102 protein-coding genes (1 of these 102 only partly in view) are annotated in these 115,343 nt (G+C 74.1%); 62 read left to right on the forward strand and 40 right to left on the reverse strand.

Translation table 11 applies throughout. The annotated features are described in order from the left end of the window. Positions 1-2: 2 nt before the first annotated feature. From ACWIX7_RS16850 to ACWIX7_RS16880, 7 genes are all read left to right on the forward strand, one after another. The gene (locus tag ACWIX7_RS16850) at positions 3-1,208 is read left to right on the forward strand and encodes a glutamate--cysteine ligase (protein ID WP_448617574.1); all 1,206 of its coding nucleotides are present in this window, start codon (positions 3-5) and stop codon (positions 1,206-1,208) included. 47 nt (positions 1,209-1,255) lie between these two features. Beyond that, positions 1,256-2,503, forward strand: a complete 1,248-nt coding sequence (locus ACWIX7_RS16855; RefSeq protein ID WP_448617575.1) for an amidohydrolase — start codon at positions 1,256-1,258, stop codon at positions 2,501-2,503. Between the two features lie 34 nt (positions 2,504-2,537). Continuing rightward, positions 2,538-4,433, forward strand: coding sequence for a methylmalonyl-CoA mutase subunit beta (locus ACWIX7_RS16860; RefSeq protein WP_448617576.1), 1,896 nt, complete (start codon positions 2,538-2,540; stop codon positions 4,431-4,433). Beyond that, positions 4,430-6,637: a methylmalonyl-CoA mutase gene (scpA, locus tag ACWIX7_RS16865; protein ID WP_448617577.1), complete on the forward strand. Its 2,208-nt coding sequence runs from the start codon at positions 4,430-4,432 to the stop codon at positions 6,635-6,637. Before ACWIX7_RS16860 ends, scpA begins: the two co-directional genes overlap by 4 nt. Further along, entirely contained in the window at positions 6,637-7,626 is a 990-nt protein-coding gene (meaB, locus tag ACWIX7_RS16870) for a methylmalonyl Co-A mutase-associated GTPase MeaB (RefSeq protein WP_448617578.1), read from the forward strand. Before scpA ends, meaB begins: the two co-directional genes overlap by 1 nt. A gap of 210 nt (positions 7,627-7,836) precedes the next feature. After that, positions 7,837-8,769 (forward strand): alpha/beta fold hydrolase, encoded by a 933-nt coding sequence (locus tag ACWIX7_RS16875; protein ID WP_448622162.1) that lies wholly within the window; start codon positions 7,837-7,839, stop codon positions 8,767-8,769. 207 nt (positions 8,770-8,976) lie between these two features. Next, positions 8,977-9,885 (forward strand): hypothetical protein, encoded by a 909-nt coding sequence (locus ACWIX7_RS16880; protein WP_448617579.1) that lies wholly within the window; start codon positions 8,977-8,979, stop codon positions 9,883-9,885. A gap of 134 nt (positions 9,886-10,019) precedes the next feature. Here the strand turns inward: ACWIX7_RS16880 and ACWIX7_RS16885 are convergent, their stop codons facing one another. Further along, positions 10,020-10,493 carry a gamma-glutamylcyclotransferase gene (locus ACWIX7_RS16885; protein WP_448617580.1) on the reverse strand — a complete coding sequence of 158 codons (474 nt, stop codon included), beginning with the start codon at positions 10,491-10,493 and terminating at the stop codon, positions 10,020-10,022. A gap of 116 nt (positions 10,494-10,609) precedes the next feature. Here ACWIX7_RS16885 and ACWIX7_RS16890 point away from each other — a divergent pair, with 116 nt between their 5' ends. The 3 genes from ACWIX7_RS16890 (at position 10,610) to ACWIX7_RS16900 (ending at position 16,393) form a co-directional block, all read left to right on the forward strand. Further along, positions 10,610-12,013 carry an NAD(P)H-quinone dehydrogenase gene (locus tag ACWIX7_RS16890; protein WP_448617581.1) on the forward strand — a complete coding sequence of 468 codons (1,404 nt, stop codon included), beginning with the start codon at positions 10,610-10,612 and terminating at the stop codon, positions 12,011-12,013. Positions 12,014-12,175: 162 nt separating this feature from the next. After that, on the forward strand, positions 12,176-13,954 hold the full coding sequence (locus ACWIX7_RS16895) for a reprolysin-like metallopeptidase (RefSeq protein ID WP_448617582.1): 1,779 nt from the start codon (positions 12,176-12,178) through the stop codon (positions 13,952-13,954). A 69-nt stretch (positions 13,955-14,023) separates the two neighbouring features. Beyond that, positions 14,024-16,393: a hypothetical protein gene (locus tag ACWIX7_RS16900; RefSeq protein WP_448617583.1), complete on the forward strand. Its 2,370-nt coding sequence runs from the start codon at positions 14,024-14,026 to the stop codon at positions 16,391-16,393. A 62-nt stretch (positions 16,394-16,455) separates the two neighbouring features. Here the strand turns inward: ACWIX7_RS16900 and ACWIX7_RS16905 are convergent, their stop codons facing one another. The 4 genes from ACWIX7_RS16905 to ACWIX7_RS16920 form a co-directional block, all read right to left on the reverse strand. After that, a complete protein-coding gene (locus ACWIX7_RS16905) occupies positions 16,456-18,219 on the reverse strand; it encodes an acetyl/propionyl/methylcrotonyl-CoA carboxylase subunit alpha (protein WP_448617584.1) in 1,764 nt (587 codons plus the stop codon). 58 nt (positions 18,220-18,277) lie between these two features. Next, the gene (locus tag ACWIX7_RS16910; protein ID WP_448617585.1) at positions 18,278-18,886 is read right to left on the reverse strand and encodes a Maf family protein; all 609 of its coding nucleotides are present in this window, start codon (positions 18,884-18,886) and stop codon (positions 18,278-18,280) included. A 73-nt stretch (positions 18,887-18,959) separates the two neighbouring features. Further along, a complete protein-coding gene (locus tag ACWIX7_RS16915; RefSeq protein WP_448617586.1) occupies positions 18,960-19,154 on the reverse strand; it encodes an acyl-CoA carboxylase subunit epsilon in 195 nt (64 codons plus the stop codon). 119 nt (positions 19,155-19,273) lie between these two features. Then, positions 19,274-20,899 (reverse strand): acyl-CoA carboxylase subunit beta, encoded by a 1,626-nt coding sequence (locus tag ACWIX7_RS16920; protein ID WP_448617587.1) that lies wholly within the window; start codon positions 20,897-20,899, stop codon positions 19,274-19,276. A 168-nt stretch (positions 20,900-21,067) separates the two neighbouring features. On the opposite strand from ACWIX7_RS16920, the gene ACWIX7_RS16925 reads away from it, so the two are divergent. The 4 genes from ACWIX7_RS16925 to ACWIX7_RS16940 all read left to right on the forward strand — a co-directional run bounded on the left by ACWIX7_RS16925 (position 21,068) and on the right by ACWIX7_RS16940 (position 27,088). Further along, complete coding sequence (locus ACWIX7_RS16925; RefSeq protein ID WP_448617588.1) at positions 21,068-21,898, forward strand: biotin--[acetyl-CoA-carboxylase] ligase; 831 nt, start codon at positions 21,068-21,070, stop codon at positions 21,896-21,898. A 422-nt stretch (positions 21,899-22,320) separates the two neighbouring features. Beyond that, a complete protein-coding gene (locus tag ACWIX7_RS16930; RefSeq protein ID WP_448617589.1) occupies positions 22,321-22,908 on the forward strand; it encodes a PH domain-containing protein in 588 nt (195 codons plus the stop codon). Between the two features lie 71 nt (positions 22,909-22,979). Continuing rightward, the gene (locus ACWIX7_RS16935) at positions 22,980-24,131 is read left to right on the forward strand and encodes an exonuclease SbcCD subunit D (RefSeq protein ID WP_448617590.1); all 1,152 of its coding nucleotides are present in this window, start codon (positions 22,980-22,982) and stop codon (positions 24,129-24,131) included. Continuing rightward, the gene (locus tag ACWIX7_RS16940) at positions 24,128-27,088 is read left to right on the forward strand and encodes an AAA family ATPase (protein WP_448617591.1); all 2,961 of its coding nucleotides are present in this window, start codon (positions 24,128-24,130) and stop codon (positions 27,086-27,088) included. The genes ACWIX7_RS16935 and ACWIX7_RS16940 overlap by 4 nt, the downstream gene beginning before the upstream one ends. 66 nt (positions 27,089-27,154) lie before the next feature. On the opposite strand, the gene ACWIX7_RS16945 is transcribed toward ACWIX7_RS16940, so the two are convergent. From ACWIX7_RS16945 to ACWIX7_RS16975, 7 genes are all read right to left on the reverse strand, one after another. Continuing rightward, a complete protein-coding gene (locus tag ACWIX7_RS16945; protein ID WP_448617592.1) occupies positions 27,155-28,231 on the reverse strand; it encodes a glycosyltransferase family 2 protein in 1,077 nt (358 codons plus the stop codon). A 68-nt stretch (positions 28,232-28,299) separates the two neighbouring features. Continuing rightward, complete coding sequence (locus ACWIX7_RS16950; protein ID WP_448617593.1) at positions 28,300-29,259, reverse strand: lysylphosphatidylglycerol synthase transmembrane domain-containing protein; 960 nt, start codon at positions 29,257-29,259, stop codon at positions 28,300-28,302. A 111-nt stretch (positions 29,260-29,370) separates the two neighbouring features. Then, complete coding sequence (locus ACWIX7_RS16955; RefSeq protein WP_448617594.1) at positions 29,371-29,736, reverse strand: hypothetical protein; 366 nt, start codon at positions 29,734-29,736, stop codon at positions 29,371-29,373. A 200-nt stretch (positions 29,737-29,936) separates the two neighbouring features. Further along, a complete protein-coding gene (locus tag ACWIX7_RS16960) occupies positions 29,937-30,401 on the reverse strand; it encodes an acyltransferase (protein ID WP_448617595.1) in 465 nt (154 codons plus the stop codon). Between the two features lie 5 nt (positions 30,402-30,406). Further along, positions 30,407-31,342, reverse strand: a complete 936-nt coding sequence (locus tag ACWIX7_RS16965) for an NAD-dependent epimerase/dehydratase family protein (protein WP_448617596.1) — start codon at positions 31,340-31,342, stop codon at positions 30,407-30,409. 16 nt (positions 31,343-31,358) lie between these two features. Beyond that, a complete protein-coding gene (locus ACWIX7_RS16970) occupies positions 31,359-32,507 on the reverse strand; it encodes a DegT/DnrJ/EryC1/StrS family aminotransferase (RefSeq protein ID WP_448617597.1) in 1,149 nt (382 codons plus the stop codon). A gap of 456 nt (positions 32,508-32,963) precedes the next feature. Beyond that, positions 32,964-33,089, reverse strand: a complete 126-nt coding sequence (locus ACWIX7_RS16975) for a hypothetical protein (protein ID WP_448617598.1) — start codon at positions 33,087-33,089, stop codon at positions 32,964-32,966. Between the two features lie 68 nt (positions 33,090-33,157). Here ACWIX7_RS16975 and ACWIX7_RS16980 point away from each other — a divergent pair, with 68 nt between their 5' ends. Next, positions 33,158-33,562 carry an SbcC/MukB-like Walker B domain-containing protein gene (locus ACWIX7_RS16980; RefSeq protein ID WP_448617599.1) on the forward strand — a complete coding sequence of 135 codons (405 nt, stop codon included), beginning with the start codon at positions 33,158-33,160 and terminating at the stop codon, positions 33,560-33,562. A gap of 196 nt (positions 33,563-33,758) precedes the next feature. After that, entirely contained in the window at positions 33,759-35,195 is a 1,437-nt protein-coding gene (locus ACWIX7_RS16985) for an acyltransferase family protein (protein WP_448617600.1), read from the forward strand. A 43-nt stretch (positions 35,196-35,238) separates the two neighbouring features. Here ACWIX7_RS16985 and ACWIX7_RS16990 read toward each other — a convergent pair whose 3' ends face one another. Next, positions 35,239-35,694 (reverse strand): GtrA family protein, encoded by a 456-nt coding sequence (locus ACWIX7_RS16990; protein WP_448617601.1) that lies wholly within the window; start codon positions 35,692-35,694, stop codon positions 35,239-35,241. 249 nt (positions 35,695-35,943) lie between these two features. Between ACWIX7_RS16990 and ACWIX7_RS16995 the strand changes: the two genes are divergently transcribed. The 8 genes from ACWIX7_RS16995 (at position 35,944) to ACWIX7_RS17030 (ending at position 44,041) form a co-directional block, all read left to right on the forward strand. Further along, positions 35,944-37,293, forward strand: a complete 1,350-nt coding sequence (locus ACWIX7_RS16995) for an acyltransferase family protein (protein ID WP_448617602.1) — start codon at positions 35,944-35,946, stop codon at positions 37,291-37,293. A gap of 66 nt (positions 37,294-37,359) precedes the next feature. Then, positions 37,360-38,079: an SGNH/GDSL hydrolase family protein gene (locus ACWIX7_RS17000; RefSeq protein WP_448617603.1), complete on the forward strand. Its 720-nt coding sequence runs from the start codon at positions 37,360-37,362 to the stop codon at positions 38,077-38,079. A gap of 33 nt (positions 38,080-38,112) precedes the next feature. Beyond that, the gene (locus tag ACWIX7_RS17005) at positions 38,113-39,318 is read left to right on the forward strand and encodes a 5-(carboxyamino)imidazole ribonucleotide synthase (protein ID WP_448617604.1); all 1,206 of its coding nucleotides are present in this window, start codon (positions 38,113-38,115) and stop codon (positions 39,316-39,318) included. Positions 39,319-39,344: 26 nt separating this feature from the next. Further along, positions 39,345-39,845 (forward strand): 5-(carboxyamino)imidazole ribonucleotide mutase, encoded by a 501-nt coding sequence (gene purE, locus ACWIX7_RS17010; protein ID WP_448617605.1) that lies wholly within the window; start codon positions 39,345-39,347, stop codon positions 39,843-39,845. A gap of 26 nt (positions 39,846-39,871) precedes the next feature. Beyond that, on the forward strand, positions 39,872-41,029 hold the full coding sequence (locus ACWIX7_RS17015) for an acyl-CoA dehydrogenase family protein (protein WP_448617606.1): 1,158 nt from the start codon (positions 39,872-39,874) through the stop codon (positions 41,027-41,029). 55 nt (positions 41,030-41,084) lie between these two features. Further along, a complete protein-coding gene (locus ACWIX7_RS17020; RefSeq protein ID WP_448617607.1) occupies positions 41,085-42,677 on the forward strand; it encodes a class I SAM-dependent methyltransferase in 1,593 nt (530 codons plus the stop codon). After that, positions 42,674-43,099: a DUF6752 domain-containing protein gene (locus ACWIX7_RS17025; protein WP_448617608.1), complete on the forward strand. Its 426-nt coding sequence runs from the start codon at positions 42,674-42,676 to the stop codon at positions 43,097-43,099. The genes ACWIX7_RS17020 and ACWIX7_RS17025 overlap by 4 nt, the downstream gene beginning before the upstream one ends. A 108-nt stretch (positions 43,100-43,207) precedes the next feature. Then, positions 43,208-44,041 carry an HpcH/HpaI aldolase/citrate lyase family protein gene (locus ACWIX7_RS17030; RefSeq protein ID WP_448617609.1) on the forward strand — a complete coding sequence of 278 codons (834 nt, stop codon included), beginning with the start codon at positions 43,208-43,210 and terminating at the stop codon, positions 44,039-44,041. 51 nt (positions 44,042-44,092) lie between these two features. On the opposite strand, the gene ACWIX7_RS17035 is transcribed toward ACWIX7_RS17030, so the two are convergent. The 5 genes from ACWIX7_RS17035 to ACWIX7_RS17055 all read right to left on the reverse strand — a co-directional run bounded on the left by ACWIX7_RS17035 (position 44,093) and on the right by ACWIX7_RS17055 (position 48,790). Continuing rightward, positions 44,093-44,914 carry a DUF1028 domain-containing protein gene (locus ACWIX7_RS17035; RefSeq protein ID WP_448617610.1) on the reverse strand — a complete coding sequence of 274 codons (822 nt, stop codon included), beginning with the start codon at positions 44,912-44,914 and terminating at the stop codon, positions 44,093-44,095. A gap of 67 nt (positions 44,915-44,981) precedes the next feature. Further along, positions 44,982-45,650, reverse strand: a complete 669-nt coding sequence (locus ACWIX7_RS17040) for a CoA transferase subunit B (protein ID WP_448617611.1) — start codon at positions 45,648-45,650, stop codon at positions 44,982-44,984. After that, complete coding sequence (locus ACWIX7_RS17045) at positions 45,647-46,456, reverse strand: CoA transferase subunit A (RefSeq protein WP_448617612.1); 810 nt, start codon at positions 46,454-46,456, stop codon at positions 45,647-45,649. Before ACWIX7_RS17045 ends, ACWIX7_RS17040 begins: the two co-directional genes overlap by 4 nt. Before the next feature lie 42 nt (positions 46,457-46,498). Then, positions 46,499-47,299, reverse strand: a complete 801-nt coding sequence (locus ACWIX7_RS17050) for a TIGR03089 family protein (RefSeq protein WP_448617613.1) — start codon at positions 47,297-47,299, stop codon at positions 46,499-46,501. Positions 47,300-47,431: 132 nt separating this feature from the next. Next, the gene (locus ACWIX7_RS17055; RefSeq protein WP_448617614.1) at positions 47,432-48,790 is read right to left on the reverse strand and encodes an LCP family protein; all 1,359 of its coding nucleotides are present in this window, start codon (positions 48,788-48,790) and stop codon (positions 47,432-47,434) included. Positions 48,791-49,541: 751 nt separating this feature from the next. Between ACWIX7_RS17055 and ACWIX7_RS17060 the strand changes: the two genes are divergently transcribed. The 5 genes from ACWIX7_RS17060 to ACWIX7_RS17080 all read left to right on the forward strand — a co-directional run bounded on the left by ACWIX7_RS17060 (position 49,542) and on the right by ACWIX7_RS17080 (position 55,800). Further along, positions 49,542-50,582, forward strand: a complete 1,041-nt coding sequence (locus ACWIX7_RS17060; protein ID WP_448617615.1) for a glycosyltransferase family 2 protein — start codon at positions 49,542-49,544, stop codon at positions 50,580-50,582. A 29-nt stretch (positions 50,583-50,611) separates the two neighbouring features. Then, complete coding sequence (locus tag ACWIX7_RS17065; RefSeq protein WP_448617616.1) at positions 50,612-51,430, forward strand: ABC transporter permease; 819 nt, start codon at positions 50,612-50,614, stop codon at positions 51,428-51,430. After that, positions 51,430-52,194, forward strand: coding sequence for an ABC transporter ATP-binding protein (locus ACWIX7_RS17070; RefSeq protein WP_448617617.1), 765 nt, complete (start codon positions 51,430-51,432; stop codon positions 52,192-52,194). Before ACWIX7_RS17065 ends, ACWIX7_RS17070 begins: the two co-directional genes overlap by 1 nt. 40 nt (positions 52,195-52,234) lie before the next feature. Continuing rightward, entirely contained in the window at positions 52,235-53,998 is a 1,764-nt protein-coding gene (locus tag ACWIX7_RS17075; RefSeq protein ID WP_448617618.1) for a stealth family protein, read from the forward strand. Positions 53,999-54,270: 272 nt separating this feature from the next. Further along, the gene (locus tag ACWIX7_RS17080) at positions 54,271-55,800 is read left to right on the forward strand and encodes a glycosyltransferase family 2 protein (RefSeq protein ID WP_448617619.1); all 1,530 of its coding nucleotides are present in this window, start codon (positions 54,271-54,273) and stop codon (positions 55,798-55,800) included. A gap of 414 nt (positions 55,801-56,214) precedes the next feature. Here ACWIX7_RS17080 and ACWIX7_RS17085 read toward each other — a convergent pair whose 3' ends face one another. Both ACWIX7_RS17085 and ACWIX7_RS17090 read right to left on the reverse strand, forming a co-directional pair. Then, entirely contained in the window at positions 56,215-56,928 is a 714-nt protein-coding gene (locus ACWIX7_RS17085) for an SGNH/GDSL hydrolase family protein (protein WP_448617620.1), read from the reverse strand. A gap of 252 nt (positions 56,929-57,180) precedes the next feature. Next, on the reverse strand, positions 57,181-58,461 hold the full coding sequence (locus ACWIX7_RS17090; RefSeq protein ID WP_448617621.1) for an acyltransferase family protein: 1,281 nt from the start codon (positions 58,459-58,461) through the stop codon (positions 57,181-57,183). Between the two features lie 286 nt (positions 58,462-58,747). On the opposite strand from ACWIX7_RS17090, the gene ACWIX7_RS17095 reads away from it, so the two are divergent. Then, the gene (locus ACWIX7_RS17095) at positions 58,748-60,004 is read left to right on the forward strand and encodes a peptidoglycan DD-metalloendopeptidase family protein (protein WP_448617622.1); all 1,257 of its coding nucleotides are present in this window, start codon (positions 58,748-58,750) and stop codon (positions 60,002-60,004) included. A 6-nt stretch (positions 60,005-60,010) separates the two neighbouring features. Here ACWIX7_RS17095 and ACWIX7_RS17100 read toward each other — a convergent pair whose 3' ends face one another. From ACWIX7_RS17100 to ACWIX7_RS17115, 4 genes are read right to left on the reverse strand one after another with little or no spacing between them, the layout of a single operon-like run. Beyond that, complete coding sequence (locus tag ACWIX7_RS17100) at positions 60,011-60,826, reverse strand: CDP-alcohol phosphatidyltransferase family protein (RefSeq protein ID WP_448617623.1); 816 nt, start codon at positions 60,824-60,826, stop codon at positions 60,011-60,013. Continuing rightward, positions 60,823-62,061 (reverse strand): CDP-glycerol glycerophosphotransferase family protein, encoded by a 1,239-nt coding sequence (locus tag ACWIX7_RS17105; RefSeq protein WP_448617624.1) that lies wholly within the window; start codon positions 62,059-62,061, stop codon positions 60,823-60,825. The genes ACWIX7_RS17100 and ACWIX7_RS17105 overlap by 4 nt, the downstream gene beginning before the upstream one ends. A 38-nt stretch (positions 62,062-62,099) precedes the next feature. Continuing rightward, positions 62,100-62,975 carry a glycosyltransferase family 2 protein gene (locus tag ACWIX7_RS17110; protein ID WP_448617625.1) on the reverse strand — a complete coding sequence of 292 codons (876 nt, stop codon included), beginning with the start codon at positions 62,973-62,975 and terminating at the stop codon, positions 62,100-62,102. Beyond that, complete coding sequence (locus tag ACWIX7_RS17115) at positions 62,965-64,455, reverse strand: SDR family NAD(P)-dependent oxidoreductase (RefSeq protein ID WP_448617626.1); 1,491 nt, start codon at positions 64,453-64,455, stop codon at positions 62,965-62,967. The genes ACWIX7_RS17110 and ACWIX7_RS17115 overlap by 11 nt, the downstream gene beginning before the upstream one ends. Before the next feature lie 187 nt (positions 64,456-64,642). Here ACWIX7_RS17115 and rfbB point away from each other — a divergent pair, with 187 nt between their 5' ends. The 9 genes from rfbB (at position 64,643) to glfT1 (ending at position 77,604) form a co-directional block, all read left to right on the forward strand. Further along, positions 64,643-65,650, forward strand: coding sequence for a dTDP-glucose 4,6-dehydratase (rfbB, locus tag ACWIX7_RS17120; RefSeq protein WP_448617627.1), 1,008 nt, complete (start codon positions 64,643-64,645; stop codon positions 65,648-65,650). Further along, the gene (gene rfbD, locus ACWIX7_RS17125) at positions 65,647-66,543 is read left to right on the forward strand and encodes a dTDP-4-dehydrorhamnose reductase (protein ID WP_448617628.1); all 897 of its coding nucleotides are present in this window, start codon (positions 65,647-65,649) and stop codon (positions 66,541-66,543) included. Before rfbB ends, rfbD begins: the two co-directional genes overlap by 4 nt. 168 nt (positions 66,544-66,711) lie before the next feature. Next, positions 66,712-69,495 carry an N-acetylmuramoyl-L-alanine amidase gene (locus ACWIX7_RS17130; RefSeq protein ID WP_448617629.1) on the forward strand — a complete coding sequence of 928 codons (2,784 nt, stop codon included), beginning with the start codon at positions 66,712-66,714 and terminating at the stop codon, positions 69,493-69,495. Positions 69,496-69,664: 169 nt separating this feature from the next. Continuing rightward, positions 69,665-70,309 (forward strand): hypothetical protein, encoded by a 645-nt coding sequence (locus ACWIX7_RS17135; RefSeq protein WP_448617630.1) that lies wholly within the window; start codon positions 69,665-69,667, stop codon positions 70,307-70,309. Further along, positions 70,306-72,831: a hypothetical protein gene (locus tag ACWIX7_RS17140; RefSeq protein WP_448617631.1), complete on the forward strand. Its 2,526-nt coding sequence runs from the start codon at positions 70,306-70,308 to the stop codon at positions 72,829-72,831. The genes ACWIX7_RS17135 and ACWIX7_RS17140 overlap by 4 nt, the downstream gene beginning before the upstream one ends. Before the next feature lie 318 nt (positions 72,832-73,149). After that, positions 73,150-75,012 (forward strand): glycosyltransferase, encoded by a 1,863-nt coding sequence (locus tag ACWIX7_RS17145; RefSeq protein ID WP_448617632.1) that lies wholly within the window; start codon positions 73,150-73,152, stop codon positions 75,010-75,012. 5 nt (positions 75,013-75,017) lie between these two features. After that, positions 75,018-75,902 (forward strand): galactan export ABC transporter permease subunit Wzm/RfbD, encoded by an 885-nt coding sequence (wzm, locus tag ACWIX7_RS17150; protein ID WP_448617633.1) that lies wholly within the window; start codon positions 75,018-75,020, stop codon positions 75,900-75,902. A 13-nt stretch (positions 75,903-75,915) separates the two neighbouring features. After that, positions 75,916-76,677 carry a galactan export ABC transporter ATP-binding subunit Wzt/RfbE gene (wzt, locus tag ACWIX7_RS17155; RefSeq protein ID WP_448617634.1) on the forward strand — a complete coding sequence of 254 codons (762 nt, stop codon included), beginning with the start codon at positions 75,916-75,918 and terminating at the stop codon, positions 76,675-76,677. Beyond that, positions 76,678-77,604, forward strand: a complete 927-nt coding sequence (gene glfT1 / locus ACWIX7_RS17160) for a galactofuranosyltransferase GlfT1 (RefSeq protein ID WP_448617635.1) — start codon at positions 76,678-76,680, stop codon at positions 77,602-77,604. Between the two features lie 190 nt (positions 77,605-77,794). Here glfT1 and glf read toward each other — a convergent pair whose 3' ends face one another. After that, complete coding sequence (glf, locus tag ACWIX7_RS17165; RefSeq protein WP_448617636.1) at positions 77,795-78,982, reverse strand: UDP-galactopyranose mutase; 1,188 nt, start codon at positions 78,980-78,982, stop codon at positions 77,795-77,797. Positions 78,983-79,142: 160 nt separating this feature from the next. Between glf and ACWIX7_RS17170 the strand changes: the two genes are divergently transcribed. From ACWIX7_RS17170 to ACWIX7_RS17185, 4 genes are read left to right on the forward strand one after another with little or no spacing between them, the layout of a single operon-like run. Further along, entirely contained in the window at positions 79,143-80,075 is a 933-nt protein-coding gene (locus tag ACWIX7_RS17170) for a glycosyltransferase family 2 protein (protein ID WP_448617637.1), read from the forward strand. Between the two features lies 1 nt (position 80,076). Next, positions 80,077-81,198 carry a mannose-1-phosphate guanylyltransferase gene (locus tag ACWIX7_RS17175; protein ID WP_448617638.1) on the forward strand — a complete coding sequence of 374 codons (1,122 nt, stop codon included), beginning with the start codon at positions 80,077-80,079 and terminating at the stop codon, positions 81,196-81,198. Between the two features lie 22 nt (positions 81,199-81,220). Then, positions 81,221-81,991 (forward strand): SDR family NAD(P)-dependent oxidoreductase, encoded by a 771-nt coding sequence (locus ACWIX7_RS17180; protein WP_448617639.1) that lies wholly within the window; start codon positions 81,221-81,223, stop codon positions 81,989-81,991. A gap of 58 nt (positions 81,992-82,049) precedes the next feature. Further along, positions 82,050-82,952 (forward strand): DNA-3-methyladenine glycosylase family protein, encoded by a 903-nt coding sequence (locus tag ACWIX7_RS17185; RefSeq protein WP_448617640.1) that lies wholly within the window; start codon positions 82,050-82,052, stop codon positions 82,950-82,952. Positions 82,953-83,054: 102 nt separating this feature from the next. Here ACWIX7_RS17185 and rfbA read toward each other — a convergent pair whose 3' ends face one another. The 3 genes from rfbA to cofD are packed head-to-tail and all read right to left on the reverse strand — an operon-like array spanning position 83,055 to position 85,955. Then, complete coding sequence (gene rfbA / locus ACWIX7_RS17190; protein ID WP_448617641.1) at positions 83,055-83,927, reverse strand: glucose-1-phosphate thymidylyltransferase RfbA; 873 nt, start codon at positions 83,925-83,927, stop codon at positions 83,055-83,057. A gap of 29 nt (positions 83,928-83,956) precedes the next feature. Continuing rightward, positions 83,957-85,012 (reverse strand): coenzyme F420-0:L-glutamate ligase, encoded by a 1,056-nt coding sequence (locus tag ACWIX7_RS17195; protein ID WP_448617642.1) that lies wholly within the window; start codon positions 85,010-85,012, stop codon positions 83,957-83,959. Further along, positions 85,005-85,955, reverse strand: a complete 951-nt coding sequence (gene cofD / locus ACWIX7_RS17200; protein WP_448617643.1) for a 2-phospho-L-lactate transferase — start codon at positions 85,953-85,955, stop codon at positions 85,005-85,007. The genes ACWIX7_RS17195 and cofD overlap by 8 nt, the downstream gene beginning before the upstream one ends. A 241-nt stretch (positions 85,956-86,196) precedes the next feature. On the opposite strand from cofD, the gene ACWIX7_RS17205 reads away from it, so the two are divergent. Together ACWIX7_RS17205 and ACWIX7_RS17210 are read left to right on the forward strand one after the other, a co-directional pair. After that, entirely contained in the window at positions 86,197-86,529 is a 333-nt protein-coding gene (locus ACWIX7_RS17205) for a WhiB family transcriptional regulator (RefSeq protein ID WP_448617644.1), read from the forward strand. Positions 86,530-86,683: 154 nt separating this feature from the next. Further along, positions 86,684-87,487, forward strand: coding sequence for a hypothetical protein (locus ACWIX7_RS17210; RefSeq protein WP_448617645.1), 804 nt, complete (start codon positions 86,684-86,686; stop codon positions 87,485-87,487). Between the two features lie 156 nt (positions 87,488-87,643). Here the strand turns inward: ACWIX7_RS17210 and ACWIX7_RS17215 are convergent, their stop codons facing one another. Further along, positions 87,644-88,645 (reverse strand): hypothetical protein, encoded by a 1,002-nt coding sequence (locus ACWIX7_RS17215; protein WP_448617646.1) that lies wholly within the window; start codon positions 88,643-88,645, stop codon positions 87,644-87,646. A gap of 91 nt (positions 88,646-88,736) precedes the next feature. Then, positions 88,737-89,183, reverse strand: a complete 447-nt coding sequence (locus tag ACWIX7_RS17220; RefSeq protein ID WP_448617647.1) for a metallopeptidase family protein — start codon at positions 89,181-89,183, stop codon at positions 88,737-88,739. Between the two features lie 188 nt (positions 89,184-89,371). On the opposite strand from ACWIX7_RS17220, the gene ACWIX7_RS17225 reads away from it, so the two are divergent. The 6 genes from ACWIX7_RS17225 to manA all read left to right on the forward strand — a co-directional run bounded on the left by ACWIX7_RS17225 (position 89,372) and on the right by manA (position 95,273). Continuing rightward, entirely contained in the window at positions 89,372-89,722 is a 351-nt protein-coding gene (locus ACWIX7_RS17225) for a DUF3499 domain-containing protein (protein ID WP_072917856.1), read from the forward strand. Between the two features lie 128 nt (positions 89,723-89,850). Then, positions 89,851-91,215 carry a phosphomannomutase/phosphoglucomutase gene (locus ACWIX7_RS17230; protein ID WP_448617648.1) on the forward strand — a complete coding sequence of 455 codons (1,365 nt, stop codon included), beginning with the start codon at positions 89,851-89,853 and terminating at the stop codon, positions 91,213-91,215. After that, complete coding sequence (locus ACWIX7_RS17235) at positions 91,212-91,427, forward strand: Trm112 family protein (protein WP_448617649.1); 216 nt, start codon at positions 91,212-91,214, stop codon at positions 91,425-91,427. Before ACWIX7_RS17230 ends, ACWIX7_RS17235 begins: the two co-directional genes overlap by 4 nt. Then, positions 91,424-92,569: an SIS domain-containing protein gene (locus ACWIX7_RS17240; RefSeq protein ID WP_448617650.1), complete on the forward strand. Its 1,146-nt coding sequence runs from the start codon at positions 91,424-91,426 to the stop codon at positions 92,567-92,569. The genes ACWIX7_RS17235 and ACWIX7_RS17240 overlap by 4 nt, the downstream gene beginning before the upstream one ends. A gap of 43 nt (positions 92,570-92,612) precedes the next feature. After that, complete coding sequence (locus tag ACWIX7_RS17245; RefSeq protein ID WP_448617651.1) at positions 92,613-94,019, forward strand: FAD-dependent oxidoreductase; 1,407 nt, start codon at positions 92,613-92,615, stop codon at positions 94,017-94,019. Positions 94,020-94,097: 78 nt separating this feature from the next. After that, positions 94,098-95,273, forward strand: a complete 1,176-nt coding sequence (manA, locus tag ACWIX7_RS17250) for a mannose-6-phosphate isomerase, class I (protein WP_448617652.1) — start codon at positions 94,098-94,100, stop codon at positions 95,271-95,273. 18 nt (positions 95,274-95,291) lie between these two features. Here the strand turns inward: manA and ACWIX7_RS17255 are convergent, their stop codons facing one another. The 5 genes from ACWIX7_RS17255 to ACWIX7_RS17275 form a co-directional block, all read right to left on the reverse strand. After that, the gene (locus ACWIX7_RS17255; RefSeq protein WP_448617653.1) at positions 95,292-95,510 is read right to left on the reverse strand and encodes a hypothetical protein; all 219 of its coding nucleotides are present in this window, start codon (positions 95,508-95,510) and stop codon (positions 95,292-95,294) included. After that, positions 95,507-95,719, reverse strand: coding sequence for a hypothetical protein (locus ACWIX7_RS17260; protein WP_448617654.1), 213 nt, complete (start codon positions 95,717-95,719; stop codon positions 95,507-95,509). The genes ACWIX7_RS17255 and ACWIX7_RS17260 overlap by 4 nt, the downstream gene beginning before the upstream one ends. Before the next feature lie 5 nt (positions 95,720-95,724). Further along, the gene (locus tag ACWIX7_RS17265) at positions 95,725-95,922 is read right to left on the reverse strand and encodes a hypothetical protein (RefSeq protein ID WP_448617655.1); all 198 of its coding nucleotides are present in this window, start codon (positions 95,920-95,922) and stop codon (positions 95,725-95,727) included. Positions 95,923-95,979: 57 nt separating this feature from the next. After that, on the reverse strand, positions 95,980-96,141 hold the full coding sequence (locus ACWIX7_RS17270) for a hypothetical protein (RefSeq protein WP_448617656.1): 162 nt from the start codon (positions 96,139-96,141) through the stop codon (positions 95,980-95,982). A 160-nt stretch (positions 96,142-96,301) separates the two neighbouring features. Beyond that, positions 96,302-98,677, reverse strand: a complete 2,376-nt coding sequence (locus ACWIX7_RS17275) for a hypothetical protein (RefSeq protein ID WP_448617657.1) — start codon at positions 98,675-98,677, stop codon at positions 96,302-96,304. A 192-nt stretch (positions 98,678-98,869) separates the two neighbouring features. On the opposite strand from ACWIX7_RS17275, the gene ACWIX7_RS17280 reads away from it, so the two are divergent. Further along, positions 98,870-99,625, forward strand: a complete 756-nt coding sequence (locus ACWIX7_RS17280; protein WP_448617658.1) for a glycosyltransferase — start codon at positions 98,870-98,872, stop codon at positions 99,623-99,625. On the opposite strand, the gene ACWIX7_RS17285 is transcribed toward ACWIX7_RS17280, so the two are convergent. The 3 genes from ACWIX7_RS17285 to ACWIX7_RS17295 all read right to left on the reverse strand — a co-directional run bounded on the left by ACWIX7_RS17285 (position 99,619) and on the right by ACWIX7_RS17295 (position 102,340). Continuing rightward, a complete protein-coding gene (locus ACWIX7_RS17285; RefSeq protein WP_448617659.1) occupies positions 99,619-100,572 on the reverse strand; it encodes a Gfo/Idh/MocA family oxidoreductase in 954 nt (317 codons plus the stop codon). The two genes, ACWIX7_RS17280 and ACWIX7_RS17285, sit on opposite strands and share 7 nt — an antisense overlap. Beyond that, positions 100,569-101,672: a DegT/DnrJ/EryC1/StrS family aminotransferase gene (locus ACWIX7_RS17290; RefSeq protein WP_448617660.1), complete on the reverse strand. Its 1,104-nt coding sequence runs from the start codon at positions 101,670-101,672 to the stop codon at positions 100,569-100,571. Before ACWIX7_RS17290 ends, ACWIX7_RS17285 begins: the two co-directional genes overlap by 4 nt. Before the next feature lie 74 nt (positions 101,673-101,746). Next, a complete protein-coding gene (locus ACWIX7_RS17295; RefSeq protein ID WP_448617661.1) occupies positions 101,747-102,340 on the reverse strand; it encodes an acyltransferase in 594 nt (197 codons plus the stop codon). A 213-nt stretch (positions 102,341-102,553) separates the two neighbouring features. Here ACWIX7_RS17295 and ACWIX7_RS17300 point away from each other — a divergent pair, with 213 nt between their 5' ends. The 8 genes from ACWIX7_RS17300 to hpf all read left to right on the forward strand — a co-directional run bounded on the left by ACWIX7_RS17300 (position 102,554) and on the right by hpf (position 112,255). Then, complete coding sequence (locus tag ACWIX7_RS17300) at positions 102,554-103,402, forward strand: class I SAM-dependent methyltransferase (protein WP_448617662.1); 849 nt, start codon at positions 102,554-102,556, stop codon at positions 103,400-103,402. A 76-nt stretch (positions 103,403-103,478) separates the two neighbouring features. Continuing rightward, positions 103,479-104,399: a GmrSD restriction endonuclease domain-containing protein gene (locus tag ACWIX7_RS17305; protein WP_448617663.1), complete on the forward strand. Its 921-nt coding sequence runs from the start codon at positions 103,479-103,481 to the stop codon at positions 104,397-104,399. A 170-nt stretch (positions 104,400-104,569) separates the two neighbouring features. After that, positions 104,570-106,054, forward strand: coding sequence for an adenosylhomocysteinase (ahcY, locus tag ACWIX7_RS17310; RefSeq protein ID WP_448617664.1), 1,485 nt, complete (start codon positions 104,570-104,572; stop codon positions 106,052-106,054). Between the two features lie 205 nt (positions 106,055-106,259). Then, the gene (mtrA, locus tag ACWIX7_RS17315; RefSeq protein ID WP_448617665.1) at positions 106,260-106,967 is read left to right on the forward strand and encodes an MtrAB system response regulator MtrA; all 708 of its coding nucleotides are present in this window, start codon (positions 106,260-106,262) and stop codon (positions 106,965-106,967) included. A 153-nt stretch (positions 106,968-107,120) separates the two neighbouring features. Next, positions 107,121-108,863, forward strand: coding sequence for an MtrAB system histidine kinase MtrB (mtrB, locus tag ACWIX7_RS17320; RefSeq protein WP_448617666.1), 1,743 nt, complete (start codon positions 107,121-107,123; stop codon positions 108,861-108,863). Then, positions 108,860-110,587: an LpqB family beta-propeller domain-containing protein gene (locus ACWIX7_RS17325; RefSeq protein WP_448617667.1), complete on the forward strand. Its 1,728-nt coding sequence runs from the start codon at positions 108,860-108,862 to the stop codon at positions 110,585-110,587. The genes mtrB and ACWIX7_RS17325 overlap by 4 nt, the downstream gene beginning before the upstream one ends. 175 nt (positions 110,588-110,762) lie before the next feature. Further along, positions 110,763-111,530: a ComF family protein gene (locus tag ACWIX7_RS17330; RefSeq protein WP_448617668.1), complete on the forward strand. Its 768-nt coding sequence runs from the start codon at positions 110,763-110,765 to the stop codon at positions 111,528-111,530. Positions 111,531-111,568: 38 nt separating this feature from the next. Then, a complete protein-coding gene (gene hpf, locus ACWIX7_RS17335) occupies positions 111,569-112,255 on the forward strand; it encodes a ribosome hibernation-promoting factor, HPF/YfiA family (protein WP_448617669.1) in 687 nt (228 codons plus the stop codon). Between the two features lie 41 nt (positions 112,256-112,296). Here the strand turns inward: hpf and ACWIX7_RS17340 are convergent, their stop codons facing one another. Next, positions 112,297-112,857, reverse strand: a complete 561-nt coding sequence (locus ACWIX7_RS17340; protein WP_448617670.1) for a GNAT family N-acetyltransferase — start codon at positions 112,855-112,857, stop codon at positions 112,297-112,299. 10 nt (positions 112,858-112,867) lie between these two features. After that, positions 112,868-113,260 carry a pyridoxamine 5'-phosphate oxidase family protein gene (locus ACWIX7_RS17345; RefSeq protein ID WP_091212964.1) on the reverse strand — a complete coding sequence of 131 codons (393 nt, stop codon included), beginning with the start codon at positions 113,258-113,260 and terminating at the stop codon, positions 112,868-112,870. 43 nt (positions 113,261-113,303) lie between these two features. Here ACWIX7_RS17345 and ACWIX7_RS17350 point away from each other — a divergent pair, with 43 nt between their 5' ends. Further along, complete coding sequence (locus ACWIX7_RS17350; RefSeq protein ID WP_448617671.1) at positions 113,304-114,011, forward strand: SDR family NAD(P)-dependent oxidoreductase; 708 nt, start codon at positions 113,304-113,306, stop codon at positions 114,009-114,011. A 41-nt stretch (positions 114,012-114,052) separates the two neighbouring features. Beyond that, positions 114,053-115,343, forward strand: partial view of a preprotein translocase subunit SecA gene (gene secA, locus ACWIX7_RS17355; protein ID WP_448617672.1) — the 5' portion only. It continues 1,862 nt past the right edge of the window; the window shows 1,291 of its 3,153 coding nt (coding positions 1-1,291); it begins with the start codon at positions 114,053-114,055; its stop codon lies off the right edge, out of view.

The following is a 115,343-nucleotide window of genomic DNA, read 5'->3' on the forward strand; positions in this document are numbered from 1 at the left end:
GAGTGGAGATCCCGTTCAGGTCCTCCGAGCGAGCCAGCCTCGGCGTCGAGTGGGAGCTGCAGCTCGTCGACCTGCAGACGCGGGAGCTGACCTCGGGGGCCGTGGAGATCCTCGAGGAGCTCCGGCCCGAGGGCGCCGCGGAGCACCCCAAGGCCAAGCACGAGCTGCTGCAGTCGACCATCGAGATCATCACCGGCGTCTGCAGCACCGTCGCCGAGGCCAAGGCCGACCTCGCCGGCACCCTCGCCGAGGTGCGGGCCGCCGCCGAGCGCCGCGGGCTGGGCGTGATGTGCGCCGGCACCCACCCGATCACCGACTGGCAGACGCAGCAGATCTCGCCCAAGGAGCGCTACCTGCAGCTGGTCGAGAAGATGCAGTGGCTGGCCCGCCGGCTGCAGATCTTCGGCGTCCACGTGCACGTCGGCGTCCGCGCGCCGGAGAAGGCGATCCCCATCGTCAACGCGCTCACCCAGTACGTGCCGCACTTCCTGGCGCTCTCGGCGTCCTCCCCGTTCTGGGTCGGCTGCGACACCGGGCTGGCCTCGGCCCGCTCCAAGGTCTTCGAGGGGATGCCGACCGCCGGCCTGCCCTACCAGTTGTCGGGCTGGGACCGCTTCGAGGAGTACATGGAGACGCTGATCTGCACGCACGCCATCGAGAGCGTCCGCGAGGTGTGGTGGGACATCCGCCCGCACCCGGACTTCGGCACCGTCGAGCTGCGCATCTGCGACGGACTGCCCACCCTCGACGAGATCGGCGCGGTCGCGGCGCTCTCGCAGTGCCTGGTCGAGCAGTTCGACACCCAGCTCGACCGCGGCTACACCCTGCCGGTGCCGGCCTCCTGGGTGCTGCAGGAGAACAAGTGGCGAGCGGCGCGCTACGGGCTGGACGCCGACATCGTCGTCGACGAGAAGGGCACCGTGCGGCCGGTGCGCCAGGCGATCACCGACCTGGTCGAGGAGCTCGTGCCGACCGCTCGCCGGCTGGGCTGCGAGGCCGAGCTGGCCGACGTGGCGCGCGTCCTGGCCGTCGGCGCCTCCTACCAGCGGCAGCGCGCGGTCGCCGCGGCGCACGACGGCGACCTGACCGCCGTCGTCGACAGCCTGCAGGCCGAGCTGCGGAACGGCCTGCCCGCCAGCGGTCCCGCCGGCCTCCCGCCCGGGCCGGTCCCCGGCCCGGCCCAGTGCACTGGGGGCCATGCCGCATGAAGAGCGCAGCGGCGTGAGGGGCGCAGCGGCATGAGGGGCCCTGCCGCATGACCCAGTTCCCGGAGAAGCTGGGGACGGCGGTCGACGAGTGGGTCGCCGAGAAGCACCCGCAGCTGGTCTCCGTGCGCCGGCACCTGCACGCCCACCCGGAGCTGGCCTTCGCCGAGTTCGAGACGACGTCCTTCCTCGAGCAGCGGCTGCGCAGCGCCGGCCTGGAGCCCAAGCGGCTGCCCACCGGCACCGGGCTGGTGGTCGAGGTCGGTTCCGGCGACCCGACGGTGGTGCTGCGCGCCGACATCGACGCGCTGCCGCTGGCCGACCTCAAGGACGTCCCCTACGCCTCGACCCGCGAGAACACCTGCCACGCCTGCGGGCACGACGTGCACACCACCGTCGCCCTCGGCGTCGTGCTGGCGCTGGCCGCGCTCGACGACCTGCCCGGTACCGTGCGCTGCGTCTTCCAGCCGGCCGAGGAGACCGTGCCCGGCGGCGCCACCGAGGTGGTCGCGGCCGGTGTGCTCGAGGGTGCCTCCCGGGCCTTCGCCCTGCACTGCGACCCGTCCATCCCGGCCGGCAGCGTCGGCCTGCGCACCGGCGCGATCACCGCTGCCTGCGACCGGATGGACGTCACCCTCACCGGCCCCGGCGGGCACACCGCCCGTCCCCAGCTGACCGTCGACCTGGTCGACGCCCTCGGCCGGCTGATCACCGACCTGCCGGCGCTGCTGTCCCGGCAGGTCGACCCGCGCGCCGGCATGTCGCTGGTCTGGGGCGCGGTCAACGCCGGGGTCGCGGCCAACGCCATCCCGCAGCGCGGTCACCTGCGCGGCACGGTGCGGATGCTCGACCGCGACACCTGGCAGGACGCCGAGGCGCTGCTGCGCTCGCTGGTCGAACGGGTCGCCGCCACCACCGGGGCCGACGTGGACGTCGACTACGTGCGCGGGGTGCCGCCCGTGGTGAACGACCCGCGGGCGGTGGCGCTGCTGCGCTCGGCGGCGCTGGAGACGGTCGGCACCGAGGGGCTGCGGCTGTCCCCGCAGAGCATGGGCGGTGAGGACTTCGGCTGGTTCGCCGACGTCCTGCCCATCGCGCTCGCCCGGCTGGGCACCCACGGTGGCGGCGCGCCGCTGGACCTGCACCGGGGCACCTTCGACGTCGACGAGCGGGCGATCTCGGTCGGCGTGCGGCTGATGGCCCGCACCGCACTGCACGCGCTGTCCGCCGACGCGGGCGCACCGCCGCCCGGCCCGACGCCGCACCCGAGCGGTTCCGGTCGGGGTGCGCGACGGTAGACACTGACGCCGATCCACTGAGGGGAGCCCGATGATGCGTTCCACCGATCAGCAGGCCGCGGCACCGGCCGACGCCGAGGTACCGGCCGAGCACGAGGTCCCCGACGACCTCCCGCTCGCCGCCGGGTTCCCGGCCGCGACCCGGGAGGCGTGGCGTGAGCTGGTCGCCGGGGTGCTGCGCAAGGCCGGGCGCGAGGACCTGCCCGACCCGGTCGAGGACGCGCTGCGGGTGCCGGTGGCCACCGGCGTCAGCGTGGCCCCGCTCTACACCGCCGAGGACGCCGGCGACCTGCCCAGCGCGGTCGGCGTCCCGGGGCTGACCCCCTTCGTGCGGGGCTCGCGGCCCGGTGCGACCGGTGAGGTGCCCGGCGGCTGGGACGTCCGCCAGCGGCACGCCCACCCCGACGTCGCGCTGACCAAGGAGGCGATCGCCGCCGACCTGGAGAACGGCGTCACCTCGCTGTGGCTGCAGCTCGGCGAGGGGGCGGTCCCGGTCGGCGCGCTCGGCGACGTCCTGGCCGACGTCTACCTCGACCTCGCGCCGGTGTCGGTCTCCGGCATCGGGGCCGGCGGGGGAGTCGAAGCCGCGGAGGCCCTGCTCGCCCACGTCGCCGGCCGCACCGACCTCGCACCCGGCGGCTCGCTGGGCCTGGACCCGCTGGGCGTGCAGGCCGCTTCGGGGGAGGAGCAGGACCTCACCGGGCTGGCCGACGTCGCCCGCCGGGCGCCCGCCGGCTGGCGCACCGTCGTCGTCGACGCGACGGTCTTCCACGACGCCGGGGCCTCCGCCGTCGAGGAGCTCGGCTGCTCGGTGGCCGCGGGAGCGGCCTACCTGCGGGCGATGACCGACGGCGGGCTCTCGACCGACGAGGCCTTCGCCGCGCTCGAGTTCCGCTACGCGGCCAGCGCCGACCAGTTCACGACGATCGCCGCGCTGCGCGCCGCCCGCCGGCTGTGGGACCGGGTCGGTGAGGTCAGCGGCGCCTCGCCCGACGCGCGCGCCCAGCGGCAGCACGCCGTCACCTCCTCGGTGATGACGACCCGGCGCGATCCGTGGGTCAACATGCTGCGGACGACGGTCGCCTGCTTCGCGGCCGGCGTGGGCGGGGCCGACGTCGTCACCGTGCAGCCCTTCGACGCCGCCCTCGGCCTGCCCGACGCCTTCTCCCGGCGGATCGCCCGCAACACCCAGAACCTGCTGGTCGAGGAGGGGCACCTCGCCCGCGTGCTCGACCCGGGCGGCGGTTCCTGGTACGTCGAGGCGCTCACCGACGCCCTGGCGGAGGCGGCCTGGAGCTGGTTCACCGAGATCGAGCGGGCCGGCGGGCTGGCCGCCGCCCTGGGCTCGGGCCTGGTCCGCGACCGGATCGCCGCCGCGTGGGACGCCCGCGCCGAGCGGCTGGCGCACCGCACCGATGCCATCACCGGCGTCAGCGAGTTCCCCAACCTCACCGAGAAGCTCCCCGAGCGGCAGCCCGCCGCGGACCTGCACCCGAACGGGGGGCTGCCGCGGGTGCGGGCGGCGCAGGCGTTCGAGGAGCTGCGCGACCGCGCCGACGCCGCCCGGCGGGCGGGGTCGGAGCCGAGGGTCTACCTCGCCACCATCGGCCCTATCGCCCGGCACACCGCGCGCGCCACCTTCGCCGGCAACCTGTTCCAGGCCGGGGGAGTGGCGACGCCCTCGGGCGACGGTGCCTCCGGTCTCGCCGACGCGGGGACGGCGGTCGCCTGCATCTGCGGCACCGACAGGGACTACGCGGAGTCCGCGGCGGCACTCGCCGCGGAGCTGCGCGCCGCCGGGGCCACCGCGGTGTGGCTGGCCGGCAAGCCGTCGCTCGCGGTCGACGGCGTCGACGGGTACGTGTACGCCGGGTGCGACGCGCTCGACGTCCTGCAGCGAGTCCACGAGCAGCTGGGAGTCCCCGCATGAGCACGATCCCCGACTTCGGCGGCGTCGAGCTGGGCCGCCCCGCGGCGGCCGCATCGGTCGACGACTGGGCCAAGGCCTTCAAGGAGGCGACCGGCCGCGGCGTGGAGGAGGCCGCCTGGGAGACCCCCGAGGGCATCGCCGTCCCGCCGCTGTTCACCCCTGCGGACCTGCGGGGTCTGGACTTCCTCTCGACCTACCCCGGGCTGCCGCCGTACCTGCGCGGGCCGTACCCGACGATGTACACGACGCAGCCGTGGACGGTCCGCCAGTACGCGGGCTTCTCGACCGCGGCGGAGTCCAACGCCTTCTACCGGCGCAACCTCGCCGCGGGGCAGAAGGGCCTGTCGATCGCTTTCGACCTGCCCACCCACCGGGGCTACGACTCCGACCACCCGCGCGTGGTGGGTGACGTCGGCATGGCCGGGGTGGCGGTCGACTCGATCCTGGACATGCGGCAGCTCTTCGACGGCATCCCGCTGGACCGGATGAGCGTCTCGATGACCATGAACGGCGCGGTGCTGCCGGTGCTGGCGCTCTACATCGTCGCCGCCGAGGAGCAGGGGGTGGAGCACGGTCAGCTGACCGGGACCATCCAGAACGACATCCTCAAGGAGTTCATGGTCCGCAACACCTACATCTACCCGCCCAAGCCGTCGATGCAGATCATCAGCGACATCTTCGCGTTCACCTCGCGTGAGATGCCGCGGTTCAACTCGATCTCCATCTCCGGCTACCACATCCAGGAGGCCGGGGCGACGGCCGACCTGGAGCTGGCCTACACGCTGGCCGACGGCGTGGAGTACCTGAGGGCGGGCAAGGACGCGGGCCTGGACGTCGACGCGTTCGCGCCGCGACTGAGCTTCTTCTGGGCGATCGGCATGAACTTCTTCATGGAGGTCGCGAAGCTGCGGGCCGGGCGGCTGCTGTGGGCGCGGCTGGTCAAGGAGGCCGGCGCGCAGAAGGCCAAGTCCCTGTCGCTGCGCACCCACTCCCAGACCTCGGGCTGGTCGCTGACCGCGCAGGACGTCTACAACAACGTCGTCCGCACCTGCCTGGAGGCGATGGCCGCCACCCAGGGGCACACCCAGTCGCTGCACACCAACGCCCTCGACGAGGCGCTCGCGCTGCCCACCGACTTCTCCGCGCGGATCGCCCGCAACACCCAGCTGCTGCTGCAGCAGGAGTCGGGGACGACACGGGTCATCGACCCGTGGGGTGGCTCCGCGTACGTCGAGAAGCTGACCTACGACCTCGCCCGGCGCGCCTGGGCGCACATCGAGGAGGTCGCCGAGCACGGCGGCATGGCCCAGGCCATCGACGACGGCATCCCGAAGCTGCGCATCGAGGAGGCCGCCGCCCGCACCCAGGCGCGCATCGACTCCGGCCGGCAGCCGGTGATCGGCATCAACAAGTACCGGGTCGACGCCGACGAGGCGATCGAGGTGCTGCGGGTCGACAACGCCGACGTGCTCGCCCAGCAGAAGGCCAAGCTGGAGGAGCTGCGCGCCTCCCGGGACGACGGCGCGGTCCGCGAGGCGCTCTCCCGGCTCACCGACGCCGCGCGGGCGGCCGCCGAGGGACGGCGCGGTCGCGAGCTGGACACCAACCTGCTCAAGCTCGCCGTCGACGCCGCGCGCGCCAAGGCCACCGTGGGGGAGATCTCCGACGCGCTGGAGGAGGTCTACGGGCGGCACGCGGGCCAGGTGCGCACCATCTCCGGTGTGTACCGCGAGGAGGCAGGAGCGTCCGGGCCGATGGAGGAGACCCGCAGCATGGCGGAGGCGTTCGAGGAGGCCGAGGGACGCCGTCCCCGCATCCTGGTCGCCAAGATGGGCCAGGACGGCCACGACCGCGGTCAGAAGGTCATCGCGACCGCGTTCGCCGACCTCGGCTTCGACGTCGACGTCGGCCCGCTGTTCCAGACCCCCGAGGAGGTCGCCCGGCAGGCGGTGGAGGCCGACGTGCACGTCGTCGGCGTCTCGTCGCTCGCGGCGGGCCACCTGACGCTGGTGCCGGCGCTCAAGCAGGCACTGGCCGACCTCGGGGCCGAGGACGTCGTCATCGTGGTCGGCGGGGTCATCCCGCCCGACGACGTGCCGACGCTCAAGGAGATGGGCGCGGCCGAGGTGTTCCTGCCCGGCACGGTGGTGGCCGAGGCGGCGCAGCGGCTGCTGCGGACGCTGTCCTCGACCCTCGGGCACTGATGGGCCGTCGCATCGACGTCCCCGCGCTGGCGGAGGGCGTGCTGGCAGGTGACCGGCGGGCCGTGGCCCGGGCGATCACGCTCGTCGAGTCCCACCGCCCCGACCACCGGGAGCGCGCGCAGGAGCTGCTGGTCGAGCTGCTGCCGCACGCCGGCGGTGCCCGACGGGTCGGCATCAGCGGCGTCCCCGGGGTGGGGAAGTCGACGTTCATCGACCAGCTCGGCGTGACCCTGACGGCGGCCGGGTCGAGGGTGGCGGTGCTGGCCGTCGACCCGTCCTCCGCACGGTCCGGCGGGTCGATCCTCGGCGACAAGACCCGGATGGCGCGGCTGTCGGTGGACCGGAACGCGTTCATCCGGCCCTCGCCGACGTCGGGGACCCTCGGCGGGGTCGCGCAGGCCACGCGGGAGTCGATGGTCGTCGTCGAGGCGGCCGGCCACGACGTCGTCCTGGTGGAGACCGTCGGGGTCGGGCAGTCGGAGATCACCGTCGCCGAGATGGTCGACTCGTTCCTGTTCCTGACGCTGGCCCGCACCGGTGACCAGCTGCAGGGGATCAAGCGCGGCATCCTCGAGATCGCCGACGTGATCGCGGTGAACAAGGCCGACGGGCCCGGTGCGGCCGACGCGCGCAAGGCCGCCCGCGAGCTCGCCGGTGCGATCCGCATGCTGCGTGGCCACGACGAGGAGTGGCAGGTGCCGGTGCTGACCTGCGCCGGGCTGACCGGCGAGGGCCTGGACGAGGTGTGGGCCAAGCTGGTCGAGCACCAGGACCGACGCAGGGCCTCGGGTGCCTTCGACGAGCGCCGGCGCAGCCAGCAGGTGCGCTGGACCCGCCAGCTGGTGCGCGACGGCCTGGAGCACCGGCTGCGCGCGCACCCCGGCGTCCGGGCGGCCGCGCCGCAGCTGGAGAAGGCGGTGCTGGCCGGTGAGCTGACCCCGGCGTTGGCCGCGCAGCAGCTCCTGGAGACCTTCCTCCACGACTCCTGAACTCGACGTGTGAGCCGGGTCACGCAGCGCTAGCGTCCCGGCAGGGCCGTGCCCGCGGTCCGTCCCGCTGCCGAGACGAGGCCGGCCATGCCCATCGACAACCCGTACTACTCCGCTGCGGTCCACGGCGACTTCGAGCTCGCCGACATCGGCGACCTCGTGCTCGAGGAGGGGGCCACCCTCCGCGGCTGCCAGCTGGCCTAGCAGACCCTGGGCACGCTCAACGCGGCGAAGGACAACGCCGTCCTGATACCGACCTGGTACTCGGGCAACCACTCGGTCATGCGGGACACCTACGTCGGCTCGGGCCGGGCCATCGACCCCGCGGAGCACTTCGTCGTCCTGGTCAACCAGATCGGCAGCGGGCTGGGCACCTCGCCGCACGACCTGGCCGGCTCCTACGGCCGGAGCCGCTTCCCCCGGGTGCGCATCGGGGAGGACGTGGTCGCCCAGGAGCGGCTGCTGCGCGAGGTGCTCGGCGTCGAGGAGCTGGCGCTGGTCTTCGGCGGGTCGATGGGCGCCCAGCAGACCTACGAGTGGGCGGTCCGGTTCCCCGACCGGGTCGAGCGGGCCGCGCCGCTGGCCGGCACCGCGCGGATCTACCAGCACTGCGTCATCTGGGCGCAGACGCTGGTCGACGCCCTCACCTCCGACCCCGGGTACGCCCGGGGCTGGTACCGCGACCCCGCCGACGTCCGCGGCGGGCTGCAGCGGCACGCCGGGTTGTTCGCGCTGCACGTGCTGTCCAACGAGTTCTGGACCGGCGAGCACTGGCGGGCGCTGGGCTTCAGCTCGCCGGAGGACTTCGTGATCGGCTTCCTGGAGGCCTACTTCGAGCCGATGGACGCCGGCGACCTGCTGACCCAGGCGTGGAAGTGGCAGCACGACGACGTCAGCCGGCACACGGGCGGGGACCTCGCCGCCGCGCTGGGCCGGATCACCGCGAGGACGGTGGTCATGCCCATCAGCACCGACAAGTTCTTCCCGCCCGAGGACTGCGCCGCCGAGCAGGCGCTCATCCCCGCCAGCCGGTTCCGGGTCATCGAGGACGTGCACGGCCACGCCTCGCTGTTCGGGCTCTCGCCGTCCTACATCGAGCAGGTCGACGACGCGCTGCGCACGCTGCTGCAGACGCCGGCCTGAGCGGGCGGGCCGCTGTCCCGGCTCCCGCGCCGGCTTCTCCGCGCCGGCTTCTCCGCGAAGATCATGAAGTTTGGGTGGGGACACGCCGGAGGTCTCCGGTGTGTCCCCACCACAACCTCATGAGCGTCGAGATCCACAGCGCTCCCCGCCGTCCACAGACGAGCCGCCGGCCCGCACGGGACGGTGCTCCGGCCCGAGCGTCGGGGCATGGACTTCGCGCTCTACCGGACGATCGCGCGCCAGGGCGGCGTCTTCACCACCGCTCAGGCCCGCGACCGCTACAGCGACTGGGAGATCCGCCGACTGGTGCGGTCCGGCCGGTGGCGCCGGACCCGGTGGCGCGGTGTGCTGGCCGACGCCGAGCTGCCCGACTCGCCGCTGCTACAGGTCCGGGCAGCCGCGCTGGCGGTCGGCCCGGACCTCGTCGCCTGCCACTCGACCGCCGCCTTGCTCTGGGGCTTCGACGTCCTGGGATCGGACGTCCTGCACTTCCTGGGGCCGCCGCAGCTGGTCAACCGGCGACTCCCCGGGGTCCAGGTGCACCCGTCGAGCCTCGGCACGGACGACGCCGTGCTCGTCGACGGCGTCTGGTGCACCTCAGCGGCCCGGACGGCCTGCGACGTCGTGCGCCTGGCCGCGCCCATCCACGGTCTGGCCACCCTCGGCGCGGCGTTGCGTGCGGCCTGGTGCACGCGGGAGCAACTGGCGGTCGCGGCAGCGGAGCAGGCCGGGCTGCGTGGGGTCGTGCGCCTGAGGGAGCTGCTGCCGCACGCGTCGGCGGGGGCGGAGTCACCCATGGAGTCGCGGATGCGGTGGCGCTTCATCGACGGCGGTCTGCCGGCGCCGGAGGTCCAGGTCCGGGTGATCGGGGACGGGCGCAGCCACTACCTCGACACCGGCTGGCGGGACGCGCGCGTGGGGGCCGAGTTCGACGGCCTCGAGGCGCACATGACCCGGCAGCAGCTCGCCGCAGACCGGGACCGCCACAACTGGCTCACCGAGCGGCGCTGGACCCTGCTGCACTTCACGGCGAACGACGTCTACCGGCGGTACGAGCGGATGGTGGGCACCGTCGCCCGACACCTCGGCATCTCCAGTCAGCCGCAGCGATCATGAAGTCGCGGTGGGGACGCACCAGCGAGAGGTGGTGTGTCGCCACCGCAACTTCATGATCATCGGGAGGAGGGGGGCGGGACGCCGAAGGGGCGGACGCCGGGGGGAAGGGTCGCGAAGAAGTCGCCGCGGCCCGGTCAGACGCCGGTGGAGCGGCACTCGCGGGCGCGGAGGTCCTCGAGGTAGTCGTCCGGAGCACCGGCGGCCTCGGCGGCGTCGGCGAGCGCGCCCAGGTACCGCGCGGAGGGCAGCCCGCCCTCGAAGGCGTCGAGCACGTAGACCCAGGCGACCTGGTCGCCGGTGAGCGTGTGCACCCGCAGGTGCAGCCTCCGGTAGAGGCCCTGGTCGGCGCCCTCCCAGGCGTCGAGCGCCCTCTCGTCGGCCTCGGTGAGGTCGTAGAGGGCGACGAAGACGCCGGGGGCGAGCGACTCGCCCGGTGTGGTGTCGTCGGGGACGAGGGTGGCCAGGGCCCCCTCCCAGCCGTACTCCTCGGCCCCGAAGGTCAGCCGCCAGCCCTTGATCCAGCCGGTGCCGGTGTGCGGGGAGGAGGGGCAGCGCCGGAGCATCTGTGCGGGATCCATGTTCGACCCGTAGGCGGCGTAGAGGCCCATCACCGGGCAGCCTACGACCGTGTGGCGCGCCCTTCGGTGGTAGATGGGCCACGTCGTCACCCGGAGCGGGGAGAATGGGCGCGGTACGTGTCCCCAGCGCACTGACAAGGACTCCCATGACCCGCATCGTGATCATCGGCGGCGGCCCGGCCGGCTACGAGGCCGCGCTGGTCGCGGCATCCCTCGGTGCGCAGGTCACCGTGGTCGAGCGGGACGGCGTCGGTGGGGCGAGCGTGCTCACCGACTGCGTCCCCTCCAAGACCTTCATCGCCTCGGCCGGCGTGATGACCAACGTGCGCGACTCCAGCGCGCTCGGCATCCAGGGCGCCGAGCTGGCCACCGTCGGCATCGACCTCCCCGCGGTCAACCAGCGGGTCAAGGGCCTGGCCGTGGCGCAGTCCGCCGACATCAGGGCCCGGCTGGTCGCCGAGGGCGTGCGGGTCCTCCCCGGGCAGGGCCGGCTCTCCGACGAGGTCCGCGGCCTGGTGGAGCACCGGGTCGAGGTGCTGGACGCCGAGGGCGCGGTCACCGAGACGCTGGAGTGCGACGTCGTCCTCATCGCCACGGGCGCGGACCCCCGCGTGCTGCCCGGCGCGGAGCCCGACCACGAGCGGATCCTCGACTGGCGCGACGTCTACGACATCCAGGACATGCCCGAGCACCTGGTCGTCGTCGGCTCCGGCGTGACCGGCGCCGAGTTCGCCTCCGGCTACCTCGAGGCCGGCGTCCCGGTGACGCTGGTGTCCTCGCGTGACCGGGTGCTGCCCGGCGAGGACTCCGACGCCGCCGAGGTGCTCGAGGACGTCTTCCAGTCCCGCGGCGGCCGGCTCGAGCGCGGCCGGGCCGGGGCGGTGCGGCGCACCGAGAAGGGCGTCGTCGTCGAGCTCACCGACGGGCGCACCGTCGAGGGCTCGCACGCGCTGATGACCGTCGGCACCGTGCCTAACACCGCCGGGCTCAACCTGGAGCAGCTCGGGGTCGAGCTCGCGCCGTCCGGGCACGTCGTCGTCGACCGCGTCTCGCGCACGAGCGTGCCGGGCATCTACGCAGCCGGTGACGTCACCGGCGTCTTCCAGCTGGCGTCGGTCGCGGCTATGCAGGGCCGGATCGCCATGTGGCACGCGCTGGGCGAGGCGGTCACCCCGATCCGGCTCAAGACGGTCTCGGCGAACGTCTTCACCCACCCGGAGATCGCCACGGTCGGCGTGCAGGAGAAGACGCTGCCCGAGGGCGCCGACATCGAGGTCGTCCGGCTGCCGCTGGCCACCAACGCGCGGGCCAAGATGGCCGACCTGCGCGACGGGTTCGTGAAGCTGTTCGCCCGGCAGGCGACCGGCGTGGTCGTCGGCGGGGTCGTCGTCGCACCGGGGGCCTCGGAGCTGATCCTCCCGATCGCCCTGGCGGTCACCAAGGGGTTGACGGTGAGCGACCTGGCTCAGACGTTCGCGATCTACCCGTCGCTGTCCGGCTCGATCACCGAGGCCGGCCGACGCCTGATGCGGGCAGACGCCCTGGCGTGAAAGGCCTCGCCTGCGGGGGCCGGGAGGCCCTCGTGGGACGTGGGACGGGCCTGACGGGACGCCGGGGGTGCGGGGGAGCCCTGGGTCGGGTGTGACGGCGGGTTCGACTGGACCCCCGGCGCCCGGTGCCGACGCGCGCGCGAGCTGCCGAGGACAGGGGGGATGCGCCCCCACCGGAACACTCCCGCCCCTCGCCGCCGCCCGCTCCGGGCGCTGGCCGGTGCGGCGACCGCGCTGGCCCTCTCCCTGACGCTGCCGGCGACGGCGGCCCGGGCGGAGGAGGCCGCGGCGCCGTCCACCGTCGTCGGCGAGATCGTGCAGGCCTGGCCCGAGGTCGGGCCGGCCGGCTCCGCCGCGGAGGCCGAGCACGCCGAGGCCCCGCTGACCTGGGTCGAGAGCCCCGCCGGCGAGGCGGTCCGCGTGCCGACCGAGGCGGTGGCCGGCCTGGCGGTCGGTTCCACCGTCGAGGTCACGGTGGGCGCGCACGTCCCCGACGCCGCCGGCCAGGAGGGCTTCGAGCCCGCCCGCGACGTGCTCGGCGCGCAGCTGCTGCAGGAGGCGCCCGAGGCGCGCGCCGCGCGGGTGGCCGGGCTGACCAACCAGGTCACCGTGGCGATGGTGGTCCCGGTCGGCGGGCAGCGGGACGGCGCGACGCTGGCCCAGCTGGTCGCCGCCGTCGACGGGCCGGTCGCGGAGTTCTGGGCGGGGGAGACCGACGGCGCCGTCCGGCTCGGCGTGACCGCCGCGCACGACTGGCTGCAGACCACCGCCGGGTGCGCCGACCCCACCGCCCTGTGGAACGAGGTCGCCGACCGCACCGGCTTCGTGCCCGGCCCCGGCCGGCACCTGGTCGTCCACGTCAGCAGCCGGCCGCGGGACCTACCCGGCTGCGCCTACGCGCTGGGCCAGGTCGGCGCCGGCGTCGGCGCGGGCGGGCGGGTCTACGTCCGGGACGTGCTGCCCTCGGTCATCGCCCACGAGCTGGGCCACAACTTCGGCCTCGGGCACTCCTCGGGGCACCAGTGCGACGCCGCGATGGAGACCGGCGCCTGCCGCACCGCCCCCTACCGCGACTACTACGACGTCATGGGCGCCTCGTGGCGTGAGGTCGGGTCGCTCAACGCCCCGCAGGCCGCTCAGCTGGGCGTGCTGCCCGCCTCGGCGCAGCTGCCGGTCGAGGCGGCCGGCCCGGCGACGACGGTCACCCTCGCCCCGCTGGGGTCGCGGGCCGGCACCCGCGCGGTGCGGCTGACCGACGCCGCGGGCGGCACCTACTGGCTGGAGCTGCGCGCCGCGGTCGGCCGCGACGCCTGGCTCGGCGCGACCGGCAACCGCTTCGGCCTCGACTCCGGCGTCCTGCTGCACCGCACCGGCCGGATGCCCGACACCGCGCTGCTGCTCGACGGCAGCCCGTCGCCGGCCGCCGGGTGGGACGACGACCTGCGGGCCGCGCTGCCCGTCGGCGTGCCGGTGCCGGTCGCCGGTGAGACGTTCACCGTCACCGTGGACGCCGTCACCGCGACCGGGGCCACGCTGACCGTCGTCCCCGCCGCCGGAGCCGCCGTCCCGGTGAGCCCGCTGCCCGGGTCCGACGCCGCGCCGGAGGTGCTGGCCGCCACGCCGGTCGCCTCGACCCCGGCTCCCGCCACCCCGGCTCCCGCCACCCCGGCTCCCGCCACGCCGGCTCCCGCCACGCCGGCTGCCGCCGCTCCGACCGAGGTGGCCGCGCCGGCACCCGTCGCCGCTGCCCCGGGGGCCGCGGAGGCCCCGGCCGCTCCGGTCGTCGTCGGAGTGCAGCTGATCGAGCCGGTGCCGGCCGCGGTCCGGACCGTCTCCCGCGCGGACTGGACCACCCCCGCCGGCGCGGTCGCGGGCCTGGGGGTCCTGCTGCTCGCCGGCTGGGGTGTCACCCGGAAGCGGGGCGTGCGCGCCGGGGACTGAGCTCCCGCCTGTACCCGGCGGCCCGACCTGCCGATGGGGGGACCGGCCCCTCTCGCTTGGAGACCCTCCGTGCCCCCTGTGCGCTCCCCCCGGCTGCTGGCGCTCGCCGTCGCGGCCGCCGCCGTCCTCCCGGTGCTGATCGCACCGCCCGCCACCGCGGAGGAGGCGCCGGCTCCGGCCGTTCCTCCGGAGTCCGCCGCGCCGGAGGCCCCGACTCCCGGGGACACCCTCGTGGGCGAGCTGGTCCAGGGCTACGTGGACCCCTCGCCGACGGCGGCCCTCGAGACCGAGGAGGACCACGCCGACAGCCTGGTCAGCTGGATCCAGACCGACTCGGGCGACGCGGTGCGGGTGCCGACGGAGGACGTCGAGGACATCGACGCCGGCTCCACCGTCGAGGTGACCCTGGGCGAGGCCGTGGAGGACGAGGTGGCCGCGGCCGACCTCGCCCCGGCGCAGGAGGTCCTCGCCGCCGAGGTGCTCGCGGCCCCGGCCGAGGCCACCGCACCGGCCGACGGCGCGGTCAACCACCTGGTCACCGTCGTCATGCTGCAACCGGCCGGTGCCGTCCGGGACGGCACGACCCTCGCCCAGGTGGTCGACACGGTCAACGGGCCGGTCGCTTCCTTCTGGGCCGAGCAGACCGGCGGCGCGGTGCGGCTCGGCGTGGGGCCCACCTTCGACTGGACCACCCCGTCCTCCCTCACCTGCGAGGACCCGTTCGCCCTCTGGTCGGAGGCCGCCACCCGCGCCGGGTGGCAGACGGCCCCCGGCCGCCACCTGCTCGTGTACGTGCCGACCGGCTCACCGGGCTGCGGCTACGGCCTGGGCACGATCGGGACGGGGATCGGTTCGGGCGGCATGTCCTACGTGCAGGCGCCCGAGCTCTCGGTCATCGCGCACGAGATCGGGCACAACCTCGGCCTGGGCCATGCCTCCGAGCTCCTGTGCGACGGCGCGCTCGACCGGGGCCCGTGCGTGGTCAGCCCGTACGACGACCTGTACGACGTCATGGGTGTCTCCTGGGGGCCGGTGGGCTCGCTCAACGCGCCGCACGCAGCGCGCCTCGGGGTGCTGCCCTCGGGGACGGTGCCGACGATCAGGGCCGGGGCCCCGCCCGCCCAGTACGCGCTGGCACCGGTCGGCGCCCGCACGGGCACTCGTGCGCTGCGCCTCGTCGACACCGACGGGGACGTCTACTGGCTCGAGTACCGGACCCCCGTGGGCCGGGACAGCTGGCTCGAGACCCACGAGAACTGGCTGTACCTGCAGACCGGCGTCCAGGTGCGCCTGGCGACGGCCGGCGACAACACCTCCCTGCTCCTCGATGGGACTCCCACCCCGGCTGCTCAGTGGGGCCAGGACCTGCGCGTCGCCCTGCCGGGATCCGTTCCGGTGGTCGTCGGTGACGAGCGGTTCGCCGTGTCCGTCCTCGCGGCCGGGCACGACTCCGCCCGCGTCCAGGTCGTCTCCTCGCGAACCGGACACCCGGTCGACGCGGCCTACGACCGTCTGGGCGGTGCCGCCGTGCTGGGCGCGCCGACGTCGGCTCACGTCTGTGGACTGCGCGACGGTGGCTGTCGCCGCGACTATGCCGGAGGGTCCATCTACTGGTCGTCGCGCACCGGGGCGCACGTGGTCCGGGGCGCGATCCTGGCGCGGTGGCGCCAGCTGGGGGCCCAGGCCGGGTCGTTGGGCTACCCGGTCGCTGACGATGTAGCGGTGCCGGGTGGGTTCAAGACCGACTTCGCGGGTGGGTCGATCTACTGGTCGGCGGCCACGGGTGCGCGGGTGGTGCGGGCGGCGATCCTGCGGCGTTACGTGGCCGCAGGCGGTCCGCGGGTGCTGGGCTTCCCGGTCGCGGACGAGGGCCGGACGGCCGATGGCACGGGTGCGCTGGTGCGGTTGCAGGGCGGGGCGGTCTACTGGTCGTCGCGCACCGGGGCGCACGTGGTCCGGGGCGCGATCCTGGCGCGGTGGCGCCAGCTGGGGGCCCAGGCCGGGTCGTTGGGCTACCCGGTCGCTGACGATGTAGCGGTGCCGGGTGGGTTCAAGACCGACTTCGCGGGTGGGTCGATCTACTGGTCGGCGGCCACGGGTGCGCGGGTGGTGCGGGCGGCGATCCTGCGGCGTTACGTGGCCGCAGGCGGTCCGCGGGTGCTGGGCTTCCCGGTCGCGGACGAGGGCCGGACGGCCGATGGCACGGGTGCGCTGGTGCGGTTGCAGGGCGGGGCGGTCTACTGGTCGTCGCGCACCGGGGCGCACGTGGTCCGGGGCAGGATCCTCACACACTGGCTGGGCACCGGGGGACCGACGGGGCCGCTCGGCTTCCCGGTCACCGACCACGCCGCGCTCCCCGATGGCAGCGGCTGGCAGGTCCGCTTCCAGAACGGCACGCTCACCGAGCGGCGCGACGGCCGGATCGCGACCATCCGCTGATCCGTGGACGACGAGGGCCCGCCACCGGGGAACCGGTGGCGGGCCCTCGTCGTGTCGAGGGACTACCCCGCGTCGGCGATCGTGCAGATGACCGCGCCGCTGGTCACCGAGGCGCCCACCTCGGCGGACAGGCCGCTGACCGTGCCGGCCTTGTGCGCGGTGATCGGTTGCTCCATCTTCATCGCCTCGAGGACGACGACCAGGTCGCCCTCGGCCACGGTGTCCCCGTCGGAGACCGCGACCTTGACGATGGTGCCCTGCATCGGGCTGGTCAGGGAGTCGCCGGACGCCGCCGACCCGCCGTGCCCACCGCCGCGCTTGCGCGGCTTGGCCCCGCCGGCGGCGGCCGGGGCGCCCCCGCCGCCGACGGCCAGGCCCGCGGGCAGCGACACCTCCAGCCGTCGTCCGCCGACCTCGACGACGACGGTCTGCCGCGGCTCCTCCTCGTCGTGCCCGGCCGGGGCCGCGGAGTACGGCGGGACCTGGTTGTCCCACTCTGTCTCGATCCAGCGGGTGTGCACGGTGAACGGCTCCGTGGTGAACGCCTCGTCGCGCACCACCGCCCGGTGGAACGGGACGACGGTCGGCATACCCTCGACCACCAGCTCGTCCAGCGCGCGACGGGCCCGCTGCAGGGCCTCCTCGCGGGTGGCGCCGGTGACGATGAGCTTGGCCAGCATCGAGTCGAACGCGCCGACCACCTCCCCGCCGGTCTCGACGCCGGAGTCCCAGCGCACGCCCGGGCCCTGCGGGATCTCCAGCCGGGTCACCGGGCCGGGGGCGGGCATGAAGTTGCGGCCGGCGTCCTCGGCGTTGATCCGGAACTCGATGCTGTGCCCGCGCGGGGTCGGGTCCTCGGTGACCTCGAGCGGCAGGCCGTCAGCGATGCGGAACTGCTGGCGGACCAGGTCGAGGCCGCTGGTCTCCTCCGACACCGGGTGCTCGACCTGCAGCCGGGTGTTGACCTCGAGGAAGGAGATGGAGCCGTCGATGCCGACGAGGTACTCGACCGTGCCGGCGCCGTGGTAGCCGGCCTCCCTGCAGATGGCCTTGGCCGACTCGTGGATGCGGGCCCGCTGCTCGTCGGTCAGGAACGGCGCGGGAGCCTCCTCGACGAGCTTCTGGTTGCGCCGCTGCAGCGAGCAGTCGCGGGTGCCGACGACGACCACGTTGCCGTGGGTGTCGGCCAGCACCTGGGCCTCGACGTGCCGGGGCTTGTCGAGGAAGCGCTCGACGAAGCACTCCCCGCGGCCGAAGGCCGACACGGCCTCGCGGACGGCGGAGTCGAACAGCTCGGGGATCTCCTCCGTGGTGCGGGCCACCTTCAGCCCGCGCCCGCCGCCCCCGAACGCCGCCTTGATGGCGACCGGCAGGCCGTGCTCCTCGGCGAAGGCCACGACCTCGTCGGCGCCACCGACCGGGTCCTTGGTGCCGGGCACCAGCGGCGCGCCGGCCGCCATGGCGATGTGCCGGGCCTGCACCTTGTCGCCGAGGGCGATGATCGCCTCGGGGGAGGGGCCGATCCAGGTCAGCCCTGCGTCGATCACCGCCTGGGCGAAGCCGGCGTTCTCCGAGAGGAAGCCGTAGCCGGGGTGGACCGCGTCCGCGCCGGACCGCTTGGCGGCGTCCAGGATCTTGTCGACCACCAGGTAGGAGTCGCCCGGCGTCGTCCCCCCGAGGGAGAAGGCCTCGTCGGCCATGCGCACGTGCAGCGCGTCACGGTCGGGCTCGGCGTAGACGGCCACGCTGGTGAGGCCGGCGTCCTTGCACGCGCGGGCGACGCGCACCGCGATCTCGCCGCGGTTGGCGATCAGGACCTTCTGCACCGGTGTTCTCCCTCGGGTTCGTACTGCTTCGACTGCGGGTGGGCGGACGAGCGCGGGCTCAGCGCCGCCAGAGGTCGGTGATCGCCAGCCCGCGCTTGGCGAGCTGGGCGCGCAGCGTGGCCAGCGACAGGCCGACGACCGCCGCCGGGTCGCCGTCCACCCGCCGGACGAACGGCGCGCCCAGCCCGTCGAGGGTGAAGGCGCCGGCCACGGCCAGCGGCTCGCCGGTGGCGAGGTAGGCCTCGATCTCCTGCGGCGTGGGGTTGGCGAAGTGCACGACGGTGGAGACGACGGCGACGTCCCGGCTGACCACCTGGCCGTCCTGGACGTCGAAGAGCGCCTGCCCGGTGTGCAGCACGCCGCTCTTGCCGCTCATCCGCTGCCAGCGGTCCCGGGCGTCGTGCGTGTCGGTGGGCTTGCCCAGCGCCTGGCCGCGGAACTCCAGCAGCGAGTCGGCGCCCACGACGAGCGCGTCGGTCTCCTGCTCGGCGACGGCCTTGGCCTTGGCGGCGGCCAGCAGGGCGACCGTCTCGCCGACCCGCGCGGCCTGCACCGAGGACTCGTCGACCTGGCTGACGACGACCTCGGGTGTCAGCCCGGCCTGGCGCAGCAGGGTCAGCCGGGCAGGGGACGCCGAGGCCAGCACCAGACGGCGGTCCACGCTCATGCTTCCTCCTCGCTGGCGCTCGTCTCCAGCATCCGCAGCTCTGCTTCCCTGTCGCACGAACTCGCACGCTCATTCATGCGAACCGCCCGGAGGCGCGCCAGCCACCGGGTCCGGGACGCAGCGGGCGCCGGTGGAGGTCCCCGAACGACGCCCAGGTCCCGACCGGGGTCGGCCGGCGGCGGGTGCGCCGCTGTGACAGGGCGGCGACGACGACGGTGAGTGCGGCGAGCTCCTCGGCCGAGGGTTCCCCGCGGACGACGGTGAGCAACGGAGGTCGTGAGGAGTGGGGGCCCGGAGGGTCCCCGCGATCGAACGACGCAGCGGCTCCACGCGAGCCGGGGGCGGCACCTGACCGCGGTGGTCGTCCGGAGGACGACGGTGTCGTCGTCACAGCGGGATGTTCCCGTGCTTCTTCGGAGGCAGGGTCTGGCGCTTGTTGGCCAGCAGGCGCAGCCCCTTGGTGACCTCGATGCGGGTCTCCGACGGCCGGATCACCTGGTCCACGTACCCACGGTCGGCCGCGATGTACGGCGAGAGCAGCGCGTCCTCGTACTCGGTGATCAGCTCGGCGCGGCGCGCATCGGCGTCGTCTGCGTCGGCCAGCTCGCGTCGGTAGAGGATGTTGACCGCGCCCTGGGCGCCCATGACGGCGATCTGTGAGGTCGGCCACGCGAGGTTGAGGTCGGCCCCGAGGTGCTTGGAGCCCATGACGTCGTAGGCGCCGCCGTAGGCCTTGCGGGTGATCACGGTGATCTTCGGGACGGTCGCCTCGGCGTACGCGTAGATCAGCTTCGCGCCGCGGCGGATGATCCCCTCCCACTCCTGGGAGGTGCCGGGCAGGAAACCGGGGACGTCGACGAAGGTCAGCACCGGGACGTTGAAGGCGTCGCAGGTGCGCACGAACCGCGCCGCCTTCTCGCTGGCGTCGATGTCCAGCGTGCCGGCGAGCTGGGTGGGCTGGTTGGCCACGATCCCGACCGGCCGCCCCTCGACCCGGCCGAAGCCGACGACGATGTTCGGCGCGAACAGCGGCTGCGCCTCGAGGAACTCGCCGTCGTCGAGCACGTGCTCGATGACGGTGTGCATGTCGTAGGGGGTGTTGGCCGAGTCGGGGACGAAGGTGTCGAGCTCGCGGTCCTCGTCGGTCACGCCGTCGTGCGTGGTGTCGGCCGGCGCGACCTCGAGGGCCGGCAGCGGGTCGAGGTTGTTGCTCGGCAGGTAGGACAGCAGCGCCTTGACGTAGTCCAGCGCGTCCGCCTCGTCCTCGGCGAGGTAGTGCGCGACGCCCGACTTGGTGTTGTGCGTGCGGGCGCCGCCGAGCTCCTCGAGCGTGACGTCCTCGCCGGTCACGGTCTTCACGACGTCGGGGCCGGTGATGAACATCTGGCTGGTCTGGTCGACCATCACGACGAAGTCGGTGAGCGCGGGGGAGTAGACGTGCCCACCGGCCGCGGCGCCCATCACCAGCGAGATCTGCGGGATGACGCCGGAGGCGTGCACGTTGCGCCGGAAGATCTCGGCGTAGAGGCCGAGGGCCACCACGCCCTCCTGGATCCGCGCGCCGCCGCCCTCGTTGATGCCGATGACCGGGCAGCCGTTGCGCATGGCCAGGTCGAGCACCTTGACGATCTTCTCGCCGTAGACCTCGCCGAGGCTGCCGCCGAAGACGGTGACGTCCTGGGAGAAGACGCACACCGGCCGGCCGTCGACGGTGCCGTACCCGGTGACGACGCCGTCCCCGAAGGGCCGCTTGGACTCCATGCCGAAGTTGGTGGAGCGGTGCCGGGCGAACTCGTCGAGCTCGGTGAACGAGCCCGGGTCCAGCAGCGCCTCGATCCGCTCGCGGGCGGTCATCTTGCCCGCGGCGTGCTGTTTCTCCACGGCGCGCTCGGAGCCCGCGTGGGTGGCCTCCTGCACGCGACGCTCGAAGTCCGCCAGCTTGCCGGCGGTCGTGTGGATGTCGACGTCGCCGGGGACGAAGTCCTCAGCGCTCTCCAGTTCAGCCGCGCTCACGTGCTCTCCTCGCTGCGCTCGTCGGCGCGTTCGCGCCGCGCTGCTGCATCCATCCGTGAGCTCGCAAGCTCGCTCACGTGCTCTCCTCGCTGGGACTCGTCGGCGCGTGCACGCGCTGCCGTGCCCGGCAGTGAGCTCCCTCGCTCACGGGTTCCGTAGCGTAGAAGAGTGCCCCAGACGCTGCCGTCCGCCTCCTCCGACCCCTCCCGGGCCCCGCTCGACGGCCGGTCGCTGGCAGCTGCGCTGACCACGGGGAGCGCCCTGTGGCGCTCGCTGGAGGTGGTACCCGAGATCGGCTCGACGAACGCCGCTCTCCTCGCGGCCGCGGCCGAGGACGCGCCCGAGGGGACGGTCCTCGCGGCCGAGCACCAGGTGACCGGCCGGGGACGGCTGGACCGGGTCTGGACCTCCCCGCCGGGCGCGGGCGTCACCGTCTCGTTCCTGCTGCGCCCCGACGTCCCGGGCGCGCGCCGCGGGTGGCTGCCGCTGCTCACCGGCGTGGCCCTGGCCGAGGCGGTGGGCGAGGTGCCGGGCGTGCGCACCTCGCTGAAGTGGCCCAACGACCTGCTCGCCGCCGGCGGCGCGAAGCTGGCCGGCATCCTCGCCGAGGTCGGCAGCGGGGCGGTCGTCGTGGGCGTCGGCCTCAACGTCTCCACCCGGGCCGACGAGCTGCCCGACACCGCCACCTCCCTCGCACTCGAGGCGGGGCGGCCGGTCGACCGCGCGGCGGTGCTGCTGCAGTTCCTGCGCACCTTCGAGCACCGCTACCTCACCTGGGCACGGGCACTCGGCGACCCGGTCTCCAGCGGGCTGGCCCGCGACTACCTGGCGTGGTGCTCGACGGTCGGCGCGGACGTCGTCGTCACCCTCCCCGATGGCTCCACGCTCGAGGGGGTCGCGGAGTCGGTCGACTGGGACGGCCGGCTCGTCGTCCGGGCGCCGCAGGGGACGGTCGAGCTCGCCAGCGGTGACGTGAGGCACCTGCGTGGTCGCGTGTGACGGGTGGGTCCGCCGCGGCGGCGCCGAGGCGAGGCGCCAGGGCGGTCGCGGCTACCGTCGGTGCTGGCCGGCGCCTCCACCTGCCTCACCGTCCACCGGGTGGCCCGTACCGAGCGCAGCGACCGGGCGGCGACGTGGGTCGCGGCTCCCGCGACGACGGAGGTGCTGCCCTGCGTGAGGTGGAGCGCGCCGGGGTGCGGGCGGGTACGCCGGGGTGCCGGTGTGGTCTTCCCCTCCCGACGAGACGCTGGGGCGCTCCCGGCGATCGGCGCCCGCGACGCCCCCGGATGCCCGAGGTGACCTCGGTCCGCGCCCCGAGCGCCGAGGCGACGCCGTGGGACCCGTGGTGCCCGTGGGATCGACACGCCCCGGGGTCCCGTCGGGGACCGTCAGACGGCGTCGGCACGGGTCATCCTGTCCGCGTGCCCTATCCGGACAAGCTGCTCGCCGAGGACGAAGAGGTCGTCCGGCACCTGCACCCCCACTGGCTGACCCTCGTCCGTCCGGTCCTCGTCCTGCTGCTCGTGGTGGGCGGCACGTCGTTCGGCGCGGCGCTGGTGCCCGCCGGGGCCTCCCAGGGCACGGCGCGGGCGGTGCTCGCCGGGCTCGCGCTGGGCGTCCTCGTCGTCGCCGTCGTCCGGCCGGTGCTGCGCTGGCGCACCACCCACTACGTCGTCACGACCCACCGGGTGCTGCTGCGCGAGGGCGTCCTCGCCCGCCGGGGCCGCGACATCGTGCTGTCCCGGATCGCCGACGTCTCCTACCGGCAGACGCTGGGCCAGCGGCTGGTCCGCTCGGGGACGCTGACCATCGAGACCCTGGGGGAGGGCGGGACCACCGTGCTCGACCGGGTGCCCGACAGCGACGGCGTCCAGCAGCTGCTCGTCGCGCTGGTGGAGGAGGACGCCGACCGGCGCGGCGCCGGTGTGCCGCTGCCGCGCGACGGGTGGGACGACGACGGCTGGACCCCCACCGGCTGGACCGCCGGGCACCGCACCACCCGCCTCTGAGCCGGGTGTGACGGGCCCGTCACGGCGTGGCTGGGCACTTCTGTCAGCACCCCGCCCTACCTTCTGCGCCCATGCGGCTGCTGCACACCTCCGACTGGCACATCGGCCGCTCCCTGTACGGCGCCGACCTGCTGCGTGAGCAGGAGGAGGTGCTCTCCGGCCTGGCCGGCGTCGTGGGCGCCGAGGCGGTCGACGTCGTGGTCGTCGCCGGTGACGTGTACGACCGCGCGGTGCCCTCGGCGGACGCGACCGGCGTGCTCGACCGGGTGATCGGGCGGCTGCTGCGGGCCGGGGCGGCCGTCGTCCTGACGCCGGGCAACCACGACTCCGCGCGCCGTCTGGGCACCTTCTCCGGTCTGCTCTCGGCCGCCGGGCTGCACGTGCGCGCCACCACCGCCGGGCTCGACGAGCCGGTGCTGCTGCGCGACGAGCACGGCGAGGTGGCCGTCTACGGGCTGCCCTACCTGGAGCCGGAGATCGCCCGGCACGAGCTCGGGGTCCCGGGCGCCCGCTCGCACGAGGCGGTGCTGGCCCAGGCGATGGAGCGGGTCCGCCGCGACCTGTTCCTGCGCCCCGGCGCCCGGTCGGTCGTGCTGGCGCACGCCTTCGTCGGCGGCGGGGTGCCCAGCGACAGCGAGCGCGACATCTGCGTCGGCGGGGTGGACCTGGTGCCGGCCGCGGTCTTCGACGGCGTCGACTACGTGGCGCTGGGCCACCTGCACCGCCCGCAGACGATCACCGAGCGGCTGCGCTACAGCGGGTCGCCGCTGGCGTACTCCTTCGGCGAGGCCGGGCAGGAGAAGCTGGTGTGGCTGGTCGACCTGGACGCCACCGGGCTGGCCGGCGTGCGCGCGCTGGCCCTGCCCACCCCGCGTCCGCTGACCGTGCTCACCGGCACCCTCGACGAGCTGCTCGCCGACCCGGCCCACACCGCGGTCGAGGCGCACTTCGTCTCCGCCCGGTTGACCGACGAGGTCCGCCCCTCGGACCCGATGCGGCAGCTGCAGACCCGCTTCCCGCACTGCGTGCACCTGGAGTGGACCGGCAGCGCCGGCGGGGGAGACGGGCGCAGCTACCAGGAGCGGCTGCGCGGCCGCAGCGACCTGGAGGTCGCCGGGGAGTTCGTCACCCACGTCCGCAACGGCGTCGGGATGAGCGACGCCGAGCGCGAGCTGCTGGTCCGGGCCCTGGGCGCGGCGGCCCGCGAGGAGCTCGCCCGGTGAGGCTGCACTCGCTGTCGATCACCGCGTTCGGGCCCTTCGCCGGGACCGAGACCGTCGACGTCGACGCCGTCGCCCGCGACGGGCTCTTCCTGCTGTGGGGCCCCACCGGCGCGGGCAAGACGACGCTGCTCGACGCCGTCGTCTACGCCCTCTACGGCACCGTCCCGGGCGCCCGCGGCGAGGAGAAGCGGCTGCGCAGCGACCACGCCGACGCCACCACCCGCACCGAGGTCTCCTGCGAGCTCACCCTCGCCGGCGAGCGGCTGCTGGTCGTCCGCCGGCCGGAGCAGACCCGGCCGAAGAAGCGCGGCGCCGGCGAGACCACCGAGCAGGCCAGGCTCACCGTGCAGCGGTGGGACGGCGCCACCTGGCAGCCGGTGAGCACCCGCATAGACGAGGGCTCGGAGTACCTGCGGGTGCGGCTGGGCCTGTCCGCCGAGCAGTTCTGCCAGGTGGTGCTGCTGCCGCAGGGCGACTTCGCCCGCTTCCTGCGAGCCGAGCCGGAGGACCGCGCCAGGCTGCTGCGCACCCTCTTCGACGTGGGCCGCTTCGCCCGCGCCGAGGACTGGCTGGCCGGCGAGCGCCGTGCCGCCGAGGAGGCGCTGCGCGGCGACCGGCACCGGATCAGCACCCTGCTGCACCGCGTGGCGCAGATCGCCGACGTCGAGGTGCCCGAGGAGCTGGCCCCCGAGCTGGTCGGCGCCCAGCCCGGCGCGTCGGTGAACGGATGGGTCACCGCCGTGCGCACCCGGGCCGCCGGCGCCCTCACCGCCGCCACCGCGGCGGCCGGGGCCGCGGCCGCCGAGAGCACCCGCCTGGACGGCGAGCTGACCCGGGCCCGCGCCCTGGCCGACCGGCACGCCCGCCGCGACCGGGCCCGCCAGGACCTGGCCCGGCTCACCGCCGAGGAGGAGCACCTGGGCCCGCTGCGGGCCCGGGCCGACGCGGGGCGCCGCGCCGAGGCGCTGCGCGACGTGCTGGAGAACGCCGGCCGTACCGCGCTGGCCGCCGAGGCCGCCGCCACCGCCCTGGGATCGGCGCGCGCCGCGTGGACCGAGGTGGCCGACGAGCGCGACGCGGACACGCTGCTGGCCCGCCAGCTGCGGGACGAGGCCGCGGCGGCCCGCGCACTGGTGCCCGAGGCCGACCGCGCCGCCGGCCTGGCCCGCGAGCTCACCCGGCTCGGCCGGGACGTCGAGGCGCTCACGGCCCGCTGCGAGGAGGGCGCCCGCACCGCGGCGGGCTGGCCCGATCGCGTCGCCGCCGCGCAACGCCGGCTCGACGCCGCCTCGGCCGCCGCCGCCCGGCTGCCGGGCCTCGCCGCCGCCGCCGACGCCGCCCGCACGGCCCTGGACGCCGCCACCCGCGCCGAGCGGGTCGCCGCCGACCTCGCCGCCGCCCGGGAGACCGCGGAGGCCGCGCGCGCCGCGTGGGTCGGCGCCCGCGAGACCCTCGTGGAGGTGCGCGCCGCCCGCCTCGACGGCATGGCCGCCGAGCTCGCGGCGGGCCTGGCGCCCGGTGCCGACTGTCCCGTGTGCGGCGCCACGGAGCACCCGCGGCCGGCCACGCACACCGGCCCGCGGGTCTCCGCCGACGACGAGGAGCGGGCGCGGGCGGTCGTCGACGCGGCCGAGGAGCGCACGGCAGCCGCCCGCCGGGCCGCCGAGGAGCGGGAGCGTCAGCTCGCCGTCCTCCGCGAGCGGGCCGGGGAGCTGCCCGCGACCGAGCTGGCCGCCCGCGCCGAGCAGGCCCGCGCCGAGCGGGACGAGGTCGCCGCGCTCGCCGAGGGCGTCGAGGCCGCCCGCCGGGACCTGGGCGCCCGCGAGGCCGGCCGTGACGCCGCGGCGGCGCAGCTCGCCGCCGACCGGGAGGAGCTGCAGCGGCGCACCGCCGAGCGGGACGGCCGCGCCGAGGCGCTGACCGAGCTCACCGCGCGGCTCGACGCCGCCCGCGGGGAGGACGACGACCTGCCGGCGCGGGTCCGGCGGCTGACCCGGGCCGCGGAGCGCTGCGAGGCGGTGCTGTCCGCCGAGGCCGAGGAGCTGCGCGCTCGCACGGCCGCCGACACCGCGCGGGCGACCGCGGGGGAGCGGGCCGCGGCCGCCGGGTTCGCCGACCTGCTCGACGCCGCGGACGCCCTGCTCGACGCGGGAGAGCTGACCCGCCTCGAGCGCCGCCTGCGGGAGCACGAGGAGGCCCGCTCGGTCGTCGCCGCGACCCTCGCCGAACCGGACCTCACCGACCTGCCCCCGCGGCCCGACGTCGCCGCGCTGCAGCAGCGCTGCGCTGAGCTGACCACCCGCCGGGAGGAGGCGGTCGCCGCGCTCGAGCAGGCCCGGCGCTGCGCGGGCGCCCTCGACGCCCTGGCCGGGGAGGTGGTCTCCGCCGAGGTGGAGCTCGCCGAGCGCGGCGCCCGGGCCGGGCGGGTCGCCGGTCTGGCCGACCTGGTCAACGGCCGCGGCGCCAACACGCTGCGGATGCGGCTGCAGTCCTTCGTGCTGGCCGCCCGGCTCGAGCAGGTCGCCGAGGTCGCCAGCCGGCGGCTGCAGGAGATGTCCGGGGGCCGGTACACGTTCCTGCACAGCGACGCGCAGGCCCGGCACGGGGCCCGCGGCGGGCTGGGGCTGGACGTCTTCGACGAGTACACCGGCACCCGCAGGCCGACGAAGACCCTCTCCGGCGGGGAGAGCTTCATGGCGTCACTGGCGCTGGCCCTCGGTCTCGCCGACGTCGTCACCGCCGAGGCCGGCGGCATCCAGATGGACACGCTGTTCGTCGACGAGGGGTTCGGCACGCTCGACGCGCTGGCCCTCGACGCCGTCATGAACGTGCTCGACGAGCTGCGCCGCGGCGGCCGGACGGTGGGCGTCATCAGCCACCTGGAGGAGCTGCGCACCCGCATCCCCACCCGGCTGGAGGTCGTCGCCGGCCGGCACGGGTCCCGCCTGGCCGGCTGAGCTCAGGAGACGGGTTGCCCCCGACCGGTCCGCGGTCGGGGCCGTTCGTCGTCGTGATCCCGCGGTTCAGGTGTGGGCCGCGTCCGCGATCACTCGGGCGGGAGCCACCACGTCGTCCTCGGAGGGGGCCACAGCCTCCCGGTCTTCCCGCGGCCGGCCGGCGACCACGTCGTGGACCGAGCGGGTGACGTAGATCGGCCGCCGGCGGGCGTCGTCGCCGGCCCGCCACACGTACTCACCCATCACGCTCAGGAAGCCGAGGTTGAGCCCACCGACCAGGAGGACCAGGGCGCCGACGAACCAGAAGCCGGCCCCAGTGGCAGGCGTGGCGGCCAGCACGACGCCGACGACGGCGAGGAGCGTGGCGATGAGGCAGAGCGCGGCGCCGAGGTAGCCCGCCACCCGTGCCGGGGTCTGGCTGAACTCGACGCACGAGTCGACAACCAGCTTGATCTTCTGGGCGTTGGTCCACTTGCTGCGCCCCGCCGGCCTCGGCAGCTGCTCGAAGGCCACCGTGGCCTGGTTGAACCCGGACCAGGCCACCAGGCCGAAGAGGTTGCGGTTGGCCTCCTGCATGGCGTTGACCACGTCCAGGACGGCGCGGGACACCAGGACGATCGACGGACCCTCCGCCGGGTAGGTCGGGATGGTCGACCACCGGTGGAACCAGCGGCTGAAGCCCCGGGAGAGCCCGTTGGCCAGCCCCGTGGGCACCGACCGGGTCGCCCGCACGCCCCACACGACGTCGTTGCCGGCCTCCCAGGTGGTGAGAAGGCGACCGATGACCTCGAGGGGCTCCTGGAGGTCCGCCGAGAGGGTGATCGCGCACGCTCCCCGAGCGGCCCGAAAGCCAGCGGTGATGGCGGCGTGCGACCCGAAGTTGCGGGACAGCGTGACGATCCGGGCGTCGACGGAGCTGACCTCGAGTGCCGTGCGCAGGAACTCCGGGGTCCCGTCGACGGAGCCGTCGTCCACGACGACGAGCTCGAACCGGTGGCCGGGGTTGGCGACGGCGATGGCGCTGGCGAGCTGGACCAGACCGGCCACGTTCTCGGCCTCGTTGTAGGCGGGGACGACCAGGCTGACCAGGGGGCCAGCGCCCGGTACGGCGGCCGAGCGCGTGGAGGTCGAGTTGTCGGTCATGGGCGTCACCTCCGTGTGCGGTTGTTCCCGCCGACCGGCACGGTCAGGCGAGGGCCGGGGTCCCGAGGTCACGGGGCCGGTTTCGGCGCCTCCGGCCGTGCCAGCCTGCGGACCCCGCGCGCCGACCAGGCCGCCGTCCCGGCGGCGAGCACGTCGGCCACCGTGAGGATCAGTCGGGAGGCGAGCGCGACACCGAGTGCCGTGCCGACACCGCCGTAGGGTGAGAGTGAAGCGACGAGGACCGCCTCTCGGACGCCGAGGCCGGACGGTGAGGCCACCGCCAGCAGGCCCGCCGTCATGGCCAGGGCGAACGACCCGACCGCGTCGAGCAGGTCGGGGTCGAGGCCGTGCCCGGCGCCGACGCCCAGCAGGTAGAAGTGGATCCCGAAGAGGGTCCAGGCCAGTGCCGACCACCCCAGGACCCGCAGCAGCCCGGGAAGCCGCAGGCGGTGGTTCAGGCCGGCTCGGCCGAGGATCCGGAGGAAGAGGTCGACCAGTCGGCTCAGTACCGGCGGGATCGCGCAGACGAGGGCGACGGGGGCGAGGACGGCGGCGCCCCAGACGGCGGCACCGCCGACCTCTACGAGGGTCGGGATGGCGAACAGTCCCAGCACCAGGGCCGCGGTCGTCGTCAGGCCCACCAGCACGAGTGAGGCGGCGAAGGACCGGGCGCGCGGGATGCCGGCGCGCAGGGACAACTCCATCTGCAGGAGGAAGGCCCAGACGCTGCCCGGCAGGTACTTGCCGAGCTGGCCGACGAGGTAGATCTGCCCCGCTTCGACCGTCGCGACCTCGTGGTCGAGTTCCCGGAGCACGGCCTGCCACGCCTTGACGTTCGCCGCGATGGCGCCGAGCGCCGCGACGAAGGAGGCAGCGATGGTCCAGCCGTTCAGTGCCAGCAGGGTGTCGCGGACGTCCGGCCACAGGCGGTTGACGGCGTAGATGATCGAGGCCGCGATGGCGAGCTCGATCAGGAGCTGGACGGCCTTGAGGACGAGCGCCCGGTGGGACCGGCCCGGTGCTGTCACGGTGTCTGCGGGAGCAGCTGTGTCAATGGCCACGACTTCTCTCTTCCGGACAGGACCGGCGTCGGAGGAGCAGAGCAGCGCCGTTGCCGAGGTTAACAGCGGATATCGCTTTCAATCCGTTTGTGCAATCGGCGACGCAGGGTTGTCACCGGCGTTGGCGTGTGTCCGCCACCCCTGGAACGCCGGTTCCAGGGAGGCCGACGCAGGCCAGCTCGCGACGATGTCCCTGCCGGATGTGTACAGCTCGGCGAGCTTGCCGATGTCGGTCTCGACGAGGCCCTGACGGCTCATGCCCACGGAATCGACGCCCGGCACCCGCTCGGGGTTGCCGAAGCTCTTGGCGTGGGGGGACGTTCCGGGTGACTGTCGCGCCCATGCCAGCATGACGCCGGCGGCGATGACGCGTCTTTGGTGGACGGTTGCGCCGAGGCCTCGGCTGGCCCGGTCCCCGACGGTGACGTGCCCGCTGAGGGTCACCGTGGACGCCATAGTGACGCTGTCCCGACGTCCCCGTCGTGCTCGACGTAGACCTTGTCCATCACGAATCAGTTCGAGCCGATCCGGGTCGTTTCGCCGATCCGGAGTGGACGGTCGTGTACTTCCGCCATGTGGTGCCACTGCCGACCTCGACGCCGCAGCCGATGAGCAGCCCGTCCCACGTTCGTCGGATCAGCTTCTCAGGCGCCCTCGCCCAGGGGGCGGAACGTCACCGTCCCGTCCTCGACGTGCACGGTGGCCTGGGGACGCGCGGGCACCCCCCCGACCACGGTGCGCGGGGGGACGTCGCGGGTGACGACAGCACCGGCGCCCACCACGCTGTGGTCGCCGATGCGCACCCCCATGTTGACGACGGCCCCGGCACCGATGAACACGAAGTCGCCGATGTGCACCGGTGCGCGTTCCACCGTGGGGAAGGTCCGACCGGACACGCAGCGACGCACCGACGAGTGCGTGTAGATCTGCGCGCCGCTGGAGATGTCGCAGCCCCGGCCGATGGTCAGCCCGCCGGACGCATCGACCACCGTGAAGGCGCCGATCCAGGTGCCCTCGCCGATGGTGGGTTCCCCGATGACCCAGGCATGCGGGTTGTAGGGGTTCGACGGGAAGGCCGTGCTGTCGCTCGGGACGTCGGGACGCGTCACGACGGTCAGACGATCTCGGTCTCGACCAGTTCCTTCATCCCCGTGGCCAGGTCGATGGTCGGCTCCCAGCCGAGCACCTCCCGGGCGCGTGTGATGTGCGCGGCCCGACGGGAGACGAGGACGTCACGGGGGTTGAACTGCGGCTCCACGTGGAGCCCGACCGCCGCGATGAGCGTGCGGGCGAGCTCGGTCACGGTGGTGTCGATGCCCGTGCCGATGTTGATCGCCAGGTTGGCCTTCGCCGGGTCGGCGTCCAGGGACATGACGACGGAGCGCGCGATGTCGTGCACGTGCACGAAGTCCATCGACTGCTCACCCTTGCCGTCGATGATCGGCGGCTCGCCGGCCCGAAGGCGCTTGACGAAGTGGTTGATGACCGACGTGTAGTAGGCAGTTGGCTTCTGGCCGGGGCCGTAGACGTTGAAGAAGCGCAACCCGATCCAGGTCAGCGCCGACCGGCGGGCGTAGTAGTCCAGCAAGTGTTCCCCGGCTAGCTTGGCGATGCAGTACGGGGTGAGCGGGTTGACCGGGCCGTCCTCCTTCATGGGGAGGGACTCGGGGTCGCCGTAGACGGAGGCGCTCGAGGCGTAGACGACGCGGCGCGCGCCGTGGTCGGCCGCGGCGGCGAAGACGTTGTTGCTGCCGACCATGTTGATGTCGATGCTCTCGTACGGGTCGGCCTGGCTCTTGTTGATCGACACCGCGGCGAGGTGGATGACGTCGTCGCAGCCCTTCATGGCCGCGTGGACGGCGGCGCCGTAACGCACGTCCTGGTCGATGAGCTCGACGTCGCCGGTGGCGACCCACTCGGCGACCTTGGCGCGGTCGCCGCGGAACATGTTGTCGAACACCCGGACCTTGTGGCCGCGCTCAAGGAGCATCGGCACGACGTGGCCGCCGATGAACCCGGCGCCACCGGTGACGAACACGGTCGAGGGCATGGAGGTACTCCCTGGGTCAGCGAGCCGCGGGGACGATATCGCGGACGGCCGCGGCCACTCGCTCGATCTGCGCCTCGGTGAGGTTGGCGTGCATGGGGATGGCCAGGTGCCGGCGGAAGAGGTCCGCGGAGACCGGGCACGGGTTCGTGGCGCCATAGACCGGCTGCTGGTGCGAGGCGTAGGTGCCGAAGTTGCACTGGATGCCGCGGCTGCGCAGCTCGGTCGCGACCGTGCCCCGGTCGACGGTCGGGTCCAGGGTCAGAGCGTAGGTCTGCCAGGAGTGGGTGCGGTCGTCCGCCGTGTACGGCAGGGTGACCAGGTCGAAGTCCCCCAGCAGCCGCTGGTACGACTCGGCGACCGCATGACGGGCCTTGAGCAGCTCGGGCTGCCGCTGCAGCTGGACCAGCATGATCGCCGCGGCGATGTCCGACAGCTTGTAGTTGTAGCCGATCTCGTCGAACTGAGGCACCGGCAGGCCGGTGGTCCCCGCCCGGGACAGCGCGCTCTCGATGCCGAAGTTGTGGGTCTTGCGGGCTTTGGTCGCGATCTCCTCCCGGTCGGTGGTGAGCGCACCACCCTCGCCCGCGGTGATGCCCTTGCGGCCGTGGAAGGAGAAGCACGCGACGTCGCCGAAGCTGCCCGCGGGGCGGCCCTGGTAGGTCGCACCGGAGGAGCAGGCGGCGTCCTCGACGAGCCACAGCCTGTGTTTGGCCGCGAGGGCCTCCAGCTCGGCGTAGTCGGCCAGCTGACCCAGGGTGTCGACGGCGATGATGCCGACGGTCCGCTCGGTGATGGCCACCTCGACGGCCCGAGGGTCCACCGTCCAGGTGTCGGGGCGGACGTCGGCGAAGACGGGCTTGCCCCCGCCGTGGACGACCGAGTGCCCGGTGGCGGGAAACGTGTAGTCCGCGACGACGACCTCGTCGCCCGGATGGAGGCCGAGGGCGGACGTGGCGAGGTGCAGCGCCGCCGTGCAGTTGTTCACTGGGAGCACGTGTCGTGTGCCGGTGGAGCGGGCGAAGGCCTCCTCGAAGCGCTTCCCCGTCGGTCCCTGGCCGGCCAGCCAGCCGGAGCGGAACACCTCCTCGATCGCGCGGAGCTCGGGCTCACCGATCGTCGGCTGCCCGAGGGCGATGACGTCCATGGGGGTGGATGGGGTCGACATGCGGCTCCTGTCGTACGCATTCCAGCTGCTAGGCGCCACCGCTGACTCGAGAGTAGTGGTGCATATGCCGCGGCCGGGGCGCCCAGGCGCCGGTCCCGGATACGTTGAGCATGGTGTGCGACGAGCGCAGCCCGTAGCCACTCAACTGAACAGGCGTAGCGCTCTCCGTCCGGGCCGGGCTTCGGCTCAGCCTTCCGCCGCCGACTGGAAGGGGCCGGGACGGCGGGCAGGTCGAGATTCGACGGTCGCCGTGCTTGCCGACCGTCTCGATGAGCACGGCGTCGGCGCCGCTCTCCTCCGCCTCACGGACGCAGACGCCTCGAACCGGATCGTGATGGGCGGGAGGCTCGGCGATGCGGGAGACGGCGCGGACGTCGGCTCCGCCGAACAGCCGGTCAGGACGAGGCAGTCGGCGAGCACCGTGGCCGACGACCGCACCCTGCGCCGGCCGTCCGCTCACCGCGGGCCGGCGAAGGTCACCGAGGCGCCGACGACGAGGAATACCCGACGCCGGTAGGCGAGGAACCGGATGATCGTGCCCGGGGCGATCGAGGTGACGTTGGCGATCTGCAGGACGAACACGGTGTCCTCCCCAGGCCATGGCGCACGAAGGCGACCACCGCCAGCCCCTGGAGCAGGGTGACGGTGTTGTGTCCGGGAGCCGGTACACGTTCCTGCACAGCGACGCGCAGGCCCGGCACGGGGCCCGCGGCGGGCTGGGGCTGGACGTCTTCGACGAGTACACCGGCACCCGCAGGCCGACGAAGACCCTCTCCGGCGGGGAGAGCTTCATGGCGTCACTGGCGCTGGCCCTCGGTCTCGCCGACGTCGTCACCGCCGAGGCCGGCGGCATCCAGATGGACACGCTGTTCGTCGACGAGGGGTTCGGCACGCTCGACGCGCTGGCCCTCGACGCCGTCATGAACGTGCTCGACGAGCTGCGCCGCGGCGGCCGGACGGTGGGCGTCATCAGCCACCTGGAGGAGCTGCGCACCCGCATCCCCACCCGGCTGGAGGTCGTCGCCGGCCGGCACGGGTCCCGCCTGGCGAGCTGATCAGCGGTCCCGGGGACGGCTGAGGTGGCTGGGGGTCGTGGGGCGCAGGTGCTCGTCGCCTGGCAGGAACTGCCCCCACGAGCGGCACATCTCGGTGATCTTCGAGTGAAGACGCCTGCACAGGGGGTCACTAGCGTTCAGAGGGCCACGGGAGCGGGGCTGCCGTCCTGCTCCCACCTCGTCCTGGGAGACGCCGATGTCCCGCGTGCCGCTCGCACCTACCGCTCGCACGCCGGTGGCCGGCGTCACCCGCCGGCCGCGATCGGAGATCCGGGCGCTCACCGGGTTGCGCGCCGTCGCGGCCGGGTGGGTGGTGCTGTACCACTACGAGCCAGAGCTGACGCCCTACGTGGAGCAGCTCCCGGGCTCGCACGCGGTCATCAGCGCCGGCTGGATCGGCGTGGAGCTGTTCTTCGTCCTCAGCGGGTTCGTCATCGCCCGCGGCTACCTGGAGGAGTGCGGCCGGCGCTGGTCGACGGCGGGCGCGGCCCGGTTCGTCGCCAACCGGTTCGCCCGCGTGTGGCCGGCCTGGGGCGCGGTGACGGCCCTCGCGTGCACCTGGTTCGTGGCCGCAGACCTGCTGGGCCTGCGGGGCAGGGTCGCGGACAGCTACCCGCCGATCGACGCGGTGTCCCTCCTGCGTCAGCTCACGATGACGCAGATGTGGGGTCGGGAGGACCTCGTGGGGTCGAGCTACGTCGGGCCCGGGTGGTCGATCAGCGCAGAGTGGCTGGCCTACCTGGCGTTCCCCGTGCTGGCCCTGCTCCTGCGGCCCCTCCTGCGAGTGCACGCGGCAGCGAACCTGACCCTCGCGGCGGCCGCGACCGCCCCGCTCGCGATCCCGTCGTTCCTGCACGGGCCGACGGACGTCGAGACGAGTTGGGTGCTGCGCATCGCCTGCAGCTTCATCGCCGGTGTCCTCGCCTCCTGTGCGACCGCGGACCTGGAGCAGACCGAGCTCGGGCGTCGGTGGGGCCGGCGACTGACCGCGACCAGCCTCGTGGCCGCTGCCGTCGTCCTCCTGTGGGCCAACTGGCGGACCGGTCAGGACCTGCTGGTCAGCGCGCAGCACCCCGGCCGTTACCCGGCTGTGGCCGTTGTCTGCTGGCCGCTCCTGGTGGCCGGCCTGACGCTGTCCGACACGGGGCTGGCGCACGTGCTCTCCCGTGACGCCCTCGTGTACGGGGGCCGCATCTCCTACTGCCTCTACCTGACGCACGCCCTGGTGCGTGAGATCGGCCTGGGGGTCGTCTGGCACCAGCCGGCCGAGGCCGGCGCGCGCGCCCCTGGTGTGGTGCTGCTCGTGCCAGTGCTCGTCGCCGTGTCCTTCGTCTGCGCCGTGGCGCTCCACCACGGCGTCGAGGAGCCCGCCCGTCGTCGGCTGGTCCGTCTCTGGAGCGACCGGCGCGCGGTCGAGCCGACTCCGGCGGCGCCGCGGTCACCCTCGACCGCCGTCCCGACGCCCACGGCGGAGGCCGCCACCGCGCGCTGGCTGTCCCCGCTGCCCGGCGCCTCCGCCCGTCCCTGGCCCCTGGACGCGCCGCCGTGGCCGCGGACGGCGTCCGCCCCCGGCCAGGTCACGGACACCATGATCGCCTCGGGGGTCCGGCCGGGCGCTGCCGCACGCGGCTGAGGCCGCGGATGCTGACGCGACCGGCGCTCCAGCGGCGCGGGGATCAGGCGGAGGGATCGGTCGCGGGGAAGACCCACTGCCGGTACATCAGGTAGCGCACGACGGTGCCCACGGCGATGGAGACGAGGTTGGCGCCCTGCAGCGCCCACGCGCTGGTCAGGTCGAGGCCGTACCGGGCGAAGGCGACGATCCCCAGGCCCATCAGCAGCGTCAGCCCGTTGATCACCAGGAACATCGGGTACTCACGCTTGAACCCGGTGCGCGCCCGGTGCGCGAACGACCAGTGGCGGTGACCGAAGAAGGCGACGGTCATCGCCACGAGGGTCGCCACCAGCTTTGCGACGACCGCGCCGCTGCCCAGGTGCCCGTAGAGCAGCTGGAACAGCCCGACCTCGATCACGAAGCCGATACCGCCGACGACACCGAAGGCCCCGAGGTGGCGGACGACGGACCAGAGGGAGCGGCTGCGGCGCTGCGCACCGGCGGAGACGGCAGTCACGAAGGGCCAGGGTACGCGCCGGCGGAGTCCTGCACCCGGCGACGGCCACGGGCCGGCGCCCGGCGGGCCGATCCGCTGCCGCCACCGGTGTCCAGCAGGCGCGCGGGGCGGGAGCCGGTTCGTCAGCTGTTGCCGGATCCGGTCGCCGACTCTGGTGGGCCGTCGAGTCAAGACCCCCCTGCTGCCGAGTTACGTTCTGTCACGAGGCGTGATCGCTTCGTTATCGACGGCCGGACAGAGGAGGACCGCGTGTCCACACGTGCCCATGCGACCGAGACCGGCGCCCAGCTGTCGGCCGGGTCGGGGGAGATCCGGTCCCTGACCGGGCTGCGGGCGGTCGCGGCCGTCTGGGTGGTCGTCTACCACTTCCACTTCACGCCCGGCCTCGGCTACGACGGCTACTGGGAGCCGCTCCGGCCGGTGATCCGCGCCGGCGCCACCGGCGTGGACCTCTTCTTCGTCCTCAGCGGCTTCGTGATCACGCTGACCTACCTCGAGCGCGTCGGCCGCAAGCCCTCGGTGCGCGAGGCCGGGACCTTCCTGTGGGCCCGGGTCTGCCGGATCTGGCCGGTGTACGCGCTGGTCACCGCCGTCTACGGCGGCTGGCTGCTGTACAAGGCCACCCGGGTGACCGATGGCGTGGTCGCCTACCAGGTCAAGCAGCCGGTGCTCGACGTCTGGGACTTCCTGCTCCAGTTCACGATGGTCCAGCTGTGGTGGCACCCCGCCTCGGGCGGCGAGTCGTGGATGGGTTCGGCGTGGTCGATCAGCGCCGAGTGGCTGGCCTACGTCGCCTTCCCGCTGGTGGCGCTGCTGCTCTGGCGCGTCCGCAACGCGCCGCTGGTGCTGCTCGGCGCCACCGCCGTCCTGCTGATGGTGCCGCTGAGCTACACCACCTACGTCCACGGCGGGCCGGTGATCGCCTGGTCCTGGCTGCTGCGCATCGGCGCGGCGTTCCTGGCCGGTGCCCTGACCTGCCTGGTGGTCCGGCGGGTGCGCCGGACTCCGCGGGTGGAGAAGGCGGCCGCCACCTGGGTCCTGGCCAGCGTCGGCGCCATCGCGGTCGGCCTGTGGTGGGGCGACTGGCGCGGGATCGACGACGACCACTCCGCGTTCGGCGGCATCGTGGTCGTCTTCTTCCCGGTGCTCGTCGGCGCACTCGCCCTCTCCCGCACCGGCCTGAGCGCCCTGCTCTCCCGGGAGTCGGTGGTGCACGGCGGCCGGATCTCCTTCGGTCTCTACCTGGTGCACATCCCGGTGTTCGAGGTCTTCTGGACCCTCATGGGCTGGTGGCCGAAGATCGCCGTGGGCACCTCGCTGTGGGCCCTGCTGCTCGCCCCCGTGCTCCTCTCGACGTTCGTCCTCGCCCACCTCGCCCACCGGTTCGTCGAGGAGCCGGCCCGCGAGCAGCTGCGCCGGGTCGTCCCGGCCCGCCGGCCGGCCGCGACCGCGGTGCAGCCGGCGCCGGCCCAGGCGCGGATCGCCGTGGTCCGGGTCGACCGGCCACTGACACCGGCCTCGGCGGCCCTGCTGGCCGGCCGCAGTGCCGACGTGCACCCGCCGCGGGTGGGCCCCGCCTCGGCGCAGCGGGCCGGGTAGGCCTGCGGACGACGCCGTCCGGGTCGCCTCCCCGGAGCTCACAGCCCGGTGACCGAGACTCGTCCCGTGGCGCTGCTCCTCCCTCGACGGGTCCCCGTGCGGACGGCGCTGGCGGCTGTCCTGCTGGCCGTCACCGCCGGCTGTGGCCCGGCGGTGGGAGACGCGCAGCTGGCCGTCCCGACGCCTGCGCCACCCCCCAGCGCAGCGCGCGCGACGACCGACCCCGCCGAGCCGCGCACCTTCGTCGCGGTCGGCGACTCCATCACCGCCGGCGCCACGGACGTGTCGCGGCCGCTCGTCGGTGACCGCGTCCAGGGGGATGCCTCCTGGCTGCCGGCCGCTGAAGAGGAGAGCGGCCTCGACCTCGTGTCCGGCTGGGCGGTCCCCGGGGCCACCACCGCGGACATGCTGGCCGGCGTCGAGCCCACCGCCCGGACGGCGGACGTGCTCGTCGTGATGGGCGGTACCAACGACCTGGTCCGCGGGCTGCCGTGGGAGCAGTCGGCCGCTGACATCGAGGGCGTCGTGGCGGCCGCTGGCGCGCCGATCGTCGTGGTCGTCGCCATCGCGCCGAGCGACGCCCGCGCGGCGGCGCGCAACGGCTTCAACGCCGCGCTGGCGGACCTGGCGGGCCGCAACGGCTGGACCTACCTGGACCCGTGGGGCGAGGTCGACGCCGGTGGGGCGTTCACCCCCGGCGCCTCGCCGGACGGTGTCCACCCGATCCCGGCCGTGGCCGCCCAGGTCGGCGAACGCATCGGCCGCTCGCTCGCCGCGCTCGGCTGAGCCCGCCGGCAGCCCCCTCTAGGCTGGGCACCCGTGGCCACCCCCGTCGACCCGCGCACCGGACTGCCCGTCGTCGCCATGGTCGGCGGTGGCCAGCTGGCCCGGATGACCCACCAGGCAGCCATCGCGCTCGGTCAGTCGCTGCGGGTCCTCTCCACCGGCCCCGACGAGTCCGCCGCGCTGGTGGCCGCCGACGTCCGCCTCGGCGACCACCGCGACCTCGACGCCCTCCTCGTCCTCGCCGACGGCGCCACCGTGGTCACCTTCGACCACGAGCACGTGCCCACCGAGCACCTGCGCGCCCTCGAGTCGGCCGGTCACCGGGTCGCCCCCGGCCCCGACGCGCTCGTGCACGCGCAGGACAAGCTGGTCCTGCGCCGGGCGCTGGCCGCTGCCGGGGAGCCGCAGCCGGCCTGGGCCGAGGTCGCCTCCGTCGACGAGGTCGCGGCCTTCGGCGAGCGGCACGGCTGGCCGGTGGTCGTCAAGACGCCGCGCGGCGGCTACGACGGACGCGGGGTGTTCGTCGTCGACGACCCGGAGGACGTCGCGGAGCTCTTCGCCCGGTACGACGTCCTGCTGGCCGAGCAGCGGGTCCCGATGGTCAGGGAGCTCTCCGCGCTGGTCGCCCGCTCGCCCTTCGGTCAGGTCGCCGTCTGGCCCGTGGTCGAGACCGTGCAGCGCGACGGCATCAACACCGAGGTGCTCGCGCCCGCGCCCGGGCTGGACGAGGACACCGCGACCGCTGCCCAGGAGCTCGCGGTGCGGGTGGCCGACCGGGTCGGCGTCGTCGGGGTCATGGCCGTCGAGCTGTTCCAGACGGCGGACGGCGTCCTGGTCAACGAGCTCGCGATGCGGCCGCACAACTCCGGGCACTGGACCATCGAGGGCTCGCGCACCAGCCAGTTCGAGCAGCACCTGCGCGCCGTCCTCGACTACCCGCTGGGCGCCACGGCGATGGCCGCGCCGGTCGTGGTGATGGCCAACGTGCTCGGCGGGCGCGCCAGCGAGGAGGGCTGGACCGGCCCCGGCCTCGACGAGCGGGTGCACCACCTGATGGCGCACTGGCCCGACGTGAAGCTGCACTGGTACGGCAAGGGTCAGCGCCCCGGCCGCAAGCTCGGCCACGTGACCGCGCTGGGCACCGACCTCGAGGAGGTGCGCGCCCGGGCCACGGCGGCCGCTCGCTACCTGGCCGACGGCGAGGTCGACCCGGCGTTCGCCTTCCCGACCGAGCACTGACCCGAGCGAGCAGCGAGGAGCCCCGCGTGGACCCGATCGTCGGCATCGTCATGGGCAGCGACTCCGACTGGCCGGTGATGGAGCCCGCAGCGGCGGCGCTGACCGAGTTCGGGGTCCCGTACGAGGCCCACGTGGTCTCCGCGCACCGCACCCCGCGCCGGATGCTCGAGTACGCCGAGAGCGCCGCCGGTCGCGGTCTGCGGGTGGTCATCGCCGGTGCCGGGGGAGCGGCCCACCTGCCGGGCATGGTCGCCGCGGCCACGCCGCTGCCGGTGATCGGCGTCCCCCGGCCGCTGGACCGCCTCGACGGGCTGGACAGCCTCCTGTCGATCGTGCAGATGCCCGCCGGGGTGCCGGTGGCGACGGTCTCCATCGGTGGCGGCCGCAACGCCGGCCTGCTCGCCGTGCGCATCCTCGCCGCCGGCGACCCCGGGCTGCGGGCCGCCGTCGAGCGGTTCCAGGCCGACCTCGCCGAGTCCGTCGTCGCCCGGGACGCCACGCTGCAGGAGCGGCTCGCTTCCTCCTGAGTCGCCTCGAGCCCTACGATCTACCCGTGGGTAACAACGCTGCGGGGCTGTACGCCCTGACCGAGGAGCACGAGGCGGTCCGCGAGGCGATCCGTGACATCGCCGAGCAGGAGATCGCCCCGTACGCCGCCGAGGTGGACGCCGACTCCCGCTACCCGATCGAGGCGCAGAAGGCGCTGACCGCCGCCGGCTTCCACGCCACCCACATCCCCGAGGCCTACGGCGGGGAGGGCGCCGACGCGATCGCGACCTGCATCGTCATCGAGGAGGTCGCCCGGGTCGACGTCAGCGCCTCGCTGATCCCGGCGGTCAACAAGCTCGGCTCGATGCCGGTGATCCTCTCGGCGTCCGAGGACCTCAAGCAGCGGGTGCTGCGGCCGATCGCCGCCGGCGACGCGATGATCAGCTACGGGCTCTCCGAGCGGGAGGCCGGCTCCGACGCCGCCGCGATGCGGACCCGCGCCCGGCTCGACGGCGACAGCTGGGTGCTCAACGGCACCAAGGCGTGGATCACCAACTCCGGGATCTCCGAGTGGTACACGGTCATGGCGGTCACCGACCCGGGGAAGGGCGCCAACGGCATCTCCGCCTTCGCCGTGCACCGGGACGACCCCGGCTTCGCGGTCGGCCCCAAGGAGCGCAAGATGGGCATCAAGGGGTCGCCCACCTGCGAGCTCTACTTCACCGACTGCACCATCCCGGCCGACCGGATCATCGGCGAGCCCGGCACCGGCTTCAAGACCGCGCTGCGGACGCTGGACTTCACCCGGCCGACCATCGGCGCGCAGGCCGTCGGCATCGCGCAGGGCGCGCTCGACGCCTCCGTGGCCTACGTCAAGGAGCGCCGGCAGTTCGGGCGGTCGATCTCGGAGTTCCAGGGCGTGCAGTTCATGCTCGCCGACATGGAGATGAAGATCGAGGCGGCCCGCCACCTGGTCTACGTCGCCGCGGCCGCCGGTGAGCAGGGCCGCCCCGACGTCACCCGGGTCTCGGCCTCGGCCAAGGCCTTCGCCTCCGACGTCGCCATGCAGGTGACCACCGACGCCGTCCAGCTGTTCGGCGGCGCCGGCTACACCCAGGACTTCCCCGTCGAGCGCATGATGCGCGACGCCAAGATCACCCAGATCTACGAGGGCACCAACCAGGTCCAGCGCATGGTGATCGCCCGGAGCCTGCTGCGCTGACCCCTCGCCTCAGGCAGAGGGAAGGGCGAGGCACCCGCTGTTAGCGTGCCAGAGCATGGGCCCGATCCGATACGTGCTCCCGACGGAGCTGGGCGTGCTCTTCGCGGTCGACGAGCCGGGAGAGCGCTCGATCGACGTCCTCGTGGACGGCCGCAGGATCTGGTCCTTCCGCGAGCCCGGGGAGCCGGTTCCCGCCGAGTTGGTCCCTCGGGACGGCTGTGGGGAGGGCCTCCGGTTCGAGCCGTGGCCCGCAGTGCTGCGCGACCGACTCACCGGCCGCTTCCGCGTGGACCTACGGCTGGTGGACACCGGTGAGACCGCCGGCGCGACCGCGGTCCTCGGTGACCCGGCGGCCCGGCCCGACCTGACCGACGCCCACGGGCGACCCCTGGTGGTCAACAAGTGGCGCCGGCTCGGGCACACGCTCGCCGACGCGTCGCCGGGCATGGTCGACCGGATGCTCGACCACATGGACGAGATCCGGGACCTGCTGGCCGAGCGGTTCGGTCAGGCCGTGTTCGTGACCGGTGGGACCTTGCTGGGGCCGGTCCGGGACAGCGGCAGGCTCATACCGCACGACGACGACGCCGACCTCGCCTACCTCAGCGCCATGTCCTCGCCTGCGGACGTCGCGCTGGAGCAGTTCGAGCTCGGTCGCCAGCTGCGCGAGCGGGGCTACGAGCCGATCCGCCTCAACGCCGCGCACGTGCAGGTGCACTTCGAGCACGACGGCGTGCCCGACCACTACGTCGACGTCTTCGCCGGCTTCCGGATCGGCGAGTGGTGGCACCAGCACTTCGCCATCCGGGCCCGGGTCCCCGACGATCAGCTGCTCCCGCCGAGCACGGTGCAGGTGGAGGGTCGGCCGGAGCCCGCGCCGCGGGTGCCGGAGGTCGTGCTCCGGGAGATCTACGGACCAGGATGGCCCGAGCCCGACCCGGCCTTCGTCTTCCGGCCGCCCCGGGCGACGTCGGACCGCTTCGCGCACTGGTTCGGCGACTACCACGCCGAGCGGGAGACCTGGGAGGACCTCGTCCTCATGTCGACCGGTCCGCTCCTGCCGGCGGAGGACCGTCCGAGCAGCTTCGCCGAGGAGGTCGATCGGCAGGCGCCGGCCGATCACGCCATCCTCGAGCTGGGCTGCGGCACCGGCGTCGACGCCCGGGCGCTGGCCGGGCGCGGGCGGCGCGTCCGCGCGGTCGACTTCTCCCGCCCCGCCCTGCAGGTGGCGCGGTCCCGGGATGTCGGAGCCGGGACCCACCTGGACCTCGAGCTGGTCAACCTGCTCGACGTCCGGGCGGTGGTCCGGATCGGTGCCCGCTGCGCCGCGGAGGGCAGGCCGTGGACGGTGTTCGGCCGCCGGCTGCTCAACGCCCTGGACCCCATCCCGAGGGCCAACGTGTTCCGGCTCTGCGCGATGCTGCTGCGGCGTGGGGGGACAGCGCACTTCGACGTCGCCGACCCCGGTTACGGGGGAGTGCCGCCCCACCTGAGACTGACGGTGGACGAGCTGGTCGGTGCAGCCGGCGAGGCCGGTCTGGTCCTCGACGAGGCCGGTCGCCGGACCGAGCCCATGACCTGGATCGGTGCGCCGGACGAGCGGCTCGTCGAGCTGACCCGCATGACGTTCCGACGGAGGGCACGATGACCGAGCAGGGCGACACCGCACGAGGCCGGGCACTGGTCCGGCGCCTGGCGTACCCACTGCGCCGTGTGGTGGCTCCCGCCGCTCTCGAGCTGCGCGGGCGGCTGGAGGGGCTCACCGCCGAGACGGCGACGCTGCGGGAGGCGACGGCGGCCCTGCGCAGGCAGGTCGAGGAGCTCTCCGCCGGCCTGGCCGCGGTCCGCGAGGAGGCTGTCGCGCTCCGGACGCGAGCGGATCGGATCGACGCCCGTCTCTCGGCCGCGGAGGTCCGCGACGAGGAGCTGACGGGCGGGCTGGAGGAGGCGCGGCGGCTGAACCTGCGCGTCGCCGAACTCGTCGACCTGGTGACCGAACTGGTGCTGCCGCTGCACGACCGGGAGATCGACGCGGCCGTGCTCGGCCGGCTCCGTCCCGACACGCTCTGACGCCCGAGCCGTCCGCGGGTGGCGCCGTCCGGTAGCGCACCGCCGGAGCCGCCTGCGACCCGGCCCGGTCGCGAGTGGCCCGGGACACGGTACGAGGATGGGGGCGTGGTGAGACAACGCAAGGTGGGTCCCGAGGACGCGCGCTCCTGGCTGCTGGTCAACGGTGCCCGTACCGACCTGTTCGACCGGGCCTCGGAGTCGCGAGCCGACCAGATCGTGCTCGACATCGAGGACGCGGTGGACCCCGCGAACAAGGACGAGGCCCGCGCCGGCGTCATCGAGTGGCTCTCGCGCGGGGACCGATCGGCCTGGGTGCGGATCAACGACCGCTCGACGGAGTTCTGGGACGACGACGTCGCCAAGCTCGCCGGGGTGCCCGGCCTGCTCGGCGTCATGCTGGCCAAGACCGAGGCCGGGGAGCAGGTCACCGAGACCGCCGACCGGCTCGGCGGCTCCACGCCCGTCCTGGCGCTGGTCGAGTCCGCGCTGGGCATCGAGGAGGCCGTCTCCATCGCCCGTGCCCGCGGCGCCTTCCGGTTGGCCTTCGGCAGCGGCGACTACCGCCGCGACACCGGCACCAGCGCCGACGACCTGGCCATGGCGTACCCGCGCTCCCGGCTGGTCCTGGCCAGCCGGATCGGTGGCCTGCCCGGGCCCATCGACGGCCCGACGGTGAGCAGCAGCCACCCTGTGCTGCGCGAGCAGACCGCCGTCACCGTCTCCCTCGGGCTCACCGGCAAGCTCTGCCTGGACCCCGAGCAGACGCCGGTGATCAACGAGGTCATCAGCCCGACGCCGTCGGACGTCGCCTGGGCGCGGGACTTCCTGGCCGACTTCGAGGCCCGCGGCCGGGTCATCCGCGACGGCAGCGACAAGCCCCGGCTCGGCCGCGCGCGCAAGATCGAGCGGCTGGCGCAGACCTTCGGCGTCGAGCCGGCCTGACCGCGCGCGAGGCCGCCGGGGTGGGCGCGGGGGCCCGACCCGGCCCCGCGCTCACTCCAGCAGCCGGGACACCCCGGCGAGCCGGGCGTCGCCGGCCATCGCGGCCAGCCACGTCGCCCAGCCCGGCCGGGCCCGCATCGCCTCCAGTGCCGCCCGGGCCGCGTCGCGGTCCCCGCGCTGCGAGGCGGCCAGCGCGGCGTAGAGGTCGCGGGCGCCCTCCGGGGCGAACAGCGCGAGGGTCTCGTAGTCGCGCTCGTCGTAGGCGCGCTGCAGGTTGCGCAGCATCCGCAGCTGCGCGACCGGGTCGCCCGAGTCGTCGACCCGCAGGTCCATCCGGACGCCGTCGTCCTCGTCGCTGGCCGGCGTCCCGCCGACGACCAGCAGCGCCGCGGACTGCCGGCCGCGGACGTCGCCGCCGGCGTCCTGCCCGGCGGTCAGCGCGGCGAGCAGCCGGTCGGGCAGGTCGCCGCGGGCGGCGGTGTAGGCCTGTGCCATCGCCGGCAGCACCTCCGGTGAGGCCAGCATGTTGCCCTGCACGCTCATCTGGTCGCCGACCAGGTGGCCGCTGACCGGGAAGGACCCGCGCCCGGTGTCGGCGGCGACGCGGCCGGTCGCGTCGAGGACGGCGATCTGCCGGTCGACGTCCTCGGCCGCGTGCGCCGCCGCCCGCACCAGGTCGGCCGGGTCGGCGCCGTCGGCGAGGCCGGTCAGCAGCGACTGGCCCAGGCCACGCCGGCTGCGCGCCTGGACCGCGACCACCCCGACCCCCGGCCGCGCGCTGGGCACCGCCCGGCCGACGGCGAGGATGCACGACGACACCGCGATGCCCAGCTCTCCGGTCGCCGGGTCCCGCGCGACGACCGAGAAGGTCACGGCACCGCCTCGCCGGCGCTCGTCGACCCCGTGACCCGAGGGACTGTGTCTCCGGATGACCTCCCGGTCACACCGTCGCCGGGAGCGGCATCTCGCGGACGTCGTCGGCGACGGTGAGCGGGGCTCCGGTGGCGGCCTGGACGTCGTCGACGCTGACGCCAGGAGCGGTCTCGCGGAGCACGAAGCCCCCCGGGGTGACGTCGATGACGGCGAGGTCGGTGACCACCCGGTCCACGCAGGCCCTGCCGGTCAGCGGCAGGGTGCACTCCTCGACCAGCTTGGGTGACCCGTCGCGGGCGACGTGTTCCATCATGATGATCACCGTGCGGGCGCCGTGGACGAGGTCCATCGCGCCGCCCATGCCGTTGACCATCTTGCCGGGGATCAGCCAGTTGGCCAGGTCGCCGCGGGGGTTGACCTGCATCGCGCCGAGCACGGCCACGTCGAGGTGCTGGCCGCGGATCATGCCGAAGCTCAGCGACGAGTCGAAGAAGGACGCCCCGGGCAGGATCGTCACGGTCTCCTTGCCGGCGTTGATCAGGTCCGGGTCCTCCTCGCCCTCGAACGGGTAGGGGCCCACGCCGAGGATGCCGTTCTCCGAGTGCAGCACCACGTGCACGTCGTCGGGGACGAAGTTGGGCACCAGGGTCGGCATCCCGATGCCCAGGTTGACGTACTGGCCGTCCTCGAGCTCGAGGGCGACCCGGGCGGCGAGCTGGTCACGGGTCAGGCTCATCGGGGGTCCCCTTCGGTGGCCTCGTCGCCGGCAGCGGCCGGCGCGGCGGAGCGGTCGGTGCGCGGGCGGGTGGTGCGGTTCTCGATCCCCTTGCCCTCCGGGCCGACGACGACCACCCGGTTGACGAAGACCCCGGGCAGGTGCACGTCCTCGGGCCGGATCTCGCCGGGCTCGACGAGCTCCTCGACCTCGGCGATGGTGACCCGCCCGGCCATCCCGGCCAGCGGGTTGAAGTTGCGCGCGGACTCGTGGAACACCAGGTTGCCGTGCCGGTCACCGACTGCGGCGCGGACCAGGCCGAAGTCGGCGGTCAGCGCGGTCTCCAGGACGTACTGCCGGCCGTCGAACTCCCGGATCTCCTTGGGGGTGGAGGTCTCCACGACGTTGCCGCCGGCGTCGTAGTGCACCGGGATGCCGCCGTCGGCGACCATCGTGCCCACGCCGGTGGGGGTGTAGAAGGCCGGGATGCCGGTGCCGCCGGCGCGCAGCCGCTCGGCCAGCGTGCCCTGCGGGGTCAGCTCCACCGACAGCTGGCCGGACAGGTAGAGGCGGGCCAGCTCCTTGTTGCCGCCCACGAACGAGCTGATCGTCCGGGTGATGCGCCCGGCGTAGAGCAGCACGCCCAGCGCCTGGTCGTCGACGCCGCAGTTGTTGCTGATCGTCGTCAGCCGGGACGCGCCCTGCTCGAGCAGCGCGTCGATCAGCTTGATGGGCACGCCGCACAAGCCGAAACCGCCGACGGCGAGCACCGCGCCGTCCCTGATGTCCGCGACCGCCTCAGCGGCGCTGCCGACCACCTTGTCCATGCGGGAACACCGTCCGTCCGTCCGGGCGGCTGGGGAGCTGCGTCAGGCAGGACGGCCCAGCTCGCGGATGCCGTCGATCGTCCGGCCGAGCGTAGCGGTGACCCTCTCCGCCGTGGCGCGGCCCGGCAGCAGGGAGAGGTCGGGCGAGCGGACGAGCACGATCGACGCACCGGCGGCCAGGGGGGCCAGCAGCCACGCGACCGGGCCGGCCTCGGCGGCGGTGCGGTCGTCGACCAGCACCCGGTCGCCCTCGACCAGACCCAGCCGCCCCGCGAGCTCGCGGGCGGTGTCCACCAGCCCGCCGAGGGTCAGCTCCAGGGCGCCCAGCAGCAGGCCGGGCGCGGCCGGGTCGGGCCGTTGCCAGGGGGTGAAGACGTCGCCGTGCCCGCGGACCTCGAGGGCGAAGTCGCGGGCCGGGCCGGTGTAGCCGGTCATGCCCATGCCGAGCGGGTGCAGGGAGAGGCCGACCAGCTCGGGCAGCCCCTGCTCCTCGAGCGGCGGGAGCCGGTCCTGCGCGGCCAGGACGACGTCGGCGTCGTCGAGCCGGCCGTCGTCCTCGGCCGCGGTGTCGAGGACCGTGGCCCCGCAGCTCCACACCCCCAGCAGCACCGCCGCGGTCTGCCAGTGCACCGGCAGCGCCACGGCGACCGTGCTGCCCCCGGTGACGTCGAACTCGTCCTGCAGCAGGTTCGCCGTCTTGGCCACCCAGTTGGCCAGGGTGGCCGCCGACAGCTCGACCCGCCCACCGCCGAGGTCGTCGTAGGAGGTCAGCAGCGGCGCCGCCGGTGCGCGGCGCAGCGTCGCGGTGAGCAGGTCGGCGGGGGTCTGCGGGGAGTCGAGCATGCCTCGAGCCTCCCAGGTGACGGCCCTCCTGCAGGGGCCCGCCGGTGGCCTCCCCGCGGGGTCCCACCGCGAGCTTGCGAGCGGTGGGGGGCGGGGAGGTCCTTTCACGGTGGGGGGCAGGAGGGTCCTCCTTCAGTTGATGCAGTCGGTGTCGGCCGCGGTGCGCGCGGCCTCCTTCTTCTCCTCGGTGGGAGCCGCCGGGGCGGCCGGGTCGACGGCCTGGCCGATCCCGTTGAAGTCCGAGCCGAGCACCAGCTGCACGGTGCCGGAGGAGGCGTCCTCGGCCTTCTTCTTGCCCGCGCCGGGGATGGCGTTCGCGAGCGTCGTGGCCAGTGCCTCGTCACCCGGGGCGTAGCGGACGACCGTGGTGGCATGGTCGGAGGAGTCGGCGTTGCCGGTCGTCCCCACGGCGAACCCGGCGGTACCCAGCGCGGCGGCGGCCTGGGCGGCCAGGCCCGGGGTCCCCGAGCCGTTGTAGACGTCGACGGTCACCGCGGACGGCGCGACCGTCTTCGGCGCCGCGGGCGTCGCCCTGGCCGCCTTCGCGGGCTCGGCCGACAGGTCGCCGAAGAACTGGTGGAGGGTGTCCTCGTCCGCCAGCCGGATGATCGAGCGGTCCTGCTCGTCCCGGTCGGTCCCGAGGTTGGGGATGGTCTGGAACTGGATGCTGCCGGCGGTCACCGACTGCATCTGCTGGGCCAGCCGGAACAGGTCCAGGCCCTGGTCGATGGTGAGGGACTGGGACGCCGCCGACGTCAGCTCACGCTGCTTGCCGAGGTCGAGGAGCACGTCGTCGGAGAGCATCTTGCGGAGCACCCCGGCGATGAAGACCTGCTGTCGGACGATCCGGTCCAAGTCGCCGCGGGGCAGGCCGTGCCGCTGGCGGACGAACTGCAGCGCCTGCGTGCCGCTGATCGTCTGGACCCCGGCCGGGAACACCGCGCCGGAGTACTTGCGGTCGTCGACGGCCTTGCACAGGTTGACCTCGACGCCGCCGACGACCGAGCTGAGGTTGAAGAAGCCGAGGAGGTCGACCTCGGCGTAGTGGTCGATCTGCAGGCCGGTCAGCCCGCTGATCGTCTGCACCAGCAGCCGGGCGCCGCTGGACTGCCGCTGCTCCTCGGTCGCCGACTCCGATGCCTCGGCGTAGCCGTAGGCGTAGGCGGCGTTGAGCTTGTCCATCCCGTGACCGGGGATCGCCACGTACGAGTCGCGCGGGAAGGAGACGAACGACGCGCGGGAACCGTCGGCCGGGACGTGCACCAGGATCATCGTGTCGGTGTTGATGCCGGAGTCGCCGCCCGTCTGCAGGGCGTCCTGCTGCTCCTCGGTGAGGTTGGCCCGGTTGTCGTTGCCGACGAGCAGCAGGTTCATGGCCTCGGGACCGCCGCTGCCCTCGTTACCGTCGGTGGGGATGGCGTCGGTGCGGTTGACCGAGGCCTCGGCGACCTGACCGAGGTACCAGCCCCAGCCGGACCCGACGAGCAGCACGACGGAGAGGACGCCGGCGAGGACCCGCGCCGCGGTGGCCGCGCGTCGCGTCCGGCTGCCCGGCGGTCGGCTATCGCCGTCCGGGGTGTCAACTGCCGCGCGGGAGGACCGGGCATCGCTGCGGGAGGAGCCGGAGCGGCCGGCCCTCGGGTCCAGGCGGGGAGGCAGCTGGCGGCTGCCACCCGCTGCGGGAGGTCCGGGCTTCTTCGGGCTCACGTGAGGCGTCCTTCCTCGTACTGGTCCGCGGACACGACCCCCGTGCGTCGTGCTCGGGACCGGACTCGGTCGGCTGCCGCCGCGGCGGGCATCGACCCGGAGGTTGAGGCGATGCTAGGTGCCCTGAGCCACCGCGGGCTCACGTCACGTGGCGAAACGGGACACGTGTGACGAGCGGTGCCACCTGGCCGGGTGGGGAGGATCGCACCCGTCCCACGCACGGCTCGCGCCGCGGGTGAGCCGCCCTCGTGGCGCACGCGGACAGCCGGCCGGTGTAGCGCCCGCGGGTCCGCCCCGGGCGTAGCGACCCCGGGGGGAGTACTCGCCGAAGGCCCCCGAGCGCTCGCCACCCTCGGGGGTCGGACGGAGCGGTTCGTCGCGACGCGGGAGAAGTCTGTTGCCGATGTGACTCGAGGGGCGTGTCGCGGCGGGCAGATGCTGACAAATCGACCTGTCCGACTGAATCCGGGCCGCAGTGGCTGCTTAGAGTCACCGCGCCATGACTGAGACATACGCACCGGCGCCGGACGGCCCCATGCACGACACACCTGCCGTCGCGGCTGCCCGGGTGTGGCCGGCCGTCTCGGTGGTCATGCCTGTGCTCAACGAGGCGCGGCACCTGGCCACGAGCGTGAGGCAGATCCTGGCCCAGGAGTACTGCGGTGAGGTCGAGCTCATCCTCTCCCTCGGGCCGTCGAAGGACGACACCGACCGCATCGCGCGCGAGCTGGCCGCCTCCGACCCGCGGGTCAAGCTGGTGCGCAACCCCAGCGGCAAGACCCCGTGCGGTCTCAACATCGCGGTGCAGGCGGCCAGTCATGGCATCGTCGCGCGCGTCGACGGGCACGGCATCCTGCTGCCCGGCTACCTCGAACGAGCCGTGTCGCTGCTCGAGGCGACCGGTGCGGCCAACGTCGGCGGGCTGATGATGGCGGTCGGCGTCACGGGCTTCGAGCAGGCGGTCGCCCGGGCCTACTCGTCCAGGGTCGGCCTCGGCGGTGGCAGTTTCCACGTGGGCGGCGAGGAGGGGCCGGTCGACTCCGTGTACCTCGGGGTGTTCCGCCGGGAGGTGCTCGACCTCCTGGGTGGCTTCGACGAGCACTACCACCGCGCCCAGGACTGGGAGCTCAACCACCGCATCCGGCAGGCGGGCGGCGTCGTCTGGTTCTCGCCGGACCTCGCGGTGACCTACCGGCCGCGGTCGTCCTGGCTCGAGCTGGTCCGGCAGTTCTTCCACACCGGCCGCTGGCGCCGCGAGGTCATCCGGCAGCACCCGGACTCCATCCGGCCGCGCTACCTGGCGCCGCCGGCTGCCACGGCCGCCATCCTCGTCGGCGCGGTCGCCGGCGCCGTCGGCACGGTAGTCCAGTCCCCGGTCCTGCAGCTGGGGTGGGCCGGTCCGCTCGGTTACGGCGTCGGCGCGGTCGTCGCCTCGCTGGCCGAGAGCCGAGGTCTGCCGTGGCGGGCGCGCGCCTGGCTCCCGGTCGTGCTGTCCACGATCCACCTGAGCTGGGGCAGCGGCTTCCTCTTCGGGCGGCGGCCGGGTCGCCGCTCCACCCGGAGGACGACGGCATGACGGCCGACGCCGTTGGGACACTGGCTCCGGTGAGCGCGCAGAGCGGGGTGGCCGGGCAGGTGTCGGGCGTCATCGCCCGCCCCTGTGCGCTGTGGCACCGCCGACGCGCGGTCCAGCTGCTCGTGGCGCGCGACCTCAAGGTGCGCTACGCGTCGTCGGCGCTGGGCTACCTGTGGTCGGTGCTCGAGCCGCTGCTGCTCGCCGGCATCTACTGGTTCATCTTCACCCAGGTCTTCACGCGCACCGTGGGCGCCGAGCCGTACATGGTGTTCCTGCTCGCCGGTCTGCTGCCCTGGACCTGGTTCAACGGTGCGGTCACCGACGCGGCGCGAGCGCTGCACACCGAGGCCAAGCTCGTGCGCTCGACGAACGTGCCGCGCGAGGTCTGGGTCCTGCGGGTCGTGCTCTCCAAGGGTGTCGAGTACGCCCTCAGCCTCCCCGTCCTGTTCCTGTTCGTCGCGGTGTACGCGGTCCCGGTCTCCTGGCACGTGCTGCTCATACTGCCCGCTGCGCTGTTGCAGGCGGTTCTGCTGCTCGGCCTGGGCCTGCTGCTCTCCCCGCTCGTGGTGCTCGTCCGCGACCTGGAGCGGATAGTCCGGCTGGCCCTGCGGCTCGGCTTCTACGCCTCCCCGGTGATCTTCGCCGTCCCGGACGTCCCCGAGCCCTGGGACGCCCTCTTCGCTCTCAACCCCCTGGCCGGCATCGTCGAGCTGGTACGTGCCGGGTTCTACCCGGGCCACGTGCACTGGGAGCACGTCCTCGTGTCCGCCGTCCTGTCCGTCGGCCTCCTGGTGGTCGGTTGGCTGGTGTTCGCCCGGCTCGAGCGGACCGTGCTCAAGGAGATCTGATGAGCACCCTCACCACCGGAGGCACCGTGATCTCCGTCCGGGACGTCGGTGTCCGCTTCCACCGCGGCCGCAGGCACCGCAGCGTCCGCGACCTGCTGCTCCGCCGGGAGAACGGTGTGCGCCGGGACGAGTTCTGGGCGCTGAACGACGTCAGTTTCGACATCTCGGCCGGCGAGACGATCGGCGTGGTGGGCCGCAACGGACACGGCAAGTCGACGCTGCTCAAGCTCATCGCCGGCGTCATGCTGCCCGACACCGGCCGCGTCGAGGTGCGGGCCGGGGTGGCGCCCCTGATCGAGATCACCGGTGGCTTCGTCAACGACCTGACCGTCCGCGAGAACATCGGGCTCACCGCGGGGCTGCACGGCATGTCGAAGGCCGCGATCGACGCGCGTTTCGACGAGATCGTCGACTTCGCCGAGATCGAGGACTTCCTCGACACCCCTTACAAGCACCTCTCGAGCGGGATGAAGGTCCGCGTGGCGTTCGCCGTCGTCTCCCGCCTCGAGGAGCCGGTCATCCTCGTCGACGAGGTCCTCGCGGTGGGGGACAAGGTCTTCAAGCGCAAGTGCCACGCGCGCATCGAGGAGCTCACCGCCGAGGGGCGCACGCTGTTCCTCGTGTCCCACAGCGACTCGGACCTGCGCCGCTTCTGCCGGCGCGGCATCTACCTGCGCGGCGGCCGACTCGTCGCGGACGGTCCGATGGACGACGTGCTGGCGGAGTACGGCGCCGAGAACGAGACGAACGCGAACCGCGGCTGACGCCCGTGTGCGCCGCAGCCAGATCCCAGGGAGGGGACAGATGCGTCGGAACCTGAAGAAGGCGGTACCGCTGCACGTGCAGCAGCGGGTGTACCGGACCGTGCCAGAACCGGTCTGGAGGCTGATCCGGGACGTCGGCAACGGGACGACCGCGTGGCAGCGGCGTCGTCAGGAGGCCGGGGTGGCCCGGTTGCTGCGGACGGGCGCCACCGAGATCGACGGTCCGCTGACCGTCGTCACCTACCGTGGTGAACAGCTGCTCGCGCGTCCCACCGGCTCGTTCACCGCGCACGACGCCCTCGCCCGAAACGCGGCGTTCGTCGCCGACGCCCTGGAGGCGGCCGGCATCGACCACCTGGTCGTCGATGCGTCCCCGTCGCGTCGACGCATCATCGCGATCGCGGAGGGCGACCGGGGTGCGACCTGGGCGGCACTGCAGTCGGCCGGGGACCGGCTCCCGTTCTACGTCCGGGAGGTCCACCCGCACACCAACCGGCCCAGCGTCCGGCTGACGCACGTCACCGAGGAGACCGGCGCGGCCGCGGCCTACACCGTCTACTCGGTGGACGCCGTGCCGTCGGTCCCGGACGGCGCCGGTGGAGAGACGTCGATCGCGCTCGGGGCGCGCGAGCTCGGGTGCGTCGTGGAGTTCTGGCGGGTGCTCGAGGAGGACCAGCCCGACGACCACGCCACCGGTGAACCGCTGGCCGCCGGGTCCTGGATCGCACCGCGCCGGAACCGGTGGGTGGACGCCGTCCCCAGCACCATCGGTGAGCCGGCCCGCTGGCAGGTCGACGGGGTGAGCCGCCCGGCGCTCCCGGTCCTGAGCCCGCAGCACGTCTTCGACGTGGACTTCCCCATCGACGTCGTCTACACCTGGGTCGACGGCAGCGACCCCGCCTGGCAGGAGCGCAAGGCCGCTGCGCACGCCGCCGTCGGCCTCGGCGAGCTCAACGAGTACGCCAGCAACGAGTCCCGCTTCCTGTCCCGGGACGAGCTCCGCTACTCCCTCCGGTCGCTGGACATGTACGCCGGCTGGGTCCGTCACGTGTACCTCGTGACCGACGACCAGGTCCCGCCGTGGCTGGACACGACCAACCCCCGGATCACCGTGGTGAGTCACCGGGAGCTGTTCGGCGACCGCGGCAAGCTGCCGACCTTCAACTCGCACGCCATCGAGTCGCAGCTGCACCACATCCCGGGCCTGAGCGACCACTTCCTCTACCTGAACGACGACTTCTTCTTCGGCCGGCCGGTCGAGCCCAGGCTGTTCTTCCACGGCAACGGGATCGCCCGCTTCGCCACCTCGACGGCGAAGCTCGGGCTGGGTCCCACGGGTCCCTTCGACCGGCCGGTGATGAGCGGCGGCAAGAACAACCGCGACCTGCTGTTCAAGGAGTTCGGCCGGACGACGACGAACAAGTTCAAGCACGTCCCGCAGAGCCTGCTCAAGGACGTGCTCTTCGAGATGGAGGAGCGCTTCCCCGAGCAGTTCGAGGCCACGGCCTCGGCCCAGTTCCGCAGCCCGCGGGACCTCTCCGTCGTGTCCTCGCTGCACCAGCACTACGCGTACCTGCGCGGCCGGGCGGTCGAGGGGCGCCTGCGCTACCTCTACGCCGACATCGCTGCTCCCACCACCGCGCGGCGTCTCGAGCGACTGCTGCGCAGCCGTGACTACGACACCTTCTGCCTCAACGACCACGACACCTCCGGGGTCGACCCGCTCGAGCAGCAGCGGATGCTGCACGCCTTCCTGTCCCGGTACTTCCCACTCGCCAGCAGCTTCGAGAAGGCAGCCGGGTGATCCCCGGCGTCGGCGGTCCCCGCCGGGGACGACGCCGGAGCCGGCGGATGAGCGGCAGGTGAGCCACGCCTGCGGCGTGCGGCGGCGGCGACGCCCGTCGCCGCACCGGCGCGGCCGCCACGGTGGGGCCCTGGCGGTGCCCATCGCCCGTACCGCCGGGTGGTGGGCCGGCCCCCATCCTCCTCAGCGCGTGACCGCCACCGTCGGGCGCTCAGCCACCGAGTGAACGCCCCCGTTCCCACGCCGAACACCCCCGTCCCTGGAGCCGCACCATGCGTTCTGTCCTCTCCCGGGTGACCCGCGCCCGGTCAGCCGCCGCCGAGCCCGCTCCGGCAGCCGCGAACCCCGACGACCTGCGCATCGCCGTGTGCGCCATCGCCCGCAACGAACGGGACTACCTGCTCGAGTGGGTCGCCTACCACCGGCTGGCCGGCTTCGACGGCATCCACGTCTACGACAACGTCTCCGACGACGGCACCTCCGAACTGCTGACATCGCTGGATGCCGCCGGCGTCGTCCACCGGACGCACTGGCCGCGCCGGGAGGGGATCCCGCCACAGCGGCACGCCTACCAGCACTTCCTCGAGAACCACGCCGGGGAGTACGACTGGGTCCTCATCTGCGACCTCGATGAATTCGTCGTGCCCCGCACCGGCACGGTGAAGGACTTCATCCGCCGCGGGACCACGCGCGACCCCTCCATCACGGCTTACGCACTGCCGTGGCTGGTGTTCGGGTCGGGAGGCCAGGAGGAGAAGACACCGGGCCTGGTGATCGAGCGCTTCACCAACTGCGCCGAGAAGCCGGGCCCCAGCGTGAAGACGCTGTTCCGCAGCGACGCCGTGCTCGCGATGCGCACCCACATCGCCGACCTCATGTGGGGCCGCTACGCGGACAACCGGTACCAGCCCCCCCGCTGGTCGGACAGGATGCCGATCGACCTGGTCGAGGCCGAGGACGGCGAGGTGCTGGTCCACCACTACTTCACCAAGTCGCGTGCGGAGTGGGTCGAGCGGCGCAAGCTGCCGAAGGCGGACCGCGCCACGCTCTCGCACCGGCACCTGACGATGTTCGAGCGCTACGAGCGACTGCCACGAGAGGAGACCCGGGCCGCCGCGATGGCCGACCGGGTGCGTGCAGAGGTCCGGCGGCTCGAGCAGGTGGTCGACCAGCTGCCCGGGCGACGGTTGAAGCCGGTGGTGCTCACGGCCTCCCGGGACGGGGTCATCGGCACCGTGGACGGCCTGCAGCCAGGTCAGGACTGCGCGGTACGGGTGGTCATCAACGACGTCGTCGAACGCATCGTCGGCTGCGACCGGGTGATCGACGGCCGACCTGCCTTCTTCGTCGTCGGCAAGTGGAACGAGGTCCCCACGAAGTCCGTCCGGGCGAGCGTGGTCGGCAGCAAGCGAGTGGTGAAGGCCGTCAGCGACGGCCGCCGGGACCAGCGCGAGGTCCTCGAGGTGGTCCAGGAGTTCCTGCCCGGCGCCGAGGAGAAGATCTTCAACATCGCCCTCGAGCTGGCGAGGACGGAGGAGGGCGCCGGCAAGCTCGCCACGTCGCTCTCCGCGACCTTCGACAAGTTCCCCTGGTACGGCGCCCTCCTCGAGGGGCTCCTCGCCCTGCACCGGGGCGACAGCCGAGGCCGTGACGTCCTCGCCGATGCGGCCGGGCGCTGGCCTGACGGCATGCGGCAGCTGGCCGAGAAGCTGGGCGAGAAGGACGTCCGGTACGCCCTGCAGCTCCTCCAGCGCCACGGCCTGTCGACCGAGACCCTCGCCGAGGTGGCGATGACCGCCTGATCGAGGGGATGCGGAGGTCCCACGGCCGCCTGTGTGTGGCCGTGGGACCTGTGCGTTCGTGGCGAGGGCGTACGCCTCCCCCGGCTGAGTGCGCCGAGCCGGCCGCTGTCAGGGGCGGCGTGGGCGGCGCGACCCCGGCTGCGACAGGTGCCGGGACGGAGGAGCCGGCCGGGGCGCCGCCGCGTCGGTGACCGGACCGGACAAGGCGACGGTCAGTGCGTCGACGTCCCCGTCCTCGACGAGGAGTCCCGCGAGGGTCTCGTGGCCCTGCGGCTCCTCGAGCGGCACGGCTCGTCGGCCGAGACCCTGGCCGAGCCGGCGCCGACCACCTGCCCCCGGGGCATTGCCGCAGGGCAGCTGCCGCCCGCCTCGGGCGCCGACCCGGGCGCCCGGGGCGAGCGGCTGTGGATTGCGTCAGACGGTGTAGAAGCTGCCGGTCGGGTCCTTGTGCAGGGGCGGCGCGTTGTCCAGGCCGTGGGCGATGTGCCAGGCGACGAAGCGGCCGATGGTGCGGTGCCCTGCTGCATCCGGGTGGCGTCGGTCGGTGGCCAGGCTGAACGAGCACATGAACCCGGTCATGTACCGCGTGGTCCCGGTGGCACGGGAGTCACCGATGGCGCGGGCGACCTGCACGTAGCCGGGGGTCACCGTGCTGGGGGACGGCAGGAAGCCACCGATGATGATGGGGACGGCGCCGGGTGCTTGTGCACGGATGACGCTGAGGACGTCGCGCACGCCCGTCATGACGGCGCTGGGGGACTGCGCCTCGTCGTTGAGCCCGCCCTGGATGAGGACGTAGTCGGTCTCCGGGTCGATCGGGTGGGCCCGCAGCGCCTGGGCGAAGGTCCCGTTGTCCCCGCGCTTGACGTAGCCGCCGCCGGGCGAGGCGACGATTGTGCCGGGGGTCCAGCCCAGCTGCTGCGCGGTGTAGCGCCACCAGGCGCCTTCGGTCGTCGGTGGGAACCGCTTGTACACGGCACCCCAGGCCGCCGTGTAGGAGTCGCCGACGACGGCGACCACCGGCCGGGCCGCCGCGTCGGCTGTGGCCGGTGGGCTCACGACGACGAGTGCGCCGACGAGGGCGAGGAGGCAGGCCACGACGCTGAGACGCCAGGAACGCGAGGTCACCCATCCAGTGCACCGCTACGCTGCGTGAGCGTCGATCGCCCCATCCGGTGACACACGGTAGAGATCCAGGGAGCCCCGGCGACTTTGATCACTTCGCGTGATCATGCAGATCCTGTGAAGTGACGGCACGCAGCGGCGTGACCAGGGTGCGGCCGCCCGTTCCCGGCGGCGCGGACCGGCGACGTCGGGACGACCGCCCCGATCGGGGTACCGCACGGTCGTTCGGCTCGCGTCACGGGCGCGTGCACGCGGTCAGGAGCGGGAGAGGGCCGAGGGTCGGGACTCCGTCGCGACGCTCCCCGCCACGGGGATCCGGGCCGTGACGGCCGAGTTCTCGTGTCGGGCCGAGGTCCCGGTGGTGTCCGGCCGGCTCCCGGGGCGACCGGTGGCTGTGGGACCCGCAGGGACGGCGGCCTCGGGAGCTGTCGGGTGCTGCAGCTCCTGCAGCGTCCGGAGCACGTTGCGGCGCAGGCGGCCGGCGAAGGGGCGCTCGACCAGGCGGTGGACGGCCCAGGCGAGCGTGACGGTCACGGCGAAGGCGACCACCAGGACGGCGTACTTGGGCAGTGCGGGGGTCAGCAGGTGGATGACGTAGCGACCCCAGAACTCGTGGACCAGGTACAGCGGGTAGGTGAGGGCGCCGAGCACGGTGAGCCAGCGCCAGCGCACCTCCCGGAGCCGGGTCAGGGACGCCGCCGCGGCGACGGCGAAGAAGCCCAGGACGACGACCCAGACGAGCGGAGAGCTGTGCTCGACCGCGGTGATGTCGTCGATCCGGCCCACCGCGCCGCGGTCGGCGGCGTTCGCCGCGAGGATGGCGTTCGTCGCCACCAGCAGCCAGGCCAGGAGGGAGTGCCCCTCCCGGTGGATGAAGTAGAGCATCATGCCGCCGGCGAACAGGGGAGCGTGCGTCGGCAGCAGCACGGCCTGCAGGAGTGCGGAGTCGCTGGTGGCCGCCATGGCGCCGGCCACCGGCCACAGCGCGCAGAAGGCCAGGATCCGGGCGCGGGTCAGGCCGATCACCATGAAGACGCCGATGAGGACGTAGAAGCGCAGCTCGATCCAGAGCGTCCAGTAGACGCCCTCCAGCCGGTGGACGCCCCACGCCTCGTGCAGCATCGTCGCGTTGACGAGCGCCTGGCCCAGGTCGGCCGGCCGACCCTCCGGCCACAGGACCACCAGCAGCAGGGTGCTCAGCGCGACGCCGGCCCAGTAGGCGGGGAAGAGGCGGCCGATGCGGGACGCCGTGTAGTCGGCGAGGGAGCGGTCCCACGCCGTCATCAGGATCACGAACCCGCTGATGATGAAGAAGAACTCGACGCCGAGGGTCCCGTAGGCCGCGTACCGGGAGAGCGTCGGGAAGGCGCGGTCGACCGACGTGCCCCAGTCCTCGTGGGCCCGGGCGGTGAAGTGGAAGACCACGACGGACATGGCCGCGACAAAGCGGAGGCCGTCGAGGACCCGGAACCGGACGGGCTGCTGGGGTGCGAGCCGGCCGCGGGGCACCGTCGGAGAAGCGCTGGACGTGAGCACCCGATCACCGTATGTGCGACCTGACCCTGGTGGCGGCACGCGCGCAGAGGCGGGACGGCACTCCCGGCGCCTGAGCCACGCCCGTAACGGGGACCTCACCGGCCAGGGGAGGACCCGTCCGTCCGGCCACCCGATCGGGTGCCCGTCGGTCGGTCCGGCTCAAGGTCCGGGGTGTCCTGCCGATGCCACAACGACCAGGGAGGTCGTTGACATGGTGGGAAGCCGGTTGCTGCGACGTGCGGTGACGACGTCGGTCCTGACTCTGGTCGCGAGCACGGGAGCCGCGGTGCCGACCGCTCTCGCCGAACCGGCCGCGGCGGCCCCCGCCGAGGCGACGCCGGCAGCGACCTGGGCGGCCGATCCCTCTCGCCCGTTCAGCGACCCGTTGTGGCTGCCGTTGCGTGACCCGGCCCGGGTCTCCTGCACGTACACGAACTGCCCGCTGGACTCGGGGAACGTCTACCACGGTTACTGGGCCATCGACTTCCTCGGCGAACTCGGTGATCCCCTCTACGCAGCAGGTGCCGGCGTCGTGCACGTCGGTGCCTCCGACCCGGGATGTCGGACGGGGACCACCGAGGCCAGCGGCACCTGGGTGTGGATCGACCACGGTGCAGGCCTGGTCACCAAGTACAACCACCTCGACACGATCACGGTCAGGGACGGCCAGCTGGTCACCCCGTCGACGCAGATCGGGACGATGGGCCACAGCGGTGACCACGCGCCCTGCACCACCGACTATCTGCACTTCGAGGTCCGGACGGGCGGCGTCACCGGCCCCCGGATCGACCCCAAGCGTCTCTACGGCTGCCAAGGAGGGACCCGGCTGAGCTTCCCCAACGCCTGGGGGGAGACGTCGTGGAACGACCTCGGCAAGGTGGAGTTCTCCACGCCGCAGCTGGACAACAGCTGCCTGCCGAGCGCCTCGTCGACCAGCTCGGCGCCGGCATCGCTGTCGGCCCGGCGCGGTGACCGCACCGCCACCCTGACCTGGACCCCCCCGGCCACGACGCCCGCTCCGGTCGACCGGTACGCGATCTCCATGGAGGTCTGGGGCCCCAGCGTCGGCGCCTGGCACTCGATGAGCTACCGGGCCGTGCCGGCCGGCTCGCTGTCGACGACGATATCCGGGCTGGAGAACGGCCGCACCTACCGGTTCCGGGTCCTGGCGCACACCCCGGCGGGCACGCGCAGCGTCGGCGGCAACAGCGCGTGGACTGCGTACGCGAAGGCGACGCCGGCCACCGCGCCACTCGCGCCGCGCACCGACCGCAACCTCACACCGGGCACCACCTACGTCCGCTTCGGCTGGTACGGCGCCGTCCCCCAGGGGACGCCGGTCACCTCCTACACGGCGCGCATCCGTTACTGGACCGGGTCGGCCTGGAGCGCGTGGAGCTCGGTCGAGGTCCCCGCCGCCGAGTTGACGCACCGGTGGGACGGTCTGCGGCGTGGCACCACCTACCAGGTGACGGTGCGGGCCACCAGCGACGCCGGCTCCAGCCCCTGGGGGATCTCGCGCAAGCTGACCACGCTGCGCTGACGCGGGTCAGGCGGCCGATCCGGGCCGCAACCGGGACGACGACACGATCGCGACGAAGTGCCCGGCCACCGCGAGCAGCGACGCCGGGATCAGCACGGCGAGCAGCACGCGGGTCCCGGTCAGGTCGCCGGTCGCGACGTCGACGACGGCGGCCGCCAGGACCAGCAGGCTGAGCTCGATCGAGTGGTAGAGCCGGTGGAACGGCACGAAGCGGGCCATGCGCCGCAGCCGGGCCAGACCCGAGGCGCGCGGTGCGGTCGTGGCCTCGTCGTCGGCGGCCCGGGGCAGGCCGGCGGACGCCCGCGCCACGTGCACCATGTCGTTGAGCGCCTTGTTGAGGACGATCACCACGGCCAGCAGCGCCCCGAGCGTCGTCCACCCGTAGCCGGAGGTGACGTCGTCGATCCCGCCGGCGGCGCGCACGCCCAGCGCGAGCGGGATGAGGGACTCGGTCAGGTAGTGGCCCACCTTGTCCAGGAAGACGCCGAGCGGGCTCGACGTCCCGCGCCAGCGGGCGACCTCGCCGTCGCTGGCGTCCCAGAGCATCTGCAGCTGCGTCAGCAGCACGGCCAGCACCGCACCCCACAGGCCCGGGACCAGCAGGGCGATCCCCGACGCGGCGCCGGTGACGATCATCAGCGCCGTGACCGCGTTCGCCGTCAGCCCGGCGCGCACCAGCAGCCGGGTCAGGTGGGGTGAGATGCGCCGCATGTACAGGTCGCCGGTCCAGTGCTCGGCGGTCCGCCGTCCCCGGATGGCCGGCGGCTGGGTGACCTGGCGCAGGTCGGCGATGCTGGGCCAGGTGGGACGGTCGGGGGTCATCGGACCGCTCGGCTCAGCTTGGCCTGCAGGACGTCCCGCTCGGAGATGATGGCGTCGCAGGCGTCGAGGAACCGGGCGAGGGCCGCGGCGGGGTCCGTGCCGCCCAGGTAGTGCTCGACCAGCGCCTCCCGCCGACCCCGCTCCCGGTCGTCGCCCAGGCAGCGGCGGACCAGCTCGCCGGCTCGGGCGGCGTCGTCGGCCGACAGCCGGGGGACGGCGTCCAGCAGGGGCGAGCTGCCCACGACGGCGCCGGCCTCGGCCGGGACGGTCACCACCAGCGGCCGACCGGTCGGCAGCCACTCCACGGCGACGGACGAGACGTCCGTGACGAGCACGTCCGCGCCCGCGAAGGCCGTCTCCAGGGGCGACGCGGTGTCGACGACGCTCGCCGTGCGGCGGACCGCCTCCTCCGTGAACAGCGCCCGCAGGGCGGTGTCGGCGGCTCGGACGTCGGTGCGATTGGCCCCCGTGCGCGGGTGCGGCCGGTAGACGACCCGCATCCCGGCGCCCAGCAGGGACCGCACCAGCGGGACGCCGTGGCTGGGCACCGAGCTGTACGACATGGACTGCTGCGCGCCCTCCCACGTGGGCGCGTAGAGCACGGTGGCGGGGGCGGCCGCGGACCGTCGACGCGTTGCCGGGGGGTCGAGGGCGGGCCGTCCGACGTGCACCAGCCGACCGGCGTCGAACCACATCAGTGCGTCGAGGATGCGGTCTGCGCCGGCCTGCCCGGCGACGAACACCCGGTCGTAGGCCTTGAGCTGGTTGGAGGCCGAAACGGCCTTGTCGCTGTCGCCGTGCCCCAGGTGGACGTGCGCGAGCTCCGGCCAGCGGAGGAACTGGAAGTTGCGCGGGTGGTGGCTGACGTACAGCGCGAGGGCCAGCGAGCTCCGCCGGAGCAGCGATTCCATGGTGGCGGTCCAGGCCACGCACAGCACGGGCAGCGTCGTGACGCGGCGCAGGTGCGCCGTCGTCCGGCTGTCCTGGGTGAGGACCACGACGCCGTGCCGCTCGTGCAGCGCCGTGAGCGGCTCGAGCCACTGCTCCAGCTGGTAGGCGTTGCGCAGCGGCTCGGGGAAGAAGACGACGATCCGCTGGTCGAGGACCACGTCGCCGAGGGCGGCGTCCTCACCCAGGCCGTCCGGATCACCTCCGGGCTGCAGTCCGAGGCGCCGGACCAGGCGACCGGCGGACGAGCGCATCCGGGCCGGGGTGAGCGGGAAGAGGGCAGGCAAGGACAGCTCCTGGGGTCGGGCCGCAGCGACGGTACTGGTCAGACGATCGGTGGCCGGCCGTGCCGGGCCATGCGGGCCACCGTCCGCCAGCGCAGGGGACGGCGGGCGCCGGGGGGTGTGCGCCATCCCTCCCACCAGCCCGCGAACCAGGGCCGCAGGGTGGAGGGAGTACGCGCGGACCGGGCCACCTGCAGCGCCGTCCAGGTCAGCACGTAGGGCACACCGAGGACCCACGGGAGGTTCCGCCGCGCCAGCCAGACCCGGTTGCGCGCGTTGAGCCGGAAGAAGTCCGCGTGGCGGGTGGTCGCGGTCACCGGGTGCACGGCCGCGAGGTCGCCGGCGTACCGCACGGTCGATCCGACGTCCCACACCCGCCAGGCCAGTTCGATCCCCTCGTGGGCGTAGAAGAACGGCGCCGGCCACCCACCAGCGGCGGCGAAGGTGGACCGGCGGGTGACGACCGCGCCCTCCCAGACGGAGAAGACGGCGCTGGACCGGGTGCGGTCGCCGACCCGCATCCGGGGCGTCCACCGGCGGGGCGGCTCGCCGTCACCGGCGGCCTCCACCCGCGGCTGGAGCATCCCGAGCCGGGGGTCGACGGCGAAGCGCCGGGTCGCCTGGGCCAGGAACCCCGGATCGGGGAGGGCGGCGTCGTCGTCCAGGAACAGCAGCAGGTCGCCGGCCACGTGCGGCACCCCCGCGTTGCGGCCGGCCGGGATGCCGACGTTCTCGGGCAGGGCCAGGGCACCGACCCCGTCCGGCAGGCCCTGCGGCGTCCAGCCGTTCCCCACGACGACGACGTCGGTGCGCACGCCCTCCTGGATGAGGACCGAACGCACCGCCCGGTCCAGGTCGCCCGGGCGCCGCCCCTGGGTCAGGACGACGACGCCCACCAGCGGCTGGTCAGTTCCCACGCACGGCGTCCGGGTCCACGCCCACGGGTACGAGGTCGCCGGGTTCCTCCTCGTGCAGGACCTCCGCGGCGACCGAGGCGTTGAGGTGGCTGGAGAGCTCGTCCTCCCGCCGGACGTCGACGATGTGCCCGGTCCAGGACGAGATGAGGACGTCCAGGGAGGTCTGGGCGACCGCCTCGGAGGTGAGCAACGTGTCCTCGGGCTCCTGGCCGAAGGCCTTGGTCCGCATCGGGGTGGCGGTCCGCTCCGGGTTGACGCAGTTGACCCGGACCCCTCCTGCGGCCCACTCGTCGGCGAGCGCCTGGGTGAGGTTGACGACGGCGGCCTTGGCGGACGAGTAGAGGCTGTAGCCGCTGCGTCCCCGCGTGTAGGAGCTGGAGGTGAACAGCAGCAGCGAGCCGCCGGTCCGCCGGAGGTGGGGGTGGAAGACCTGGGCGATGTGGATCGGCGCGAGGTAGTTGACCTCGGTCGCCATGTACACCATCTCCTCGCTGGTCTCCGCCAGCTCGCCCTGGGGCAGGATCCCTGCGGTGTTGACGACGTAGTCGACCCGGCCCGTGGCCGCCAGCACCGTCTCGCAGGCCGCGACGACGTCGGCGCGGCGTTCCACGTGCGTGTCGGTGGCCGACCGGCTGAAGGTGAACGTGGTGGCCCCGTGGGACTCGGCCAATCGGACGATGTCGGCGCCGATCCCGTAGCTGCCCCCGAAGACGACGACCGTCTTCCCGGTGAGGGCCGCCCGGTACTCGGACTCGTCCCCGGACTGGGGGGCGTCGTGACTGTCGAGCTGGAAGAGCTTGTCGGCGAGGTAGACGTCGATCGGCTCGGTGACCTTCATGTTGCGGTCCTCGCCGCGGACCACCCCGATCGGCACGTCGGGGGTGTAGCGGAGGACGACGGTGCAGTCGTCGGTCGCCTCGAAGTCGGGGTCGAGGGCCGCGCGCTCGTAGGCGCGCCGGATCACCGACAGGCGGAAGCACTGCGGCGTCTGGCCCCGGCGCAGCCGGCTCCGCCGGAGGACGTCGTCGATCGTCCGGCCGGTCTCGTCGACCTGGATGATCGTGTCCGCCGAGGGGATGGCGGTGTCCACGGCCTCGTACGCGTCGAGCGCGTCGACGCAGTCGGCGATGACCCGCTGGGTCAGCAGTGGCCGGACCGCGTCGTGGAGGAGGACGTTGCACTCCTCGGTGCCGAGCGCGTCGATGGCGCGCTGGGTGGTCGCGTTGCGCGTCGAGGCGCCCTCGAGGACGCGCGTGACCTTGGGGTACGCGCCCGACCGGAGGATGCCGTGGACGGCGTCCAGGTGGCCCGGCGTCATCATGACGACGATCTCGTCGATCAGCGGGGACGCGTGGAGCACTCCGATGGTGTGCTCGATGATCGGCTTGCCGGCGACCTTGATGAGCTGCTTGGGGATGGACAGCCCCACCCGCGTGCCCGTGCCCCCGGCCAGGACGACAGCTACGTTGCGCAAGCTCACCACCACAGGATCGTAACGGCGTGTCCCGCCGGCGTCGGGGTGGCTGAGCCGTCCGGTGCTCCCGTGACGAACGAGTCCCGGCCCGCTGCACGACGGTGATGAGCCCCGGATCGGGGACCCGCGGTGCGCGACACGCCTCACCCCGCCGGAGGATGACCCCGTCCCCGGGGCGCGGGAGGATCGGCGCATGCGCGTGCTCGTCACCGGGGGAGCGGGCTTCATCGGCTCGCACTACGTCCGGACCATGCTCACCGGCGGTTACCCGGGCTTCGAGGACGCCGAGGTGACCGTCCTCGACAAGCTCACCTACGCCGGCAACCCGGCCAACCTGGCGCCGGTGGCCGACTCGCCGCGCTACCGCTTCGTGCGGGGTGACATCTGCAGCGCCGCTGACCTCGACGCCGCCCTGCCCGGCCACGACGTCGTCGTCAACTTCGCCGCCGAGTCGCACGTCGACCGCTCGATCACCGGCGCCTCGGAGTTCGTGCTGACCAACGTGCTCGGCGCCCAGCAGGTGTTCGAGGCCTGCCTGCGGCACGGCGTCCGCCGGGTCGTGCACGTCTCCACCGACGAGGTCTACGGCTCGATCGACGAGGGCTCGTGGACCGAGGACCACCTCCTGGAGCCGAACTCGCCGTACTCGGCGGCCAAGGCCGGCGGGGACCTGATCGCCCGCGCCTACGCGAAGACCTACGGGCTGGACATCTCCATCACCCGGTGCAGCAACAACTACGGGCCGTACCACTTCCCCGAGAAGGTCATCCCGCTGTTCGTCACCAACCTGCTCGACGGGCACAAGGTGCCGCTGTACGGCGAGGGGGCCAACGTGCGCGACTGGCTGTTCGTCGACGACCACTGCCGCGGCATCCAGCTGGTCGTGGAGAAGGGGCGGCCCGGCGAGTTCTACAACATCGGCGGCGGCCGGGAGCTGTCCAACCGGGAGCTGACCGAGAAGCTGCTCGAGGCCACCGGCCGCGACTGGAGCTACGTCGAGAACATCGTCGACCCGCGCGGGGGCGGCCACGACCTGCGCTACTCGGTGGACTACTCCAAGACCGCCGCGCTCGGCTACGCGCCGCGGATGGGCTTCGAGGACGGGCTCGCCCTCACCGTGCAGTGGTACCGGGACAACCGGGCGTGGTGGGAGCCGCTCAAGGCCGGGCTCGCCGGCACGGCGGGCACCGTCCGGGCATGACCGGACCCGACCTGCCGATCGCCTGGCTGGTCACCGGCGCCCGCGGGCAGCTCGGCGGCGACCTGCTCGCCGTCCTGGCCCGCCGGCCCGGGGACGCCGTCACCGCGCTGGGGCGCGTCGAGCTCGACCTGACCGACGAGCGGCAGGTGCGCGACGTCGTCCGCCGCTGGCTGGACGGCGTCCGCGGCGCCCGTCCCGTCGTCCTCAACGCCGCCGCCTACACCGCCGTCGACGCCGCGGAGAGCGACGAGGAGACCGCGCTGCTGGTCAACGGCCGCGCCCCCGGCTGGCTGGCCGAGGAGCTGGCCGGGCGCGGGCGGCTGGTGCACGTCTCCACCGACTACGTCTTCGACGGCGAGGCCACCGAGCCCTACCCGGTGGACGCCCCGGTGGCGCCGCGCTCGGCCTACGGCCGGACCAAGGCGGCGGGGGAGTGCGCGGTCGCCGCCGCCGGGGGTGACGCCACCGTCGTCCGCACCGCCTGGGTGTACGGCGCGCACGGCGGCAACTTCGTGCGCACCATGGTCGGCCGGGCCCTCGACGGCGCCCCGGTGTCGGTGGTCGACGACCAGGTCGGCTCGCCGACGTGGGCGGCCGACCTCGCCACCGGCCTGGTGGCGCTCGGCGCCCGGTCCGGTCCGGTGCCGCCGGTGCTGCACCGCACCGACGCCGGCGCGGTCAGCTGGTACGGCCTGGCCCGCGCCGTCTACGAGGAGGTCGGCGCCGACCCGGCCCTGGTGACCCCGACGACGACCGAGGCCTTCCCGCGACCGGCGCCCCGCCCGGCGTGGTCGGTGCTCGACGGCAGCGCGTGGCTGGCCGCCGGCCTGCCCGCGCCCCGGCCCTGGCGGACGGCGCTGCACCTCGCCCTGCAGGAGTGGCCGCACCGCTGAGGCCTGTGACCCGTGGGGCCGGAGTGACCAGCGGGACGGGGCAGGCGGTCCTCCGGAGATCGTCGGCCGCGTCGACTCAACACCGGTCGTGGCCCGGCCGATGGTGTTCGTGGACAGATGCGCCCTCCCGCAGGGTGCAGCCGCCACGCCCCACCGGAGGACCAGCCCGTGCGTCGTCTGCTCGCCGGAACCACCGCCTTCGTGGCCTTCACCAGCACCTTCCTGGTGCTGCCGGTCTACGCCGAGCCGGCGCCCGAGGCCGTGCCCGTCGAGACGTCGGTCGAGGAGGTCGCGATGGGGTCGGTCGCCGACCCCGCTGCCGAGGCCGAGGTGCAGGAGGGCACCACCGATCCGGTGGCCGGCGTGTCCGACACCGTCCCGACGTTGACGGTGAGCGCGACCGACGTCGCGGAGTTCTCGCTGGTGGGTGTCACCTGGGCGTACGACCCCGCGGTCACCGACACCGTCGTGCAGGTGCGGGTGCGCAACCCCGCCGGCACCTGGGGCGCCTGGACGGAGGTCGCGGCGGAGGTCGCCGAGCAGCCCGCGGACGCCGACACGGAGGCCACCGTGCGGGGCGGGACGGCGCCGCTGTGGACCGGCCCGGCCACCGCGGTGGAGGCCGAGCTGGTGACCCGCTCCGGTGCGCAGCCCACCGACGTGCAGCTGGACCTGGTCGACCCGGGTGAGAGCGCGGCCGACGACTCCCTGGGCGCTGCCGACATCACCGAGACCGCGGACGCGGCCGTGGCGATGCCGCCCGTCTACTCCCGGGCCCAGTGGGGCGCCGACGAGCGCCTCATGAAGTGGAACCCGCAGTTCGCCAGCACCACCAAGGCCGCGACGCTGCACCACACCGCCGGGTCGAACAACTACACCGCCGACCAGGTGCCGGCCATCCTGCGGTCGACCTACACGTACCACGCGCAGAGCCTGGGCTGGGGCGACATCGGCTACAACGTCCTCGTCGACAAGTTCGGCCGGCTCTGGGAGGGCCGTTCGGGCGGCCTGGCCAGCACGGTGATCGGGGCGCACGCCGGCGGCTTCAACACCGGCACCTTCGGGGTGTCGATGATGGGGAACTACGACGTCGTCGACACGCCCCAGGCGATGATCGACTCGGTCGCCGCGATCATCGCGTGGAAGTTCTCGCTCTTCGGCGTCAACCCGAAGGGGACGACGACGCTCACCTCGGGCGGCACCGACAAGTACGCCGCCGGCGCCCGGGTCACCCTGCCGACGGTCTTCGGGCACCGCGACACGAAGAGCACTGCCTGCCCGGGCCGGTACGGCTACGCGCGACTGGGCGAGATCCGCGACAAGGTCGCCGCCCGGATGGCCAACACCAAGTCACCGATCCGCACCCGCTACGACTCCGACGCCGGCCTGCGGGCGTGGCTCGGCGCGCCGGTGGGCGGTGAGCAGTCGGCGGCCGGCGTCACCTGGCAGGTCTACGCCAACGGCGCCCGGCTGTACTCCTCGCCGCTCGGTGGCGTCCGACTGGTGCTCGGCGGCATCCTCGACCGCTACCTCGCGTCCGGCGGACCGGCGGTGCTCGGACCGCCCGTCTCGGACGACGCCCCCACACCCGGTGGCAAGGGCGCGTTCGTGCGGTTCCAGCACGGCGACGTCTACTGGTCGCCGACGACCGGTTCGCAGCTCGTCCGGGGCGACATCCTTGCCGCGTGGCTGGCCGCCGGCGGCGCGACCGGGTCCCTCGGGTTCCCGACCACCAGCGACGCGCCGACGCCGGACGGGCGCGGGTACTTCGTGCGCTTCCAGGGTGGCGACATCTACTGGTCGCAGGCGACCGGTGCCCGGATCCTCGTCCTGGGCTCCATCCGGCGCACCTGGCTGGCCGCCGGCGGGACGGCGGGCTACCTGGGCTTCCCGACGACCAACGAGGGGCCGGTCGGCACCGGCGCCTCCGCGCGGTTCCAGGGCGGTGACCTCTTCTGGTCGCCGACCACGAGCACCCGCATCGTGCGCGGGGACATCCTGGCCGCCTACCACGCCGCCGGAGGCCCGACCGGGTACCTCGGGTTCCCGCTCAGCAGCGACGCGCCGACGCCGGACGGGCGCGGGTACTTCGTGCGCTTCCAGGGTGGCGACATCTACTGGTCGCAGGCGACCGGTGCCCGGATCGTGCGGGGCTCGATCAAGGACACCTGGCTGGCCGCCGGGGGGGTCACGAGCTTCTTCGGGTTCCCGGTCACCGACGACACGGCCACCGGCAAGGGCGCGTTCGTGCGGTTCCAGGGCGGCGACGTCTACTGGTCGCCGACGACGGGCACCCACATCGTGCGCGGGGACATCCTGGCCGCCTACCACGCCGCCGGCGGCGCGACCGGGTCCCTCGGGTTCCCGACCACCAGCGACGCGCCGACGCCGGACGGGCGCGGGTACTTCGTGCGCTTCCAGGGTGGCGACATCTACTGGTCGCAGGCGACCGGTGCCCGGATCCTCGTCCTGGGCTCCATCCGGCGCACCTGGCTGGCCGCCGGCGGGACGGCGGGCTACCTGGGCTTCCCGACGACCAACGAGGGGCCGGTCGGCACCGGCGCCTCCGCGCGGTTCCAGGGCGGTGACCTCTTCTGGTCGCCGACCACGAGCACCCGCATCGTGCGCGGGGACATCCTGGCCGCCTACCACGCCGCCGGAGGCCCGACCGGATACCTCGGGTTCCCGCTCAGCAGCGACGCCAGGACCGCCGACGGCCGGGGCTACGTCGTCCGCTTCCGGGGCGGGGACATCTGGTGGTCGCCGTCGACCGGCGCGCAGGTGGTGTCCGGCGCGATGGCGAAGACCTACTGGGAGCAGGGCGGCAGTTCCTCGGCGCTGGGCTTCCCGACGCGGTCGAGCTACGCCGTCTCCGGCGGGATGCGCACCGACTTCCAGGGTGGCTCGATGACGTGGAACGCCACCAGCGGCGCCGTCAGCCTGAGGAAGTGATCACAGGCGCCCCAGACCCCGCGTTGCTCCACCCGGCAAGTCGTCACTGGAAGTAGCCTCCCGAGCACGGACGCCGCAGGCTGCCCGCCAGCACCGCGTGCGCGGACAGCGACGTCCTCCGCCCGGACGCCGATGACGACCCCGACCGTGGGTCGACCTGGGAGTGCCCATGTCCCGCAAGACCCGCCGCCGCAGCCGTCGTGGCCCCGTCCTGGTCCTCGTGACCCTGCTCCTGGCCGCCGGGGGGTTCGGGCTCTGGACCCGGTCCGGGGGCACCGCCCCGGCCGCGGCCGGCACCACGCCGGCCCCGACGACGGCGAGTGTGCCGGCGCCGGAGCCCGCGCCCTCGGAGCCAGCGGCCACCGAGCCCGGGACCCCTGACGACGCCGACCCAGACGACGCCGACCCGGACGGCGACGGGACCGCGGGGGAGGAGTCCGGCGGAACCGCTCCGGAGGTGGCGGTGCCGTCGGCTCCCACCGCAGCGCCGCAGGACGAGGAGGTCGCGGCGCCCACGCCGGTCACGGTCTCGCTGACCTACAGCGGATACGACCCCTCGGCCTCCGCCGTCGTGGCCGGCGGGTACGCCGCCGACGTCGTGGAGGTCGACGCCACCTGCACGCTGGTCCTGCGCCGCGACGGTGTGGAGCTCCGGGGCGAGTCGCTCGGCACGCCGAGCGCGACCTCCACCGACTGCGGCGAGGTCCGGGTGGGCGGCGCCGCGCTCACCTCCGGCACGTGGGAGGCGGTGCTCAGCTACACCTCCGAGACGTCGGTCGGGCAGTCCCCGGCCGGCGAGGTGGTGGTCCCGTGAGGTCCCGTCTGCGCCTGGTCGCCACCGGCCTGATCGCCCTGGGCCTGGCGTTCGCCTTCGCCGCGGGCTCCGCGCCGCAGCCCGCGGACCTGCACGAGTCGGCCGACCTGCGGCTGTTCAACCCCGGCGACATCATCGACGACGACGTCTTCTACAACGCGGGCGCGATGGACGCCGCGCAGATCCAGGCGTTCCTCACCACCAAGGGCAGCGGGTGCACGAGCAGTCTGTGCCTGAAGAACCTGCGGCAGGACACCTGGACCCGCGCCGCCGATGCGTACTGCGCGTCCTACGCGGGGCAGGCCGGTGAGACGGCGGCGTCGATCATCTCCAAGGTGAGTCGCGCCTGCGGCATCAACCCGCAGGCACTCCTCGTGCTGCTGCAGAAGGAGCAGGGGCTGATCACCACGACGGCCCCGACCGACACCAAGCTGCTCAAGGCGGTCGGGTACGGCTGCCCCGACACCGCCCCCTGTGACGCCCGGTACTACGGCTTCTACAACCAGCTCTACAACGCGGCTCACCGCTTCGAGTACTACCGGGCCCACCCCGGGTCCTTCGGCCACCGGGCCGGCATGACCATCAACGTCCGCTACCACCCGAACGCCGCCTGCGGCACCGTGCCGGTCTACATCCAGAACCAGGCCACCGCCGGGTTGTACAACTACACCCCGTACACGCCCAACGCCGCCGCTCTCCGGGCCGGTTACGGCACCGGGGACGGCTGCTCCGCGTACGGCAACCGCAACTTCTTCAGCTACTTCACCGACTGGTTCGGCAGCACGCAGTCCGGCTCGGCATCCATCAACGACAAGTACCTGCACCTCCGGGCCTCGGGTGTGGACCTGGGCGGCTCGACGTCCGGGGTGGTCTGCGGCCTCCCGTGGGACGGCTGCTCGCGCAGCTACCAGGGCGGCACCATCTTCTGGCACCGGGACACCGGCCCCCACGTCGTCCGCGGCGCGATCCTCCAGAAGTACCTGTCCCTCGGCGGGCCGGGCCTCCTCGGCTACCCGACCGGCGACGACACCGCGGCGCCGGTGAACCCCGGGTACTTCACCGACTTCCAGAGCGGGGCCATCTACTGGTCGCAGGCCACCGGGGCCCGCGAGGTGCGCGGCGACCTGCTCGCCACGTGGCGCGCCAAGGGAGCCCAGGCCGGGGTGCTCGGCTACCCGATCGGCGGGGACGAGGCGGTGCCCGGCGGTTTCCGCAGCCGTTTCCAGGGCGGGACGCTCTACTGGTCGGCCGCCACCGGCGCCCGGATGATCCGCGGCGCCCTGCTCGAGCGCTACGAGGCCGCCGGCGGACCGCAGGCGGTGGGCTTCCCGACCGCGGACGAGAGCCCGGCCGCGAACGGTGGCGCCAAGGTCGGGCTGCAGCGCGGCACGATCTACTGGTCGTCGAAGACCGGGGCGCACGTCGTCCGGGGCAGCATCCTGACCCGGTGGCAGAAGTGGGGTGCCGAGTCCGGTCGGCTCGGTTACCCGACCGCTGACGAGACGGCGATCGCCGGGGGCGCCGTGTCCACCTTCCAGGGCGGGTCGGTGTACTGGTCGTCGTCCACCGGGGCGAAGGTGGTGCGTGCGGCGATCCTGCGGCGCTACGTGGCCGCCGGGGGGCCGCGGGTGCTGGGCTTCCCGACGGTGAACGAGGGTCCGGCGGCCGCCGGTGGCGCCAAGGTGGAGCTGCAGGGCGGCGTCGTCTACTGGTCCTCGGAGACCGGGGCGCACGTCGTCCGTGGCGACATCCTGGCCCGCTGGCGCCAGCTCGGGGCGGAGTCCGGCCGGCTGGGCTATCCGATCGGTGACGACGCCGCCGTGGCCGGCGGCTACCAGACCGCGTTCCGCAACGGCACCGTCTACTGGTCGCGGTCGACCGGCGCGAAGGTGGTGCGCGCGGCGATCCTGCGGAAGTACGTGGCCGCCGGGGGACCGCAGGTCCTCGGGTTCCCGACCGCGGACGAGGGTCCGGTGGCCGGTGGCGCCCGGGTCGAGCTGCAGGGCGGCGTCGTCTACTGGTCCTCGGAGACCGGGGCGCACGTCGTGCGCGGGGACATCCTGGCCCGCTGGCGCCAGCTCGGCGGGGAGACCGGGCGACTCGGGTTCCCGACCGGCGATGACACCGCGGTGCCCGGCGGGTACCAGACCACCTTCCGCGGCGGCACGATCTGGTGGTCGCGGGCCACTGGGGCCAAGGTGCTGCAGGCAGCGGTCCTGCGGCGCTACGTGGCCGCTGGCGGGCCGCAGGTGCTGGGCTTCCCGACCGCGGACGAGGTCTCGATCACGGGCGGGGCCAAGGCCGAGCTGCAGCGTGGAGCGGTGTACTGGTCGAAGGAGACCGGCGCCCACGTGGTCGAGGCCCCCGCGGCGGAGGCGTACGCCGACATGGGCGGCCCCACGTCCTACCTCGGGTTCCCGACGCAGGACACCCGAGCCGTCGCCGAGGGACGCCGGACCGACTTCCAGGGCGGCCACCTGGTGGCCACCGCCGACGGGGAGGTCAGCGCCCAGCGGTCCTGACCGGCACACCACAGCGGCCGTCGGTCCCCGACGAGGGGGTCGACGGCCGCCGTCGTCCGGGTGGGAGCGGGACCGGCAGGCGCCCGGAACGGACCCGTCCCCAGCGGCGGAGGGGCCGCCCGGCGCGCGATGAGGGACGTGTGACGGGAGGGGTCCCGGACCCGTGCGCGCTCGGGCCGGGGCATGTCGACACGGTTATGCTGCCGTTATCGAACCCGGCTGGGGGCGGGCCGTCGCCATGCCGGTCGACGGTCGACACGCGCTCCAGAGCGGCGAGTCCGATCCGCCCTGCCATCGTCCCGAGGACTGCAGATCTCCATGACCACCACCTCCGCAGAGCCCAACGCCGCCGGGGCCGGACCGGCGCGGGACACCGCCAGCCTGGCCCAGCGGGTGCTGACCCTGCCGCCGGCGCTCGGGCTCCCGGCGGAGCTGTACGCCAAGCGCGTGCAGGGCCGTGTGCACCTGGAGCGCACCGCGTTCACCCTCGACCCGCACGCGGCGCTGACGACCAACACCTACTTCGGGAGGGTCCCCGCCTCCTACTGGCAGCGGTGGACGAGCGTTCCCGAGATGGCGTTCGAGGCGGAGTTCTCCGGCGAGGGCGTCGTCGAGCTGTTCGCCAGCGACTTCGCCGGCGAGGAGCGCACCGTCGGAGGACAGGAGCTGTCCGGCTCGGGGCGCATCCGCCTGACCGTGGCGATCGACAAGTTCGTCGACGGCGGGGCCGTCTGGGCCGACTTCCGGGCCGGCGAGGCGGAGCTGCGGATCACGTCGGCGCGTTGGACCATCCCGCACCCGCCGCGACCGCGGAAGACCGCCGTGGTGATCTGCACGCACAACAGGCCCACGGACTGCATCAAGACCCTGCAGGCGCTGGCCGCCGACCTGCCCGCGCTCGACGAGCTCGACACGGTCTACGTCGTCGACCAGGGCGACAAGCAGGTCTCCGCGCAGCCGGAGTTCGAGCAGGTCCGGGCCGACCTGGCCGGCCGGCTGCGCTACATCACCCAGGCGAACCTGGGCGGTGCCGGGGGCTTCACGCGTGGCATGTACGAGATCGCCGAGGTCGAGGCCGAGCACCACGCCAACGTCCTGTTCATGGACGACGACATCGTCCTCGAGCCCGAGTCGATCATCCGGCTGACCTCGTTCGCCAACTCGTCGCGGCAGCCGATCATCGTGGGCGCCCAGATGCTCTACGCCCTGCACCCCAAGCGGCTGCACACCGGAGCGGAGTACGCCGACCTCGCCACGCTGGAGGCGGGCAAGGTCGTGGCGGGCGCGCTGTGGAACGAGGACATGACCGAGGAGAACCAGGAGGTCCGCGTCGACGCGGTCTACAACGCCTGGTGGAGCGCCATCCTGCCCTCCGAGATCGTGTCGGCCACCGGTTACCCGCTGCCCGTCTTCTTCCAGTGGGACGACATCGAGTACGGCTACCGGGCCCGCGAGAACGGGTTCACCACGGTCACCCTGCCGGGGGCCGGCGTCTGGCACGCCGACTTCACGTGGAAGGACCAGGACGACTGGTCACGGTACTTCAGCGTCCGGAACAGCCTGATCACCGCGGCACTGCACTCGGACTTCGCCAGCAAGAGCCTGGCACGGGTCCTGTTCGGGCGGCTGCTGGCCTACGTGACCGCGATGCAGTACGGCCTGGCCGCCACGGCCATCAAGGGCATCGAGGACTTCCTGGCCGGTCCCGAGCTGCTGCGCGACGGCGGGAAGCAGGCCCTGGCCGAGGTGCGCGAGCTGCGCCGGGCCTATCCGGAGACGGTGCGGCACACCGCCTCGGACGTCCCGGGGATGTCGTTGCGCGGCGAGGACACCCAGCGGGCCGCGCCGCACCCGTCGATGCTCAAGGCCGTCCTGGGCAAGCGCATCCTCTGGCAGCTGACCGGCCGCACCGCCGGTGCGGCCGCCGTCCCACTCGAGGACGCGCAGTGGTGGCACGTCTCCCGCTTCCGCAAGGTCGTCGTCACCGACGCCTCGCAGGAGGGGGTGCGCATCCGCGAGTTCGACAAGCAGCGGGCCCTGCAGCTGGTCCGGGAGGGCGCCGCGGCCTGCATGCGCCTGGCGAAGGAGGGTCCGGCAGTGGCCGCGGCCTACCGTCAGGCACTGCCCGAGCTGACCAGTCGCGAGAACTGGCGGCGGCTGTTCGACGGCGGGGCCGAGTAGACCCGATGTCATCCAGTCGCGCGACCTCGCCCGGTACCGCCGCGGCCCCCGCACCAGCGGCGCCGCCGGACCTTCGGCCCCTCGGCCGGGACTTCCGCTCCGCCTTCCAGGACCTGCGCAACGGGTGGAACCAGCGGGAGCTCTGGCTCCACCTGGGCTGGCAGGACATCCGGCAGCGCTACCGCCGATCGGTGCTCGGCCCGATCTGGATCACGATCAGCATGGCGGTCACCGCCATCGCGCTCGGGATCCTCTACGCGGGCCTGTTCGGCAACCCGCTCGAGGAGCAGCTGCCCTACATCCTGGTCGGCTTCATCGTGTGGACCTTCATCTCGGGGTGCATCTCCGAGGGCTCGGAGGTCTTCGTCGCGAACTCGGGGCTGATCACGCACCTGCCGGCGCCGATCAGCATCCACGTGTACCGGCTGGTGTGGCGGCAGACGCTGTTCTTCCTGCACAACCTGATCGTCTACGCGGTCATGCTGGTGGTCTTCCCGCAGCCGCTGCTGTGGACCGACCTCGCCGCCTTGCCGGCCTTCGCCCTGCTGGTGCTCAACGGCGCCTGGGTGGCGCTGCTCATCGGCATCGTGAGCACCCGTTTCCGGGACCTGCCGCCGGTGACGCAGAGCGTGGTGCAGTTGCTGTTCTTCCTCACGCCCATCGTGTGGATCTACGAGGACCTGATCGAGAACCCGAACGTCGCCCAGCGCGCTCGCATCGTGGAGTTCAACCCGATCTTCCACTTCGTGGAGATCCTCCGGCGGCCGATGCTGGGCATGGACCAGCACCTCCACAACTGGATCGTCGTCGGCGCGATCACCGTGGTCGGCTGGACCCTGACACTGCTGGTCATGCGCCGGTACCGCGGCCGCGTCGCGTACTGGGTCTGAGGAGAAGACCGACATGGTGAGCATCGACGTCCACGACGCGAGCGTGGACTTCCCGATCTTCGACGCGAAGTCCCGGTCCCTGAAGCACACGGTGCTCGGCGTCGTGGGGGGCAACGTCGCGGCCAACGCGCGCAAGGTCGTCGTCATCGAGGCGCTGCGTGGCATCGACCTGCACCTGCAGGACGGTGACCGGCTGGCGTTGGTCGGCCACAACGGTGCGGGCAAGTCGACGCTGCTGCGGCTGCTCTCGGGCATCTACGAGCCGACCCGGGGCCGGGCACTGGTCAACGGGCGGGTCGCCCCGGTCTTCGACCTCGGCGTCGGCATGGACCCGGAGATCTCGGGGCTGGAGAACATCATCGTCCGCGGCCTGTTCCTGGGGATGACCCGCAAGCAGATGGAAGCCCGGGTCGACGACATCGCCGAGTTCACCGAGCTCGGCAACTTCCTGCAGATGCCGCTGCGCACCTACTCGACCGGCATGCGGGTGCGGCTGGCCCTGGGCGTCGTCACCAGCATCGACCCGGAGATCCTGCTGCTCGACGAAGGTATCGGCGCCGTCGACGCGACCTTCCTCGAGCGAGCCAAGGGGCGGCTGAAGGACCTGGTGGACCGTGCGGGCCTGCTGGTCTTCGCCTCGCACTCCGACGACCTGCTCGAGCAGTTGTGCACCTCGGCGCTCTGGATGGAGCACGGCACCATCCGGCAGCAGGGGCCGCTTCGGGAGGTCCTGGACGCCTACAAGGGCCGCAGCCCCGCGGTCTCGGGGGGCTGAGTGTCCGAGGCGACGCCGCGGACCCCCACCCGCCCGGACGACGAGCGCGTCGTCGCGGTCATCGTCACCCGGCACCGGCCGGAGTCCCTGGCACAGGCGCTCAAGGCGCTCGCGGTCCAGACCCGGCCGGTGGACTCCGTGGTCGTCGTCGACAACGGGCCTGAACAGCCCGCCGAGGAGGTCGTCCGGGCCAGCGGGCTGCCCCACACCTACCTGCTCTCCCGGACCAACCTCGGTGGGGCCGGGGGCTTCGCCCTCGGGATGCTGACCGCGCTGGCCGAAGGTGCGGACTGGGTGTGGTGCGCCGACGACGACGGCCGGCCCGCCGACGAGCACGTGCTCGCCACCCTGCTGTCGGTGGCCCGCGAGCGCGGGCTGGCGGAGGTGTCCCCGGCGGTCGCCGACATCGACGCACCCGAGAGCTTCGCCTTCCCCGTCCGCACCGGACTGCGCTGGCAGGGCGGTCGGGACCGCCTGGGCGGTGCGGACTTCCTGCCCGGCTACGCCTCCCTGTTCAACGGCGCCCTGTTCGCCGCGGCCACCCTCGCCCAGACCGGGGTGCCGGACCTGCGGCTGTTCGCCCGCGGTGACGAGACCGAGATCCACCGCCGGCTGGTGCGTGCCGGACTGCCCTTCGGGACGGCGTTGACCGCCACCTACCTCCACCCCAACGGCCGGGACGAGTTCAAGCCGATCCTCGGGGGGCGGCTGTCCGCCCAGTACCCCGAGACGAGCTGGAAACGCTTCTACACGTACCGCAACCGCGGCTACCTGATGCGTCAGCCGGGGATGCGCTGGCTCTTCCCGCTGGAGCTGGTCCGCTTCACCTGGTTCTTCCTGGTGACCCGCCGCGACCCGGCGGGCTGGCGGGAGTGGCTGCGGCTCGTGCACGCCGGCCGGCGGGAGCGCTTCACCCCCGCGAGCTGACGGTCGGGCACCGCTCCCGGGGGCCGGGTGCGCGCCTCCCGTCACGCCCATCCCCACCGCTCGTCCGGCACCCCGGACGCGCCCTCCCGAGGATCATGCAGTTGCGGTGGCGACATGCCGGGTCCGGATGGCGTGTCGCCACCCGCACTCCATGATCACCGCAGGAGAGGACGCGGGGTGGGGGCCTCGCTCAGTCCTCCAGGCGGCCGTCGAGGGCACCGCCCTCGGCGAAGAAGGGCCGGATGCGGTTGTCGAACATGGTCAGCGCCGAGCCGATCGCCATGTGCATGTCCAGGTACTTGTAGGTGCCGAGGCGCCCGCCGAAGAGGACGCGCTTCTCGGCGGCCTCCTTGGCGGCCAGCTCGCGGTAGCGCTCGAGCTTGGCGCGGTCCTCGGGGGTGTTGATCGGGTAGTACGGCTCGTCGCCGGTCCGGGCGGAGCGGGAGTACTCGCGGACGACCACGGTCTTGTCGGTCGGGTAGTCGCGCTCGGGGTGGAAGTGCCGGAACTCGTGGATCCGGGTGAAGGGCACGTCCTCGTCGGCGTAGTTCATGACCGAGGTGCCCTGGAAGTCGCCGACCGGCAGGACCTCGGTCTCGAAGTCCAGCGTGCGCCAGCCGAGCTCGCCGGCCTCGTAGCCGAAGTACTTGTCGATCGGGCCGGTGAAGACCGTCGGGACGTCCGTCGGCAGCTGGTCGCGGACGTCGAAGTAGTCGGTGTCCAGCCGCACCTCGATGTTCGGGTGGTCGGCCATCCGCTCCAGCCAGGCGGTGTAGCCGTCCTTCGGCAGGCCCTCGTAGGTGTCGTTGAAGTACCGGTTGTCGAACGTGTACCGCACCGGGAGGCGGGCGATGACCGCGGCGGGCAGCTCGGTGGGGTCGGTCTGCCACTGCTTCTTCGTGTAGCCGCGGATGAAGGCCTCGTACAGCGGGCGGCCGATCAGCGAGATCGCCTTCTCCTCGAGGTTGGTGGCCTCGGCGGTGTCGATCTCGCCGGACTGCTCGGCGACGAGGGCGCGGGCCTCCTCGGGGGAGAAGCTCCTGCCGAAGTACTGGCAGATGGTGGCCAGGTTGATCGGCAGGGAGTACGTCTTGCCCTGGTAGATGCTGAAGACCCGGTGCTGGTAGCTCGTGAACTCGGTGAACTGGTTGACGTACTGCCAGACCCGCTCGTTGGACGTGTGGAACAGGTGGGCGCCGTAGACGTGCACCTCGATGCCCGTCTCGGGCTCGGGCTCGGAGTAGGCGTTGCCCCCGATGTGGCTGCGCCGGTCGATGACCAGCACGCGCTTGTCCAGCTGGGTGGCGACCCGCTCGGCGACCGTGAGGCCGAAGAACCCGGAGCCGACGACGACGAGATCAGGACTGGCTTGAGTCACGCCTCGCGACTGTACCGGCGCAGAACGGCTCGACCCGGACGGAGCGGGTCGCTCGTGACGGGCCCGTCCCCCTCGTCACACCGGTCCCCTGCGACCCCACGCAGCGCGCTGCGGCAGCGCCGGGGGAGCCGCACCGTGCTGGCCTCGTAGGGTTCCCCGCGTGAACGCACCGCCGCCGGACGTCCCCCTCCGCGTGGTCGCGGTGACGTACTCCCCGGGCGAGGCCCTGGAGGGGTTCGTCGAGTCGTTGGCCGAGGCCACCACGCGGCCGGTCGAGGTGGTCCTCGCCGACAACGGCTCGACCGACGGCGCCCCCGAACGCGTCGCGGCCCGCCACCCCCACGTGCGGCTGCTGCGCACCGGCGGCAACATCGGCTACGGCGCCGCGGTCAACGCCGGGATGGCCGGCCTGACCGAGGGGTACGCCGTCGTCGCCAACCCCGACGTCCGTTTCGACCCCGGCTCGGTCGACGAGCTGCTGGCCGTGGCTGCCCGGTGGCCCCGGGCGGCGACCGTCGGCCCGGCGATCCGCACCCCGCAGGGCGACCTCTACCCCTCCGCCCGCGACCTCCCCCGGCTGTCCACCGGCGCCGGGCACGCGCTGCTCGGCTGGGCCTGGCCGGGCAACCCGTGGACGGCCCGCTACCGGCGTGAGCGGGAGGCGCCTCGTGAGCGCCCGGCGGGGTGGCTGTCGGGCTCCTGCCTGCTGGTCGACGCGGCGGCGTTCTGGTCCGTCGGCGGCTTCGACCCCGGCTACTTCATGTACTTCGAGGACGTCGACCTCGCCGAACGGCTCTCCCGCCGCGGCTGGCTGCACGTCTACGCGCCCTCGGCGGTGGTGGAGCACGAGGGCGGGCACGCCACCCGACGGCAGCCGCAGCGCATGCGGCGGGTGCACCACACCAGTGCGCTGCGGTACCTCTCCGGCCAGTACCCGCTCCGCCGGCACCTCCCGCTGCGGGTCGCGATGCGGGCGGGCCTGGGGGCCCGGATGCTCGTGTCCTACGTGAGCGGCCGGGTGGCCGCCGGCGCCCGGTTCCAGCGCCGCGCCGAGGGCGTCGGGCGCACGGAGCGCCCGGGAGAGAGGGGCTGAGGTGCGGCACGCGGTCGTCATGGCCGGCGGCTCGGGGACGCGGCTGTGGCCGCTGTCGCGCAGCGGACGGCCCAAGCAGCTGCTCGACATCCTCGGCGACGGCGTCGGCGGTGTCGCGGCGAGCGGGGACGGCCTCCCGCACAGCCTGCTGGCCGAGGCCTTCGCCCGGCTGGAGACGGTGCTGCCGGCCGACCGGATCTGGGTGTGCACCGCGGCCCGCTTCGGCGAGCAGGCGCGCGCCGCCCTGCCGCGGCTGCGCCCGGACCGGCTGGTGCTCGAGCCGGTCGCCCGGGACACCGCCAACGCCGTCGGCCTGTCCGCGGCCCTCGTCGCCGACGTCGACCCCGATGCCGAGCTGGCCGTCGTCAGCGCCGACCACGTCATCCGGCCGGTCGAGCGGTTCGCCGCGGCGCTGACCACCGCCTACGACGCGCTCGCCGCGCGGCCCCGCTCGCTGGTCACCCTGGGGATCCGGCCCACCGCCCCGGCCACCGGCTTCGGGTACGTGCAGCGCGGTGCGCCGACCGAGGTGCCCGGCGTCGCGGAGGCGGCGTCGTTCCGCGAGAAACCCGACCGCGTCACCGCCGAGGCCTACCTGGCCTCGGGGGAGTACCTCTGGAACTCGGGCATGTTCGTCTGGCGCGCGTCCACGGTCCTGCAGGCGCTGGCCGAGCACCTCCCCGCCTCCGCCGAGGGCCTGACCCGCGTGGTCGCCGTCCCGGCCGGGCCGCAGCGGGACGCCGTCCTGGCCGAGGTCTTCCCGACGTTGCCGAGGATCAGCGTCGACTACGCCGTCCTGGAGCCCGCCGCGACCGAGCCGGGGCGGGTGCTGGTCGCCGACCTCGACGTCGACTGGCTCGACGTCGGCTCGTGGCCGGCCCTGGCGCAGACCCTCGAACGGGTGGGGGAGGACGCCGTCTCCGGGCTGGCGGTCACCCTCGACAGCGCCGGCAACATCGTCTTCAGCGACGACCCCGACCACCTGGTGGCCCTCGTCGGGGTACGCGACAGCGTCGTCGTCCACACCGCCGACGTCACGATGGTCTGCCCGGTGTCGGACGCCGAGCGGGTCAAGCAGCTGCTCGCCGCCGTCGAGGAGAGACACGGGTCACGGTTCAGCTGAGGGCGCCGATAGCCTCCGGGACGTGAAGAACCTCGACGTCGCCGCTGTCGTCTCCGGTGGGGCCTCCGGCCTCGGGGAGGCCACCGTCCGGGCCCTGGTCGCGCGGGGCGCGGCCGTGACCGTCCTCGACCTGCAGGAGGAGAAGGGGAAGGCGCTCGCCGCCGAGCTGGGCGGGCACACCACCTTCGTGCGCACCGACGTCACCGACGCCGACTCGGTGCAGGCCGCGGTCGCCGAGGCCACCGGCAAGGACCGGCCGCTGCGCATCGCGGTCAACTGCGCCGGCATCGGCTGGGCCCAGCGCACGGTGGGCAAGGGCAACGTCCCGCACGACCTCGACCCGTTCGTCCGCACCGTCATGGTGAACCTGGTCGGCACCTTCAACGTGCTGCGGCTGGCCGCGGCTGCGATGGCCGCCACCGAGCCGGAGGGGGACGGCGAGCGCGGGGTCGTCGTGAACACCGCCTCGATCGCCGCCTACGACGGGCAGATCGGGCAGGTGGCCTACTCGGCGTCCAAGGGCGGCATCGTCGGCATGACCCTACCGGCGGCGCGCGACCTGTCCAGCGTCGGCGTCCGGGTCTGCACCATCGCCCCCGGGCTGGTGGACACCCCGCTGCTGGGCAGCCTGCCCGAGGAGGCGCGGCAGGCCCTGGCGGCGGGCATACCCTTCCCGAAGCGCCTCGGCCGCCCGGAGGACTTCGCCCAGCTGGCCCTCGACATCGTCGAGCACGGCTACCTCAACGGCGAGGTGATCCGGATGGACGGCGCGCTGCGGATGGCACCGCGCTGACCGACCGTCCCTCTTCCCCGGGGAGCACCACCTGAGCACCACCACGCTGGACGCCCCGGTGTTCGTCGACGTCTGGCGGCCGGACTGGCCGCTGGACGTCCGGCGCACCCTCTTCCCGCAGCAGCGCAGCGCCGGCGACCCGGCGCTGCGCCACGTCGACGACGGCTGCTGGCGCGCGGTCAGCACGCCCGACGGTCCGGCGACGGTGCACCTGACCGTGCGCTGCGGCGAGGTGCGCGTGACGGCGTGGGGACCCGGCGCCGAGCGGGCCGGGGCGGCGGTGCCTGCCTGGCTGGGCGCCGAGGACCGGCCCGAGGAGTTCGAGCCCCGCGGGCACCCGCTCCTCACCCGTGTGCACCGCGCCTCACCGTGGCTGCGGCTGGGCCGCACCGGGCGCACCTGGGACGCCCTGGTGCCCGCCGTCCTCGAGCAGAAGGTGACCGTCATCGAGGCGCACCGCGTGTGGCGCGCGCTACTGCGGCTGGCCGGCGAGCCGGCCCCCGGTCCCGCCCCCGAGGGGATGCGCGTGCCGCCCACCCCGCAGCGGGTGCTGGCGGTGACCGACTGGGAGTGGCACCGCTGCGGCCTGGACGGCGCCCGCCGCCGGGCGCTGCGGGCCGTGGCGAGTGTCGCGGCGCGGCTGGAGCCGGAGGAGGCGGTGGACTGCCCCGACCTGCAGCGCCGGCTGCAGACGGTGCCGGGCATCGGAGTCTGGACGGCGGCCGAGGTGGTGCAGCGGGTCTTCGGCTGCCCGGACACGGTCAGCTACGGCGACTACCACCTGAAGAACCTGGTGGGCTGGTCGCTGGCCGGCCGCAGGACCGACGACGACGGGATGATGGAGCTGCTCGAGCCCTGGCGCGGGCAGCGGCAGCGCGTCGTCCGGCTGCTGGGCATCGGCGGCAGCCGCCCGCCCAGGCGGGGCCCGCGCAACGCCCCCACCAACTACCGCCGGTTCTGATCCCCGACGATCAGCTCAGCTCACCCTCGCAGGTCATGGCTCACCACCAGTGCCGAGCCATGACCCACGATGACCAGCTCAGCTGATCATCGGGCGAGCGTCTCAGACGACCGGGTCGTCGAGCAGGCGGAGGAGGTAGTCGCCGTAGCCGCTCTTGCCCAGCGGCTCGGCGGCGCGGCGCAGGCCGTCGTCGTCCAGCCAGCCCTGCCGCCAGGCGACCTCCTCGATGCAGCCGATCTTGAGCCCCTGCCGCTCCTCGACCACCGACACGAACTCGGTGGCCTGGCGCAGCGAGGCGAACGTCCCGGTGTCCAGCCAGGCCGTGCCGCGGTCGAGGACGGTGACGGTGAGCCGGCCCTGGTGCAGGTAGTGCTCGTTGACCGCGGTGATCTCCAGCTCGCCGCGGGCGCTGGGCCGGATGCTGCGCGCCACGTCGACCACCGACGACTCGTAGAAGTACAGCCCGGGCACGGCGTAGGAGCTCTTCGGCGCGGCCGGCTTCTCCTCGATGGACAGCACGCGTCGGTCGGGGTCGAACTCGACGACGCCGTACTCCTGCGGGTTGGCCACGTGATAGGCGAAGACGTGCCCGCCGTCGGGGTCGGGCAGCCGGCCCAGCGCCGTGCCCAGGCCCGCGCCGTAGAAGATGTTGTCGCCCAGCACCAGGGCCACCGACTGGTCACCGACGAAATCCGCGCCGATGAGGAAGGCCTGGGCCAGTCCCTCGGGTCGCGGCTGGACGGCGTACTCGATGCGCATGCCCAGCCGGCTGCCGTCGCCCAGCAGCGCCCGGAACGCCTCCTGGTCGCCGGGCGTGGTGATCACCAGGACCTCGCGGACGCCGGCCATCATCAGCGTCGAGAGCGGGTAGTAGACCATCGGCTTGTCGTAGACCGGCATCAGCTGCTTGCTGACCGCCTGCGTGATCGGGAACAGGCGACTGCCGGTACCCCCGGCCAGGATGATCCCCCGCATGACCGGCGACGCTACCGGCGCTCCGCGGCTCAGGACGCGGGCGACCCGAGCCACAACCTCCCGACGAGGGAGGTGCCGCCCGGGGTGCCCACCGGCTCCCAGCGGGTCGTCCAGCCCTCGGCGTGCAGCTGGATGACGACCGCGCCGACCAGGGCCCCGAGGTTGAGCGCCGCCGTCGTGGTGGCCCGCTCGGGCAGGTGCACGTCGACCACCCCGTCGCCCTCGCCGCCGTAGCGCAGGACGACCGGGAACTCCGGGAGCGCCGCCGTCGCCACCCGGAACGCCGCGGCGACGGCGTCGAGCTCGCCGGGACGTGGGACCAGGTCCGTGCCGGGCGCCCGGGTCGTCACCAGGTCGCGGCTGCCGTAGGGGAACAGGTCGCCGGGACCGAGGCGGACCAGTGGCCGGGTGCCGGCGTCGTCCTCCGGCGGGTCGAACGGCAGCCCGCGGACGACGGCCACCGGGATGCCGGCCAGCTTGCCCTTCACCAGGTCCGCCGCGGCCGCCAGCTCGTCGACGAGGGCGATCTGGGTGGTCTCCAGCCGGTTGCCGTGGGCGTCGACCGCGCCGCGGTGGTCGACCAGTGCGGGGATCCCCGCCGAGCCCACGGCGACGTCGGTCAGCCCGTCCCGCCAGGTCCGGCCGAAGGTGTCACTGACGATGACGGCGACCTCGACCCCGAGCAGCTCGCGCAGCCGGTCGCGCAGGGCCCGGGCCGAGGCGTCGGCGTCCTCCGGCAGCAGCACGAGCGCGTCGCCGGGCACGTTGGAGGCGTCGATCCCGGCAGCGGCGACCACCCAGCCCTGCGGCGTCTCGACGATCTTCAACGGGCCGCGCCGGGCGACCACGCGGACCGTCTGGTCGTCGATGGCCCGCTGCCGGGCGGCCTCGCGGTCCTCGCCGGGCGCGACCGGCACCAGCCGGCCCTCGACCTTGGACACCACCTTGGAGGTCACGACGACGACGTCGCCGTCGGCCAGCCAGGGCGCGGCACCCGCCACCGCCGCGGCGAGGTCGTCGCCGGGGGAGAACTCCGGCAGGCCGGGAACCGGGAGGACCGAGATCCCGGCCGGGGGCTCACGCACCGGCCGCGTCCAGCGCCGCCCGGGCCAGCGCGGCGGTCGCCTCGGGGGAGGACATGAGCAGCGGGACGGCGCGGACGTCGACGCCGGGGACGTCGGCGCGATCGCCCGTGTGCACCAGCCAGGCGTCGAGCAGCCCGCCGGCGGACCGGGCGCCGTAGTGCCGCCCCACCCCCTCCGCGCTGACCTCCACCCCGAGGACCGGCAGGCAGCGGTCGGCCATCCCGCGTACGACGCTGCCCCCGACGATCGGGGAGACCCCGACGACCCGGCCCGGCGTCGCCAGCAGCGCCTGCCGCAGCCCCGGGACGCCCAGGACGGTGCCGATCGACACCACGGGGTTCGAGGGTGCCAGCAGCACGGCGTCGGCGGCGGCGAACGCCTCGGCCACGCCCGGCGCCGGCTCCGCGGCGTCCACCCCCACCTGCACGAAGGCGCGGGGCTCGGGCTCGGCGCGGTGGCGCACCCACCACTCCTGGAAGTGCAGTGCCTGCTGCCGCCCGGTTCCCGGGTCGGCGACCACGACGTGGGTCTCCACCCGCTGGTCGCTCATCGGCAGCAGCTCGGCGCCGGGCCGCCAGCGGTCGGCCAGCGCCGCGGTCACCTGGGACAGCGGGTAGCCGGCGTCCAGCATCCGGGTGCGGACGAGGTGGGTGGCCAGGTCGCGGTCGCCCAGGCCGAACCACGTCGGCTCGGCCCCGTAGGCGGCCAGCTCCTCCTTGACCGTCCAGCTCTCGCCGGCCCGGCCCCACCCGCGCTCGGGGTCGATGCCGCCGCCGAGGGTGTACATGACGGTGTCGAGGTCGGGGCAGATCCGCAGCCCGTGCATCGTCACGTCATCCCCCGTGTTGACGACCGCGGTGAGCCGCGCGTCGGGCACGGCCGAGCGGAGGCCGGCCAGGAACCGGGCCCCGCCGACCCCTCCGGCGAGGACGACGATGTGCACGAAAGTCATCGTGCCCGATGGGCACTTGTCCACTGTTCGCCGGGCGTGTCGAGGTGTGCAGCGAGAAGTGACGAACACCCTGTGACGGAAGTGGCTGCTGGGACCGGGTGCTTACACCGGGCGGAGTTGACGGCCCCACAACGACACGCGTGTAATTCCCGCGGTGTCAACGAGTGCCGAGCGGCCCGGGAACGTCCCGTGGAACGCACATCGGGACGACAGCGAGAGGGGACGCATCGTCATGGCAGAGGTCTCGTGGTTGAGCGACTACGTGAACGGCTCCGAGCGCGACCACGGTGCCTCGGGCCCGGCCCAGGGCTTCGCCGGACTGTGGAGCTCGGGCCTGGACGCCGAGGTGCAGTCCTGGCAGGAGCGCGCGCTGTGCGCCGAGACCGACCCCGAGGCGTTCTTCCCGGAGAAGGGCGGCTCCACCCGCGAGGCCAAGAAGATCTGCACCGGCTGCGAGGTCAAGGCCGAGTGCCTGGAGTACGCGCTGGCCAACGACGAGCGCTTCGGCATCTGGGGCGGGCTCTCCGAGCGTGAGCGCCGCCGCCTGCGTCGCCGCGCCGGCTGAGCGAGGGCCGCACCCCTCCCGCGCCCAGCCCTCTGCAGGGTCCCGCCGCGAGCTCGCGAGCGGTGGGGGCAGGGGGTCCTTCACTGACACCAGCTCCGAGCTGTCCCCACAGCCGCCGACGGATCCCGTCGGCGGCTGTGGTGTCGTTCGGGGCATGACGACGCGTGTGGTGACCGGCCGGGCCGGCGTGGTCCGGGAGCTCCGTGCGGCCGGACCACTGCTCGCGGCGCTGCGTACGCCGGTGACCGCCCGGGCTCCCTGGCTGACCGCCGCGCTCGCCCTGGACGACGCCCGCCTCGCCGGCCCCCGGCCGGTCGCCGTCGTGGTCGACCCGCCCGGCGGCACGGGCGCACCGCGGGCGGTGGCGACCCTGGTCCTGCGCGGCGGCCCGCGGCTCACGGCCACGCTGCTCGGGGAGGGGCTGCCGGTACCCGCCGGGGCGGCCCCGGCCCGCCTCCCGGCCCGGGACGACGACGCCGCCGAGCAGCTGGCCGCCGGCGTGCTGGGCATGCTCGATCGGCTGCTCCGCCCCTGGACACTGCGGCTGACCGGTCTGCCGCTGGGCGACCCCACCCTGCGCGCGATCGGCCGGCGGCGGCCCGAGGCGGCGTTCGCCAACGCCCGCAGCGCCCGCCTGGTCGACGACCTCGACAACGCCGGCGCGGTGCGCCGCACCCGGGACCCCGCCGAGCTGGACCGCCGACTGCCCGCGCTGCTCGCCCGCGAGCCCGACCGCGGGACCCGCACCGCCCTGCGCGTCACCGCCCGGCTGCACGCCGCGATCGGTCAGGTCGAGCTGGCCGTCGGAGCCGACGGCGACCGGGGCCTGCTGACCCTCGTCGACGGCGCCGACCGGCGGCCGTGGTGGGGCACCCCCGGTGCGGGATGGCGCACCGAGATGGGCGCGCCCCTGGTCTCGCTGACGCTGTCCGGCGGCGGCCTGTGGAGAGGAGGGTAACCCCGCCCGGGGCACCGCCGGTCCCCTGCAGGGTCCCGCCGCCGGCCCCGTCCCGAGGCTCACCCCGAGCGTGCGAGGGGTGAGGAGGACGGGGCCCTTCCACGGTGAGGGGCAGGGGGCCCTTCTCCGGAGGGTGGGGAGGACGGGGGTCCGCTGTCAGCCGGCGTAGCGGACGACGTTGAGCCCCGGCTCCGCCACGCTCTCGGCGCGGTCGGTGCCGAGGAAGACGGTGCCCTCGGCCGGGCCGGCGCCCTCGCGCACCGGCCCGGCGGGGGAGACGGTGACCGCCAGGTCGTACACCCGGCCCGTGTAGGCCGGTGCGGTGCCGATCGGCCGGGTGTAGGTGGGGAAGCGGCCGGTCAGCCGCAGGTCCTCGCCGCTTCGGGTCACGGTCAGGGCGGGGGAGGGCAGGTCGGCGTACTCGGTGTGCGACCGCACGCAGCCCGCGGCGGCCGGGTCCTGGGGCGGCTCGGCGGCCAGGCAGTTCCAGGTCGGCAGCCGCACGTGGGCGAGCGCCGTCCCGCCGCCCCCGGCCGCGGTGACGCTCACCATCGGGTAGGCCACCGTCGTCCCCACCGCCTGCTGCTCGACGACGAGGCCGCCGAAGGCCAGCCGGGCCACGACGCCGTCCTCGCCCAGCGGCACCGAGCGGACGGCCAGCACGCCCGCGCCACCCTCGCCGGGCAGCGGGTCCGCAGGCACGACGGGCAGCGACGGCGGCGCCGGGGTGGGGGTCGGGACGTCCCGTGGGGACGGCGCCACCGGGTCGGGCGCGGGGGCCGCGGCCGGGCCGCCGCCGTCGCGGGTCGCCCCGGCGATCCCGGCCAGCGCCGCGACCAGCACCAGCGCCGCGGCGGCCATCCCGGCGACGGCGCGGCCGCTGCCGTCCGGGCGCGCGGGCCCCAGGGTGTCCTCCTCCGGGGGTGCGGCGACCGGCCCGGGCGGCGGGCCGGGCGTGCCGGGCGGGGCGTCGAGGAAGCCGGGCAGGTCGTCGTCCGGCCAGCGCGGCGCCGGGCGGACGGGGCGTGCGGGCGCCGGGTCGGCAGGGGGAGCGGGGGGTCGCGGACGGCTCGGTGCGACCGCGGCCAGGCCGGCGAGCGCGAGCAGCGCCAGGACCAGCACGACCCACGGGACGGCGGCCGGCGCGGAGGAGTCCATCGCGACAGAGCATCCCAGGCGGCGCCGGGCGGCCGAGGAGACGGATCGGCCCCCTGCAGGGGCCCTTCCACGGTGGGGGGCAGGGGGCCCTTCAGCCGGTGGGGTCGATCTCCTCCGGGTCGCGCCCGAGCAGCACGGCGACCTGGTCGACGACGACGTCGCGCACCAGGTCGGCCAGGTCGTCGCGGTCGTGCGCGCGCAGCTCCAGCGGCCGGCGGTAGACGACGATCCGCGGCGGCACCTCCCGGGTGCCGTCCCGGTGCGCGGGCAGGACGCGGGCCAGCGGCACGCTGCCGTCGTCGAGCACGTCGGCGTCGAGCACCACCTCGTCGGGGTCGGTGTGCTCCACCCAGGGCACGTCCTCGACGGCGAACTCGACCCCGGCCAGCTCCTTCTCCCACCGGCGCTCGAGGTCCTCGACCGCGTCCAGGACGAGGTCGTCGAACTGCTCGGCGCGGCTGCGGGCCAGGGGGACGCCGTCGGGCACCAGGCGCCCGCGCAGCCCGCGGCCGTGGCGGTCGCGGCGGGATCGGCTCATGACGGGTGCGAGCGTACGGCTCCGGCTCCCGACCCGACGTCCCGAGCGGGAGAGCGGCCGCCTCGGCCGGTGCCCACGGGGACATCGTGGAGGATGGGACTGCTGCTCCTCGCGGGCCACGGAAGTCGGTGCGCCTGATGCCAACCACCCGGGTACGCGGCTACTGTGCCGTCCGTGAGGAACCGGTGGTGAGGCAGTCACGTCGCTGCTCGCGCAGCGGCTGCGCGCAACCGGCGGCAGCGACCCTGACCTACGTGTACGCGGAGTCGACTGCTGTCGTCGGCCCGTTGGCGACGTTCTCGGAGCCGCACAGCTACGACCTCTGCGAGTTCCACGCCGAGCGGCTGACGGTGCCGCGCGGCTGGGAGGTCGTCCGCCACGAGATCGACGTGGAGGACTCCGGCCCGACCGGGGACGACCTGCTGGCCCTGGCCGACGCCGTCCGCGAGGCCGCCCGGCCCGAGCCCCCGCGCAACCCCGCCGACGACGGCAGCGGCACCCGCCGCGGCCACCTGCGGGTCCTGCCCGACATCACCTGAGAAGAGGACCCCGGCCCTCTCACCGCTCGGAGGAGGACCCCGTCCTCCCCACCCTTCGCAGGCTCAGGGCGGCACTCGGGAGGGCGGCCGGTCCAGCACCTCGCCTGCACGCCGATAGGGTCGACCGTGTGCGTGACCTCTCCGGGCTGGTCAAGGCCTACGACGTGCGTGGCGTCGTCCCCGACGAGTGGGACGAGGGCGTCGCCCGCCGGCTCGGCGCGGCCTTCGCCGAGCTCGTCCGGCAGGAGAGCGGCGCGACCGCGATCGTGACCGCGCACGACATGCGCGACTCCTCCGTGCCCCTCTCGCGGGCCTTCGCCGAGGGCGTGCTCTCCCGTGGCGTCGACGTCGTCGAGGCCGGCCTGGGCTCCACCGACCTGCTCTACTTCGCCTCCGGCTCGCTCGGTGTCCCCGGCGCGATGTTCACCGCCAGCCACAACCCCGCGCAGTACAACGGCATCAAGCTCTGCCGCGCCGGCGCCTCCCCGGTCGGGCAGGAGTCGGGCCTGGCGACCCTCCGCGAGTGGGCCGAGCGCGACTCCTACGACCGGGTCCCCGAGCGGACGGCGTCGATCAGCCAGCGCGACCTGCTCGCCGAGTACGCCGCCCACCTGCGCTCGCTGGTCGACCTCTCGACCATCCGGCCGCTGCGGGTCGTCGTCGACGCCGGCAACGGCATGGCCGGGCACACCGTCCCGGTGGTCCTCGACGGCCTGCCGCTGGAGGTCCTGCCGCTGTACTTCGAGCTCGACGGCTCCTTCCCCCACCACGAGGCCAACCCGCTGGACCCGGCCAACCTGGTCGACCTGCAGGCCGAGGTCCGCCGCACCGGCGCCGACCTCGGGCTGGCCTTCGACGGCGACGCCGACCGGGTCTTCGTCGTCGACGAGCGCGGCGAGCCGGTCAGCCCATCGGCGATCACCGCGCTGGTCGCCGTCCGCGAGCTGGCCAAGGGCCGGGGGACGACGATCATCCACAACCTGATCACCTCGCGGGCGGTCCCGGAGATCGTCCGCGAGCACGGCGGCCAGCCGGTGCGCACCCGCGTCGGGCACTCGTTCATCAAGGCCGAGATGGCCCGCACCGACGCCGTCTTCGGTGGCGAACACTCCGCGCACTACTACTTCCGCGACTTCTGGCGGGCCGACACGGGCATGCTCGCCGCCATGCACGTGCTCGCTGCGCTGGGGGAGCAGAGCCGGCCGCTGTCGGAGCTGACCGCCGGCTACTGCCGATACGTCGCCTCCGGGGAGGTCAACTCCACCGTGGCCGACGCCGCCGGCCGGGTGGCCGCGGTGCGGGAGTCCTTCGAGGAGCAGGACGGCGTCACCGTCGACGAGCTCGACGGACTGACCGTGGACCTGCCCGACGGCTCGTGGTTCAACCTGCGGGCCAGCAACACCGAGCCGCTGCTGCGGCTCAACGTCGAGGCGCCGGACGAGGCGCGGATGACCTCCTTGCGGGATCGAGTGCTGGAGATGGTGCGCGCATGACTGACTTCTCGCCCGACCCGACCCGACCCCTCGGTCCGCTCGGGCTGGACCCCACGCTGCTGGAGATCCTCGCCTGCCCCGACACCCACCACAGCCCGCTGACGGTGGACGAGGCGGCGAGCGAGCTGGTCTGCCCGACCTGCGACCGGGCCTTCCCGGTCCGCGACGGCATCCCGGTGCTGTTGCTCGACGAGGCCCGGCAGCGCTCGTGACGTCGCCCGAGCTGGCCGAGGAGGTCCTCGACGACCTCGACGTGCTGCGCGCCCGGGACCCGCGCGGCCTGCTGCCCGCGGTGGCCGGGGCCGGCGCGCAGGTCCGCGAGACCGCCCGGCTGACCGAGGAGGCCGGCCTGGACCGGGTCACCGCCGGCGGCCGCCCGCGCGGGCTGGTCGTCGTGGCCCGCCGCGAGGGGGCCGTGGCCGCGCAGGTGCTGCGGGCGCTCCTCGGGCCGGCCAGCCCGGTCACCGTGGACGTCGTCCCCGGGCCCGATCTGCCGGTGTGGACCGGCCCCAGCGACATCGCCGTCGTCGCGACCCGCACCGGCGCCGGCCGCTACGCCGTCACCCCGGCCTACGAGGCGGCCCGCCGCGGCGTGACGCTGCTGGGCATCGGCGCCGAGGACGCCCCGCTGCGCGCGGCCTGCTCCACGGCCCGCGCCCCCTACGTGCCGCTGCCGCGGTCCCGGGTGCGGCACACCACCCTGTGGTCGCTGCTCACCCCGATGCTGCAGCTGGCCGTCGGCCTGGACCTGGTGTCCGAGGGCGCGGCCGACCTGGAGGCGACCGCGGCGGCCCTCGACGAGGTGGCCGCGGAGTGCGGTCCGGCCCGGGAGTCCTTCGTCAACCCGGCCAAGACGCTGGCCCTCGAGCTGCTCGACGCGCTGCCGGTGATCGCCGCCGAGGGGCCGCTGGCCGGCACCGCCGCGACCCGGATCGCCGACCAGCTGGCGACGCTGGCCGGGCTGCCGGTGACCACCTTCCGCATGCCCGACCAGCGGGTCGCCGCCTGCGCGGTGCTGCGCGGTCCGCTGGCGCCCGAGGACGGTCAGGACGACTTCTTCCGCGACCGCGCCGAGGACACCGGCCGGCGGCTGCGGTTGCTCACCGTGCGCGACGCCGATGCCGGCGAGCACGACGGCGCGGGGGAGCGCGAACCCCGGTCGGCCCGGGAGGCACTGGGGGAGGCGCTGCGCAGCGCCTCCGCGGCCAACGTCCCGGTGAGCGGGCTGGCCGAGCACGGGGAACCGGAGCGGTACGGCCGGCTCCCCCGCCTGGCCCGTCAGCTGGCGGTCGCCGACTTCACGGCCGTCTACCTGGCCCTGGCACTGGACACCGAGAGGTCCGCGAGCGCATGAGCACCGACACCGTCGCCGTCCGGCACTGACCCGGGTCGGGAGCGTGGGCCGCACCCGGCTCTCACCGGACCGCCGGGCGGTCGACCGGGCCCGGCTGGCCGACGGGGTCGTCGACGTGCTCGTGGTGGGTGGCGGCCTCCTCGGTGCCTGGGTCGCCCTCGATGCGGCCAGCCGGGGGCTCGCGGTCGGCCTGGTGGAGGCCCGCGACTGGGCCGCCGGCGCCTCCGGCCGGCCCGCCGTGCTGCTCTCCGGTTCCGGACCGGCACGGACGGCGCTGCGCGAGCGGGCCCGGCTGCTGCGGACGGCGGCACCGCACCTGGTCCGGCCGGTGCCGCTGCTGCACCCGTCGCCGGTGCCGCTGCCGTCCGACGTCCTGACCCGTGGCCTGCCGCTCGCCCGGCCGCTGTCGCGGCGGGCCGCGCGCACCGCCGTCCCGGGGCTGCGCCTCCCCGGGGGAGCCGGTGCGGTGCGCCGCTGGGACGCCCAGGTGGACGGCGCCCGGCTCACCCTCGCCGTCGTCCGGACCGCGGCCGGCTACGGCGCCCGCGTCGTCTCCCGCGCCCGGGCGACGGGGCTGCTGCGCGCCGGGGACGCCGTCGTCGGCGTGCAGGTCACCGACCGCACCGACGGGTCGGCGTTCCCGGTGCGGGCGTGCAGCGTCGTCCTCGCCACCGGGGCGGACGGCGGCGGGCTGACCGACGGCGTCCCCACCGACCCGCTGGTGCAGGTGGTGCTGCCGCGGACGGCGCTCGAGGGCGGGGACGACGGGCTGGTGGTACCGGTCGCGAGCGGCGTGCTGACCGTCGTCCCGGCGGAGGAGCTGTGGGTCGTCTCGCACCCCGGCCCCGACGTGCCCGCGGTGCTCGGCGCGCTGGACCGCGTGTCCGTCCGCCCGGTGCCCGCGGCGGCCGTCGTCGCCAGCCGGGTCGACCGGCTGCCAGGCGGGGACGGCGTCGCGACCCCCGCGCCGGGGCTGGTCGTCGTCGCCGGTGGGCTGCCGACCGCCCGGTTCACCGCCGTGGCCGCCGTCGACGCCGGGACGGCGGGCCTGCCCGGCGTGCCGCCGTCGCGCAGCGCGCACCTGCCCCTGGTCGGCGCGCACCGCTGGTCCGACGTCCGCGACCGGGCGCCGGAGCTGGCCGCGGACTGCGGCCTGTCCCCGGACGCCGTCGACCGGCTGCTGCGCCGGCACGGCGACCGGGTGGCCGACGTGCTCGACCTGGTGCGCGCCGACCCGCGGCTGGGCCGCCCGCTGTCCGGGGCACCGGGGCACCTGGCCGCCGAGGTCGTGCACGCGGTCACCGCCGAGGGGGCGCTGTCCCTCGAGGACGTCCTCGACCGGCGCATCCCGCTGTCCGGTGCGGATCCCGCGGCGGTGGTCGCGCTGGTGTCCGGGCCGCTCGGCTGGGACGCCGTCCGCACCGCCCGGGAGGTGGCGTCCGCGCGTTGACCCGAACGGGCGACAGCGCGAGGAGGTGTGGACGGCACGCTGCCCACCGGACCCGACCGGCCAGTAACCTCCACGACGATGTGGCCCCTCACCAGCGCCGTCCGCTTCTACCCGTGGGGGAGCCGGACGGTGATCCCCGAGCTGCTCGGCCAGCCCAGCCCGGCCCCGCAGCCGCACGCGGAGCTGTGGATGGGTGCGCACCCCGACGAGCCGAGCCTGCTGGCCGACGGCCGGCCGCTGGACCGGGCGATCGCCGAGGAGCCCGAGCGGCTGCTCGGTGCCCCCGTCGTCACACGCTTCGGTCCACGGCTGCCGTTCCTCATGAAGGTGCTGGCCGCCGACCGACCGCTGTCGCTGCAGGCGCACCCGACGATGGAGCAGGCGGCCGCCGGCTACGCCGCCGAGGAGGCCGCGGGCATCCCCAAGGACGACCCGACGCGGACGTTCAAAGACCCGTGGCACAAGCCCGAGCTGCTGCTCGCGCTCACCACCTTCGAGGCCCTCTGTGGCTTCCGGCCGGTCGAGGAGTCGCTGCACTGCCTGGCCAAGCTGCAGCTGCCCGAGCTCAAGCCCACGATCGCGGCGCTGGCACGCGGCGGCCTGCGGGCGGCCATCCCGCAGCTGCTGGCCCTCTCCGGCCGGCGCCGCACCTCCCTGGTGGAGGCGGTCGCGCGCAGGGCGGCCTCCTACGTGGCCGCGCACGACCCGGAGTTCATCAACACCTACCGCTGGGCGGCGACGCTCGCGGAGTCCTACCCGGGTGACCCCGGCGTCGTCATCTCGCTGATGTGCAACCACCTCAAGCTGGCGCCCGGCGAGGCGGTGTTCCTGCCGGCCGGCAACCTGCACGCCTACCTCAGCGGCGCCGGGGTCGAGGTCATGGCCAGCTCGGACAACGTGCTGCGCGGCGGGCTGACCAGCAAGCACGTCGACCTGGCGGCCCTCATCGAGGTGCTCGACTTCGCCGACGGCCGCATCCCGGTCCTCCACCCGGTGCTCGGGCCGGGCGGGCTGCGCTACCCGGTGCCGGTCGAGGACTTCGACCTCACCCGGGTGCAGCTCGACGACCGGACCGGGACGCTGACCACCGCCGGCCCGCAGGTGCTGCTGTGCACCGAGGGGCGCGCCGTGCTGGCCGCGGCGGACGGCGAGCTGGTGCTGGGGAAGGGGCGGTCGGCGTTCGTGCCGGCGGGGGAGCCGGTCACTGCGCGCGGGCCCGCGCTGCTCTACCGGAGCACGACGAACCTGCGCTGACCCCGCTGCGCTGACGGGTCAGGCAGGTGTGCCGCGCCGGGCCGACAGCCGGGCGGGGAGCGTCGCCGCGGCGGCGGAGGCCAGCTCCACGACGGTGAACAGCACGCGCGACACGACGGCCAGGGCTAGGGCTAGGGCCTGCCCATAGGGCAGCACCGCGGCCAGCGCCCCCACGATGACGAGTTCACGTGCCCCGATGCCCGACGGCAGCACGAAGGCGACCAGGCCGGCGGTCATCGCCACCCCATGGCCCCGACGCACAGGACGAGCAGCAGCGCCCGGTTCGTCGTCCCCGCGGCCGGGAGTGCGTCGACGAACAGGAACAGGTGGAGGCCGTAGAGCAGGTAGACCAGCAGGCTCAGAGCGCTCGCCCGGGCGAGCGCTGCGCCGGCGAGACGTCGCGGCAGGGGTGCCTGACGCAGCAGCGCCAGCAGTCTGTCGACCACGAACGTCAGCGTGGTGGGGTGCAGCAGGCGAGCCCGACCGGCAGCAGGGCGAACAGCCACAGCAGCACCGACTCGCTGCCGGCCAGCGCCGGGACCGCGAGGAGAGCGACGAGCAGCGAGGTCACGACGGCGACCCCGGCGGTCAGCAGCGAGGCGGTGAGACCGCGGGCCCGGGAGACCCCTGCCGATCGGGCCAGCTCCATCTGGAGCGCGAACGCGACGACCGATCCGGGTACGTACTCGCCGAGCTGGCCGACGAGCTAGATCTCGGCCGCGTCGGACACCCCGACCCGGGCACCCATCGCGGCCAGGGCCGCACGCCAGACCAGCGGACCGAGCAGGACGCCGCCCGACACCGCCACCAGGGCGAGCAGCACGTGCGGCCACGGGAGCTGCGCAGCGTCGCCGACACCTCGTCCCACTCGCGGACCACCTGGTGCACGGCGAACCCGATGACGGCGGTGATCACCACCCGCCGGCCCCACGTCAGCAGGGCCCCCTGGACGTCCCCGGGACGAGGTCCGGGTCGTGCAGCGGTCCCGGACGGGTCCTCGGTCGTCCTGGGGGTGTCGACGTCGCCGGTCACGAGCCCGGACCCCGGTCGTCTACCCGGCGGGACCCCGTGCAGCGCGGCGGCAGGTCCGGATCAGTCGCCGTCGGGACGCGGCCCGCGGAGACCAGGTCACCCCGCAGGTCTGCACCGCCGCCGGGCTCGGCAGGGACCCGACGGTCGTCCGTGGGCGGTGGCACCGAGGCGCGCCGTCTCCGCAGTCGCCGGGCGACCAGCCAGACGGCGGACTGGACGAGGCTGAGGAGTGCGGCGGCGGCGACGGCGGTGGTCCCTGCCGACAGCCCGGGGGAGCGGAAGGCGATGTCCACGACGTGCCGCCCGGCCGGCACGTCGACGGAGAGCAGCCCGGCGGGGCCCTCCCGCACGTCGAGCGGTTCCCCGTCGAGCGTCGCGGTGTGACCGGGCCAGGCCAGCCGGGCGAAGACCAGCGTGCCGGCCTCGGCTGCCCGCACCCGGACCTGCTCGCTGACGCCCGTCCCGGCGTCGGACAGGACGTCCACGCCGGGTGACACCCAGGACAGCCGCCCCCCGTACCCGACGGCCTCGTCACGGACCCACACGGTGCGCAGCCGGTCACGGGTCGCCAGGGACCAGCCGGGCGGGGGCGACTGACCGGCAGGGCCGGGGAACACCTGGGTGTCGATCACGAGGGTCTCCACACCCAGCAGGTCGACCAGCGGCGCGCCGGTGCCGCCGGTCGGTCGCCAGGCGCGGTCGAACGCCTCGGGGCACACCTGGCCCCGGTACCCCATGCAGAGCGCGTCGGCGAACTCCTCGAACCCCATGCCGCTGTACCGCACGATCGACTCGTGCCCGGACATGAGGGTCTCGTTGCCGAACAGGAGATACCCGGTGTACCGCCGCGGTGCCGTCTGGAGGGACCCGGGGGAGGCCAGCTGCAGCACCGTGCCGCGGTAGACGGACGAGGCCTCCTGCACCTGCGTGATCGAGCTCGGCAACTGGGCCCGGTCCACCGTCTCATCGGAGCCCAACGGCAGCTGACCGGTCTGGACGGTGACGACGAGGACCGTGCCGACCACCAGGACCACCGCCCCGGCGAGGCGTCCCCACCGGCGGAACGCGGTCAGGGCCAGGAGGACCAGGACGAGCACGCCCACCGTGGCCAGCACGTGCAGCCACGGCTGCTCGGGGCGGGCGGCGAAGGACAGGTAGCCGCCGACGACCACGACGGCGACCGTCGCCGTCGTCCGTCGGCGCACGTGGTCGGTGGCCAGGCCGCGGGACAGGAGCAGGGCGAGCAGGATGCCGAGGGCCAGGTAGAGGTACTCGATCAGCCGGATCGGCCAGCGGAAGAGCCACAGGTTCGACGGCCCGAAGGTCAGCACCGCGAAGACGACGGCGACGACGGCCGCGCTGGTCAGCGGCCGGTCCGGTCGCCGCAGCGCCCCCCAGCGCATCCACGGCAGCAGGGGGAGGGTGAACCAGGTGGCGTAGGTCGACGGGACCTGCTCGATGAGTGCCCCGCCGAAGTGGAGGATCGCGGGCAGGTACGTGGGCGCGCTGGAGGCCAGGACGTCACCCAGCTGCGGGACCAGGAACGTGTCGTTGGCCAGCATCGCGGTCTGCTCGCGGTCGGTCACCGGCAGGGTGCCCACGAGTGGCAGGAAGACGAGGGCCGCGGTCGCCCCGACGCACGCACCGGTGACGACGATGCCGACGAGTCGCCCCCAGTCGCGCCGCACCAGCAGCTCCACGGCGATGCCGGCCAGCACGACTACCATCCCCAGCGCCGCGTACGGGTTGCCGGTGGTCATGGCCAGGGCGCCGACGAGGAAGGTCACCAGTGGCAGGAGGTGGCCGCGGGACTGCCGGCGTGCCGCCCACCAGAACCAGGTCACCCAGGTGAACGCCATGAGGCCGGCCGGCCAGCCGTTGGCCTCGTAGTAGAGGGTGAAGCCGGTGGCGGGGACGGCGAGGGCGACGGCCACCGACGCCAACCGACCCGCGCCGTACTCGCGGAACAGCAGGTACGCGCCCATGCCGAGCAGGGCCAGGAACTGGATCTGCACGATGGCGGCGGCCGTGGCCAGGTCGTCGTAGTACGAGACGAGCACGTAGTCCAGCAGCTGGACCGGGTTCCACAGCGCGTAGACGCCGTCGGCGGCGTAGTTGCCGCCGGTCCAGCCGCCCGGCTCCATGGTCGGCCACTGCCCGGCCCGCAGCAGGTGACCGAAGTGGTGCCACAGCGGAATGAAGGACTGGGGGTTGTCCCCGCTGTAGTAGAAGTCGTGCCGCTGCAGGAAGGGGATCGTCATCGTCGCCGCGACCGCCACGCCGACGCCGAGGACCACCAGGGGGTCGGGGACCCGGTGCCGGGTGCGGGCCGTCGTGGGCGACCCGGTCGCCGTGTCCGCAGCGGTGCTCACCCGATGGCCTTCCTCGTCAGCGTGCCACGAATCCGCGGGCATCCCTGCCACCGCTGACGTCGTCGACCGTCCCGGCCGGTCGCCGCCCGACGGTGCACGGACCGCCAGTGCCGTGAGCCCGACGTTACCCTGCAGTTGCGGACGCGCACGCCCGTTCGGATACGACGGCGTTCCACGAGACGGGCAGCGGTCATGCACCGGGGGCCGGCCACGCCGGTGGACGGTTCGCCGGTCGCCGCGGCCAAGGCCCTCGGTCACGTGGCCCTCACATACGTCGTCCCGGCCTACAACAGCGCACTGGCCATCGAGGGCACGCTGTCCGTGTTGGCGAGCCGGCTGGACGGCCGGGACGCCGAGGTGATCGTCGTCGAGAACGGCTCTACCGACGGTACCGGCGCCCTCCTCCGGTCGGCCAAGGGGATGGGCAACGCGTACCGCGCCGGCATCGCCGCGAGTCGCGGGGCGCGGGTGGACCGGACCGCCGACGACCTGCCGTTCGCGTTCGACGACCTCGAGGCCGCGGAGGGGGTGAACCCCGTGGTCCACCCGGTGGTCGTCGGGTCCAAGGGACACCGGGACTCCGATGCCGACCGGGGGCTGCTGCGAGCGGTCCTCAGCCGGGGCTTCTGGTCGCTGCGCCGGGTGGTCCTGGGGATGCGGACACTGGACCCGCAGGGCACGTTCGTGCTCGGCGGCGACTGGGCGCGCCGGATCGGTCCGCAGCGCACCGAACCGGGCTACCCAAGGACCACGGAGCTGTGCTTCCTCGCCGAGCGCCTGGGAGCGCAGCCGCTGGAGGTGCCGGTGCGGCTCTCCCCGGAGCCCCGTGACCACCGCAGCCGCGTGACCGTGCGAGACGTCTGGCAGATGCCCGTGGGGTTGTGGGGGATCCGCGGGCGGCACGTGCCGTCCGTGCGGGACGGCCTCCCCGACGCCCCCGTTCAGTGATAGGGCGATTCCGCCGACCGCCGCACGGCGAGCGCCAGCTCGAGGGCCCGCCGCCCCTGCACGCCGGTGACCCGAGGGAGCCGACGGTGCGCCACGCACTGGAGGAAGTGCTCCAGTTCGAGTACCAGCGGCTCGCCGCGGTGCTCCAGGAAGGGGATCTCGATGAGCCCGCTCTGCCGGTAGCGGGCGCCGCCCTCGGCGAGGAACTCGTTGTGGTCGACCCGGTGGATCGTGAGGTCCTGGCGGACCAGGTCCAGGACGACGAAGTTGGCGCGCTGCGTCAGCTCGATGCGGCGGATCTTGGTCTGCCCGACCCGGCTGGCCGTGACGGTCGCCGTCACGCCGTTCCGAAACCGGAGCAGGGCGGTCGCGAGGTCCAGGGAGTCGCTCCGCTCCCGCCGGCCCATCCCCTCGATCCGCTCGACGTCGGAGCCGGCCAGCGCCAGCGCGAGCTCGAGGTCGTGGATCATCAGGTCGAGGACGACGTCGGCGGTGACCCGCGGCGAGAACGGGCCCATGCGGGTCAGCTCCAGGTGCAGCAGGTCTTGGACGATGTCGTCCAGCTGGAGCACCGCGGGGTTGAAGCGCTCGACGTGACCCACCATGAGGACCCGGTCGTTCTCCCGCGCCACCTCGATGAGGGCGTCGGCGTCCTCGACGGTCGTTGCGACGGGCTTCTCGACCAGCAGGTCCACGCCGGCCCGGAGCAGGGGGACGCCGACGTCGGCGTGCTGGTCGCTGGGGACGGCGACGACGGCGGCCTCGGCGAGCTCGGGGACCGCGGCGGGATCGGTGCCGTACCGCGCCCCCACGGAGTCGGCCAGCGCCCGGCCGCGCCGCTCGTCCGGGTCGACGACCAGCGTGACCTCCGCCTCGGGGAGCCGGCGCAGGACCCGCGCGTGGTTGGCCCCCATGAGCCCCGCGCCGACGACGGCCACCCGGGTCACCTGAGCACCTCGGTGACCACCTCGACGATCCGGTCGAGGTCGGCCCGGCCCAGCTGCGGGTGGACCGGGAGGGACACGACCTCGGCGGCCGTCTGCGCCGCGACGGGCGTCCTGTCCGCGACGACCCGCGGGTGGTCCCGGTAGCAGGGGTGGTCGTGCACCAGCCCCGGGTAGTAGACGCCGGCCCGGATGCCGTGGTCCGCGAGCGCGGCCACCAGGCCGTCGCGGTCCAGCGCCGCGTCGGCGGTGACCCGCACCGTGTACTGGTGGAACACGTGCTCGCGTCCGGCCGGCACGGAGGGCAGGCGCAGGCCGGGCACGGCGCGCAGGCCCTCGGTGAGGTGGGCCGCGTTGGCGCGCCGGGCGTCGTTGATGGTCCCGAGCCGGCGGAGCTGGGGGAGGGCGATCGCCGCCTGGAGGTCGGTGAGCCGGTAGTTGTGGCCCGGCAGCTCGTACCGGTACGGCGCCCGCATGCCGTGATTGCGGAGCAGGCGCAGCCGGTCGGCGACGTCCGCGTCCCGGGTCGTGACCATCCCGCCTTCGCCGCACATGACGTTCTTCGTGGCGTAGAAGGAGAAGCACCCGACGCCGGAGGAGCCGACGGCTCGTCCGGCGACCCGCGCACCGTGCGCCTGGGCGGCGTCCTCCACGATCGCCAGTCCCCGCTCGCGGGCGAGCACCTCGAACCGGGGCAGGTCCGCCGGCAGCCCGTAGAGGTGCACCGGCAGGAGCACCCGGGTCCGCTCGCCGACCAGGGCCTGTGCGCAGTCGGCGTCGAGGCAGAAGTCGTCGGTGACGTCGGCGAAGCGCGCGGTGGCCCCCGACTCGAGGATGGCGTTCAGCGTCGCCACGAAGGTGAAGGCGGAGGTGACCACCTCGTCACCCGGGCCGACGCCCAGCGCCTGGAGTGCCGCGACCAGCGCGGTGGTGCCGTTGTTGACGGCGACGGCGTGCTCGACGTCGTGCGCGGCGGCGAACCGCCGTTCGAGCTCCTCGACCTTCGGCCCCTGGGCCAGCCGGCCCGAGCGCAGCACCTCGAGGACGAGCGCCTCCTCCTCCGGGCCGACGGCGACCGCGGAGATCGGGATCGGCTGGACCACGGGGACCTCCTCGCCGGCGCTCGTGGGACCCGTGCCCGGAGGCGCTGTGCCCGTGCGGGACCCCGCGGGCTCGGTCACGCCTGCGCCGCGGGGGGACCCGCCGTCCGGTCGCGGTGCTCGGTGCACCGGAGGTCGCCGGGGTGCTCCACGGCACGGCTGACCACCTCGCCGCACTCGCACACCCATCCGGCGGGGCGCGCGGGGTTGCCCATGACCAGCTGGTGTGGTTCGACGTCCCGGGTCACCACCGCACCCGCGGCGACCATCGCCCGGCGACCGAGCACGGTGCCGCAGACGATGGTCGCGTTGGCGCCGATGGAGGCCCCGTCGTGCACCACGGTCGGGGTGATCGACCACTGGCCGGCCGAGGCGCGGGGCCGCAGGTCGTTGGTGAACACGGCACTCGGTCCCACGAAGACGTCCGAGCCCAGCGTGACCCCGGTGTAGACGGAGACGTTGTTCTGGATCTTGCACCGGTCGCCGACCACCGCACCGGCGTCGACGAAGACGTTCTTGCCGAGGACGCAGCCCGACCCGACCACCGCGCCGGACCGGACGTGCGCGTGGTGCCAGACCCGGGTGCCCTCCCCGATCTGCGCCGCGTCCTCGATGACGGCCGTCTCGTGGGCGGCTGCCGGGTGACGTGCAGGCTCCTGTGCGGCGACCATGTCCCTCCCTCTGGGGCGGGGTGGTCGGATCACCGTGGCCCTCGTCACCGGCAGCGTAGGGCGCCACACCCCCGAGTTGGTGTACGAGCCGCCCGGGGTGGGCACCGGGGGCCTCGCCGTGGCCGTCGAGACGCCGGTGGGTCAGGCGCAGACAGCCCGTGGAGGCATGGCGGCGGCGGGGACGCCGGAGCCGCCGATGGGGGAGTGGCGCGCGTGCCCGGAGGTCCAGGGATGCGGCCCGGCCGGGTCTCGGCCGCGGTGCGGCGGTGGGTGGTGCGGACGGCGGTGGCGCCGTTCGAGGCCCGCCTCGCGCGCATGGTGGAGTCGACCGTGCGGGCCCAGACCGAGCGACTGGAGGCGTGCGCGCGGGCGGAGACCGACCGGGCGATCCGGGCCGTGCACGACGTGGAGTTCCGCAGCCGGCGTGACCTGCTCGCGGCCGGGGAGCGGGACGCAGCCGTGGCCTCGGCCCGGTTCGCGGCCCGGGAGATGTCGACCGCGCGGGCGTTCCACGACTCGCTGAGCACCCTCCGGTACGCCGTCGAGATCGTGCCCGCCGGTGGCCTCGCGCTGGAGTTCGGCGTCTTCCGGGGGCGTTCGCTGGAGGTCATCGCCGAGGGTCGGGGCCGCCGGGACGTCTACGGCTTCGACTCCTTCCAGGGGCTGCCGGAGGACTACCGCCCGCACGTGCGGGTCGGTGCCTTCGCCACGGACGCGCTGCCCGAGGTCGCCGGCGTCGAGCTCGTCGTGGGCTGGTTCCAGGACACCCTCCCCGGCTTCCTCTCGGCCCACCCGGGCCCGGTGCACCTGGTGCACGTCGACGGGGACCTGTACTCCTCGGCGGTGACCGTCCTCGAGCACGTCGACCCCCGGCTGGTCCCCGGGTCGGTGGTGGTCTTCGACGAGTTCTTCAACTTCCCCGGCTGGGAGCAGCACGAGTTCCGCGCCTGGCGGGAACACCTCGAGCGCACCGGGGCCCGCGTCGCCTACGAGGCCTACACGTCGAACGACGAGCAGGTCGTCGCCCGGGTGCTCGACGCCGGCACCGCCGCCGGCGGCTGAACCGTGCGTGTCACCGTCGCCGTGGCGCGGCGAGGCGCCTAGCGTCGAGCCCGCCCGTCCCGCGTCGGAGGAGCCCGTGCCCCCCTGCTCTCCCGTCGTCCCGTCCCGGCTCCGCCGCGGCGTGCTCACCGGCAGCGCCGTGCTGGTCGTGCTGGGCGGCCTCCCGGGCTGCGACGTGCTGGGCGGGATCGGGGAGGCCTCCGGCGGCCCACCGACCGGAGTCCTGGACGACACGGCCGCCGAGGAGGCGATCGCCACCGCGCCGCCGGACTCCGCCCTGGCCGCCCTCGGCGACGTGCCGGTGCGCGGCCGGGCGCCGCGCACCGGCTACGAGCGCGAGGAGTTCGGCGACGGCTGGCTGGACACCGACCGCAACGGCTGCGACACCCGCAACGACGTGCTGGCCCGCGACCTGACCGGCGAGCGGTTCCGGCCGGGCAGCGACTGCGTCGTCGTCTCCGGCACCCTCGACGACCCCTACTCCGGACGCACCATCGAGTTCCGCCGCGGCGAGGACACCAGCGACGACGTGCAGATCGACCACGTCGTCGCGCTCTCGGACGCCTGGCAGAAGGGCGCGCAGGGGTGGGACGCCGACCGGCGCACCGCCTTCGCCAACGACCAGCTCAACCTGCTCGCCGTCGACGGGCCGCTCAACCAGCAGAAGGGGGACGGCGACGCCGCGACCTGGCTGCCGCCGAACACCTCCTACCGGTGCGCCTACGTCGCGCGGCAGGTCGCGGTGAAGGCCGGCTACGGGCTGTGGGTCACCCGTGCCGAGCGCAACGCCGCCGCCACGGTGCTCGCCGGCTGCCCGGACGAGCCGCTGCCCGGCGTCCCGCCGGACGTCGGCACCCAGGCGGCGCCGGCACCGACCGGGACCGTCTACGCCGACTGCGACGCCGTCCGCGCGGCGGGCGCGGCCCCGATCCGGCGGGGCGAGCCGGGCTGGAGCGACGCCTTCGACGGGGACGGCGACGGGGTCGGTTGCGAGTAGGGAGCCCCTCGCCCGCGTATCGTGGACGACGGCACGAGCCCCGCCGAGGCCTCGGCACGCTCGCTCACGCAGCCTCCCCGCCGGCGCTCGTCGGCAGCACCCGCGAGGCTGCTTCTACAGCGACCGACGCGAGACCCGGCCGAGCGTGGCCGGGCGATCCCTGGAGCGACATGACCGCCACGACCGGCACCCGTGTACTGACCGACGGCGACTTCAAGGTCGCCGACCTCTCCCTGGCCGGCTTCGGCCGCAAGGAGATCCAGCTCGCCGAGCACGAGATGCCCGGCCTGATGGCGCTGCGCGCCGAGTACGGCGACGAGCAGCCGCTGGCCGGCGCCCGCATCGCCGGCTCCCTGCACATGACGGTGCAGACCGCCGTCCTCATCGAGACGCTGGAGGCGCTCGGCGCCGACGTCCGCTGGGTCAGCTGCAACATCTTCTCCACCCAGGACCACGCCGCCGCGGCGATCGTCGTCGGCGACGGCACCCCCGAGCAGCCCACCGGCGTCCCGGTGTTCGCCTGGAAGGGGGAGACGCTGGAGGAGTACTGGTGGTGCACCCAGCGCCTGTTCGAGTTCCGCGACGAGAGCGGGGCCGTCGTCGGGCCGAACATGCTGCTCGACGACGGCGGCGACGCCACGCTGCTGGTGCACCTGGGCACCCGCTTCGAGGCCGACGGCAGCGTCCCGGACACCACCGAGGCCGACTCCGAGGAGTACGGCGTCATCCTGGAGGCGCTGCGCGGCACGCTGGCCGGCGACGCCGGCTACTGGACCCGCATCGGCCGGGGCATCCGCGGCGTCACCGAGGAGACCACCACCGGCGTCATGCGGCTCTACGAGCTCGCCCGCGACGGCCGGCTGCTGTTCCCGGCGATCAACGTCAACGACTCGGTGACCAAGAGCAAGTTCGACAACCTCTACGGCTGCCGGCACTCGCTGGTCGACGGCCTCAACCGCGCCACCGACGTCATGATCGGCGGCAAGGTCGCCGTGGTCTGCGGCTACGGCGACGTCGGCAAGGGCTGCGCCGAGGCGCTGCGCGGCCAGGGCGCCCGGGTGGTCGTCACCGAGATCGACCCGATCAACGCCCTGCAGGCGGCGATGGAGGGCTACCAGGTCACCACGCTCGACGACGTGATCGACCAGGCCGACATCATCATCACGGCCACCGGCAACCGCGACGTCATCACCGCCGAGCAGCTCGGCCGCACCAAGCACCAGGTGATCGTCGGCAACATCGGCCACTTCGACAACGAGATCGACATGGCCGGCCTGGCCCGCACCCCGGGCATCACGAGGACGAACATCAAGCCGCAGGTCGACGAGTGGCGCTTCGCCGACGGCCACACGATCATCGTGCTCTCCGAGGGCCGGCTGCTGAACCTGGGCAACGCCACCGGCCACCCCAGCTTCGTGATGAGCAACTCGTTCTCCAACCAGGTGCTCGCGCAGATCGAGCTGTGGACCAACCGGGCCGCCTACGAGGGCCAGGAGCCCTCGGTGACGGTCCTGCCGAAGAAGCTCGACGAGCACGTGGCCCGGCTGCACCTCGGTGCCCTCGGCGTGAAGCTCACCGAGCTGACCAAGGTCCAGGCCGACTACATCGGCGTCCCGGTCGAGGGCCCGTACAAGAGCGACCACTACCGCTACTGAGGAAGGACCCCCTTCCTCCCCACCCTTCGCAGGCTCAGGGCGGGACCCGGGAAGGGGCCGTTCTGGTGCGTCACCTGGCTCGCGGCACGGCCCTGCAGGGGGACCTGGGACGGGGCCACGCGAACGGGGTACGTGGGGACACCCGTCCGGAGCACTCCGGGCGGGTGTCCCCGCTTCTCTCCCCGGGCAGCGCAGAATGGTCGCCGTGCCACCCAGCGCTGCTCAGAACGGGACCTCCCGCGGCCGAGTCCTGGTCGTCGACGACGACGCCGCCCTCGCCGAGATGCTCGGCATCGTGCTCCGGCGGGAGGGCTACGAACCGGCGTTCGTCTCCGACGGCAACCGCGCGGTGGCCGCGTTCCAGCAGACCCGCCCGGACATCGTGCTGCTGGACCTGATGCTGCCCGGCCGCAACGGCCTGCAGATCTGCCAGGACATCCGCACGCAGTCGACCGTCCCGATCGTCATGCTCACCGCCAAGGGCGACACCCTCGACGTCGTCCAGGGGCTCGAGGCCGGCGCCGACGACTACGTCACCAAGCCGTTCAAGCCGGTGGAGCTGGTCGCGCGGGTGCGCGCGCAGCTGCGGCGCGGCGAGACGGGGCAGGCCGAGAGCCTGAGCATCGGCGACGTGCAGATCGACGTCCCGGCGCACCAGGTCACCCGGGACGGCGTCCCCATCGCCCTGACCCCGCTGGAGTTCGACCTGCTGGTCGCGCTGGCCCGCAAGCCGCGCCAGGTTTTCACCCGAGAGCTGCTGCTCGAGCAGGTGTGGGGCTACCGGCACGCTGCTGACACCCGGCTGGTCAACGTCCACGTGCAGCGGCTGCGGGCGAAGATCGAGCGGGACCCGGAGAAGCCGGAGATCGTGCTGACGGTGCGAGGAGTCGGCTACAAGGCCGGCCCGCCGTGAGCGAGCTGCCCGTGAGAACCGCAGCGAGGAGCCGGAGCGGACAGGGAGTGAGCATCGAAGCGAACTCTGCGAGCGAGCGCGGAGGCGACCTGCCACGTCGGCGGAGAGCGGAGCGAGCCGCGGGAGCGGACCGATGCGCACCCTGATCCGGCCGTGAGCACCACGCGGCCCGCGCCTCCGGCGACCGACACGTCACCCGCGTCGTCGTCGCCGGGCACCGTCGGCCCGGCGCCGGCCGACGAGCCGCGCCGGCCGCCGTCGGCCGACCTCGGCGCGCTGCGCCGCCGGCTGCGCCGGCAGGCCACGCGGACGCGCCGGCTGGCGCAGCGGGAGGCCGCGCGGGCCGCGGCCGCCTGGCGCTCGTCGCTGCAGGTCCGGATCGGCACCATCACCATGCTGGTGGCCGGCACGGTCGTGGTCATCGTGAGCCTGGTGCTGTTCAGCCAGATCCGGGACCAGCTGCTGTCGGTCAAGGAGCTGGCGGCGATCGACCAGGTGCAGACCGGGGTCGTCTACGCGCAGAACGAGGTCGCGGGCATCGCCGCAGGTGACAGCGCGAGCGTGCGGGCGACCCTGGACCGGACGGTCAAGCAGCTGAAGGAGCGCGGCAGCCCGGCCGGTGACTTCGAGGTCGTGATGGTCTACCGGACCGGCGACTCCGAGCGGGCCCCCGCGGTCAGCCAGCGTGGCATCTACCCGGCGATCCCGCCCGAGCTGCGCGCCGCCGTCGCCTCCGGCGGCCAGTACGAGCAGTACGCGATGGTCCCCGACGGCAGCGGCCAGGCCCGGCCCACCTACCTCGTCGGTGCCCCGGTGCCGACCGGCGCGGGCAGCGCCGAGCGGATCGAGCTGTACTACGCCTTCCCGCTCGACCAGGAGGCCGAGAGCCTCGCGCTGTTCCGCAGCACGGTGGTCATCAGCGGCGTCGCCCTCACCGTCCTCGTCGTCGGGATCGCGCTGCTCGTGACCCGGCTGGTGGTCGACCCGGTGCGCCGGGCCGCGGGCATCGCCCAGCGGCTGGCGGAGGGACAGCTCGAGGAGCGGATGGCCGTGCGCGGCGAGGACGACCTCGCCCGGCTGGCGACCAGCTTCAACGCGATGGCCGACAGCCTGCAGCGGCAGATCACCCAGCTGGAGTCGCTGTCCCAGCTGCAGCAGCGCTTCACCTCCGACGTCTCGCACGAGCTGCGCACGCCCCTGACGACGGTGCAGATGGCCGCCGACGTGCTCTACGAGTCCCGCGCGGACTTCCCGCCGCACGTGGCGCGCTCGGCGGAGCTGATGCACACCGAGCTCGACCGCTTCGAGGCGTTGCTGACCGACCTGCTGGAGATCAGCCGCTACGACGCGGGGGCTGCGGTCCTCGACTGGGAGCCGACCGACCTCGGCGCGCTCGTGCGCCGGGTGGCGGCCGGGATGTCGGCGTTGGCCGAGCGGCACGGCTGCGAGCTGACGGTGTCCGGGCCCGCCCAGGACGTCATCGCCGAGGTCGACGCCCGCCGGGTGGAGCGCATCCTGCGCAACCTGGTCGGCAACGCGATCGAGCACGGCACCGGCCAGCCGGTGGAGATCACCTGGGCGGCCAACCGGACGGCGGCGGCGGTCACCGTGCGCGACCACGGGGTGGGGCTCTCCGCGGCCGAGGCGCAGCACGTGTTCGACCGCTTCTGGCGCGCCGACCCCTCGCGGGTGCGCACCGTCGGCGGCAGCGGGCTGGGGCTGTCGATCAGCCTCGAGGATGCACGGCTGCACGGCGGGTGGCTGCAGGTCTGGGGGCAGCCCGGCGCCGGCGCGCAGTTCCGGCTGACGCTGCCCCTGGCTGCCGGCACCGACCTCACCAGCTCGCCGCTGCCGCTGCGGCCCGCGGTCCTGCGCCGTCCCGAGGGCGTCCGGTGACCCGCCGCGGCGTCGTCCTGGCCGCCGTCCTGCTGGCCCTGCTCGGCGGCTGCTCGACGGTGCCGACGAGCTCGGCCCCGGCGCAGATCACCCAGGCGCCGCCGCGTGCGGACACCCCGGTCGGCATCGAGCCGCTGTCGCCGGAGCCCGGTGCCACGCCCGAGGAGGTCGTCCGCGGCTTCCTCGACGCCGCCGCCAGCACGGTGCGCGGACACCCCGTCGCCCGCGAGCACCTGGCTCCCGAGCCGCAGGGGTCGTGGTCGGACGACGCCGGCATCACCCTGCTCGGTGCCGACTACGCCACCGTCACCACCGACGCCGGCACCGTCGTGGTGACCGGCGAGCTGGTCGGCACCATCGACCAGCGCGGCGGGTTCACCGTGGGCGGCCAGGAGGTCCACTCCCGCGAGTTCCGGCTCGAGCAGGTGGACGGCGAGTGGCGCATCAGCGACCCGCCGGACGGGCTGCTCATGCTCGAGCCGGACTTCGAGCGGCTCTACGAGCGCCGCGACCTCTACTTCCTCGACCCGACCGCCCAGCGCGTCGTCCCGGACCCGCGGTACCTGATCATCGGGGAGGCCCAGCCGACGGTGCTGGTCGAGCGGCTGCTCGAGGGGCCCTCGGCGGTGCTGGCCGCAGGCGTCGTCAACGAGCTCGAGGGCGCCGCGCTGGGCAGCACGGTGGCCGTCTCGGCCCAGGCGGTCACCGTCGACCTGACCGGCGTCGCCGACGCCCCGCCCGCCCGGCTCGCGGGGATCTCGGCCCAGCTGGTCTGGACGCTGGGCCAGCTGAGCTCGGTGCGCTCGGTGGAGGTCCTCGTCGACGGGGACCCGCTGCGCCTCGACGGCGTGCCGGCGGTCCAGACGGTCGACACCTGGGCCACCCTCGACCCCAAGACCGCCCCGGTCGACGCGGTCGGGCACTTCCTCGTCGACGGCGCGCTGTGGACGGCGACCGACGACCCCGCGCCGGTGCCCGGCCCGGCCGGCGCCGGGGCCTACGGGCTGTCCAGCGCTGCGGTGGCCACCGACCCCAGCACCGGCGAGCTGACCCAGATGGTGGGGGTGACCCAGCGGGACGGCCAGGCGACGCTGCTCACCGGCTCCTACGGCGGTGAGCTCACCCCGGTGCTGCCCAGCGCCTCGCTGACCGTGCCGACGGTGGCGCCGGCCCGCCAGGAGTTCTGGCTGGTCCGCGACGGCTCGACGGTGGTGCGGGTGACCGTCGGCGGCCCACCGCAGGCGGTCAACGCCGTCACGCTGCCGGGCCTCGGCCGGGCCACAGCGCTGCAGCTGTCGCCCGACGGCGTCCGCGCGGCCGTCGTGGTCGAGGGCGGCCAGCGGCAGAGCCTGTACGTCGGCACCGTGGTGCGCTCGGACGACGGCCCGGTGGCGCTGCGCGACTGGCGCGAGGTCGCCCCGGCGCTGGGCCAGGTGGTCGACGTCGCGTGGCGGACCTCCGGCAGCCTGCTGGTGCTGGCCGGCGACGCCGGGGAGGATCGCAGCCTGCCCTACACGGTCGGCGTCGACGGCTGGGACCTCTCACCGGTGCCCACCGCCGGGCTGCCCAGCCAGGCCACCGAGGTCGCCGCCGCACCCGGGCGCCCCCCGCTGGTCAGCGCCGGCGGCACCATCTGGGAGTGGCAGGTCGCCGGGGGCACGTGGGTGACCCTGGTCCGCGGTGAGCAGCCGCAGCCGGGCACCGAGCCGTTCTACCCCGGGTGAGAGAAGACCCCTCTGCCCCCGCCACTCGCAGTAGAAGGACCCCGTCCTCCCCACCACTCGCAGGCTCGCGGCGAGCCTCTGGACGGGGCCGGCTCGGGACGGCAAGGTCCGGCTGCCCATCCACAGGTCCCCGCCGGCCCTGGGCGCGGCGGCGGCGGGGCGCGAGGCTGGGGGAGTGGACGGCGGGGTGCTCGCGGCGCTGGCCGACCTGATGCTGCCGCGGGAGTGCGCCGGGTGCGGCGTGCCGGACGCCGTCCTCTGCCGGCGGTGCGCCGCGCTGCTGGCCGTCCCGCACCTGGCCCAGCCGCGCCGCTTCCCCGCCGGCTTCCCGCCGACGGTGGCCGCCGGCGCCTACGACGGGCCGGTGCGCCCGGCGGTCAACGCCTTCAAGGAGCGCGGCCGGGCCGAGCTGGCCCGCCCGCTGGGGGCCGCCCTGGCGCTGGCCGTCGCCGGCGTGCTCGCCGGGCTGGCCGGGCGTCCGGGGCGGGTGCGGCTCGTCCCGGTGCCCAGCAGCGCTGCCGCACTGCGCGCCCGCGGCCGCGACCACGTCCGCGAGCTGACCGCCCGCGCGGTCGCCGAGCTGCAGGCGGCCGGGGTGCCCGCAGCCGAGGCGCGGCTGCTGCGCCGCAGCGGGCGGGCCGCCGACTCCGCGGGCCTCTCGGCGGCGCAGCGGCGGGCCAACCTGGCCGGCACCTTCGCGCTGCGCCCCGGCTCCTCCGAGCTGCCCGCGGACGCGGTGCTGGTGGTCGTCGACGACGTCGTGACCAGCGGCGCGACGCTCACCGAGGCGGCCGGGGTGCTCGCGTCGGCGGCCGGCCGGGAGGGGCCTCCGGTGCTGGCCGCGGTCGTCGCGGCCACTCCTCGGCGCACCGTGGCGGAGGGCCCGGCGCGGGTCGCCGGGGGTCCGGCAGATCGACTGTCGGGACCCGGCGACCGGGACTAGCGTGGGTTCGATCACAACCCGAACGACCGGGAGGTCTCATGGAGATCGTGGTCCGTGGCCGGAACGTCGAAGTCCCCGAACACTACCGACAGCACGTCGAGGACAAGGTCGGCAGTCTCGACCGGTTCGACGGGAAACTCAAGATCCTGCGCATCGACGTGGAGCTCTTCCACGAGAAGAACCCGCGCCAGTCCGGCAAGTGCCAGCGCGTGGAGATCACGCTGCGCGGCAAGGGGCCGGTGGTCCGCGCCGAGGCCGCCGCGCCGGACTTCTACGCGGCGCTGGACCTGGCCGCCGGCAAGCTCGACCACCGGTTGCGCAAGGCCGCCGACCGCCGCCGCGTCCACCACGGACGACGGACCCCGGCCAGCGTGCGGGTGGGCGGTGGCGCCCCCGACACCGGCGTCGCCGAGTCCCTCGACCGCGACCGGGAGCTCGCGGAGGGGCCGCACGTCACCGACCTCGATGAGCACCTCCCCGGCCGGATCGTGCGAGAGAAGCACCACCCGGCCACCCCGATGCACGTCGACCAGGCCCTCCACGAGATGGAGCTGGTCGGCCACGACTTCTTCCTCTTCCTGTGCGCCGACACCGGGCAGCCGACGGTCGTCTACCGCCGGCACGCCTATGACTACGGCCTCATCCGGCTCGTCGACGCACCGCTCGACGGCGCCGCCGCCCGGCAGTCCACCTCGGCCGCGGAGCCGGCGGCGGCGGGGACCTGATGCCGGGGCGGGGGTGCGGCCAGCCCGCACCCCCGCCCCGCTCAGTCCTCCCGCACCCGCCCGAACAGCACCGCGTCCGCGCGCGAGCCGTCCTGGTAGGCCAAGCAGGAGCGGACGACGCCCTCGCGGACGAACCCCGCCCGCACCGCCACCGCCTGCGACGCGGCGTTCTGCACGTCGGTGAACAGGTGCACCCGCGCCGCGCCGTGTCGGAAGGCCCAGTCGGCGAGCGCTCGGGCGGCCTCGGCGGCGTAACCCCGGCCGCGGGCCCAGGACGCGGTCCAGTAGCCGATGTCCGGCCCCAGCAGGCCGGCATCCAGGTGCCGCACGCCGCAGGCGCCGACCAACTCGCCGTCGGCCTCCACCGCGGCGTCCAGCGCGGTGCCCTCGGCGCGCCCGCGGGCGGCGGAGCGGGTGACGAACTCCTCGGCGTCGGCCCGCGTGTAGGGCTCCGGGAGGTTCGGCATCCACCGCCGGTGCTCCGGGTCCAGGCAGGCGCGGAACACCGCGTCGACGTCGTCCGGGCGGAACGGGCGCAGCACCAGCCGCGCGGTGCGGACCACCTCGGTGGTCAGGTCGACGGCGATGAGGTCGAGGGCCATCGGCTCATGGTCAGGGATTGCCCAGCACCCGGTCGACCGAGATCTCCAGGACCACCCGCGCCGGGTTCTCCCGCGGGGTGCGATAGCGCCGGGCGTAGCGGGCCTCGGCGTCGGCGACCGCGGCGGGGTCGTCCCGCACCACCGCCGTCCCCTCGAGGGTGACCCAGCGGCGGCCGTCGACCTGGCACACCGCGACCCGGGAGCGTCCGGCGCGGACGTGCCGCGCCTTGGCCGACGTCCCCGAGGTGATGACCCGGGCGGTGCGGGTGGCCGCGTCGTAGGTCACCCCGACCGGGACGACGTGCGGGCTGCCGTCGGCGCGCAGCGTGGTCAGCGTGGCCAGGTGCCGCTCGGTCAGGAGGGCGAGCAGGCCGTCCGGCAGGTCGTCGAGGTCGTACGCCACGGACCCGAGGTTAGGTCGTGCACAACAGGGGCATCCGGCGCCCGTGGAGCTCGAGGGCGCGCGGGTGCTGGTGGCGGGGGCGACCGGTGTGCTGGGCGGGGAGCTGGCGGGTGCATTCACCCGTGCCGGCTGCCGCGTGGCGCTGACCGGGCGGGACGAGGGACGGCTGCGCGAGCTGGCCGAGTCGCTCGGGGGAGTGCCGGCCGGCGCGGTCGACGCGGTCGACGTCGAGGCGCTGCGCCGGGCCGTGGCCGCGGCCGCGGCCGCGGAGGCATTGGGCGGGCTGGACGTCGTGGTGGTCGCCTGGGGTGTGGTGGCGTTCGGCCCGGCGGCCGAGGCCGACGACGCGGTCACCGAGGAGCTGTTCGCCGTCAACACGCTGGCGCCCATGAGCCTGGTCCGCGCTGCGCTGCCGCACCTGGCGGACGGCGGCGCGGTCGTGCTGCTGTCGGCGATCGTGGCCGACGCCCCGACCCTCCAGATGGCCGAGTACTCGGCGAGCAAGGCGGCGCTGTCGGCCTGGGCCGGGGTGCTGCGCCGGGAGCTGCGTCCCCGGTCGATCACCGTGCTCGACGTCAAGCCGCCGCACATCGACACCGGGCTGGTCGACCGTGCCCTCGCCGGGGACCCGCCTCGCCTGCCCCGTGGGCACGACCGGTCGGAGCTGGTCGAGGCGGTGCTCGCGGGGGTTCGGGAGGGGAGCCGGGAGATCGTGCTCGACGGGGGGACGAAGCGACTGGTCCGCCGCTGAGGGTCCGGCTGCCGACGGCGGGTCGCCGTCAGCAGCTCCGGGTGACCGGCTCCGCCGCCTACTCTGGACGGGTGGTGTTCTCCAAGATCCTCCGAGCCGGTGAGGGAAAGACCCTCCGGCGACTGAACAAGATCGCCGATGCGGTCGAGTCGCTGGCGGACGACGTCGTCGACCTCACCGACGCGGAGCTGCGCGCCAAGACCGACGAGTTCAAGGAGCGCCTGGAGGAGGGGGAGACCCTCGACCACCTCCTCCCGGAGGCCTTCGCCGTCGTCCGCGAGGCCGCCACCCGCACCCTGGGCCAGCGGCACTTCCGGGTGCAGCTCATGGGCGGCGCCGCGCTGCACCTGGGCAACATCGCCGAGATGCGCACCGGAGAGGGCAAGACGCTGACCGGCGTCCTGCCCGCGTACCTCAACGCGCTCACCGGCAACGGCGTGCACGTGGTCACGGTCAACGACTACCTGGCCAAGCGCGACGCCGAGTGGATGGGCCGGGTGCACCGCTTCCTGGGTCTGTCGGTCGGCGTGATCCTCTCCGGCGAGCGCCCGGCGCACCGCCGGGAGCAGTACGCCTGCGACATCACCTACGGCACGAACAACGAGTTCGGCTTCGACTACCTGCGCGACAACATGGCCTGGAACAAGTCCGACCTGGTGCAGCGTGGGCACCACTTCGCCGTCGTCGACGAGGTCGACTCGATCCTCATCGACGAGGCGCGCACCCCGCTGATCATCAGCGGTCCGGCCGGCGACCCGGCGATGCAGCGCTGGTACGGCGAGTTCGCGCGGCTGGCCCCGCTCATGCAGCGCGACGTCCACTACGAGGTGGAGGAGGGCAAGCGCACGGTCGCCATCACCGAGGAGGGCGTGGAGTTCGTCGAGGACCAGATCGGCATCGAGAACCTCTACGAGGCGGCCAACACCCCGCTGATCAGCTTCCTGAACAACGCGCTGAAGGCCAAGGAGCTCTACCACCGCGACCAGCAGTACATCGTCAGCAACGGCGAGGTGCTCATCGTCGACGAGTTCACCGGCCGCGTGCTGTCGGGTCGGCGCTACAACGAGGGCATGCACCAGGCCATCGAGGCCAAGGAGCGGGTGCAGATCAAGGACGAGAACCAGACGCTCGCCACGATCACCCTGCAGAACTACTTCCGGCTTTACGAGAAGCTCTCCGGGATGACCGGCACCGCCCAGACCGAGGCGGCCGAGCTCTCGCAGACCTACGGGCTGGGCGTCGTGCCGATCCCGACGAACCGGCCGATGGTCCGCGAGGACCGCTCCGACGTCATCTACAAGACGGAGCAGGCGAAGTTCGACGCCGTCATCG

The sequence above is a fragment of the Geodermatophilus sp. URMC 65 genome (genome assembly GCF_053502545.1).

Excerpts from the sequence above, each read along its gene's own strand:
- ACWIX7_RS16855 (WP_448617575.1), top strand. The coding sequence starts at position 1,256 with ATGACCCAGTTCCCGGAGAAGCTGGGGACGGCGGTCGACGAGTGGGTC.
- ACWIX7_RS16860 (WP_448617576.1), top strand. The coding sequence starts at position 2,538 with ATGCGTTCCACCGATCAGCAGGCCGCGGCACCGGCCGACGCCGAGGTA.
- scpA (WP_448617577.1), top strand. The coding sequence starts at position 4,430 with ATGAGCACGATCCCCGACTTCGGCGGCGTCGAGCTGGGCCGCCCCGCG.
- meaB (WP_448617578.1), top strand. The coding sequence starts at position 6,637 with ATGGGCCGTCGCATCGACGTCCCCGCGCTGGCGGAGGGCGTGCTGGCA.
- ACWIX7_RS16880 (WP_448617579.1), top strand. The coding sequence starts at position 8,977 with ATGGACTTCGCGCTCTACCGGACGATCGCGCGCCAGGGCGGCGTCTTC.
- ACWIX7_RS16885 (WP_448617580.1), bottom strand. The coding sequence starts at position 10,493 with ATGGGCCTCTACGCCGCCTACGGGTCGAACATGGATCCCGCACAGATG.
- ACWIX7_RS16890 (WP_448617581.1), top strand. The coding sequence starts at position 10,610 with ATGACCCGCATCGTGATCATCGGCGGCGGCCCGGCCGGCTACGAGGCC.
- ACWIX7_RS16895 (WP_448617582.1), top strand. The coding sequence starts at position 12,176 with ATGCGCCCCCACCGGAACACTCCCGCCCCTCGCCGCCGCCCGCTCCGG.
- ACWIX7_RS16910 (WP_448617585.1), bottom strand. The coding sequence starts at position 18,886 with ATGAGCGTGGACCGCCGTCTGGTGCTGGCCTCGGCGTCCCCTGCCCGG.
- ACWIX7_RS16935 (WP_448617590.1), top strand. The coding sequence starts at position 22,980 with ATGCGGCTGCTGCACACCTCCGACTGGCACATCGGCCGCTCCCTGTAC.
- ACWIX7_RS16945 (WP_448617592.1), bottom strand. The coding sequence starts at position 28,231 with ATGACCGACAACTCGACCTCCACGCGCTCGGCCGCCGTACCGGGCGCT.
- ACWIX7_RS16965 (WP_448617596.1), bottom strand. The coding sequence starts at position 31,342 with ATGCCCTCGACCGTGTTCGTCACCGGTGGCGCCGGGTTCATCGGCGGC.
- ACWIX7_RS16970 (WP_448617597.1), bottom strand. The coding sequence starts at position 32,507 with ATGTCGACCCCATCCACCCCCATGGACGTCATCGCCCTCGGGCAGCCG.
- ACWIX7_RS16985 (WP_448617600.1), top strand. The coding sequence starts at position 33,759 with ATGTCCCGCGTGCCGCTCGCACCTACCGCTCGCACGCCGGTGGCCGGC.
- ACWIX7_RS17020 (WP_448617607.1), top strand. The coding sequence starts at position 41,085 with ATGGGCCCGATCCGATACGTGCTCCCGACGGAGCTGGGCGTGCTCTTC.
- ACWIX7_RS17025 (WP_448617608.1), top strand. The coding sequence starts at position 42,674 with ATGACCGAGCAGGGCGACACCGCACGAGGCCGGGCACTGGTCCGGCGC.
- ACWIX7_RS17040 (WP_448617611.1), bottom strand. The coding sequence starts at position 45,650 with ATGAGCCTGACCCGTGACCAGCTCGCCGCCCGGGTCGCCCTCGAGCTC.
- ACWIX7_RS17045 (WP_448617612.1), bottom strand. The coding sequence starts at position 46,456 with ATGGACAAGGTGGTCGGCAGCGCCGCTGAGGCGGTCGCGGACATCAGG.
- ACWIX7_RS17050 (WP_448617613.1), bottom strand. The coding sequence starts at position 47,299 with ATGCTCGACTCCCCGCAGACCCCCGCCGACCTGCTCACCGCGACGCTG.
- ACWIX7_RS17060 (WP_448617615.1), top strand. The coding sequence starts at position 49,542 with ATGCACGACACACCTGCCGTCGCGGCTGCCCGGGTGTGGCCGGCCGTC.
- ACWIX7_RS17070 (WP_448617617.1), top strand. The coding sequence starts at position 51,430 with ATGAGCACCCTCACCACCGGAGGCACCGTGATCTCCGTCCGGGACGTC.
- ACWIX7_RS17075 (WP_448617618.1), top strand. The coding sequence starts at position 52,235 with ATGCGTCGGAACCTGAAGAAGGCGGTACCGCTGCACGTGCAGCAGCGG.
- ACWIX7_RS17080 (WP_448617619.1), top strand. The coding sequence starts at position 54,271 with ATGCGTTCTGTCCTCTCCCGGGTGACCCGCGCCCGGTCAGCCGCCGCC.
- ACWIX7_RS17100 (WP_448617623.1), bottom strand. The coding sequence starts at position 60,826 with ATGACCCCCGACCGTCCCACCTGGCCCAGCATCGCCGACCTGCGCCAG.
- rfbB (WP_448617627.1), top strand. The coding sequence starts at position 64,643 with ATGCGCGTGCTCGTCACCGGGGGAGCGGGCTTCATCGGCTCGCACTAC.
- rfbD (WP_448617628.1), top strand. The coding sequence starts at position 65,647 with ATGACCGGACCCGACCTGCCGATCGCCTGGCTGGTCACCGGCGCCCGC.
- ACWIX7_RS17135 (WP_448617630.1), top strand. The coding sequence starts at position 69,665 with ATGTCCCGCAAGACCCGCCGCCGCAGCCGTCGTGGCCCCGTCCTGGTC.
- ACWIX7_RS17145 (WP_448617632.1), top strand. The coding sequence starts at position 73,150 with ATGACCACCACCTCCGCAGAGCCCAACGCCGCCGGGGCCGGACCGGCG.
- wzm (WP_448617633.1), top strand. The coding sequence starts at position 75,018 with ATGTCATCCAGTCGCGCGACCTCGCCCGGTACCGCCGCGGCCCCCGCA.
- wzt (WP_448617634.1), top strand. The coding sequence starts at position 75,916 with ATGGTGAGCATCGACGTCCACGACGCGAGCGTGGACTTCCCGATCTTC.
- rfbA (WP_448617641.1), bottom strand. The coding sequence starts at position 83,927 with ATGCGGGGGATCATCCTGGCCGGGGGTACCGGCAGTCGCCTGTTCCCG.
- ACWIX7_RS17205 (WP_448617644.1), top strand. The coding sequence starts at position 86,197 with ATGGCAGAGGTCTCGTGGTTGAGCGACTACGTGAACGGCTCCGAGCGC.
- ACWIX7_RS17210 (WP_448617645.1), top strand. The coding sequence starts at position 86,684 with ATGACGACGCGTGTGGTGACCGGCCGGGCCGGCGTGGTCCGGGAGCTC.
- ACWIX7_RS17215 (WP_448617646.1), bottom strand. The coding sequence starts at position 88,645 with ATGGACTCCTCCGCGCCGGCCGCCGTCCCGTGGGTCGTGCTGGTCCTG.
- ACWIX7_RS17220 (WP_448617647.1), bottom strand. The coding sequence starts at position 89,183 with ATGAGCCGATCCCGCCGCGACCGCCACGGCCGCGGGCTGCGCGGGCGC.
- ACWIX7_RS17235 (WP_448617649.1), top strand. The coding sequence starts at position 91,212 with ATGACTGACTTCTCGCCCGACCCGACCCGACCCCTCGGTCCGCTCGGG.
- manA (WP_448617652.1), top strand. The coding sequence starts at position 94,098 with ATGTGGCCCCTCACCAGCGCCGTCCGCTTCTACCCGTGGGGGAGCCGG.
- ACWIX7_RS17255 (WP_448617653.1), bottom strand. The coding sequence starts at position 95,510 with ATGACCGCCGGCCTGGTCGCCTTCGTGCTGCCGTCGGGCATCGGGGCA.
- ACWIX7_RS17265 (WP_448617655.1), bottom strand. The coding sequence starts at position 95,922 with ATGGAGCTGGCCCGATCGGCAGGGGTCTCCCGGGCCCGCGGTCTCACC.
- ACWIX7_RS17280 (WP_448617658.1), top strand. The coding sequence starts at position 98,870 with ATGCACCGGGGGCCGGCCACGCCGGTGGACGGTTCGCCGGTCGCCGCG.
- ACWIX7_RS17295 (WP_448617661.1), bottom strand. The coding sequence starts at position 102,340 with ATGGTCGCCGCACAGGAGCCTGCACGTCACCCGGCAGCCGCCCACGAG.
- ahcY (WP_448617664.1), top strand. The coding sequence starts at position 104,570 with ATGACCGCCACGACCGGCACCCGTGTACTGACCGACGGCGACTTCAAG.
- hpf (WP_448617669.1), top strand. The coding sequence starts at position 111,569 with ATGGAGATCGTGGTCCGTGGCCGGAACGTCGAAGTCCCCGAACACTAC.
- ACWIX7_RS17340 (WP_448617670.1), bottom strand. The coding sequence starts at position 112,857 with ATGGCCCTCGACCTCATCGCCGTCGACCTGACCACCGAGGTGGTCCGC.